This is a genomic window from Chitinophaga oryzae (assembly GCF_012516375.2).
Classification (GTDB): domain Bacteria; phylum Bacteroidota; class Bacteroidia; order Chitinophagales; family Chitinophagaceae; genus Chitinophaga; species Chitinophaga oryzae.
Genome location: NZ_CP051204.2, coordinates 7,667,219 through 7,772,500, shown reverse-complemented (window position 1 = coordinate 7,772,500; position 105,282 = coordinate 7,667,219). Strand labels below are relative to the sequence as shown.

General features: G+C 50.5%; 73 protein-coding genes and 2 rRNA genes (2 of these 75 only partly in view). 47 read left to right on the top strand and 28 right to left on the bottom strand.

Features of this window, described 5'->3' with window-relative positions:
- Together HF324_RS30775 and rrf are read left to right on the top strand one after the other, a co-directional pair.
- A 23S ribosomal RNA gene (locus tag HF324_RS30775) occupies positions 1-2,602 on the top strand (it extends 281 nt beyond the left edge of the window).
- Positions 2,603-2,725: 123 nt separating this feature from the next.
- Positions 2,726-2,837 (top strand): 5S ribosomal RNA (gene rrf / locus HF324_RS30770).
- Between the two features lie 160 nt (positions 2,838-2,997).
- Here rrf and HF324_RS30765 read toward each other — a convergent pair.
- The 3 genes from HF324_RS30765 to HF324_RS30755 all read right to left on the bottom strand — a co-directional run bounded on the left by HF324_RS30765 (position 2,998) and on the right by HF324_RS30755 (position 7,576).
- Positions 2,998-3,807: a hypothetical protein gene (locus HF324_RS30765; protein WP_168807383.1), complete on the bottom strand. Its 810-nt coding sequence runs from the start codon at positions 3,805-3,807 to the stop codon at positions 2,998-3,000.
- A 39-nt stretch (positions 3,808-3,846) separates the two neighbouring features.
- Positions 3,847-4,878 carry a LacI family DNA-binding transcriptional regulator gene (locus tag HF324_RS30760; protein WP_168807381.1) on the bottom strand — a complete coding sequence of 344 codons (1,032 nt, stop codon included), beginning with the start codon at positions 4,876-4,878 and terminating at the stop codon, positions 3,847-3,849.
- Between the two features lie 145 nt (positions 4,879-5,023).
- Positions 5,024-7,576: a zinc-dependent metalloprotease gene (locus HF324_RS30755; protein WP_258539333.1), complete on the bottom strand. Its 2,553-nt coding sequence runs from the start codon at positions 7,574-7,576 to the stop codon at positions 5,024-5,026.
- Between the two features lie 758 nt (positions 7,577-8,334).
- On the opposite strand from HF324_RS30755, the gene HF324_RS30750 reads away from it, so the two are divergent.
- From HF324_RS30750 to mnmE, 5 genes are all read left to right on the top strand, one after another.
- Positions 8,335-9,189, top strand: a complete 855-nt coding sequence (locus tag HF324_RS30750; RefSeq protein ID WP_168807379.1) for a MotA/TolQ/ExbB proton channel family protein — start codon at positions 8,335-8,337, stop codon at positions 9,187-9,189.
- A 58-nt stretch (positions 9,190-9,247) separates the two neighbouring features.
- Positions 9,248-9,913, top strand: coding sequence for an ExbD/TolR family protein (locus HF324_RS30745; RefSeq protein ID WP_168807378.1), 666 nt, complete (start codon positions 9,248-9,250; stop codon positions 9,911-9,913).
- Positions 9,914-9,979: 66 nt separating this feature from the next.
- Positions 9,980-10,567: an ExbD/TolR family protein gene (locus HF324_RS30740; RefSeq protein ID WP_168807377.1), complete on the top strand. Its 588-nt coding sequence runs from the start codon at positions 9,980-9,982 to the stop codon at positions 10,565-10,567.
- Positions 10,568-10,619: 52 nt separating this feature from the next.
- Positions 10,620-11,456: an energy transducer TonB gene (locus tag HF324_RS30735; protein WP_168807376.1), complete on the top strand. Its 837-nt coding sequence runs from the start codon at positions 10,620-10,622 to the stop codon at positions 11,454-11,456.
- 101 nt (positions 11,457-11,557) lie between these two features.
- Entirely contained in the window at positions 11,558-12,937 is a 1,380-nt protein-coding gene (mnmE, locus tag HF324_RS30730; RefSeq protein ID WP_168807375.1) for a tRNA uridine-5-carboxymethylaminomethyl(34) synthesis GTPase MnmE, read from the top strand.
- Between the two features lie 74 nt (positions 12,938-13,011).
- On the opposite strand, the gene HF324_RS30725 is transcribed toward mnmE, so the two are convergent.
- Positions 13,012-13,575 carry a DUF4468 domain-containing protein gene (locus HF324_RS30725; RefSeq protein ID WP_168807374.1) on the bottom strand — a complete coding sequence of 188 codons (564 nt, stop codon included), beginning with the start codon at positions 13,573-13,575 and terminating at the stop codon, positions 13,012-13,014.
- Positions 13,576-14,924: 1,349 nt separating this feature from the next.
- Here HF324_RS30725 and HF324_RS30720 point away from each other — a divergent pair.
- From HF324_RS30720 to HF324_RS30710, 3 genes are all read left to right on the top strand, one after another.
- Positions 14,925-18,263, top strand: coding sequence for a SusC/RagA family TonB-linked outer membrane protein (locus HF324_RS30720; protein ID WP_168807373.1), 3,339 nt, complete (start codon positions 14,925-14,927; stop codon positions 18,261-18,263).
- An 11-nt stretch (positions 18,264-18,274) separates the two neighbouring features.
- On the top strand, positions 18,275-20,260 hold the full coding sequence (locus tag HF324_RS30715) for a SusD/RagB family nutrient-binding outer membrane lipoprotein (RefSeq protein WP_168861571.1): 1,986 nt from the start codon (positions 18,275-18,277) through the stop codon (positions 20,258-20,260).
- 328 nt (positions 20,261-20,588) lie between these two features.
- A complete protein-coding gene (locus HF324_RS30710) occupies positions 20,589-21,443 on the top strand; it encodes a hypothetical protein (protein ID WP_168861570.1) in 855 nt (284 codons plus the stop codon).
- A 44-nt stretch (positions 21,444-21,487) separates the two neighbouring features.
- Here HF324_RS30710 and HF324_RS30705 read toward each other — a convergent pair whose 3' ends face one another.
- Positions 21,488-22,375 (bottom strand): ankyrin repeat domain-containing protein, encoded by an 888-nt coding sequence (locus tag HF324_RS30705; RefSeq protein ID WP_220100647.1) that lies wholly within the window; start codon positions 22,373-22,375, stop codon positions 21,488-21,490.
- 248 nt (positions 22,376-22,623) lie between these two features.
- Between HF324_RS30705 and HF324_RS30700 the strand changes: the two genes are divergently transcribed.
- A complete protein-coding gene (locus HF324_RS30700) occupies positions 22,624-22,848 on the top strand; it encodes a hypothetical protein (protein ID WP_168807369.1) in 225 nt (74 codons plus the stop codon).
- Between the two features lie 23 nt (positions 22,849-22,871).
- Here the strand turns inward: HF324_RS30700 and HF324_RS30695 are convergent, their stop codons facing one another.
- From HF324_RS30695 to HF324_RS30665, 7 genes are all read right to left on the bottom strand, one after another.
- Positions 22,872-23,417, bottom strand: a complete 546-nt coding sequence (locus tag HF324_RS30695; RefSeq protein WP_168861569.1) for an RNA polymerase sigma factor — start codon at positions 23,415-23,417, stop codon at positions 22,872-22,874.
- Positions 23,418-23,817: 400 nt separating this feature from the next.
- Complete coding sequence (locus tag HF324_RS30690) at positions 23,818-25,161, bottom strand: alkaline phosphatase family protein (protein WP_168861568.1); 1,344 nt, start codon at positions 25,159-25,161, stop codon at positions 23,818-23,820.
- 11 nt (positions 25,162-25,172) lie between these two features.
- Positions 25,173-26,594 (bottom strand): tetratricopeptide repeat protein, encoded by a 1,422-nt coding sequence (locus HF324_RS30685; RefSeq protein WP_168861567.1) that lies wholly within the window; start codon positions 26,592-26,594, stop codon positions 25,173-25,175.
- 11 nt (positions 26,595-26,605) lie between these two features.
- Positions 26,606-29,743, bottom strand: a complete 3,138-nt coding sequence (locus tag HF324_RS30680; protein ID WP_220101255.1) for a TonB-dependent receptor domain-containing protein — start codon at positions 29,741-29,743, stop codon at positions 26,606-26,608.
- Positions 29,744-29,910: 167 nt separating this feature from the next.
- Positions 29,911-30,864, bottom strand: a complete 954-nt coding sequence (locus tag HF324_RS30675; RefSeq protein WP_168861565.1) for a FecR family protein — start codon at positions 30,862-30,864, stop codon at positions 29,911-29,913.
- Between the two features lie 47 nt (positions 30,865-30,911).
- Positions 30,912-31,529: a sigma-70 family RNA polymerase sigma factor gene (locus tag HF324_RS30670; protein ID WP_168807363.1), complete on the bottom strand. Its 618-nt coding sequence runs from the start codon at positions 31,527-31,529 to the stop codon at positions 30,912-30,914.
- Positions 31,530-31,625: 96 nt separating this feature from the next.
- On the bottom strand, positions 31,626-35,996 hold the full coding sequence (locus HF324_RS30665) for a WGR domain-containing protein (RefSeq protein ID WP_168861564.1): 4,371 nt from the start codon (positions 35,994-35,996) through the stop codon (positions 31,626-31,628).
- 545 nt (positions 35,997-36,541) lie between these two features.
- On the opposite strand from HF324_RS30665, the gene HF324_RS30660 reads away from it, so the two are divergent.
- The 5 genes from HF324_RS30660 to HF324_RS30640 all read left to right on the top strand — a co-directional run bounded on the left by HF324_RS30660 (position 36,542) and on the right by HF324_RS30640 (position 45,515).
- Positions 36,542-39,157 carry a zinc-dependent metalloprotease gene (locus HF324_RS30660; RefSeq protein WP_168861563.1) on the top strand — a complete coding sequence of 872 codons (2,616 nt, stop codon included), beginning with the start codon at positions 36,542-36,544 and terminating at the stop codon, positions 39,155-39,157.
- A 30-nt stretch (positions 39,158-39,187) separates the two neighbouring features.
- On the top strand, positions 39,188-42,559 hold the full coding sequence (locus HF324_RS30655) for a SusC/RagA family TonB-linked outer membrane protein (RefSeq protein ID WP_220101254.1): 3,372 nt from the start codon (positions 39,188-39,190) through the stop codon (positions 42,557-42,559).
- A gap of 11 nt (positions 42,560-42,570) precedes the next feature.
- Positions 42,571-43,905 (top strand): RagB/SusD family nutrient uptake outer membrane protein, encoded by a 1,335-nt coding sequence (locus HF324_RS30650; protein ID WP_168861561.1) that lies wholly within the window; start codon positions 42,571-42,573, stop codon positions 43,903-43,905.
- 78 nt (positions 43,906-43,983) lie between these two features.
- The gene (locus HF324_RS30645; RefSeq protein WP_168861560.1) at positions 43,984-44,850 is read left to right on the top strand and encodes an AraC family transcriptional regulator; all 867 of its coding nucleotides are present in this window, start codon (positions 43,984-43,986) and stop codon (positions 44,848-44,850) included.
- A gap of 62 nt (positions 44,851-44,912) precedes the next feature.
- Entirely contained in the window at positions 44,913-45,515 is a 603-nt protein-coding gene (locus HF324_RS30640) for a short chain dehydrogenase (RefSeq protein WP_168807358.1), read from the top strand.
- Here the strand turns inward: HF324_RS30640 and HF324_RS30635 are convergent.
- Positions 45,499-46,212, bottom strand: coding sequence for a metallophosphoesterase (locus HF324_RS30635; RefSeq protein WP_168807356.1), 714 nt, complete (start codon positions 46,210-46,212; stop codon positions 45,499-45,501). The genes HF324_RS30640 and HF324_RS30635 overlap by 17 nt on opposite strands.
- Before the next feature lie 40 nt (positions 46,213-46,252).
- Here HF324_RS30635 and HF324_RS30630 point away from each other — a divergent pair, with 40 nt between their 5' ends.
- The 3 genes from HF324_RS30630 to HF324_RS30620 all read left to right on the top strand — a co-directional run bounded on the left by HF324_RS30630 (position 46,253) and on the right by HF324_RS30620 (position 47,738).
- A complete protein-coding gene (locus HF324_RS30630; RefSeq protein ID WP_168807354.1) occupies positions 46,253-46,834 on the top strand; it encodes a Crp/Fnr family transcriptional regulator in 582 nt (193 codons plus the stop codon).
- Between the two features lie 63 nt (positions 46,835-46,897).
- Entirely contained in the window at positions 46,898-47,353 is a 456-nt protein-coding gene (locus HF324_RS30625) for a DoxX family protein (protein ID WP_168807352.1), read from the top strand.
- A 10-nt stretch (positions 47,354-47,363) separates the two neighbouring features.
- Positions 47,364-47,738 carry a hypothetical protein gene (locus HF324_RS30620; protein ID WP_168807350.1) on the top strand — a complete coding sequence of 125 codons (375 nt, stop codon included), beginning with the start codon at positions 47,364-47,366 and terminating at the stop codon, positions 47,736-47,738.
- Between the two features lie 2 nt (positions 47,739-47,740).
- Here HF324_RS30620 and HF324_RS30615 read toward each other — a convergent pair whose 3' ends face one another.
- Together HF324_RS30615 and HF324_RS30610 are read right to left on the bottom strand one after the other, a co-directional pair.
- Complete coding sequence (locus tag HF324_RS30615) at positions 47,741-48,469, bottom strand: DUF4262 domain-containing protein (RefSeq protein ID WP_168861559.1); 729 nt, start codon at positions 48,467-48,469, stop codon at positions 47,741-47,743.
- 20 nt (positions 48,470-48,489) lie between these two features.
- Positions 48,490-48,732 (bottom strand): hypothetical protein, encoded by a 243-nt coding sequence (locus tag HF324_RS30610; RefSeq protein ID WP_168861558.1) that lies wholly within the window; start codon positions 48,730-48,732, stop codon positions 48,490-48,492.
- A 139-nt stretch (positions 48,733-48,871) separates the two neighbouring features.
- Between HF324_RS30610 and HF324_RS30605 the strand changes: the two genes are divergently transcribed.
- Positions 48,872-49,051 (top strand): helix-turn-helix domain-containing protein, encoded by a 180-nt coding sequence (locus HF324_RS30605; protein WP_220101253.1) that lies wholly within the window; start codon positions 48,872-48,874, stop codon positions 49,049-49,051.
- A gap of 101 nt (positions 49,052-49,152) precedes the next feature.
- On the top strand, positions 49,153-50,175 hold the full coding sequence (locus tag HF324_RS30600; protein WP_168807348.1) for an endonuclease/exonuclease/phosphatase family protein: 1,023 nt from the start codon (positions 49,153-49,155) through the stop codon (positions 50,173-50,175).
- Here the strand turns inward: HF324_RS30600 and HF324_RS30595 are convergent.
- A complete protein-coding gene (locus HF324_RS30595; RefSeq protein WP_168861556.1) occupies positions 50,156-50,779 on the bottom strand; it encodes a Pr6Pr family membrane protein in 624 nt (207 codons plus the stop codon). The two genes, HF324_RS30600 and HF324_RS30595, sit on opposite strands and share 20 nt — an antisense overlap.
- Before the next feature lie 110 nt (positions 50,780-50,889).
- On the opposite strand from HF324_RS30595, the gene HF324_RS30590 reads away from it, so the two are divergent.
- From HF324_RS30590 to HF324_RS30580, 3 genes are all read left to right on the top strand, one after another.
- Positions 50,890-53,859: a leucine-rich repeat domain-containing protein gene (locus tag HF324_RS30590; RefSeq protein ID WP_168861555.1), complete on the top strand. Its 2,970-nt coding sequence runs from the start codon at positions 50,890-50,892 to the stop codon at positions 53,857-53,859.
- Positions 53,860-53,880: 21 nt separating this feature from the next.
- Positions 53,881-56,988, top strand: coding sequence for a leucine-rich repeat domain-containing protein (locus HF324_RS30585; RefSeq protein ID WP_168861554.1), 3,108 nt, complete (start codon positions 53,881-53,883; stop codon positions 56,986-56,988).
- A 158-nt stretch (positions 56,989-57,146) separates the two neighbouring features.
- Positions 57,147-57,944: a M48 family metallopeptidase gene (locus tag HF324_RS30580; RefSeq protein ID WP_168807340.1), complete on the top strand. Its 798-nt coding sequence runs from the start codon at positions 57,147-57,149 to the stop codon at positions 57,942-57,944.
- A gap of 92 nt (positions 57,945-58,036) precedes the next feature.
- On the opposite strand, the gene HF324_RS30575 is transcribed toward HF324_RS30580, so the two are convergent.
- From HF324_RS30575 to HF324_RS30565, 3 genes are all read right to left on the bottom strand, one after another.
- The gene (locus HF324_RS30575) at positions 58,037-58,666 is read right to left on the bottom strand and encodes a DUF5710 domain-containing protein (protein WP_168807338.1); all 630 of its coding nucleotides are present in this window, start codon (positions 58,664-58,666) and stop codon (positions 58,037-58,039) included.
- Between the two features lie 101 nt (positions 58,667-58,767).
- A complete protein-coding gene (locus HF324_RS30570; protein WP_168807336.1) occupies positions 58,768-59,223 on the bottom strand; it encodes a VOC family protein in 456 nt (151 codons plus the stop codon).
- Positions 59,224-59,361: 138 nt separating this feature from the next.
- The gene (locus HF324_RS30565; RefSeq protein WP_168807335.1) at positions 59,362-60,456 is read right to left on the bottom strand and encodes a hypothetical protein; all 1,095 of its coding nucleotides are present in this window, start codon (positions 60,454-60,456) and stop codon (positions 59,362-59,364) included.
- A gap of 249 nt (positions 60,457-60,705) precedes the next feature.
- Here HF324_RS30565 and HF324_RS30560 point away from each other — a divergent pair, with 249 nt between their 5' ends.
- From HF324_RS30560 to HF324_RS30530, 7 genes are all read left to right on the top strand, one after another.
- Positions 60,706-61,302, top strand: a complete 597-nt coding sequence (locus tag HF324_RS30560; RefSeq protein WP_168807333.1) for an RNA polymerase sigma factor — start codon at positions 60,706-60,708, stop codon at positions 61,300-61,302.
- Positions 61,303-61,354: 52 nt separating this feature from the next.
- Entirely contained in the window at positions 61,355-62,554 is a 1,200-nt protein-coding gene (locus HF324_RS30555) for a FecR family protein (protein ID WP_168807331.1), read from the top strand.
- 116 nt (positions 62,555-62,670) lie between these two features.
- Positions 62,671-66,018, top strand: a complete 3,348-nt coding sequence (locus tag HF324_RS30550) for a TonB-dependent receptor (protein WP_168807329.1) — start codon at positions 62,671-62,673, stop codon at positions 66,016-66,018.
- A gap of 17 nt (positions 66,019-66,035) precedes the next feature.
- Positions 66,036-67,565 (top strand): RagB/SusD family nutrient uptake outer membrane protein, encoded by a 1,530-nt coding sequence (locus HF324_RS30545; protein WP_168807327.1) that lies wholly within the window; start codon positions 66,036-66,038, stop codon positions 67,563-67,565.
- A gap of 35 nt (positions 67,566-67,600) precedes the next feature.
- Positions 67,601-69,043, top strand: coding sequence for an aryl-sulfate sulfotransferase (locus tag HF324_RS30540; RefSeq protein WP_168861553.1), 1,443 nt, complete (start codon positions 67,601-67,603; stop codon positions 69,041-69,043).
- Between the two features lie 24 nt (positions 69,044-69,067).
- Positions 69,068-70,066: a c-type cytochrome gene (locus tag HF324_RS30535; protein ID WP_168861552.1), complete on the top strand. Its 999-nt coding sequence runs from the start codon at positions 69,068-69,070 to the stop codon at positions 70,064-70,066.
- A gap of 219 nt (positions 70,067-70,285) precedes the next feature.
- Positions 70,286-71,950 (top strand): TPM domain-containing protein, encoded by a 1,665-nt coding sequence (locus HF324_RS30530; protein WP_168861551.1) that lies wholly within the window; start codon positions 70,286-70,288, stop codon positions 71,948-71,950.
- Positions 71,951-72,011: 61 nt separating this feature from the next.
- Here the strand turns inward: HF324_RS30530 and HF324_RS30525 are convergent, their stop codons facing one another.
- Complete coding sequence (locus HF324_RS30525) at positions 72,012-72,833, bottom strand: DUF6515 family protein (protein WP_168807319.1); 822 nt, start codon at positions 72,831-72,833, stop codon at positions 72,012-72,014.
- Positions 72,834-72,889: 56 nt separating this feature from the next.
- The gene (locus HF324_RS30520) at positions 72,890-73,840 is read right to left on the bottom strand and encodes an ADP-ribosylglycohydrolase family protein (protein ID WP_168861550.1); all 951 of its coding nucleotides are present in this window, start codon (positions 73,838-73,840) and stop codon (positions 72,890-72,892) included.
- Positions 73,841-75,002: 1,162 nt separating this feature from the next.
- Between HF324_RS30520 and HF324_RS30515 the strand changes: the two genes are divergently transcribed.
- Together HF324_RS30515 and HF324_RS30510 are read left to right on the top strand one after the other, a co-directional pair.
- A complete protein-coding gene (locus HF324_RS30515) occupies positions 75,003-75,899 on the top strand; it encodes an aldo/keto reductase (protein ID WP_168861549.1) in 897 nt (298 codons plus the stop codon).
- 70 nt (positions 75,900-75,969) lie between these two features.
- Complete coding sequence (locus tag HF324_RS30510; protein ID WP_168861548.1) at positions 75,970-76,674, top strand: DJ-1/PfpI family protein; 705 nt, start codon at positions 75,970-75,972, stop codon at positions 76,672-76,674.
- On the opposite strand, the gene HF324_RS30505 is transcribed toward HF324_RS30510, so the two are convergent.
- Together HF324_RS30505 and HF324_RS30500 are read right to left on the bottom strand one after the other, a co-directional pair.
- The gene (locus HF324_RS30505) at positions 76,622-77,650 is read right to left on the bottom strand and encodes a fatty acid desaturase family protein (protein WP_168861547.1); all 1,029 of its coding nucleotides are present in this window, start codon (positions 77,648-77,650) and stop codon (positions 76,622-76,624) included. The two genes, HF324_RS30510 and HF324_RS30505, sit on opposite strands and share 53 nt — an antisense overlap.
- 34 nt (positions 77,651-77,684) lie before the next feature.
- The gene (locus tag HF324_RS30500) at positions 77,685-78,518 is read right to left on the bottom strand and encodes a lysophospholipid acyltransferase family protein (RefSeq protein WP_246269657.1); all 834 of its coding nucleotides are present in this window, start codon (positions 78,516-78,518) and stop codon (positions 77,685-77,687) included.
- Between the two features lie 203 nt (positions 78,519-78,721).
- On the opposite strand from HF324_RS30500, the gene HF324_RS30495 reads away from it, so the two are divergent.
- The 5 genes from HF324_RS30495 (at position 78,722) to HF324_RS30475 (ending at position 86,165) form a co-directional block, all read left to right on the top strand.
- Positions 78,722-79,555: an N-acetylmuramoyl-L-alanine amidase gene (locus tag HF324_RS30495; protein WP_168861546.1), complete on the top strand. Its 834-nt coding sequence runs from the start codon at positions 78,722-78,724 to the stop codon at positions 79,553-79,555.
- Positions 79,556-79,743: 188 nt separating this feature from the next.
- Positions 79,744-80,133: a hypothetical protein gene (locus tag HF324_RS30490; RefSeq protein ID WP_168861545.1), complete on the top strand. Its 390-nt coding sequence runs from the start codon at positions 79,744-79,746 to the stop codon at positions 80,131-80,133.
- Between the two features lie 634 nt (positions 80,134-80,767).
- Positions 80,768-83,950: a SusC/RagA family TonB-linked outer membrane protein gene (locus tag HF324_RS30485; protein ID WP_168861544.1), complete on the top strand. Its 3,183-nt coding sequence runs from the start codon at positions 80,768-80,770 to the stop codon at positions 83,948-83,950.
- Positions 83,951-83,963: 13 nt separating this feature from the next.
- On the top strand, positions 83,964-85,394 hold the full coding sequence (locus HF324_RS30480; RefSeq protein ID WP_168861543.1) for a SusD/RagB family nutrient-binding outer membrane lipoprotein: 1,431 nt from the start codon (positions 83,964-83,966) through the stop codon (positions 85,392-85,394).
- A 144-nt stretch (positions 85,395-85,538) separates the two neighbouring features.
- Entirely contained in the window at positions 85,539-86,165 is a 627-nt protein-coding gene (locus tag HF324_RS30475) for a hypothetical protein (RefSeq protein ID WP_168807298.1), read from the top strand.
- Here HF324_RS30475 and HF324_RS30470 read toward each other — a convergent pair.
- The 4 genes from HF324_RS30470 to HF324_RS30455 form a co-directional block, all read right to left on the bottom strand.
- The gene (locus HF324_RS30470; protein ID WP_168807296.1) at positions 86,162-86,749 is read right to left on the bottom strand and encodes a LutC/YkgG family protein; all 588 of its coding nucleotides are present in this window, start codon (positions 86,747-86,749) and stop codon (positions 86,162-86,164) included. The genes HF324_RS30475 and HF324_RS30470 overlap by 4 nt on opposite strands.
- A 124-nt stretch (positions 86,750-86,873) precedes the next feature.
- A complete protein-coding gene (locus HF324_RS30465) occupies positions 86,874-87,659 on the bottom strand; it encodes an SDR family oxidoreductase (protein WP_168807294.1) in 786 nt (261 codons plus the stop codon).
- 99 nt (positions 87,660-87,758) lie between these two features.
- A complete protein-coding gene (locus HF324_RS30460; RefSeq protein ID WP_168807292.1) occupies positions 87,759-88,880 on the bottom strand; it encodes an acyltransferase family protein in 1,122 nt (373 codons plus the stop codon).
- 115 nt (positions 88,881-88,995) lie between these two features.
- Entirely contained in the window at positions 88,996-89,826 is an 831-nt protein-coding gene (locus tag HF324_RS30455; protein ID WP_168807290.1) for a YitT family protein, read from the bottom strand.
- A 599-nt stretch (positions 89,827-90,425) separates the two neighbouring features.
- On the opposite strand from HF324_RS30455, the gene HF324_RS30450 reads away from it, so the two are divergent.
- The 7 genes from HF324_RS30450 to HF324_RS30420 all read left to right on the top strand — a co-directional run bounded on the left by HF324_RS30450 (position 90,426) and on the right by HF324_RS30420 (position 100,327).
- Entirely contained in the window at positions 90,426-91,301 is an 876-nt protein-coding gene (locus tag HF324_RS30450) for a hypothetical protein (RefSeq protein WP_168861542.1), read from the top strand.
- Positions 91,302-91,665: 364 nt separating this feature from the next.
- Positions 91,666-92,508 carry an energy transducer TonB gene (locus HF324_RS30445; RefSeq protein WP_168861541.1) on the top strand — a complete coding sequence of 281 codons (843 nt, stop codon included), beginning with the start codon at positions 91,666-91,668 and terminating at the stop codon, positions 92,506-92,508.
- Between the two features lie 350 nt (positions 92,509-92,858).
- Positions 92,859-95,438, top strand: coding sequence for a phosphoenolpyruvate carboxylase (locus tag HF324_RS30440; RefSeq protein WP_168807284.1), 2,580 nt, complete (start codon positions 92,859-92,861; stop codon positions 95,436-95,438).
- 162 nt (positions 95,439-95,600) lie between these two features.
- Positions 95,601-97,022 (top strand): NADP-dependent phosphogluconate dehydrogenase, encoded by a 1,422-nt coding sequence (gnd, locus tag HF324_RS30435; RefSeq protein ID WP_168861540.1) that lies wholly within the window; start codon positions 95,601-95,603, stop codon positions 97,020-97,022.
- 24 nt (positions 97,023-97,046) lie between these two features.
- Complete coding sequence (gene zwf, locus HF324_RS30430) at positions 97,047-98,552, top strand: glucose-6-phosphate dehydrogenase (RefSeq protein ID WP_168807280.1); 1,506 nt, start codon at positions 97,047-97,049, stop codon at positions 98,550-98,552.
- A gap of 124 nt (positions 98,553-98,676) precedes the next feature.
- Entirely contained in the window at positions 98,677-99,402 is a 726-nt protein-coding gene (gene pgl, locus HF324_RS30425) for a 6-phosphogluconolactonase (protein ID WP_168807277.1), read from the top strand.
- 169 nt (positions 99,403-99,571) lie between these two features.
- Positions 99,572-100,327 (top strand): amidohydrolase family protein, encoded by a 756-nt coding sequence (locus HF324_RS30420; protein ID WP_168807275.1) that lies wholly within the window; start codon positions 99,572-99,574, stop codon positions 100,325-100,327.
- A 27-nt stretch (positions 100,328-100,354) separates the two neighbouring features.
- Here HF324_RS30420 and HF324_RS30415 read toward each other — a convergent pair whose 3' ends face one another.
- A complete protein-coding gene (locus HF324_RS30415) occupies positions 100,355-101,947 on the bottom strand; it encodes an FMN-binding glutamate synthase family protein (protein WP_168861539.1) in 1,593 nt (530 codons plus the stop codon).
- Between the two features lie 272 nt (positions 101,948-102,219).
- On the opposite strand from HF324_RS30415, the gene HF324_RS30410 reads away from it, so the two are divergent.
- Positions 102,220-104,832, top strand: coding sequence for a family 20 glycosylhydrolase (locus HF324_RS30410; RefSeq protein WP_258539332.1), 2,613 nt, complete (start codon positions 102,220-102,222; stop codon positions 104,830-104,832).
- A 175-nt stretch (positions 104,833-105,007) separates the two neighbouring features.
- Positions 105,008-105,282: the beginning of a DUF5916 domain-containing protein gene (locus HF324_RS30405; protein ID WP_246269325.1), read on the top strand. The gene runs 1,915 nt beyond the window's last position; only the first 275 of its 2,190 coding nucleotides appear in the window; the start codon lies at positions 105,008-105,010; its stop codon lies beyond the right edge, outside the window.

Below are 105,282 nucleotides of genomic sequence, written 5' to 3'. Positions count from 1 at the left end.
GGGTTGTAGGACTGCTTTTAGAAAGTCAGATCAAGCTGAATCATCTGGAAAGATGAGCCGTAGCAGGTGATAGCCCTGTAGGCGCAAATTCTGGCGGACGTGCAGTATCCTGAGTAGCGCGGGACCAGAGGAATCCTGTGTGAAACTGTCAGTACCATCTGATAAGGCTAAATACTCCTTAGATACCGATAGTGAACCAGTACCGTAAGGGAAAGGTGAAAAGTACTCCGAACAGGAGAGTGAAATAGTTCCTGAAACCGTGCGCTTACAAGCGGTCGGAGCCAGTAATGGTGACGGCGTGCCTTTTGCATAATGAGCCTACGAGTTACTCCTCACTGGCAAGGTTAAGGTCTTCAGTACCGGAGCCGCAGCGAAAGCGAGTTCTAACAGAGCGCTTAGTCAGTGGGGGTAGACGCGAAACTTTGTGATCTATCCATGGGCAGGATGAAGGTTAGGTAAAACTAACTGGAGGTCCGAACTCATTAGCGTTGAAAAGCTATGGGATGACCTGTGGATAGGGGTGAAAGGCCAATCAAACTGAGAGATAGCTCGTTCTCCCCGAAATGTTTTTAGGAACAGCCTTGGATATAGACGTGTTATAGAGGTAGAGCTACTAATTGGGCTAGGGGGCTTCACCGCCTACCAAACCCTAATAAACTCCGAATGCTATAACATAATCTCCAGGAGTGAGGCTGTGGGCGCTAAGGTCCATGGCCGAGAGGGAAATAACCCAGACTAACAGCTAAGGTCCCTAATCGTATGTTAAGTTGAACAAACGCGGTTCAAATCCTAAAACAGCCAGGATGTTGGCTTGGAAGCAGCCATTCATTTAAAGAGTGCGTAACAGCTCACTGGTCGAGGGTTTGGGCACGGAAAATAATCGGGCATCAAACATACAACCGAAGCTTTAGGCCTCATACTTAGGTATGAGACGGTAGGGGAGCATTCTAAACTGCATCGAAGGTGTGTCGCGAGGCATGCTGGAGCGTTTAGAAAAGAAAATGTAGGCATAAGTAACGATAAATAAGATGAAAAATCTTATCGCCGTAAGACTAAGGGTTCCTGATCAACGCTAATCGGATCAGGGTTAGTCGGGTCCTTAGGCAAAGCCGAGAGGCGTAGCTGATGGCAAACTGGTGAATATTCCAGTACCTGTTATAAATTCGATGGAGTAACGGAGTAGTGAAAGGACTGCGCACTTACGGAATAGTGCGTTAAAGGGTGTAGGTATACTGACTGTAGGTAAATCCGCAGATGGTGCTGAACCTGATAGTACAGCAAAGCTTCGGCAGCGCTGATAATGTCCCTAATCAGACTTCCAAGAAAAACTTCTAAGGTTCGTTTATGACAGCCCGTACCGTAAACCGACACAGGTAGTCGAGATGAGTATTCTCAGGCGCTCGAGTGATCCGTGGTAAAGGAACTAGGCAAATTGACGCTGTAACTTCGGGATAAAGCGTACCACAGCAATGTGGTCTCAGTAAAATGGTACAACCAACTGTTTAACAAAAACACAGGGCCCTGCAAAATCGAAAGATGACGTATAGAGCCTGATACCTGCCCGGTGCTGGAAGGTTAAGGAAGGATGTTCGGAGCAATCCAAAGCTTCTGACTGAAGCCCCAGTAAACGGCGGCCGTAACTATAACGGTCCTAAGGTAGCGAAATTCCTTGTCGGGTAAGTTCCGACCTGCACGAATGGTCTAATGAGTTGTACACTGTCTCTACCACGAGCTCGGTGAAATTGTAGTATCGGTGAAGATGCCGGTTAATCGCAACGGGACGGAAAGACCCCGTGAACCTTCACTACAACTTAACATTGATTTTGAATGCCAGATGTGTAGGATAGTTGGGAGACTGTGAAGCAGCTTCGCCAGGAGTTGTGGAGTCATCGTTGAAATACCAACCTTCTGTTATTTAGAGTCTAATCCCTGCAAGGGGAGACATTGTTTGGTGGGTAGTTTGACTGGGGTGGTCGCCTCCTAAAAGGTAACGGAGGCTCGCAAAGGTACCCTCAGTACGGTTGGTAATCGTACGCAGAGCGCATTAGTATAAGGGTGCTTGACTGTGAGGCAAACAAGCCGAGCAGGTGCGAAAGCAGGCTAAAGTGATCCGGTGGTTCTGTATGGAAGGGCCATCGCTCAAAGGATAAAAGGTACTCCGGGGATAACAGGCTGATCTCACCCAAGAGCTCATATCGACGGTGAGGTTTGGCACCTCGATGTCGGTTCGTCACATCCTGGGGCTGGAGAAGGTCCCAAGGGTTCGGCTGTTCGCCGATTAAAGTGGCACGTGAACTGGGTTCAGAACGTCGCAAGACAGTTCGGTCCCTATCTGTTGTGATCGTTAGTAAATTGAGGAGACATGACCTTAGTACGAGAGGACCGGGTCGTACGTACCGCTGGTGTATCTGTTGTGCCGCCAGGTGCAGTGCAGAGTAGCTATGTACGGACAGGATAAACGCTGAAAGCATCTAAGCGTGAAACCTGCTTCAAGATGAGTTTACTTTTAAGGGCCGTCGCAGACTACGACGTTGATAGGTTACAGGTGTAAAGGTGGTAACATCACAGCCGAGTAATACTAATTGCCCGTAAGCTTTAATTTTATTTATTACTGCAAAGTTCGTATACAACTTTCCCGATATGTTATCTTATTGCGTGCTGCAAGGATAAGGTGATTCACTCACCTGCTTTCTTACGACGGGAGACCGTCAACAGCCAAAGATCTTATGGTGGTTATGCCAAGGGTGTTCACCTCTTCCCATTCCGAACAGAGAAGTTAAGCCCCTTATGGCCGATGGTACTGCACTATCATGCGGGAGAGTAGGTAGCTGCCATATTTATTAGGAAAAGCCCTGATGTTCATACATCAGGGCTTTTTTGTTTTATATCTTCCCGTACCCTGTGTATGCAACACCCCAAAAAAATACCCACCGGAAAGCTGCTTTCCCGGTGGGCATCTATCTACTGAAGTAAAAATCAAAAGGTGATCTTCACTGCTTATTTCTTTCTGAAATCATCATACCAATGGGCGATATTCACAGATACGCCCATAGAGAATACCACCGGCTGGAAATAATTGTTCATCCGGTCGTACTGGGTATTTCCTTCCGTCAGTGGTACGGCAATTAATAACTGCGACTGGAATTTTACATACTTGTAGCCAGCTCTCACCGTAAAGGTAGGCTCGTAGAATATCGTGGATTTGTCAGCAATGCGAACAAAATCACTTTTGGCGGTGGCATCGTTCTCAAATGCGCGCGGCCCCATATAGGTGTCGTAAAAATTCACGCAGGAAAAGCGGCTGCTGAAAGCTGCTTCCACAACAGGATGCACGAAGCCGATACTGGGCTGGATAAATATTTTGGAAAACCTGTTCCGCAACCGGAAGTCTTCCTTGTTAACGCCTTCCTCTCCGGCGCCGGAAGCAAGGGTCCTGAAGCTGCCTGCTCCTCCGCCTGCATACACATCAAAGACCATTCTTTTCTTCGGGTCCAGCGGTTTGAAAAAGCCAATGGCGCCTTCTCCCATGCCTCCGCGAAGATCTCCGTTAATGAAGATATCATCAGAGGGATAGTTCTCCACTCCCTGGTTTACCTGGTACACATAGTGCCCGTTGGCCATGATGGCAATGTTGTTGGTCAGCGCGAAAGCAGCCTGCAGGTTGTAGGGCGTAACGGCGGCTTTAAATTCGTTTTTCTCCTTCAGGAGTGGTACGTTGGCTGCATTGGGCGCATAGATGTGTTTGCTGCACGAGCTGAAACCCATAGCTGCAGACAGGCATAGGACAGCGAGATAACGACGTTTCATAAAGTTGCAGGATATTGTTTAGTAATGATCGGTTGCATGTCAGTTGCTAACCCTGGTTGATTCACGCTGGATCAGTTCCACCGGAAAAACAAAGTTTTTGGTGACTTTGCTGTTTTCTTCATGGTTGATCAGCTTCACGATGGTTTCCACGGCCTTTTGTCCCATGTTATAGCCCGATTGTTCGATCGTAGTGAGCGAAGGGGAGATAATGCGGGAAGAGAGGTCATTGGAGTAACCTACCACCTTTATTTGCTCAGGAATGGCAATGTTCCGTTTATTGGCTTCCTGGATGAACGCCACCGCCGAGCTATCGTTGGCGGTGAATAATCCGTCGGGCAGGTCTCCTTTGTCAAACAGCTCCCGGGCGGCCTGACCGGCAGCGTCCATGGTGAGGTTATGGATATAGACCAGTTGTTCATCGTAAGGAATATTGTATTTGGCCAGTGCCTCTTTGTATCCTGAAAGCCTTTGCTGGTAAAGGTTACAGGTCAGCTGGCCGGAGAAATGCGCGATCTTTTTACAGCCCTGTCTGATCAGGTGTTCCGTAGCGAGAAAGCCGCCTTTAAAATCATCCCCTGTGATGCTGTAGCCTGGAAAATCTACCGGCACGCGATCGTAGAACACGAGGGGGATGTTGTTTTTTATAAAAGGACTGAAATGGTCGAAGTTGGTGGTGAACATGGAGGCCACTGCCAGCAGGCCATCTACCCGGAGGGAGTAAAAGGTATGCGCCAGTTCTTTCTCCATGGCTACGGTTTCATCGGATTGGCCGATGACGATGCTGAAGCCGTATTTATGTGCTTCGTGCTGGATACCGCTGATAGCGGTGCTCTGGAAGTACATGGAAGTACGGGGAACGATCAGCCCTATGATGTTGGAACGTTTTTTACGCAGGCTGGAGGCTATCCAGTTGGGCACATAACCCATGTCCATTGCAGTAGCCTGTATTTTCTCGCGGGTTTCCTCGTTGATCAGCGGATTGTTCTGCAATGCGCGGGACACCGTGGAGGCGGATAAATTCAGCTTTTGAGCAATGTCGTATATCGTTATTTTATTGGTACGTTCTTTCACTTTTGAGGCTGTATTTACATTAAAGGTAAAGCTATATTAAGCAATTTCCGCAACAATATAAACAACTGCTCCGGGATGGGTAACATGAAAAATCCCCTTCCGGATAACGGAAGGGGATGAGATAATTTTCGTATATTCTTTCCCGTTATTTAGGGTCCATCGCTTTCGAAATGCGTGCGATAAGGTCCTGGTAGTGACTGCGGGTAGCGGCATCACCGGAACCGGCAGCGGCGCGGAGATCATTTCTGAGTGCGGAGAGTTGTGCACGGGCGATACCGGCGGCGTCAGAGCGGGAAGCGTCGGGAGCGCCGAAACCGGCCATCGGACTTGGCGAAGGCGGTGCCAGCATACCGGCCAGGTTGTCCACATAGCCGCGCTGCAGGTTACGACGGTAAGCGTCTACCGGCTGGTGCGCATATACTTCGGTGAAGATGGCCTTTTTCAGGTCATTGAGCATTTCCACCGGCTGGTAGGCAGCGGCGCCGAGGGCGGCTTCAGCAGCGCTCAGTTTATTGAGCGTGTTAACAGACAGCAGTCTGCCCAGTGCCGGCATTTGTGTGGACATCACCAGTGCGGTACCGTCTCCGCCGATGCGGCTGAGCAGGTCCTGGTTTACCAGCCATTTGGGGGTGGTAAACAGCTGCTGGGAGAGGAACTGGATGGCTTCTTTCTGGGTGGCTTTCGGAACGTATTCATATACAGCGCCTTCCTGTTCTACTGTTTTCGGTGTCTCGTAGATACCGCCCACATTTTTGGTAACATGGCCCATATAGCGGCCAAACTGCGATACTACTTCCTTGTACAGTTCAGCGAGGTTGCCGTAGCCTTCGTTGCTGACGCGGGTCCAGGCGAGGAGGTTGGGCATGATGCGCTGGAGGTTTTTGATGCCGTAGGCGCTGGCTTTCATGGCGTTGTCGCCGAGGTCTTCGTTCTGGGAGCGGGGATCGTTAGGATTGGACTCGGTACCGAACCAATACTTTTTATCCTTCAGTTTTTCCACCGTCATTTTATTGAGGATGGGTGTTTCCGCTTCCGGTGTTTTAGCATCGGGCAGCAGCTGGTAGCCCCATTGGATGGCCCATTTATCGTAGTAGTTGATACGGGGGTAGAGATCGGCGCCTGAGATACCGTCGCCTGGCTGCGCCACGTAGTTGAAGCGGGCGTAGTCCATGATAGAGGCGGCGTGGCCGTTCTTTTTCACCCATTCTTTATCGCGCAGTTTCTCCACAGGATAAGCAGAGCTGGAGCCGAAGTTGTGGCGGAGGCCCAGCGTGTGGCCTACTTCATGGGAGGAAACGAAGCGGATGAGATCGCCCATGAGTTCGTCGCTGAACTGCATTTTGCGGGCGCGTTCATCGTTGGGAGAAGCCTGTACAAAGTACCAGTTACGCAGCAGTCGCATCACGTTGTGGTACCAGTTGATATGGCTTTCCAGTATTTCGCCGGAGCGGGGATCGTGTACGTGGGGGCCGCTGGCGTTGGGCACTTCAGACGGTTTGTATACGATAGCGGAGAAGCGGGCGTCTTCGATAGACCAGGTAGAATCTTCCGCTTTTGTGGGCGCCATTTTGGCGATAATGGCATTTTTGAAGCCGGCTTCTTCGAAGGCCGACTGCCAGTCATTGACACCCATGATAAGATATTTACGCCATTTGGCTGGGGTAGCCGGATCAATATAGAACACGATAGGTTTCTGTGGTTCCACGAGTTCCCCGCGTTTATATTTTTCCATGTCTTCCGGTTTGGGTTCGAGGCGCCAGCGGGTGATCATCTGGAGTCTTTTCACGCCTTGCGGGTCTGCGTCGAAGTCGGTGACCCCGGTCGTAAAGAAGCCTACGCGGGGATCGAAATAGCGTGGTTTCATGGGAACGGCGGGGAGGAGCACCATGGAGCTGTTGAGTTCAACGGTAGCGAATCCTCCGGGAGCTGGCGGTGCGCCGGGAGCAGAAGGGCCGCCCATGCGGGAATAGGTTTTAACGGTTTTGATTTCGGTGTTCATCGGGTAGGACCTTACATCGGAGATGTAGGATTTATCCGGTTGGGCGCCACCGAGTTTCAGCATATTTTTAACGGAGCCGTCGAAGAAGAGCACGTCGTTATCGCCGGAGATGTAATCGGTAAGGTCGATGACATTGCCGCGGCCTGATTTGGAGAATGCTTTAATATCGAAGGCGGCTACTATTGGCTGGAGGTTGGAGTTCATGACCGCGGTAAACATCGGCTGGGTGGAGTCTTTCGACACTTCCGAGTAGGAGATGTTTTTGAGGAAGATGCGGTTATTGGGTCCTTTTTCGAAGCGGATGACGTTTTCGCCGATGATGTCACCGGAGAAGCCCATCATCTGGGCGCGCAGGCCGGCGGCAGATTTGGAGATCCTGTTGACCACGAGGATGTCTCTGCCGAGGAGGGAGTCAGCTATTTCGAAGAAGTAGCGGTCATCCTGTTTGTATATGTTGAACAGGCCGGAGTCTGCGGCGGCTTTGTCAGTGATCACGTCTGCGAAAGGTTTCACAGCGGGTTTGGGGCCCGGTTTGATCATGGGAGGTTTGGCGGTGGTGTCTTTAGCGGGTGTTGCGGAAGCTGGCGGTGTGGCGTTTTTCTTTTTCCGCTGGGCGGCGGCGGGTAGGGAAACGGCAGTGGCAAGGCAGGCGATTCCGGCCGCTGCGAGCATCCGTTTCAGGTGGCGTGGTGTGTGCATTTGATTGATTGGTTTTTGTGTAACGTTCGATTTTTTTAAAATGGGATTGCAATTACGTACATAAAGTATTAACTTATGAGGAAAATCCATAAGCGTATGAAAGGGCGTAGGAATGGAAAAAAGGAGGGTTGAAGGCGGCAATGGAAGTTCGCACAGTAGTTGTCACACCAACTTTTTTATGTAATCATTTATTGTTATAGTATATAATATTTTCATATAGGGGTTTATGGGGAGAATAAAAGATATCCCGCTACAGTGTTGAATTTGATGGGAGAGAATGGAAAAAAGTGTGCAGACTGGCAAGCTAAAACCAATTAGCTATGCCTCAAAGTGTTGACTGGCGCGGGAATAAATATGTTCTCAGTTTTGTAAGATTTCTGTTGGAACATTTGAATTTTTTCTTAAATTGTGCGTCCAACTTTGAAAAAAATTAAACGCTTTCAAATCTTTGGGACAGTAACAGTTTAAGAGGACTGCAATATTATTGGTTATTTGCTAATGTAAGTGTTTGCTCAAAACAAAAAACAAGTGGTTGAAAAGCCCTATGGTAGGGCTTTTGTGGTGCAAGGTTAATTTTTGTGGGTTTTTTTGGGCTGCACTTGTTTTTTTGGGCCAACCTTATAACTTTGCGAATCGCTCATTAAAGAGTAAATTAAAGGGTAAATTGAGTGCTGGGGAAGCATTCCACAATGAGAAATTGTAAATCGTAACTTCTAACAAACAATAGTTTAATTTTTAACACTAAAATTTCAATCAACATGGCTGAGACTAAAACAACTGTGACTGCAGCTACAGCTAAGGCTTCTTCTCATCAACCTAAAAAGTCGTCCAACCTGTTCGCGGCGTTGGCTGTGCCTATCTGTTTAGTGATAGGATTTCTGTTTTTCTTCTTTGTATTAGGTAATCCAGCCAACTTCCAAGGTAATAATCCAGATGGGCACCCAATTGATTCTGGTATTGGTAAGTGGTTCGGTACTGTTTACAAAGGTGGATATGTGGTACCTATCCTGATCTCTGTATTGCTCGTTTGTCTGACTTTCGTAATTGAGCGTTTCCTGTATCTGTCAAAAGCTAAAGGTAAATTCAGCGGTTCTGAGCTGGTACGTAAAGTACAATATCACCTGGCCAACAAAAATGTTGACGCTGCTTTAGCTGAGTGCGACAAACAGAAAGGTTCTGTTGGTAACGTACTGAAAGCTGGTCTGAAAAAGTACAAAGAAATGGTTACCAATGCTGAGCTGGATACTGAGCAGAAGATCCTGACCATTAAAAACGAAGTTGAAGAAACTACTGCGCTGGAACTGCCGATGATGGAAAAGAACCTGGTGTTCCTGTCTACCATTGCTTCCGTAGCTACCCTGCTGGGTCTGTTCGGTACAGTATTGGGTATGATTAAAGCGTTCTCTGCGATGTCTTCCGGTGGTGCACCAGACTCTGCACAGCTGGCGTTAGGTATCTCCGAGGCGTTGATCAACACCGCTCTGGGTATCGGTACTTCCGCTATCGCGATCATCATGTATAACTACTTTACTACCAACATCGATGGCATCACTTATGCTATTGACGAGTCCGGCTTTACTTTGACACAGAGCTTTGCTGCAAACCACAAATAATTTTGTGGAATTTCAGCGGTTTTGAATCTATTTAAAGTAAACCATAAAAAAAGTAAAGATGCCTAAAGTTAAAATGCCCAGGAAAAGCACGGCTATTGACATGACAGCAATGTGTGATGTGGCTTTTCTGCTCTTAACTTTCTTTATGCTGGCGACGAAGTTCAAACCGGATGAACCGGTAACGGTAGTTACCCCGTCTTCTATCAACACAACCCTGTTACCTGATTCTGACGTGTTATTATTCACTGTAGATAAGGATGGCAGAGTGTTTTTCAGCATGGACGGCCAAGCTAAAAGAAAAAAAATGATCGAGGACCTGAACTCACAGTTCAAACTGGGTCTGGGTGAAAAAGAAATCAAAAGCTTTATCACCGGCGCCAGTGTTGGTACTCCGATCAAAGACCTGAAAAATTACCTGTCTGTTTCTGAAGACGAGCGTAAAAAACAGGGTCTTGATAAAGGAATCCCTACTGATTCCGCAAACAACGAGCTAAAAACCTGGATCGAGTATGGTATGGCTGCGCAGGAAGGTAACTTCAGCAAACTGAAGTACTGTATCAAAGCGGACAACGCCACTCCTTATCCGAAGATCAAGGAAATTCTGGATACTTTCAAAGAGAAGAAAATCCAGAAGCTCAACCTGGTAACGAACCTGAAAGCTGCCCCTCAAGGTACTGCCGCATGGCAGGAAGAGCAGGCTGCTGCTCACGGTAAGAAAGAGTAGTAAACGGTGGCACTGACTTCCTGGCCTGGAAGGCTGCTGATTTAAAAACGAAAAAAAAGAGCTACTATGGCAGAAATGGATACCAGCAGTAGTGGTGGTGGGAAGAAACACGGTGGAACGAAATCGAAAAAGCAGTCTACCCGCGTAGACATGACTCCGATGGTGGACCTGGGTTTTCTTCTGATTACCTTCTTCATGCTTACCACGACGATGAGCAAGCCCAAGACCATGGACTTGATCATGCCAAAAGATACCAAGGATGAGAAAGAGCAGAACAAAGTAAAAGAAAGTACTGCGCTGACCATCCTCCTGGGAAAAGACAACAGAGTATATTATTACGAAGGTTTGGCTCAGGACCCGAATGCATCTGCAAATCCTGATTTCTTCAAAGCGTCTTCCTTTGCCAACAAAGGCGGTATCCGCGATGAGATCATCAAGAAAAGGGATGAAGTGGCCAAACTGAGGAATGCAAAAGGTGAACCGGAAGATGTGGTAGTCATCATTAAAGCTGATGACGACGCAACCTACGCCAACTTTGTGGACATTCTGGACGAAATGGCGATCAACCGCATACAGCGTTATGCTACTGTTGACATCAGCGACCAGGACAAAACATGGATCAAGCAGACAGAAGCTGCTAACGGCGTTAAATAGCTTTTGTGGAATTAATCAAATTTTTGCATCCATATAAAAATTACAATTAACAATGGATTCAGCTAAAATCTTAAAGTCCGATTTTCTTGATATCCTGTTTGACGGCAGGAACAAGGACTATGGGGCTTATGATCTGAGGAGGCAGTATAACAAGCGGGTGCGGAATGCCATTCTGGGTACCGTGTCTTTGTTCGTCGTGTTCTTCCTGGCTTACATCATCACCAACTACGTAAAAGCTTCTGAAGGTGAAAACAACAAGAAGCCGGTGATCCAGGAGATCAAGATGGAAGACGTGAAACTCCCGGATGATCCGAAAACACCTCCTCCGCCTCCTCCTCCGCCGGCACCACCGCCGCCGGTTAAACCGTCAGTGCAGTTCACCCCTCCGGTGATCAAGAAAGATAACGAAGTACCACCGGAAGAAGAACCGCCAAAACAGGCAGACATTAAAGAAAAATCCATCAGCACCAAAACTGTGGAAGGTGACCCGAACGGTATCGATGCGGGCCTGCTGGAAGACAGTAAAGGTACTGGTGTGGTAGAAGCGCCTCCTGCTCCTGCAAAAGAAGAGATCTTCACTTTCGTAGAGCAGCCTCCTACCTTCCCTGGTGGTGAGGAAGCGCTGGCCAAATACCTGAGCAAAAACATCCGTTACCCACGCGTTGCGCAGGAAAACGGTATCTCCGGTACTGTATTCGTACAGTTCGTAGTTGACTCAGAAGGTAACATCAAAGATGTGAAAACAGTAGGCGCCGCAAAAGGCGGTGGTCTGGAAGAAGAAGCTGTCCGCGTGGTGAGAACCATGCCTAAATGGAAAGCTGGTAAGCAAAACGGCCGCCAGGTTTCTGTACAGTTCAACCTCCCGATCCGCTTTACACTGCAAGAGTAGTACTACTACATCATATTACATAAAAGCCCCGTTTCAAGCTGTTTGAAACGGGGCTTTTGATTTTTAGTACCTTTGCCTTTCGTAAAAAAAACTGAACCGGTATGCTGGGAAAACTAACAGGATTTGATGATACTATTGTTGCTGTCGCCACCGCGCCAGGCCTCGGCGCTATCGCCGTTATCAGGCTCAGCGGTAAAGAAGCATTTCCCATCTGCAACACCCTCTTCCCCGGTAAAGACCTGCTGCAGCAGGCTAGTCACACCCTCCACTTCGGCAGCCTCACACACCGCGGCAAAGTGATCGACGAAGTGGTGGTAAGCCTCTATAAAGGTCCCCGTTCCTATACCGGAGAAGATGTCATCGAAATTTCCTGCCACGGTTCCCCCTATATCCAGCAACAAATCATTGAAGCCACCATCGCCGAAGGCGCCCGCCTCGCCAAACCCGGCGAATTTACCCAACGGGCATTCCTGAATGGCAAACTGGACCTCACACAGGCCGAATCCGTGGCCGACCTCATTGCCAGCAACTCCGCCGCCTCCCACCAGACAGCCATGCAGCAAATGCGCGGCGGCTTCTCCAAAGAACTGCACACCCTCCGGGAACAACTCATCACCTTCTCCGCCCTCATAGAACTGGAGCTGGATTTCAGCCAGGAAGATGTGGAATTCGCCGACAGGACCCGCCTGTATGAACTGGTGACCAACGCCACCACCACCATCCGGCACCTTATCGACTCGTTCCGCATGGGCAACGTTATCAAAAATGGCGTTAACACCGCCATCGTAGGTAAACCCAATGCCGGCAAGTCCACCCTGCTCAACACCCTCCTCAATGAAAACAGGGCCATCGTCAGCGATATCGCCGGTACCACCCGCGATACTATCGAGGAAGTCCTCAATATAGACGGCATCCTCTTCCGCCTCATCGATACCGCCGGTATCCGCGACAGCGCCGATACCATCGAAACTATCGGCGTACAGAAAACCATGGAGAAAATCCGCGAAGCCGGCGTAGTCGTTTACCTCTTCGACGTAAACGAACTCTCCGCAGAAGATATCCGTCAGCAGGTGGCGTCCTTTGAGGCAGATAACATCAACTTCCTCCTCGTCGGCAATAAAACCGATGTCACCGGCGAAGCTGCCACCCGCGCCAAATTCGACGGCCTGCCCATCCTCTTTATCTCCGCCAAAAATCATGAACATATCCAGGACCTGAAAGACAAACTGGTGCAGAAAGTCATGACCGGCGATATCAACACTGAAGATACCATCATCACCAACACCCGCCATCATATAGCGCTGCAGGAAGTGCTGCAGTCACTGCTCGATGTGAAAAACGGTATGGACAACGGCCTGCCAGGCGACCTGCTGGCGCTGGACATACGACGCGCCCTGCATTATCTCGGAGAAATCACCGGGGAAGTGACGAATGAAGACAGGCTGGATTATATATTCAGTAAGTTTTGTATCGGAAAATAGAAATTTACACCATAACCTACAAACAAAAAAGCCCCCATCCGGAGGCTCTCTCACTATATAATTTGGTGTTTTTTTTACCAATTGTCATCGGACTTGCTATCGTTGATGCTCTTTGAGAATTCAGCGATATACTTATTGATGAATACATCTAACCCCTCCTCTAAACTCTTCCTGGCCACTTTGCCACTGCCCCCGTACAGCGCATTTTTTGACATAAAGTTGTTTCGGCCATTGAGCGGATATTCGATTCCACCAGGCGACTCAAAGTATTTGTAATTAGGCGTAAACCTTATTTTCCCATCCTTGAAGTCCAGGGTTATTTTATAATAAAAATCATAGTACGTTTTAGCAGCCAGATATGTGGTGTAGACAGCTTTCTGCTCCATGGCATCTATTACGATCTGCTCGCCTTCGATTTTCGTCGTAACTTTCTCAGGCTTATTATAATATGAATTCACATATTTTAGCGCCGATTTATAGAGATCGTTCCTGGATCTGCCTGCAAAATTCAACACGACATAGTTTTTGGACTCATCGCTGGCATCTACAAAATCCTTCGGTGTTATTTTCATTGATTGTGCATGCACAAATGCTGTAACGGTACAAAATAATAAAACGGCAAAAAACTTCTTACTCATTACTTCTGGTCCTTTTCTCAGTTTAAGATTAGCATTAATATATTGCTATATTAACAGATATTATGTCAAAATCGTTTATCGGGCATTTACATATTGCAAAAAAATCCAAATAAAATCCAGATAAATTTAAATGAATAAATTGAACAAATGAATGAGATACTTGGTTTCATTCAATGTTCAGAACGAAATTATGAAGAAAACGATATTGAGGAAGAAATGGAGATGGCACAAGATAGAAGATGAAACGGTTATAAAGAACCTATTTAACAAGTTACAAAAGTAGGGGTAATATTTCGCTAAGTATGACTAACTCGCTAAGCAAGCCATTTTCCTTTCCTTTAGTGCCATGGTAGTTCGTTGCACTTGCTCATAGTTATGCTTTCTTTGCCTTTGACGGCTGTCGCCCGCTATAATATATTAAAGCCCTGGAAAAGGAACGCCGGAGCGAAATAACTATTTTTCCGGTGCATCATTGCGTGACGGCAATAGTTAAAATTAATATAAGGCCATCCCGGTTACTGACAGTGCCTGATTAAATGATTCTATTTTGATTAAAATCAATTCTATATTGACCTCTTTCCAAAAAAGATGGCAGAAAATTACGCCACTTGAAAAACTTTATATAGGTTTGGAAAAGGAGAAAAGGAGCAATCGGAGCAAAGCAAAAAAGTGAATCACTTTTTTTTTAATTTTTTAGCTAAAACGTTTAACTAAAGAGCGTTTAACTATTTCGTCCAGCGCAAAGAAACCTACAACAATTTACATTCCTAACAATAATCTCAACTAAGATCAACAGGAATTTGAAAGATCGGACTGCCTTTAAGTAATCAACCAAATTATCAGTATTAATCAGTTTTTGTCAATCACTTGTTATTCCAGGTATATGAACGTTAAAATGTTTCTATCGTAAAGGAGCGTTGATGAGCAGTAAGTAATGTCTTTCGGGCACAGCGCATTTATTCCGTAAATCAACACAACCGGACATGGGCAAAGGAGGCCAATTAGCGAAATAGCTATCGCTTTGGGGAAGAAAGTATGGACCCAAAAAAGAGGACCGGACTCACCAAAGAGCGTCCTATACCTCCAGCTATATCAACGGGATTAAATACTGTCCGGGAGGGTGGGGAATAGCCTTAACCCGGTGGGAAAGCCAGTAGCCTGATGCATTAAAATACTATCTCCCTTAATTCTTACTACTGCCGGTATCGTCAACAGGACTATATGTTTGACAGGTAGGTTATGACCACATCAGTCGCCGATTGATGTAACGGGTGTTGGCGCCCGTTACCAGCGGATTTCTATGCGTGACATTACACTAAAACCATTTCTATTCAATTTTAAAAAATAAAATGATGCAGTCAACCAAAAGATGTCTTTTGCTTTTTATGCTCTTTTGCATAGGAAGCATGTTTGCCTATGGGCAAGGAAAAATGGCGGTTTCAGGTACGATCAAAGATGCCACCGGCAATGTTCTTGCGGGAGCCACCGTGAGTGAAAAAGGTACCTCCAATTGGGCGCCTTCCGGTAAAGATGGTCACTTTACCATCAATGTACAACCAAATGCAAAGCTGGTTATTTCTTATGTTGGGTTTGTCACCCAGGAGCTGCCGGCCACGCCTTCCATGCAGATAACACTGGTGGCCAGTGTCCGGAGCGCTGATGAGGTAGTTGTTACAGCCCTGGGTATCAAAAAGCAATCTAAAGCTTTAGGATATGCGGTGTCCAAAATCGATAATGACAGAATCATGGCCAGCGGCACGCCTACCAACGCCTTACAGGCGCTCTACGGGGCCGCTCCCGGCGTACAGGTGGCCGCTACGGCAGCCGGCCCTTCTGCCGGAATGAAAATCAATATTCGTAACGCGGTATCGTTTGATCAAAATTCATCAACGCGCCCGCTTATTGTTGTAGATGGTGTTCCTATCCATGACCAGAATACACAAATGGGTTTCGGGGCTACCGATCGCGATAATGGAACTGGTATTAACGATATCAACCCTGATGATATCGCCTCTATGGAAATTTTGAAAGGAGCGAAAGCATCCGTACTATATGGTAGTGAAGGCGCCAATGGGGTGCTGTTGATTACCACTAAAAGCGGCGCTAAAGGCAAAGGGCTGGGCGTGGCGGCTTCTTTTACAACTTCATGGGACAGGGCGGCCTTCCTTCCTAAATTACAAAATGAATATGGCACAGGCTCCAGTCCCAGCAACTCAAGGAATGACGCCCAGGGATATTATATTGATGCAAACGGAAAGAGAGCACTGGCAACTACATTAGGAGATGGTTTCGGAGCTGCTGCCTTTGGACCAAGGTTTGATCCAAGCGTGAAGCTATTGTGGTGGGATGGCGTGGAAAGACCATGGCAGGCCCAAACCAGAAATATCTACAATGATCTTTACCAAACCGGGCATCAGAATACAACCAATGTGGCTTTAAGCGGAGGAAACGACCAGGGACAGATCCGTTTTTCATACACTAATTTAAGTATGACCCCCATCAGGCCAGGTTCAGATTACGACAAAAATACTTTCAGCCTGAACTCGTCGTATAAGTTAAACAATAACATCACCCTTAAATATACCGGCAACTTTTATATCTCCAAAAACGTAAATGCTGCCAACCTGAGCACCATGAACGGGGAAGGTCAGCAGGCAGAGATCGGGGCATTTAGCGCTGACATCAATGTAGGCTTGCTAAAGTCGCATATGCTGACACCTGACGGCTATAATTACTTCGCCAATCCAAGCCTTAGAAATTTAATTTCCAATGGCAGGAAAGGAGTGGTAGGCTATCTATGGGACCAGCTCCAGAATCAGTCTACCTTTACAAGATTGCACAATATCCAGTCTTTATCTGCCGACATAAAACTCACCAATATATTTAGTGCCACATTAATGGGCGGCATAGATTATAGTACCGAGAGAAATGAGTATAAGGGTAAATTATTGGATCCGCAGTTAATTGGACCTAATAGTGGTTTCATGTACAGTGATGTAACTAATACCTATAAGAACACCTATGGCCAGGGCATGCTTAACTTCAATACCAAAATTAACAGCGATTTTGATTTGTCTGGTTTTGTGGGTGGCGTGATCAGGAAAAATTATACAGAAGGGAAAGGTGCATCTGTGAATGGGTATGGACAGCTGGTTATCCCTAACTATTTCTCATTTAATAATTTGCCATTAGGTGTGCAGCCCCAGTACCAGTTTACAAACGGGCAGGATATCTTATACAGCTTACTGGGATCGGCGCAGCTGGCATGGAGAAACCAGGTATATATAGAGGCACAGGCAAGGCAAGACTGGTCGTCCATCTTACCTCCAAACCAGAATAGCTATTTCTACCCTGGCATAAGTGCGGCATGGATCCTGAGTGAAAGCCTGAAACTGCCGGCAGTATTTGATTATGCCAAGGTTAGGGCGTCATGGGCCGATGTGGGACGTCCCGGACCGCGCTATTTCAGCAACGTGAACTATTCTACTTCTCAGACCGGTGGCGGTTATGTGCTTACTCCTCCGGCCGACCTTCCTCCTATGGGCACCAACGGTCAGCCCAATTTGAAACCTGAGCGTAAACGCGAATTCGAAGTTGGTTTTGAAACATACCTGCTCCAAAACAGAAGGATTGGGGTGGATTTCTCCTATTACAAGTCAAATATCTACGACCAGATCATGGCGGTAGCTGCCCCTCCGGGAATGGGCGTTAAAAATGTGAGGATGAACGCCGGTAATGTGATGAACAAAGGATGGGAGCTGGCGATTAAAACAAAACCCATTTTAACGAAAGACTTTGAATGGGATGTGAACCTGATGTTTGCGCACGGTAAAACATATGTTGAAAAACTGGATGGTAAACTGCAATCGCTCACCTTATGGAATGCCTTCGGCGCAGTGAATGCAGTAGCAAATGTTGGTGAAGAATATGGCCAGCTTTACCTGACCAAGTCAACCTACACCTATAACAATCCCAATGATGCGAATGATCCGAATAATGGAAAAAGAGTTGTAAATGCTGCCGGATCAGCCTATGATTATAAGAGCACGGCGAAGTTGATCGGCAAAACTATTCCTGATGTGACAGGCGGTTTTTTCACTTCTTTTTCCTATAAAGGTATTCGCCTTATCGCAAATATAGATTACCAGTTTGGCGCTACTTTCCTGTCCGGTTCAGAGACCTATATGATGGCTGCCGGAGCGTTAAACGAAACATTGAAATACAGGGATGAGGCACATGGCGGCGCTGCGTATTATTTAGATGCCAATTCCAAAAAAGTGGCAGGCACAAACCCTAATGGCGGACCCACTTTTCATGATGGTGTAATATTGGACGGTGTTAGCACTGACGGTAAAACGAACACCAAAGTGGTTTCGGCTGATAACTATTACTATGACTCTTATTTCTCAAATGGCTTCTTCCCTGAAGACAGGATCTTTAAAAGCGATTACGTTGCACTGCGTAATATAGCTATCGATTACACGGTGAACTCAAATCTTTCCAGGAAGGTCCGCATGAGCAGCCTGGTGATATCAGTTTTTGCCAACAATGTGGGTTACCTCTATAAAGCCGCACCCAATTCAGTACCTGAATCAACTAATGGAACCGGGTGGGGCGTAGGTTCCTACGGAACAACTGCCTTGCCCTCACAGCGTTCAATAGGTATTTCTATCAAAACTAAATTCTAAAAACAACTAAGATGAAATATATACATGTAAAATCATTTTTCTTACTTACGTTGTTACTGTCTTCTGTAGCGTGTAAGAAGAAACTGGACGATCTGTATCAGAATCCTGATGGATATTCAAAAGACATGGCTGATAAGTCGGGAGTAAGCGTTATCGCCGGGTTCTTTACTTCTCAGCTGACCCAGGGCTTCTTTCTTAGTGGTGATTATGGTTCTGTTTATCACCAGGTAAGAAGCGGGGACAGGATTATGGCAAATGCTGTTCAGATTTATAATGTTACCACGGAAGGAAGTACCCATACGCTTGCAGATGTTGAGCATGACTGGGGCACGGGCGGTTTTAACGAATCTGTTTTTAATTTTGTTAATACCCAATGGATCACGCCAATACTTTGGGCACAACGTGAGTACAACCTGACGCCCCAGGCTAAGCGGACTAATCTGGATAGTCTTTATATTACTTTACTGCATGTTCTGAAAGGTTATGCCTATCAAAGGGCAACCGACATGTACGACAAGATTCCCTACATAGAGACAGGTTCAGCAGGCGGACTTGACGGCATTAAGGCAAAGTACCTGGGCCAATCGGACATCTATCCGAAAATCATCAGTGACTTTAAAGTTGCTGAAGACGTGTTGACGAAGCTGACGCTTACCACTACAGAACAGGCATCCTTTAACCAGCAGGACATCCTTTTCGGCGGAAATATTTTAAAATGGCGGAAGTATATTAATTCATTGAGGCTGCGCTGTGCAATGAATGTAAGCGAAGTGTTACCTGCTCTTACAAGGCAGGTGCTTACCGAACTGCAAGGTAAGCCTTTGCTGACCGACTACAACGATGTGGCTGGTGTGGCCGACATAGCCGTTATTGCACTTAACCGTATTTGTAATGAATTAGGTATTACCCGCGCGTACAGGGAGAGGGCGGATGACTGCCGTGCCGGAAAAAAATTCCTGCAGGATGTGATGTATTGCCAGCCGACCATGGGCAGCAAGATAGTAAACGGACAAACGTTATACTATTTTAGCGGTGATAATTCCGTGACCGGTTTGTTGGATGGCACTGTTGACCCCCGTGTTGCCTACATTTTCGCTCCGGACTGGAAAGGCAGGTACCTGGGAGTTGACACAAAATGGGATGGAAATACTGATCCCAACAGCTATTTAAATAAAGTTTTGCGTGGCCTCTATATCAATGATCCTATCCTGACTGATATTTCAAAGACGACATTTTATTATGGCGTAAACAATAGCCAGTCAATCGTGTTGGATGCAGCATCCAAAGCGGATCTGAGCAAACGTGAAGCATTCCTGTTAAATACACTCCGCAGCAGAGCTGCCAATTATGATGACAATGGTTGGAACGTAGGTACTGAAAACAACCTCGTTGCCGAGTACAACGTACGCTCTCAGTTTAACTTTGCCCTGAAATATCCGACCATTCATGCGGTTGAAACAGAGCTTTCATTGGCTGAAGCCGCAGTAAGAGGCCTCGGGCAATTGAATGGCGCCGCCCGCGATCACTATAAGAACGCGATTATCCTATCCTGCAAATATTGGTACGAACTGAACAACTCAAATCAGTATTCAAAGACCACTTTGCCGGCCATGCCAACAACGATGGATGATTCCAGGATCAATGCCAAACCTGCCATGGAATACAATGCCAATGTATATGCGGAAAATGCAGCGCAGAAATTTGACGCTATGTCAAGTACACAACAAGTGCAGGCAATTTTTAATCAGCTTCAGTTGCACTATAATATGTTGAACTTCGAGGTGCCATATACCGCTGCGCGCCGGTTAATTAAATACCTGGGCACCAACCCGGCTTCCGTGTATGAAAGATTCAAATGGAAAGAAAGAATGACTTATCCAAGCAGTATCCAGGCATCTGATCCGGAAGGTTGGTCAATTATCAGCGCCTCTAACAATCCGGACCTCCCGGTATGGTTTACCGGCCGAACTATCAAATGGAAAAATGCATTGGAATAGTAACCTTTAAAACATATGCAGGAGGATTTTCAAAAAACATGCATATAAAAAAACAAGATCTTCTGGCAGGCCGGTAAATCCTGTCATGAGTTTAAGTAATAGATGATGACAAAAGATAGGGCCGCATTCCTGCGGCCTTGCTTTTTGAAATATAATGAAGCCTGAACGTGTTGTACGCGTGTATACTCCAAAAGATCAATCTGAGTTCATACAGGAGAGCCTCATTAATGAACTGATGCTGATATATGATATCGAAATACGTTTAGTCTAAATTGTACGGAATTTAAAAAATACCTACTTTTAGTTTCTCGTGAAATCAAATTGACCTATGAAATTTATTCATTTGTTTGGCCCGTTGTTAATCACATGTGTTAACACCTATGCTCAAAAAAACATCTTCCCGCTTCCTGCCGGAAAAGTAGGTATTGGTACGGATTCTCCCACGGTGCAGCTGGACGTCAGGGGCGAATTCAGCCTGGGTGTACTATCCTCAACCGGTGGGCAGGCCTACAGTATCGGCCTTACACGCGCAGGAGCACAACTATATGGCGCTACCGGTAATGGCCTCCGTTTGGGAGGCTCCTTAAGTAATGCAGATGTTACTATACTTCCGAATGGGAATGTTGGTATCGGTACCGTCTCTATAGGCCAGAAACTGGATGTAAACGGCATTTTCCGGAGCAATGGCATGGTGACGCTATTAGGGCCTGGTACGGCGTCAGAACCAGCCAATACGGATAAGAGAGGTTTGTACGTTGATAATGATGTTAGTACCAGCTGGAATTTACTGACACTCAGGAATGTAGCCGGCACTATGATGACGGTAACGGGAGCGGGAAATGTGGTTATCGGTGCGAATAACCGGCAGGGCTACAAACTGGCTGTTGACGGTACCATCGGCGCCCGAAGAGTTAAAGTAACGCAGGAGAGCTGGGCAGATTATGTATTTCTGCCCGATTATAAACTTCCCTCTATTGAAGAACTGGAGCGGTATGTAACCAGCAAGGGGCATCTGCCTGGCGTACCCTCTGCTGAAGAAGTAAAAAGCAACGGTGTAGACCTGGGTGATATGAATAAAATCCTGATGGAGAAAGTGGAAGAACTTTCCCTGTATATTATTTCACTGAAGAAACAACTGGATGCGCAGCAGGCGCAAATAACAGCGTTGCAGCGACAACGATGACGACTGCTGCCGGCTATTGCCGGATTGGTCCGTGCCGGCGATAGCTATTTTTGCTCATTTATGCGTGCCAGATCAGCCTTATAAAGCGTTTCACCATAATTTCTATTGAAATTGACGGACACTTTGTCCCGTGGACTTAATTTTTCGTACAGCCTGATCCTGAGTGCTGCTTCAGCAATCGTATCCTTTTTAACGGGGAACTGTACCTGGAATTTATCAACAAGGATTTTCCTGATGGCTGCCAGCTTTTCATAGTAAGGACTTTCCGGTAAATGGCGGTCCTTTTTTTGTTTTTCCTTGTATTCGATATAACCTGCCATCGGACAGAGGCCGGTGCCGGCGATGACGGGATTTCCGCCTTTCTCCAGGAAGTAGGAAGCGAGCTCCAGGTCGTCTCTGATAGCAGCTTCCATAATATTGCTTCCGCCATAGGAGATGTGATTGATATCAGCGCCCTGACCAAGCAGGTAGTCAATCATCTTTCGTTCTGTATGTTCAGAACCTCCCAGCATCATCGCATCACACAGCGGAGAATCTCCTATAGCGGGATTCGGATTGGCCTTATAGCTGAAAAGCAGTTGCAGCATATCGTAGTGATTAAGCGCGACAGCATGTCCCAAAGGGGTGTCATATCCCTTGTACGAGCTTACAACATTGGGATCAGCGCCCAGCTCCAGCAGTTTTTTCATAGCATGCAGGTCCTCGATAAGAGAAGCATACATCAGAAGCGTGTACCCGGTTTTTTCCGCCAGTTTGTCGGGATTCAGCTGTTTGGTTTTAATGACTTGCTCCATCCCCTTGAGATCACCATCGAACATTTTTTGCGCAACCAGTAATTGATCACCGCTGAACATTTTATCCGGCGGATATTCGCTTCTGTTTACTTTTTTCCGTGACCTGGAACCGAAGTCTGAGCAAGATAGGAATGTCATAACAGCAATAAGTATTAAAACAGTTGATCTCATATTTAGTATCGTTAGGATAAACTATCGCAACAGGTTAACTTTTTCACACAGCAGGCAGAGACTGGTGTGTAAAATAAACTTTTTCCCGGAATAATCACATTCTTAACCCAGGCTCATCTACCAGAGGGGGACGGCAATGCCCCTTGCCGGAATAACATTATTGGCGGAGGGAGACAGGGAGTTACCGAATACAGGAAAGGGCATTAAACTTTGTGATGGCAGCATCGCTGCTTCTCTTCATGCATAATTCTCCGGAGAATTTCAATTTTGAGTCTTTCCGGAGGAGCTACGGCCTCGAGCAGCATACGGTTTTCAAACTCAAGTTCTATTTGGGCAATAGTCAGCTCCAGCTCCGGATAAAGCTTCCTGAGCTGTTCTATTTCAGCTTCCGCCTCCGCTGTTGCCAGCCCGATAAGATAGCGTTCTATAATTCCGCTTGATATGTATGATTGGAGGTTCAATGTTATCTCGTAAGCACTTTTGACAATTTTTTCAGCGCGCTGCGCAGCCTGGACTTTATGGTCCCAAGGGGAATGTTTAATTTTTTTGCGATTGCTTCCTGTGTATAGCCCTGAAAATAGAATAATTCTATTGGTGCCCTGTGCTTTTCATCCAGGGATGATACCATTTTTCGGATTCCCATTTCGTCTTTAATCTCAGGCATAACTAATACATTTTCTATGCTCAATGGTTCGTTTTCCTTCTTGTTTTTCCTGTTTTTTTTCTTGTTTTTTTGCCGAATGCTATCCAGCGCGGTATTTACAGCAATCCGGTGGAGCCAGGTATACAGGCGGCCTTTTTCGGCATCATATTGCCCCATAGATTTCCAAACTTTCAGCGCCGTCTCCTGTAACACGTCTTCTGCTATTTGCTGGTCGGATACTTTATCCAATATTGCTTTAAAAAGGGCTCCTGAATACTGGTCATAAAGGGAGTCAAATGCCGCGCCCAGCGCTTTGTCTTCCAGGGAAGCAAATGGGTGTTTTGGTGTGTTGTTTGAATTTTTCAAAGTATTAATGCTACGGGATAAAACAATGAAAAAAATGATACCCGGACGATTTACAATCTTTTACATTCGATTGTAACATCCCTTTGGTCTATGTTTTATCATAGGTCCCTCATCTGTAAGAATGGTTGATCTTGGTTTCTGCATAAAAAAAATTCTTGTGATATACTAGATACGTGAGGTTTAATCGGACGGTTTAACCGGAGTAAATTTTTTTTCAACTTGTAATTGCATGCCTGTTAGCAGATAAAAATTGTATAAAAATGATTAACTAATCAATAACATAATTTTTGCCTGATATATCATATGTAATGATCAGTAGAAGTCCTAATCAGTTGTCTATAATAAAAAAAGAGAGAAGGTTATTGACCTTCTCTCTTTTTGATGTGCTGTTGTAAAGACGTTATCTGCTTTTCATCACCCCGGGATATACCATCCCATCTGCCTCTTTCAGCGGAATCCCCAATAATTTGGCCACCAGCGGCGCCACATCTGTCAGTTCTATCACGGGAACGGTTATATGTTCTCCCAGTCCGGCGCCATAGGCGATAAAGCCGGTCTGTATCTCCCTGAAATCGGGGAAGTAGCCGTGTGCGCCGCCACGGGCTTTTTTTACCGCTTCTCCTTCTTTGTTGCCGGAGAAGGCGATGCCCTGCACGGCGGTGAGTGCCAGCATGGCGTCAGGGTCGGCGCCTGTCTTTGCCAGCGCAGGCTGTTCTATCACGCGAAACTGTTTACGGATGCCTTCTGGCAGTTCGTTCAGCATGGCTTTTACCTGCTGCAGTGTTTTCTGATCGTTTTTATCTTTCAGTTTGAGGAAGGTGGACCCGCCGCCGCTGTGGAACAGCGCTTTCCAGCTGCCCGGATTTTCTTTGGTGCCGGCCAGGCCTTTTTGTGCCAGCCACACGTTGGGCGACAGGGAAGTATGGATGTCCACGAAGCCATGGTCGCCGGTGATGATGATAGCGGTGCTGTCGCTGATACCGGCTTTTTCGATGGCTTCGAGGATGGTGCCGATGCCGTGGTCGGCGGAAGCCACCGCGGTGGCTACGGCGTTACCTTCCCGTCCTTCGCGGTGCTGTACTTCATCGGTGCAGGGCAGGTGTACGGTCAGCAGGTTGGGCTTATAGCGACGGACCAGGTAGGCGGCCATGCGGCTGAGCGTTTCATTCATACCGAGGTAGCGCAGGTTCATGTCGGTGGACTGTAACTCGCCGGTGGCATTCTTTTGCACTTCCTCGAAGAGGCCTTTGGGGGTGGACTGCTCGCTGGTAGGCGCTCTGCGGTCACCCGGGTTGCTCAGGGAGAAGGTCTCCGGGATGTTGTAAGTTATCGGGGCGCCGACAGACACCGGCCAGGATACGGACGCAGAAGTCATCCCGGCTTTGCCCACGGCGTCCCAGAGCGTTTCCGCCTTGATATGACTGGTCTCAGAATACCAGCGGCCGCTGGCCCCTTCGGGTTCGAAGGGGGTATTGTACCAGATGCCGTGCCTGGCGGGCTTTACGCCCGTGATAAGGGTGGTATGGGATGGATAGGTGATGGTCGGGAAGATGCCTGTTACACCGGTGGCGTGTACGCCTTTCTCTTTCATCCGTTGCATATTGGGCGCCGGCCAGGAGCGGTCGAGGTAAAAATCAGGACGGAAACCGTCAATGCTGATCAGCACCACGTATTTGGCCTGTTGCGCCATGATGCCGGTGAACGTTAACAGTAAAGTAGCTACGAAGAAGAATATTTTTTTCATGATGATAGCTTTTAAGGAATGAAGGGGAAAATTTCTTTGGCGTGTTTATTCTTTACCAGCACGGCATTCATGTCGAACTTCATGGTAACAACGCCATTGGTTTTATCATAGGTGAAATGGTCCATGCCGCGGCCCAGCGGGATAAAGGACGGGATCTGCGCTTTCAGGTGCTCCGGTTTTACGTTCGGATTGTTGAGCTGCTCGGTTTGCGACACCGGGAATTTGATACCCAGATCGGTCATCCTCCTGCCTTCTGCAATAAAAATTTCCTGCCGCAGCCGGTAGAGCATGTACAACAGCTGGTCTTCCGTGATGGCGGCATCCAGGTCTGCCCCTGTTACCATCGTGCCGGACACCGTATATACTTTAATGTTACCTGCCTGCCTGTCCAGCACATAGTTGCTGCGCGGGGCGTCGTTAGCATCGAACTTTACCTGTACTGCTTTCAGCGGGTAATCGGTGCGGTTGCCTCCATTGCGGGTTTCTTTTTTATCATCCACCATCACTGCCGGGCGGTTGGCCACCAGTTGTAACAGCTGTTGCAGTGAATGACGGCCTTCTGTGAGGTTGCCGGCGGCGATCTGTGTTTCTGCAAGTATCAGCCAGCTTTCTTCTGCTTTAACGATGGTCACAGGCTTCTGATCATTGGCTGCCAGGCCGGTGTGGAAATATTTCGGGTCCAGGAAGTCCAGCCGGGGCAATGGCGCAAACTCATTGTTGGTAGAAGAGAAGAGGTAGGTTTGCATGTCGTTGGGGATGTTGTTCACACCATCATATTTCACCTGGCGCAGCAACGTGCCGTTATTGCTGATAGCGGCGGCGGCGAATTTGGCGGCATTGGCTGCGTCGCCGAGCGCGTAGTAGGCTCTTGCCTTGAGCAGCGTATAGGCGGCCGTTTCTGCCGCGTTTTTACTTAAAGCGATCGCCTGGTCCAGCTGGCGCACTGCCTTCTGCAGATGTTCCACCGGCGTTAATACAGGGCCGCCCGCGCTGCCCGGAAGCGCTACGAACAACTCCCCGCTGAGCATATGTGCAAAGGCGCTGCTGAAATATACTTCTGCGGAATCTGCTGCGGTGGCGGCAGGGTCGGCGGGCAACACTTTGTTAAGGCCATACTCGGACATCTCCCGCAGGCGCTGTACCTGTATCTGCAGGTTGTTGACATCAAGATCGAAATAATCGATCTGCGGAATGTCAAATACTTTACTGCTCAGCGTGCGGTTGTTGTAATAGTTGTCAGACACCAGTTCTGTGGACACTACCACCTGGTTCATTGTCAGCGCCAGCTGCCTGCGCAAGCCGGTCACCCAGCTGGCGGCGGCATTGGGGTTTTCCAGGAACACCGGTTCTGTAACGTTCGGATTTAATACGGAACAGCTGTCCATAGCGAGCATACCTGCAAACAGGGCAGCGGTGATATATCTTTTTTTCATGATTGACAGGTTTAGAAGTTTAAACGTAAAGTGCCTAAGAACTGCCGCGGCGCGGAATAGGTGGCATAGGAAATACCGCCGGTGGTGGCGCCTCCCTGGCCCTGCGCGCTGCCGCTGATGGTAGATTCCGGATCAAAGGAAGAGGCGGCGAAATTCAGCGGGTTTACGGCAGAGAAACTTACGGTGGCGGATTTGATCACTTTGTTGAACATCGCCGGTTTCCAGCTGTAGCTGCAGCCGATTATCCTGATCTTGAGGTAATCGGTTTTTTCGGTGAACATATTCGTGAAGTTCAGCCAGTTGCTCCGCTTGTTTTTATCGATTTCAGCCTGTGGGATACCTTCGGTGCCCGCACCATAGTTAAACCGGAACTGGCGGTCGAAGGAGTTGGCATAAGCGCCTTTCTGATAATCACCGTTGACGAAGAAATTAAATTGTTTGTAACGCAGGTTCAGGCCCAGGCTACCGAAAAGGTCCGGGATAGTGGTGCCGAGGTTCTGCTGGGCAGTGGTGGTCTGTAACACGCCATCAGGGCCAAATACGCCGTAGTTGCCGCGCAGGAAGCCGATGGGATATCCTTCCTGTACTACCGTCTGAATAGTACGGGCGCTGAAACCGTTGATGTTAAACGGCGCCACGCCACCGGCGCTTTCCACATTATTGTACATCGTATTGGCGGAAGCATTCAGGCGAAGGGTAAAGTCTTTGGTGTCTACCGGGATAGCGGTGATGCTCAGTTCCCAGCCTCGGTTCAGTATCCTGCCGACGTTGTACAGCTGTGACAGCGACTGACCGGTGGACGGAGTTGGCGGCACATAGAAAAGGGCATCTTTGGTCACCGCATGGTAGTAACCGGCGGATATCAACAGGCGGTCTTTCAGAAAGCCCAGGTCTATACCGGCTTCCAGCGTTTGTGTTTTCTCCGGTTTCAGGTTATCGTTGCCCGGCTGACCAAAGAAGGCTGCCTGATCGCTGTTATAGCCCTGGAAAGCGATCGTTCTTTCATTGGCGAAGGCTGTGGGCAGGTTGCCCGCTATGCCAAAACCGCCCCGTACTTTGGCGGAAGACAGCACCTGTTCCAGACGGGCGAACCAGGGCTCTGCGCTTGGGATATAAGAGAAGCCAACTTTGGGGTAGTACTGTATACCGATGTTTCGGCCAAAGGCGGGGTTACCATCACCACGGATACCCAGATCAAGGAACAGTTTATTTTTAAACCCGATGTTTTCCTGCAGGTAGATACCATAGTTCACCACTTCCAGGTAGAACTCATCGCTGGTTTTGGAGGCGGCGTCTTTGATATTCCTGGCGCCATCGCGGATGTTGCTGCCGTTGTAGGCTATCTGCTGATCTTCATTGCGGAAGAACTGCGTACCGGCGGTGGTAACGAAGGAGAACTGGCCTGTTTTCCATTCGTGCTGTCCGTTCAGCTCCAGTGTGATGCCGAGGTATTTACGATCGTTGTTGGTGATGCTGCCCTGGTCCTTTACCGGGTTGCCGGTAGTGAAAGACAGGTATTTGTTGGTGGTGATCACCTGGTTTTTCTGAACACGATAGTCGATACCGCCGGTAGCTTTAAACACGAGGTTTTTCAGCGGACGGTATTTAAACGACTGGGATGTCTGGAAACGGTTGACGGTGATATCGTTGTCCTGCAAACGTTCTGCTTCGCGGACATAATCTTTCATTTTCTGGAATTCGGCATCGGAGAGATCGTCGATATTCGGATTAAATTTCGGTCCGGTGATGGCGGAAGCGCCGCTCTCCGTAAACCACAGCCCCGTATAGCCGCCCTGGTTACCATTACGGTTACGCTTGTATTTATTGTTGACGTAGGTAAAGGAGCTTTCGTACGTCACTTTTTCTCCGAGGCCAGCCCGGAAGCCGGTGCTGAAATCGATTTTACGGTTGCTGTTCTGATCGAATATTTCGGTGCCCTGTGTATTGAGATAGTTGCCGGAGAAGCTGTAGCCGAATTTATCCTGACCGCCATTGAGGCCGATATGATGTTTCTGGTAGAAGCCATTCTGCATCAGGAGGTCTTTGGTGCGTTTGAAGTGAAGGAAGTCAGCAGTGGGTGTTTCAATGCCCATTTGTGTTTCCGCGTTGACCGCCACATTGCCTGCTCCTCCTTTTTTCGTGAAGATCTGGATAACGCCGTTGGCCGCATCAGAGCCGTAGAGGGTGGTGGCGGCGCCGCCGTTGATGTATTCTATCTTCTCAATATTCTCCATCGGGATGTCGGAGATGGCGCTGATAGCGGCGCCCTGCGCGCTGCCACCGCCGAGTGCGGACACGGTGTTGAGATTGTCCATACGCACACCGTCCACGTAGATGATGGGTGTGGAGTTCACGAAGGCGGAGTTAACGCCTCTCGCGCGTATGATGGAAGTAGCGCCTGCCTGGCCGCCGGTGAGCTTGATTTGTGCGTTGGGCAGGCGTGACTGCAGTAACTGGTCGATCCGCGTGGCGGGTGCATCTTCTATGTCACGGGCGCCGATGCTGACAACGTTGGAAGACAGGCGGCGGCGGGCTATGTCTACGCCTTGTCCTGTTACCACTACTTCATCGAGGCCCAGGCGGTCTTCTTCCAGCTGGATATTGAGGCCGGTGCAGTTATCCCGCTTCAGTGCTATTTCTTTCTTCTTAAAGCCCACGAAGTAAACCGCCAGCGTGATTTCTTCCTTACCGGCCGGAAAGCCCAGCGAAAAGCGGCCTTCCACGTCTGTCTGAGCGCCGGAGGAGCTGCCTTTGATACTGATGCTGACGCCTGGTAAAGGCTCATGGGTTTTAGCGTCTGTAATGCGGCCGCTGATCTTTACCGCCTGCTGCCGGCCGTTGGGCTGTATCAGCAGGTATTTGTCATTCACCTGTACAATATTGACCGGGAAAGAGCTCAGCAGCTCCCTCAGCACGACGGCCACGGTTTTACCGCTGGCCGCGTAGCTGATCTTACTTTCAGCAGGGATGGCGCTGATGTCGTAGCCGATGGTGAGCGATGATTGTTTTTCGATCATCTGCAGTACATTTTTCATCGGCAGATCTTTCGCCCGGATGTCGACCCTGATCTTTTCCATGGACTGGCCTTCTATGTGCGCGGCGGAGGCCATAGAAGTGGAAAGGAACGCGAAGAAGAGTGCTAGTCTCATTTTTAAGGAAAAAAGAGTTTTGACCGGCTTGACGCAACCGGCGTAAAAATTTCTCATTTTTGTAGTGTTTTTAATGTGATTCGTTAAAAATGCTGTGCCTTCCAACAGGCGCAGGAACTAAGCCGGGGGTGTTGGTAGCACTTCCGGTTTTTTTGTTGACCTAATGACTAGTGTGCATAAGTTTTACTGTAAATGATGATTTGTCCATTTTCTTGTTTATAGGTAATACCGGTAAGACCGGTTAATACATCGAGGATGTTGTGAATGTTTTCCCTGCGGAAGCGGATATTGTAATGGGCAGTATCGGTAGGGGTGGTGTGCAGCTGTATCCGGACAGGATATTGCCGTTGCAGTTCCGCTACCATGTCTGTCAGCGTGCAGCTGTTGAAGTCCAGCATAGCATGCCGCCACTGGCCTGTCAGGGTGGTGTCTTCATGGCCCTGGATGACGAGGCCGCTTCTGTTGTTGTATTGCAGGGTCTCGTTGTTTGCCAGAACATAATTTTTGCCCGCTGCCGCTACCTGTACTTTTCCGCTGGTAACGGCCACCGTGGCGTTTTCTCCGCCGGGATAGCTGCGGACGTTAAAAGCGGTGCCCAGCACCGTGGTGGTCAGCGGGCCATGCTCCACCCTGAAAGGGTGCGCCGGATCGGGGTGTATCACAAAGAAAGCTTCGCCGTCCAGCGTGACCGTTCTGTTGTGCCGGCCGAAGTGCGCCGCTATGCGCAGGGTACTGCCGGCGTTGAGCGTCACCTCACTGCTGTCCGGCAGAGTGATCTGCCTGGTAGCGCCCACGCCTGTTTGCACGATGGCGGGATGGGCCGGCTGGTAGCGGGTGTAGAGCCATCCGCCTACACCTGCGGTGAATACTATTGCCGCGGCATATCGCAGCCATGCCCGGCGATAAAGCGGTTTTGCGGGCAATGTTTGCCGGATGACATGCTGCAGTATTGATTGTTGCAATACCGCCCGTTCTTCGGGAGATAATGCAGATGAAGCAGGGTCCCGGAGGGTACTGTACCAGTACTCCACCTGCTCCTTTTCTGCAGGAGAGGCGTTGCCCTGAAGGTATTTTGCCAGCAGCGCTTTGGCGCCGCCCTGATGTTGTTGCGGATGGTCCATACAAGGAGAGAATCTCCCCGGAGGACGGTAAGTACCGCAATGTTGTGTTACGGAATTATTAAGTTGTTATAAGAGGGAATAGTCAGCAGTAAAAGGAAGGTGCTGAGATAATGTTCATTGCCATGCAGCCGGGTGCGCAGGATGCGCAGCGCCAGCGTGATGTTGTTCTTCACCGTTTGTTCGGAAAGCGACATTTGCTGTGCGATGTCTTTGAGGCTCAGATTACCTTCCCGGCTCAGGAGGTAAGGCATTTTAAGGCGGTCCGGCAGCTGATCTACCTCCTGCCGGATATGATGTTCCAGCTCTTTCAGGTAGAGCTGCGTTTCGGCATTGTTTTCCATCTGTCTGTCAGCCGCGGCTTCCAGCAGTATATCGTTGTAAATAGTCACCCCCGGCCTGGAAAAGTAATCGATGATAGCATAGCGGGCAGCCTGGTAGAGATAGGCCGTAAGCCGGCCGTTGGCGCCGGTATGCAGGTGCCCGCGGTTGTTCCAGCAGCTGATAAAAATATCCTGCACAATATCCTGGGCATCCGCCCCTTGCCTGATCCGCGACTTCGTATAGGTATAGACATCTTCCCAGTAGCGGTTGACAAAGGTGGTGAAAGCTGTGTGATTCCCCTGCTGAATCAATAATAACAACCGATGGTCCGTTAGCTTTTCCATATCCGGAAGCAAACTTAGACAGCAGATGTGAACTGAATATTAAGAATGGCTTTTAGTATTCACTAAAAGCCATTCAATAGTGTTTTTTAATAATGTCTATTTTACTTTCTCCGCGAAATCATCGCTGAGAAATCCTTTTTCTTTCAGCTTCATTTTATCGATTTTCTCCATGCTTTTCTGAAAGTCTTTCTGGTAGGCCGTGTCAAACTGCATGGCTTTGTGCCATAGCAGCGCCTGCGTTTCATAGAACGGGGACAGCGCACTTTTCTCTTCAATCGGGGAGATCGTTTTCATCGTGGTCCTGATATGTTGTAACCCTTCTTTTACCTGCTGCAGGTCCTGCGCTGTTTCGTAGCAACGGTATGCCAGGCTGTTATGTGCGTTACGTAAGGCAGCACGGATAGGGGTGTATTCTTCGAGATAATCCCAGAGGGTGAGTTTACCCAGTTCGGCGATCATTTTCCGGCATACGTTCAGTGAGGCTTCCTGCTGACCGGCTTCATACAGCGCATAGCGCTGATGGTCCCATACCTGTGCCCACAGCCACATTTCCGTGCATTGGGCATCCTGTAGCTGTTTCTCTGCCTGTGCCAGCAGTTCCAGCGCCGGCAGGTAGTTATTGCTGTCGATAAGCAAACCTGCTTCCCGCATGTTGTGGCTGAAATCATCCCGGCTGAATTCATACACATCGCTTACAGGCGGCAGCTGGAAGCTATCGTAGGGAAAGGTGAGCCAGTGTTCTTTGCCGATCTTACGGGTCCTGGCGATATCCTGCGCCTGGCGCCAGTATTCGGTGGCCTGCTTGCTGTCGCCTTCGAGATAGTAACTCCATCCGGTATAATACAATGCCTGGTGTTGGTTGTGGTCGCGTACCTCTGATGATCGTTCTACTGCCAGCAGCTGCGTGCGGGCATCGGCATATTGGTGTTGATGGATCAGGCCAAGTCCCAGGTTGACCAGCATCATGTCTTCATACAAACGTGCCTTCTGTGTTTGAAGCAGGATGGTGAATACCTCCGTGTAATGCTCATAAGGAACGAATTTGAGATAGGTGGTGTTGTTGATGATTACCTGCATGCAACGCTGCACGGTGCGCAGCGCCAGCGGCACAAAGCGGATCGTTTCTGCATCGCGTTCCAGCGCCAGGCTGCATACTTTCTCCGTACGCATGGCCAGCGGCACATATTCCAGTGCGGCGCCATAGTGCTGGGAGCAGGCGGCTTCGCACATGGCAGGCGTGACAAACTGCTTCGGCACAAACTGGAAATCGTAAGCGTTGCGTTTAACGGCGATATCACAGATTTTCTGAGTGAGGTACTGCGGCGGCACCCCGTAGATCCTTTCGCTGGAATTCGGCTCGTGGGCTGTGAGGGCGCCGATGATGAAATCTTCATCCCAGAAACAGGCCCATACTTTACTGAAGGTATCGTAATCAAATTCCCGGGCAGCTTCAAAGGCAACGTCCATACGGGTATCCCAGCCATATTGTTTCACTTTCTCCTTAAAGCCGGGCTGATCGCCGAGATGTTTTTTAATGTACTGGTAGCTTTGCTGGTCGACAGTTCCCCGGGGTATACGCCAAAAGATGTCCATTCCATGATGCAGTATCAGTTTGCCGAGCCATGCAATGTCGTACCGGGAACCATAACGCCAGCGCTGACGGTCAAACTGCTCCACGATGAAAGGCCATTCCGGCTGCTGGCCGTACCTGGCAACGGCATAATCGTATACTGCTTTATCCACATATTGCGCGGGGATACGTTCTATAACGTGTATGCCCAGGTCGATAGCCTGTTGTATATATTCGCTGGTATAGTATTTCGACGGCAGCACCTTGCCGGATGAATTACCCAGTACGCCGCCGGCGATCAGGGCGATGTTCATGCGTTCGTCCCGGAAGGCCTGGGGTACAAGCGTGTAGTTGTATTGGTTATTGCTGACGGCGAGGAAACAGAGGTCGTATGTCCTTTTTTCTTCCGGGACATACGTAAGGTCGATGCCTGCCGGGTGTGCTTTAAAAATGGCATCGGTGAGCAATACAGGCGGGATATGCTGATAATGGCAGGGGTGGGCCCGGCTGACGGCCAGCAGGGCTATTGCCGGTGTGATCAGTTCCTTGCCGAAGTACTGGATAAGGTCGCCCTCCACATCATATTCCCCAAGATACTGGTGTTGCATCAGGGCCTCCAGCATGCTCCCGCTGCGATACTGCCCGGGGATGGTGGTGAGCTTATGCCACATTTTATTGTGCAGGTCCGGCCCCTGTTGCTGTATGGCGTCGGCAAAAAACTGGTCCCAGTAGGCCTGGTCTTTTACGGTAGCAGCGGGTTTACCGGCATCCCAGTTTAGGGTAACGGGCGTGCCGTAAATATAGGCAAGGTCGGTATGTTCGGTATAAGGACGTGCTTTCTGGTTCTTCTCACAGGCAGCCCGGTAGTACTTATCGGCCTGTTGTTCATCTCCCTGAAGATGATAGACTAACCCCAATAACCAGTTGTTGGAAAAGATACTTTTAATACCGACTGACTGTTCAAGCATACTTTTCGCTTCCTCCGGCTGCTGCCGGCGGATCAGTATCTCTCCTTTGATCCGCAGAGCAAAATGGGCGGAAGGACACTTTTGCAGGACCATGTCGGCCCACTTCACAGCGTTATCGTTATCCCCTGTAATTGCAGCACATAGCGCCGCTTCCTGCATACAGGCAACCTCGTACTCCACTTTTTCAGGGGTATGCGGAATGCCTTTGGCAAAGAAGGTCATCGCCTGCGTGTAGGCTTTCTGGTGATAGAGCACGTTGCCGGCGTGGTAGTAAGCCCAATAGTAGCCCGGAGACACCGCGGCAGCTTCTTTAAAGCTCTGGTAGGCGCCCGCAAAATCATCCTGCCGGTAAAGGCGCTCTCCTTCGCGGACCAGCTGAATTCCCTTAGTCGTAACACCGTCCAGCAGTACAGGGCTGTTGTTGCGCAGGGCTTCATACATGGCTAAAGTGCGGACTGTGAATACATCGTGCCACTGTTCACTGATAGCGCTCCAGAATTCCGGGCGGAAAGCGCAGGCGTATTCATGCCAGGTGAGCATTGCGTTATCCGTATTATAAGCCGACAGGTCGTCTTCGTTGTACATGGCCGTTATCAGCGTTTGCGGCCCGAAGTCAAAACAGTGGAGGTTGTAAAACCAGGAGAAGAAATAAGGCGCGTTTATTTTCCGGCGTGGCATACGATGCAGCACCTCGTCATCCTGTCCCATGGCCAGGGCTATATACCGTACGGTTTCTGTGCCGACCGTTTTCTGAAAGGCATCCAGGTTGAGGAAATCAATGGTACTGTTGCCCGTCACGTAATAGGGTGATTGCGATGGCACCTGCCCGCGGATGTTCATATTTCCTTTTACGACGAGCAAGCCCATATAACTGTTGGGCAGTCTCAGGTCGCCGTCGATATTGAGGTCTCCCTCACAAAAATAGAGGGGGTGGCTGTCTTCGAAGAAATCGCGCTCCGATTCATAATTCTCGGTGCTCCAGTTGGTATCGGCGGGGTCGTAATCGTCGGAGTCCCAGTAGTCAAATAATACTTCGGCGCCTAATCTGTCCAGCACCTCCTGGTAGGAGAGCTGTTCCAGCCGGTGTTGTGCTATGAAGGCGCGGGCTTCCGCGTCATCGTCTTTTTCTTCCACCACCGTCTCTTCGGCCGTGTTTTCTGTTTCCACCGCCTCTTCTTCAGCGGCTGGCAGTTGGTAATATGCTTTCTCTGCCATCAATGGCGCAAAGGCGGCGGACAATATTTCATCATTCACCTCCGTGAAGGATGGTTGGATATACACCCGGTGTACGTTCGCCAACGGATCGAGGAAGAAAAACCATTTCTCTTCATCGTTCATGATCATGCCCAGCATCCAGCAGTGGGACAGGAGTATTTTCTCCTGCTTCAGCCATTCACTTTCGCAGCGGTAAATTTTCAGGAAATACTGCAACAGGTTAAACAGCGTGGTGGCGTTTTCGGCATTGTCATTATAAGCGTATACGGAGCAGAGGAACTCGTCTTTTTCAAAATAGAAGTATCCTTTCTTTCTCCAGAAAGCCATAAAGGCCGGCGGGAAAAGCAAACCGGACGTGATTTCCATTTTCCGGATATGCGCGTCGGAAACGGGGGGCGTTTCCACCACCAGCTCCGGCCAATGGGTTTCCAGGTAGGCTGCCATGGCCAGGATATCGTCATACATAGGCGCCGGTATATGAAAATCGCTGGTGGGTAGTGCCTCCTCTTCCGCCGGGCGGTATCCTTTTTGGGTTTTTTCTGCAATGAGCTTATCGGCAGCTGTCCGGCATTCGTCTTCCGTGGCAAAGGACTTCGCCTGTGTTTGCCCTTGTGTGCCGGCCTTGCCAAAAGTAACAATGAGGGATGTTCCGCTGATCGTAATGTCCCAGAATTTGTGCGACTTGTCGTCCTGATAGATAAATTTCTTTTTCATGTGGTGTTTTCATTTCTCCGTTGTGGCAGTTTCCGGACCACAACTTCAAGGTAGGGGCTGGGGTACTGAAACATAGGTGACGGGTTCACAACGGGGCTAAGATAGTATAAAAGACATAGAAAAAATCCCGGGAAACGGGCATTTTCAGGGGAATCGGCGTAGGATAGCAGCAACAGGTTTCTATAACGTTTTAAAAAATGTTATGAACGGCGATGCCCATCTGTGGCTACTTCTCATCGTTTTTTCGGGGTTATATTAAAAGTTATCTTACAAAAAACGGTTACAAGCATACTTTTCAATAATTTTGCGCCCTCAAGGTTAAAAAAATGTTAACCGGGAAACCATTTTGCTTGTAAAGAGATTGCCTGTGCCCAAATTGAAATAAACAGCACCCAATACTTGTAGCAAGACTGTTATTCGTCCTTTGTAGCCCGGCCCTCGCTGGGCTTTGCTGTGGCATTTCATTACCTCAGTCGTACCTGTAGCAGCGGGCCGGATTGTTATTCCCTGAACTATTGTCTGTACAATCTTAATAACTCCTATCTATGCACGCTAATTACAGGAAACTGTTATGGCTACTGCCATGCGTAGCCCTCGTTACATCTGCCGATGTAATGGCGCAATCGAAAAAAAAACATGGCTGGCTTTTCGGCAGGAAAACCCCTGCTGTTGTTGCCGACACGACCGCCAAAAAGAAGCCCGACACCAAAGGGATGAAACCCTACCAGGAAGTGATTACGGCGGATGCCGTAACGGTAGACGGCCTTTTTAAGGTGCACCGGGTAAAGACGGATTATTACTTCGAGATACCCCTGAAGCTGGCCGGCCGCCAGATACTGGTCGTGAACAAACTGTCCAAAGTACCGGAGCAGCTCAACGAAGCGGGTGTCAACAAAGGGATGAACTACGCCAATATGGTGATCACCTTTGAAAGAGATACCCTGCTGAATAAAATTTTCCTGCGTAAGCAGAACCCTTTCCTGGAAGTTCCCGCCAACAACGCTATCGCACAGTCTGTGGCGGATAACTTTATCCCGTCCCTGATTGATCAGTTTAAGATAGAAGCCTATAACAAAGACACCTCCGCCTTCGTGGTGAACGTCTCTAAATTGTTTGACGGTTCTGCCAGCAGTATCAATAACGTCTTTGAATCACTGGGCCTGCCGGGTTCTCCTATTAAGGACCTGTCCCGCATCCGTGGCATCAAATCCTTCCAGGACAACGTAGTGGCCAAATCTGAACTGACGGCAAAAATCACCGGAGTGGAGGTGTCTATCGAAACCACCACCAACCTGGTACTGCTCAGCGAACAGCCCATGAAGCCGCGCTTCGCCGACAGGAGAGTAGGCCTCTTTACCACGCCCCGCTGGTATTTCAGCGATGCGCAGCACAAACTGGAACAGCGGGAGCTGATCACCCGCTGGCGGCTGGAACCCAAACCGGAAGATATGCAGCGGTATAAAAACGGTGAACTGGTAGAACCTAAAAAACCGATCGTATACTACATAGATGCCAGCACACCCGCTCAGTGGCGCCCTTATATCAAAGCAGGTATCGAAGACTGGCAGAAAGCTTTTGAAGCTGCCGGCTTTAAAAACGCCATCATCGCCAAAGATGCGCCGACAGATGATCCTGACTTCGACGGCGACGATGCCCGTTACTCCGTGGTGACCTACGCCGCTTCCGCCAAAGCCAATGCCATGGGGCCTTCTGTGATAGATCCCCGCTCCGGTGAAATTATCGAGGCAGACATCATCTGGTGGCACAACGTGATGAGCACCCTCCATTCCTGGATACGCATTCAGACTGGCGCCATCGATCCGCGCGCCCGTGGCAACCACTTCAGCGATTCCCTCATGGGGCATGCCATCCGTTTTGTATCCAGCCATGAAGTGGGCCATACCCTGGGCCTGCAGCATAACATGGGCAGCTCTTACGCTTTCGACGTGGACTCCCTGCGCTCTCCCGGATTTACTTCCCGCATGGGCGGCACCGCGCCGTCTATCATGGACTACGCCCGTTTTAACTATGTGGCGCAGCCGGGAGACAACGTGACCCAAATTACGCCCGCCATCGGCGTGTACGATAAATTCGCCATCGGCTGGGCTTACCGTTATACCGGCCAGAACCCGCACGACGAGCTGCCGGAGCTGAACAAACAGTTACGCGCACACGAAAATGACCCGCTCTACGCTTTCGGCGAACAGCAGGATATCCGTGACGCCATCGATCCGCGTGCACAGATAGAAGACCTGGGCAACGATGCCGTGAAAGCCAGCCGCTACGGTTTGCAGAACCTGAAACGCATTGTGCCGCAGATCCTCAGCTGGACCCGCGAAGAAGGCCATACCTATGATGAAGCCGGTAAAATGCTCAACAGCGCTATCGGCCAGTGGAACCAGTACGGGTATCACGTAATGGCCTCCGTGGGTGGCATCTATGTAACGCCTACCGTATTCGGCCAGCAACAGAACAGCTATGTGCATGTACCTAAAAAGAAACAGCAGGAAGCCGTGAAATACCTGCTGGAAGAGGTGTTCAACACACCGGCATGGTTGTTTAAAAATGAGATCTATGCTAAGAGTTATCCGATCAAGGAGAGCCCCATCGGAAATATAGAATATGGCGCACTCGTATATGCCAAAGGGTTACAGTCTTTCTTCTTCTACGACCTGCTGCGCGACGAGCGCCTGTCGCGTATGATGGAGAACGAAGCGGCCAACGGCTCCGCTGCCTATACCGTATCAGAACTGATGCGCGACCTGCACAACGGCCTCTTTGCCAAAACCATCAAAGGCCAGCCGCTGGACATCTTCGAGCGTAACAGCCAGAAAGGTTTTGTAGACGCGCTGATTGTGAGCATCGACAAATCCGTGGCCCGTCCGGACGCTAAAAAGCTGCAGGAAGAATTTGCACCGGCAGCCACGGACCGCTTCTGCACCTTTGCCCTGCAGCCGCAGCAGAAAGAAGCAGAGCGCGCCTCCCGCAACCTGCAATATTTCTCTATTCATCGTGTATCGGACGCCGTTAGCGCCAAAAGAGGCGAAATGGTGCGCCTGATACAGCTGCTCAACAGCCGCAAAAACACCAGCGACCGCGCTACCGCCGATCACTACAATGACCTGGTCATCCGTATGCAGCAGGCGCTGAACAACAAATAAATCAATCATCAACCTGTACATCTGTCAACCATGAAAAAAAATCAGATTTTGGCGAAAGTCCTTTGCCTGCTGCTGGCAGCTTGTCTTTCCCCTTTCCTGGCGCAGGCGCAAACTGCCCCGCGTGTCGTAAAGGGTAAAGTCGTGGACGCCGCTTCCGGCGAAGCCTTGCCGGGCGTGTCTGTATATGCCAGCAATAAAACCATCGGCACCGCTACCGGTACGGAGAACGTGATCGAAAACATCAGCATTGGTGCGATCACGGACGAAAAAGGGGAGTTCTCCCTGAAGCTGCCGGACTCCCTGTCTGTAAAGCAGTTGACCATCGGCTATATGGGCTACGAAACCAAACTGCTGAGCCTCACCGCCAGCAACCACTATAAAGTAGCACTGTCCTCCACTGGTAAAAACCTCAACGAGTTTGTGTTCACCGGCTACCAGACCATCAAAAAGAATAAATCTACCGGCGCTATCGATAAGATCAGCATGGATAAAGTGGAAGTGGCCGGTGTGATGAGCGTGGAGCAGATGTTGCAGGGGCAGCTCTCCGGGGTGGCTATTACGCCGCAGTCCGGCGCGCCGGGCCAGGCGGCTAAAATCCGTATCCGGGGTACATCTTCCCTGCAGGGTACACAGGACCCACTGTGGGTTATCGACGGACTGCCGATTGAAGGCACCAATCTGCCTACCGCCGAAGACGCCAAGTCCATCGACCAGCTGTATACTACTGCTATCGCCGGTTACAGCCCTTCCGATATCGAAAGCATTACGGTGCTGAAAGACGCGGCGGCTACCGCCATCTATGGCGCCCGTGCGGCCAACGGTGTGATTGTGATCACCACCAAATCCGGTAAGAAAAGCGAACGGATGTCCGTTAACTACCGTAACAATTTTACGTTTACGCAGAAGCCGGACCTGGACCGCCTTAACCTTCTGAACAGCGATCAGAAGGTCAACCTGGAGCTGGACCTGTTTACGTCCGACTATACCTTTGGCGCCGGCAACGGCGAGGTGTCCCGTATTCTCAACAAGTACAATGTAACACCCGGGGATCTTTCGTCCAAAGGCTTTGACGGGATCAATCCGGCTGCGCGTAGCGAGATCAATGCGCTGAGGGGGATCAACACCAACTGGAACGATCTTATTTTCCGCAGCGCTTTCACACAGGAGCACAGCGTAAGCGTGTCCGGCGGCGGCGATAAGTCCACGTATTATTTCAGCGGAGGTTACTACGACGAAAAAGGCGCTACCATCGGTACCGGCGCTAACCGGTATAACATCACGCTGAAAACAGATTACGATATTACCGATAAGCTGAAATTCTCTGCCGGCATCTTCGCTAATCAGCGTACGCAGACATCCTTCAATACCAATCGTGGAGGTAATACCAACCCGGTGCAGTATTCCCGCCTGGCTAATCCTTATACCGCGGTGTATGACGCCAATGGCAACTATGTGTACGACCGCAACATCGGCGGCGACAAGAATATCGTTGATTTCAACCTGTTGGAAGAGCGTAAGAATACCAGCAATACCCTGAAAACGCAGTCTGTGAACACCAACTTCAAACTGGATTACGAAGTGATTCCCCGTTTGCATGTTAGTTCCCAGCTGGGTATTCAATCCGACATTACTACCGGTGAGCAGATAGCTCTTGGGAATACTTATTTCGTACGTTTGCTGGCGGACCAGAACATGCGCTTCGACCCGGTTACCGGTACACAGCGGACCCTGTTGCCTAAAGGTGGTGTTATCACCAACAACAACCGCAACATGCAGCAGTATACCCTTAAAACGATGGCGGAGTATAGCTTTAACCTGAATAAAAATCATGAGTTCAACTTCATGGTGGGTAATGAGCTGAGAAGGGTGAAGGATAAATACCAGACCACTACCGGTTATGGTTACGATCCCAAAACATTGACCACTATTCCGATCAAATTCCAGAATGACAATGAAGCGAAAGCCCTGTATAACAACAGGAATACCTATGTGGAGAACGCGTTCGTGTCTTTCTTTGGTACGGGCAGCTATACGCTGAATAACCGTTATACACTGGGCGGTAGTATCCGTTTTGACGGTTCGGATATGTTTGGCGTAGATCCTAAATATAAATACCTGCCGCTGTGGTCTGTGAGTGGCCTGTGGCGCGTCATGGAAGAGCCCTTTATGCGGAGTGTGCGTTTCATCAATCTGCTGAATGTGCGTGCTTCCTACGGTTTGCAGGGCAATGTGGACAAAAATACTTCGCCCTTTGTGATGGGTACTTACTACAATGTGCCTATTCTGCCCGGCGATCCGGTGCAGGTGATCAGGGTGGAGACGCCTCCCAATGCCAAGCTCCGCTGGGAGAAGACGATCAACAAAAACATCGGTATCGATCTGAGTTTCCTGAAAAACAGGGTCAGCATTACAGCCGATTACTATGACCGTCATGGTAAAGACCTGATCAATGTATATGCGCTGGCGTTAGAAACGGGTTTTCAGAACATGGCCGTAAACTGGGCAGAGATGCGTAACCGCGGGGTAGAAGTAAGTGTGAGCACCCGGAATATCATCCGTAAGGATTTCCGCTGGACGACCGACTTTAATTTCTCCTATAACAAAAATACCGTGCTGCGCGAGACGCTGGCCGACAACTCCAACTTCCCCTCCAGGGAAGGCCATCCTACCGGAACTATCTGGGGCATTGACTACGCCGGTCTCAATGAGCGCGGTATGATCATGGTGGACCACAATGGTAAAACCATGTCTTTGTCCGAGCTGCTGAAGCTGGGCGATGACTTCGCCGGTGATCCTGATCTGGGCGGCCTGTTCCCTTACTCCGGCCTGTCCAACGAGGAGCAGCGTGCATTGTTCCGCAACATGGGAAATATAGACCCGCTGTATACCGGAGGTCTTAATAACAACTTCACCTATAAACGTTTCGACCTGTCTGTGGGACTGCTGTTCAACCTGGGGCAGAAAGTGCAGGTACAGCCGCCGTTCAACCCTATCTACTTTGACCGTGGCGCCAATACTTCTTCCGCTATTCTTGACCGCTGGACGCCTTCCAACCCGAACGGACAGTATCCCGGCCTGTTTGGCGCGGGCCCTCAGACACCGGAAGATGTAAGGCTGCTGGGCAACTGGCTCAGAGACAAATACTACCAGTACACCAACCTGGGATTATGGATACGGGATGCCGGTTATGTGCGTGTACGTAATATCACCCTGGGGTACCGCCTGCCGGAAGAGACGTGCAACCGTATTCGCCTGAAAGGCTTGAAAGTAACCGGCGAGGTGCGCAACCCGTTTGTGTTTGGCGCTAACTATGACGGCTATATGGACCCCGAGACCATGGGTAACATCTACGCACAACCTATTCCCAAAACATTCACCATTGGTTTGAATGCCACTTTCTAAAACCGTAACACATGCGTAAAGTAATATACACCACCGGACTGATGGCAGCATTGACTGCTTTCTCCTCCTGTAAGAAATACCTGGACATCGTACCGGTAGGGAAGGTCGTTCCTACGACGGTGGAAGATTTTCGCCAGGAGATGGATGGGGCCTATACCATCGTTACTTATGATAAAGGTCTTGTCTCTTACCGCAGTGATGAAATTAAGATGAATGAAAGCCGCTCCGGCGATGTGAACCAGCTGAAGCCGAACTACTTCTGGGAGGAGAACGTTGGCACCGGTATCTCTACCTATAACTGGAGGGCTAATTACCAGCAGATATTTTATGCCAACCACATCATCGATGCGATAGGCGCTGCTACAGAAGGCTCGCAGGCGCAGAAGGACCAGCTGGCCGGAGAAGCCTATCTGCTGAGGGCTTATACTCATTTCAACCTGGCCAACCTGTACGGAAAGCCTTATAATGAAGCTACTGCCGCTGCCGACAAAGCGGTACCGGTTATCACCAAAGTAGATCTGCAGAAGGCCACTCCGCGGAATACCGTCAAAGAAACCTATGATCAGGTGATAGCTGACGTGGAAGCGGGACTTAAACTAGTGAATGTCGATCAGTTTGAAACGGCTGCTTCTTACCGTTTCTCCAGGCTGTCTGGTTTGGCGCTGGCGGCAAGAGTGTACCTCTACACGCACCAGTGGGACAAATCACTGTCGGCCGCTAAAGCGGTGCTGGAGAAGAAACCTGTGTTGGTGGATTTCAATAAAAGCAGTACGCTGCCTACTATGTACAGCTCTTCCGAGTCTCTCCAGGCATTGGAGCAGCACTATACCAGCAATGCCATTCAGACCGCTTTTGTGTCGGACCAGTTGTATGCTTTGTATGATGCTGCCGGTGATCTTCGCCTGAAGATTTTTTACGGCAAAGACAGCAAACAGAATAATATCATTCTGAAAACAAGTAACCATAACAGCTTCCGCCAATCTTTCCGCGTAGCGGAGATGTACCTCGTTGCTGCAGAAGCAGCTGCGCACCTCAATCAGCCTAACCAGGCCCGCAGCTACCTGAACGAGCTGAAGAAGCACCGTCTGACGCCGGAATTCTATCAGGCGGAAGTTGCCCGCCTCGCCTTACTTACCGGCAACGACCTGTTGAAAGAAATACAGGACGAACGTTTCCGTGAGTTGGCCTTCGAAGGGCACCGCTGGTTTGACCTCCGGAGGACCACACAGCCGCAGATCGTGCACACCGTAAAAGGCAGGACGGTGACACTGCAAGCCGGCGATCCGCGTTATACCGTCAAAATACCGACAGACGCCATCGCAGGTAACCCGCTGCTGGCAGAGTAACGGTAAAAGATATACGGACAAGTGAGGAAGCCCCCGGTACATAAACCGGGGGCTTTTTTATGTATATTTGTCGACATCATGTTTCACCGCTTTCCGCCCATATCCGTTCCTGCCGCCGACACCTCTTTCCTCACCGGTAACGGCGAAATCTTCGCCAAGCTGAAGCAGGAATCCGTTGCCGGTAAACGCACCGTTTTTGTGACGGAGCACTCCCTCATATTCGTAACGAAGGGCGTGAAACTGCTGCATCTGCCGGAAGCCACAGTGGAGGCCGGTCCGGATACGGTAGTGCTGCTGAAGAAAGGGATTTACGTGATGGCGGAATACATAGAAGAGGGACTGGACTTCGAAGCCCTGATGCTTTTTTTGCCGGTGAAGCTGTTGAAGAGTATGGCTGCAGAGCCGTTTTTTCACTACAGCAAGTCGCCATCTACGGCTCCTTATGCCGTGTTTGAAGGCAACGAATTGGTACAGGCATTTAAAGCCCATCTGCGCCTTTATTTCGACAAGCCGGTGGCATATACCAGCCAGCTGCTGGCCCTGAAGCAACGGGAAATATTATTGCTGCTGATGAACGGAGAACACCGGCGCGACGTGGTGGATTTTATCACCGCCGCCCTCAGCACCGAGCCGGAAGACCTGGACGAGGTGATGCGTAACTACCTACTGCAGCCGGTAACCCTTGAGGACCTGGCCAGCCTGACGAACCGGAGCCTGGCTACTTTTAAGCGCGACTTCCAGCGTTTGTACCACATGCCGCCCCGGCAGTGGATCAATGAACAACGGCTGCAGCACGCCCGCCTGCTGCTGGACAACACCCGGCTACCCGTAGGAGAGGTTGCCGCCAAATGCGGCTATGACAACCCTTCTCACTTTATCCGCATTTTTAAAAAGAAGTTCGGGCATACTCCCCAGGCTATGCGAGCCGAAATGACGATGGATTGAGCCGTCCGGACTATCCGTTTGCCTGTGCCCCGGTATAATTTTGTGTTATAAATCTCAATAGCATGAAAATAATACTGATTGGCGGTCATGGTACCATCGGCAAAACAGTAGCCGCAGCACTGGCTCCCAGGCACGAGGTGATCACTGCCGGCCGCAGCAGCGGCGATATCCGGGTGGATATCACCTCCGAAGCTTCCATCGAAGACATGTTCAAAGCACTGAAGACCGTAGATGCCTGCATCTGCACTGCCGGGACCGGTTATTACGGCGATTTCGGCACCATGCGTCAGCAACATATGACGGCAGGTATCCAGGGCAAATTAATGGGACAGGTAAACCTCGTGCTGATCGGGAAAGATTATCTCACCGAAGGTGGTTCGTTTACCCTGACATCGGGCGTGGCGGCGGAGCAGCCGGCAAAAAACGGCACCTGCGTGGCCATGGTCAACGGGGCAGTCAACAGTTTTGTGCTGGGCGCTTCCCAGGAGCTGAAAAGAGACCAGCGTATCAATGCCGTAAGTCCCGGGCTGGTAGAAGACAGCGGGGCGCGCTACGGGGCGCTGTTTCCCGGTTATAACCTGGTACCGATGCAGAAGGTGGTGAATGCTTATCTGCTCAGTGTGGAAGGCGCCGTGAATGGCAGGATTATTAAGGTGTATGAATAGCGTCATAAAGCTCCATGACAGACACACACCTGAAAGCAATACCGTTTTTTTCTTCTGTATGTGATTCATGGTAATGACCATAGTACCATGAATGGCATCCCGCAGCGGCAGCTTTATGATAAATGCGGCTCATCAGCTGCCGCTCGTTTTCAAGATCAGCAGCCAGGTCATGGCCGTTGGAGAGTTCTTTCGCGATAAAGTGCTGTACCACCTCGTTGTAGGTATAAGGCCAAATTTCCCGCGGCGCAATATGACTAATGACGATATCCACACCAGCCTGACAGCTTGCATGTAGCAATGCTTCATCATACACTAATTCTTCATCGGGCCAGTAAGTTTTGCCTGCCGTTCGGTTGAGCCGGTCTATAGAGATACCGCCACCAACAAACAATACCCGCTGCTGTGCTATTTCCATCACGGTATAATCCTTTACCAGCTGTATGTGTTGCAGGCCGAAGGTGTGTCCCTGGTCCCAGAACCATTTGTTGTCATGATTCCCCCTGATGATCAGCAGCTGGTTGCCACTGCTGCGCATAAAACTGTCTATTTGCGAAAGCGCTTTCAGGTCGTGACTTACAGGCTGGAAACCAAGTCCCCAGTCACCCACCTGAATGAAAGTGGTTTTTTCCAGCTTAAATTTTTTGATCCGGGAGAGGAGTTCCGGGTAGCCGCCGTGGAGGTCGCCGATGATAATCATAGTGTATTATACTAATTTATGATGACATATATTTGTAGGGATGACCGAACTCCAATCCTTCCGGCAAGCCATCTACAAGTTCTATCCGCTTACAACAGCGGAGTGGGAGGATTTTTCTTCCAAGCTCATCACCAAAAAATATCAGAAAGGGGACTTCCTTACCCGGGAAGGGCAGGTAGAGAATTTTATCTATTTCCTGCATACAGGCGCCACGCGTAATTATTTCATCAGGGATGGCAAAGAGTTTACGGTGGATTTTCAATTTGAAGGGGAAATGGTGACAGCCTACTATTCGCTGATTACGCGGGAGCCGAGCGCCATTTTTATAGAGCTCCTGGCTGATGCCAGTATTGTGGCTATCCCTTTCCGCTTTTTGCAGGAGTTTTACAACAAACATCATCACGGGGAACGGATAGGCCGCCTGATAGCGGAGTACCAGTACGCCAAACGGCTGAAAAAAGAGATGGAACTGCTGTCGCTGACAGCAGAAGAGCGCTATGTGCAGCTGTTAGAGCGTAATCCCGCGCTGGTGCAGCAGATATCCGTGAAACACCTGTCTTCTTTTCTGGGCATCCAGCCGGAGAGCCTGAGCCGTATCAGAAAGCAGCACGCCAGAAACTAACATACATCATTTTCCGGGGCGAGGGGAAGGTGGACATTTGTACCGGACAAAACACACCTTTACATGAAACCTATTATTATTCTGATAACGGTATTTACACTGGCTTTATTGGTCTCCAGACCGGTTACGGGCGACTGGCAGTTGATCTTCGCCGGTAATCTGTCAATGTGCTGCATGTTATGTTTCACCGCGCTGGGACACTTTCTCTTCCCCAAAGGCATGGTCATGATGATACCGCCGTTCGTGCCTTTCAAAAAGGCCCTGGTGTATGTTACCGGTGTGGCGGAGATCGTCATGGGTATTTTGTTGTTAGTGCCCTCCCTTCGGGAGATGACCGGTTGGGTGATTATCATCTTCTTTTTACTCATTCTCCCGGCGAATATCTATGCCGCCATTAAGCATGTGGACCTGGAAAAGGCGACCTATAACGGGCCGGGGCCGGGCTATCTCTGGTTCAGGGTACCGGAGCAATTGCTGTTCATAGCCTGGATATATTTTTTCTCCATAGCGGGCTTTTAAACGGATAAGTATGTACGAAGTGGAAATCACCAACGGAGAAAACATTGTGTTTGTTAACAGTATCCGGGCGCGCAGTTTTAAAGGCTTTTGCTGGCTATGGTTGCACGTGCCGGCCATCATCCGGTCGGTAAAGCAGCATTATGGCGCCTATGAATGCATCCCCGCGCTGGTAAGCCCGCTACAGATTGTAATGGTAAGCTACTGGCTCAGTTACCGTGAACTGGGAGAATATCATCAGAGCCTTTCTCACCGGCGTCTGATGGATTTTGTAAAAAGAAACCCTCACGCATTGGGGATGTATTTTGAAAGCTATGCGCCTGGAAAGTCCGGGAAATATATCAATGGAGCATTCGGGCTGGCAAAGAATTTCAGACGGAAATTATAGCGTTATTCCCATTTCCATTGGTCTGTTGCGGATGCCCGCCAGGCCCGCTGTCCATAGGACAATTGGTGAATAGCCACAATCCCGGGGTCCATCCCGACAATAGACGAAAGCGCTACCAGCCGCACATCAGCCTCTGAAGGCTCGTCTTCACTGTGAAACTGCCAGTCGCCTTCCTCATCGTGATAAACATATAAGATTGGTTTGCCTTCCAGTACCTGCTTTGTGGTGAATACCCCCAGGTTTTTTTCTTCCGGAAACATAAAATCGGCGTTCCGGTCCAGCAGTGGCTGTTTACGCTGCCAATCGGGATTGAAGTCCGGCTCCCACGGAAAGCGGGATTGTTTATCCGGCCATACCAGTTGTAGAACGGCGAAGGAGGCATGCTCATAAAAATAACAACCGGCTGCCGGATAGTAAGGGTAATAGGCTGCGTCTACGGAGAGAAATTGTACCGGATAATCTTCCAGAAAGTCGTCGTACAACTTATTCGTAGCGAAAGCTGCCCCTGTTTTTATCTGGCTGCAGGCATCATTCAGCAGGCTTGCCATTACTTCCAGAGACAACCCGAAACAGATAATTTCAGGATGTTGAAAACGCTGGTATAATCCAATCGTGTAAGCGAATGCCGGCAGGTAGTCGTCTGCGGGTACCTGTACAATGAAGCAGCCGTGCCGGTCAATGTTTTCCTGTATGTTTTCCCGCGTCAGGGGAGGGCAATGGTCATCTGACATAGAGTAAATATATTGATATCCTACGACAACAGATACCACGATTCATCCTTATGATCGCCAAAACACGCCCGGTAGGCTTCATTCTCCTGTAATATACATTCCAGCAGGGCGCTCCCTGTCTTCGACCGGATGCCTACTACAGGGATGCCCGCTGCGTGGCAGCGGCCAATAAATTGGGTAAGATATTCCGGCGATATCTGAAACCCGCCATGGGCGATACCTCTGAATCCTTTTTGCCAGAAAATGAGATCATGTTTTTTCATAATGGAAAATTTAAATACTTACCTATAGGTGATTGTTTGTTGCTCAAAGCTTTCCGACCTTCATGCTTTCCTATAGGTGATTATGAAGAGCAAAGTTGATTTATATGTTATTCAGAAAGTCAAAGAGAGAAGACTTGAGATGAACTTATCTCAAGCAGATCTCGCGCATTTACTGGGAATGTCTGTAGGGTTCATCGGAAAAGTAGAAAGCGCTCAATATCCTTCTCATTATAATATCAAACACCTCAATCAACTGGCCGGCATCCTGGAATGCAGCCCACAGGATTTCCTGCCTAAAAAACCGTTGCCGGACAAATAATCCATACTAAGGTAGGAAAAAAACAATCACTTGCCTATAGGTAAGTGTCTTTTTTATTTTTTTTCTCTCAAAACACTATTTTTATCCCAAACAGTGAACATATGATAAAATGGACCTTACCATTGCTGCTCCTGCTATGCTTGCAGGGACAGGCGGCCACCACGCTAAAAGTATTGCAGTTCAACATCTGGCAGGAAGGTACCGTCGTACCGGGCGGATTTGAGGCTATCGCCGACGAAATCATCCACACGGGCGCAGATATCATCACTTTCAGCGAAGTCCGCAACTATAAACAGACCCGCTTCTGCGACCGCATCCGGGAAGCGCTGGCCAAAAGAGGCCGCACCTTCTATAGCGAATACAGCTACGACTCGGGCATCCTTTCAGCCTACCCGATAACACAATTTGAAACTATCAGCCCGGAAAAAGATGATCACGGCTCCGTTTATAAAGCCGTTGTACGCGTGGATGGCACTAACGTGGCCGTTTACACGGCACACCTGGACTATCTGCATGCCGCCAACTACCTGCCCCGCGGGTATCATAGCAGCAGCTGGAAGAAACTGCCGGCGCCGGTCACCAATGCAGACAGTATACTGGCAGATAACCGCGCTTCCCAACGGGATGAGGAAATAGCACTGTTTATGGCTGACGCCCGCCGCGAAACGGCCAAAGGCAGCATCGTAATACTGGGCGGCGATTTTAACGAACCTTCCCACCGGGACTGGACCGCAGCCACCAAAGACCTGTTTGATCACCACGGCGCCATCGTCTCCTGGAACGTGACCATGGCATTGGAGAAAGAAGGCTTTACGGACGCCTACCGCCGGTTATACCCCAACCCGGTCACTCATCCCGGCTTTACCTTCCCGGCAGGCAATACGGCCGTTCCCGTTAGTAAGCTGGCATGGTCGCCCGATGCGGACGACAGGGACCGTATCGATTTTGTTTTCTTCCGTCCGGATAAAAGATTGCGCCTGAAAGGCGCCACTATTGTAGGACCCCGTGCTTCCGTGGTATACGGCGCTATCCGCGATGAGCACACGAAAGACAAGTTTATGGCCCCCAAAGGCGTATGGCCCACCGACCATAAAGCCCTGCTGGTTACCTTCGATCTGAAGTAAGATACCTGCTGATACCGATGAACAGCAGCGACAGTAAAAGAAAGATGCCGGCAATACCCACGGCATTGATCAGCGCCTGCGTTATCCCTATCCGGTTCACCTCAATGAACGGGTAGGGATAAAAGCCGGTAGCAGCGCCTCTGGCAAGGGTATACACAAAATAAACCAACGGATACGCCAGCCACGGCCAGCACTGTTTCCACTCCAGCCGCCGCCTGGCGGTAAATAACATCCAGTACAGCAACCACATCACCGGGATCACACTGTGCAACAGTTCATCCACCGCCTGTTGCAACCCCTGCGGTTGCCACAACCACCGTAACACCGCATTATAGATGATCCCCACAATCAGAATATACACCGTCAGCGCCGTTTGTGTACCTGCCCGCGAAAAGAAGCGGGACGCAGGATACAGCCACAATACTGTATTAGTTACGGCTACCAGCAGATTGGTCAGAATAGTGAAATAACTGAAGAACCGTATCGTCAGCTCCCCGGGCGGCAATTTCCCGCTCACGATCATCAGGTAATACTGCGCTATCAGCGCAAACCATCCCAGAAGAGAAAGGATAGCAGGATATATGCGGGCCCGTTTTATTTCCATGGTATAAGTATACGGATTTTTGCTCACAGGAGAAGAGCGCCGGCGGGAGCATTTCTTTTTGAGGACAGGGGAAAGTTTTCTTTCTTTATAGCGCGATAACCCGCACGCCTATGGATTACTTTGAGACCCATGTCATGAAAAACGCGCAGGCAACAGGATACGTGGACCTGCAACGGAAAAGACTGAGTACCCTGCCCCGCGGCTATGAAGCCGCCGCGAAACTGCCTTATGTGCATGTTGACCTAAGCGGCAACCGGGAACTGCAACATGACACCGTCATCAACCAGTTGGCGGCTGTGCCCCATATGCAGGCCCTGAGCATGGCATTCACCGGCATGGAAGAACTGCCCGCCGGCATCATCCGGTTGTCCGGCCTGCAATGCCTCGATCTTTCCCATAATAAACTGAAGACGCTACCGTCGTTTATCGCCGGTCTACAGCAGCTGAAGGTTTTAAAACTGAATAATAACAAGTTGTCCGGTCTGCCACATTTACCACAGCCATTGCCGTTACTGGAAGAGTTGCATCTTGGCGGAAATACACTGGCAGCGCTGGCGGACAGCGACCTGTCGATGTTCCCGGCGCTGAAGAAACTGTATCTCGACGGAGGGCAGTTCACCCGGCTGCCGGCATCCGTCACCCGCCTTTCTCAACTGGAAATACTGGTACTCGACAACAACGGCTTTCTGAAAATAACGGACGCCTGCCGCCTGCTGGCCGGCTGTGGCGCGTTGAGACGCTTGTCGATGCAAAACTGCGACGTTTCCGTTTCGCCGGACGGCCTCACCGCCCTACAGCAAATCACCGCCCTGGACCTGAGAAAAAATATGCTCCGGTCTATCCCCCATATGCCCCGTCTCACCTCCATTGAGTGCGACTGGCCACTGCCGGCACCCTTCTATTTCAACATGATAAAAGACCGGCCCGATATCTCATCGCTCCAGCTCTTTAAAATACTACCTTACGAAGAAGACGGTGTCCGTACCTTGCCGGCTAATACAGGAGAACTTCAGTACCTGGACAGCATCACATTCACCGACCTGCAACGTATACCCGCGACGGTGAACAAGCTCGCGCAACTGACTTCGCTGTCTTTTATCAACGGTGAATATGCGGCACTGCCCGACCTCTCCGGATTACAGGCCATAGCGCATGTCCTGGTATCCGGTACGCGCTTTGCCGCCTTCCCGGAATTTATTTACCAGCTGCCAGCCCTTAAAACGCTGACGATAGAACGTTGTACCGTGCGCCCGGATTATGCCCGCATCGCCCGCCTGCCGGCCCTGGAAAAAATTACGACGGATGATGTCACCGACACGGACCTGCAACATTTTCTGCAGCCTGTACACGGACGGTCCATCGATGTGGTCATCACCGCAGCTCAGCTGCCGGACGCTTATTATGATCTTCCTTGCGTACAGGTGTTTGATCTCAACCAGTATGAAGCCATCGATGTCCATCATGCCTTGTCCATGTTACATCGCCTGCCCAACCTGCATACGCTCATTTTTAATAAAGTGCGGCCATTGCCGGCAGCGGACTGTATCCGCTGGCTGCAGCAGCTGCCCCGGCTGAAGGAAGTCACCCTCTATCCCGATGAACAAACAGTGCCCGCATCACTGGCCGGCCTGCCGCATCTGGAACATATTCGCCTGTTTTGGAATGAACACTATTGGGGTATACCCCATCTGCCGCCTGCGGTGGCAAACACCCGCCCGGGGCAGCTGGTGCTGGAAAATAAACCATCCATGAAAGCCTATCGGCACGCTTTCGAAGTGCTGCAGAACCGGCAGATAACGGGAATGGCAACACGGGAACTGGCTTTCTGCCTGCTGGCCCGTCGGTATGACGAGCTGAAACAACGGGTGCCCTGGCCTTTTACGCCGGAAGGACAACTGCCGGGAGCGCAGGTGTACATCGCCGGGGAACCAACCCTTTGTACCCGAAAAGCGCTGAAAGCGGTTTTACAGCAGCGTGGCGCCGCGATAGTGGGCGAAATAGCCGCTGCCACCCATGTCTTTGTAGGGCAGCACATCAGTGCCACCGCTGTGGTACAGCTGTCCGGACACCCTGTTCAACTAGTGCTGGAAGATCACCTGAAAGCACAAACGTGGAAAGAGGAAGCGCCTTTCCTGATGGAAGAAGGAGGGCAGGAGCTCGTCAGCCAGGTGACACGGCTGCTGAAAACAGATGGTAAACTGCCGCTGGCGTTACAGGTCATCAGCGGCGGCGGCGCTAACCGGGTACTGATCAGTTACCTGGCGGCATTACACCTTTTTCACCGTAATGATACCATTGCATCGGAAGCTAAGGGCCTGTTGAGAAAATTCGCCTCCGCCGCTTTGCAACATCACATAGACGTTACCTGGAGTGATACCTTCCGTTACAAGCGGGAAGACGAGTTCTCCGCCCTGTACCTGCACCCGGAACTGGACATGTTCGCTTTCCTGCTGGCCTGTTTCCGGGCCAGGGGAGTGGACGGAAGGACCAACCTCTGGCTGAAACATATCCCCGATACCGCTGTTACAGACAGTATCCGGGACATGCTGCCGGTGAATATGTTGTCCATAGAAAGCCCCGGGAATGCGGCGATAACAAAGCTGCTGGAAAAACTGCCCCTGATGCAGCTGCAGAACCTGGTCATTGAAGCGCCGATCACCGCGCTGCCTTCGGAGGTATGGCAGATGCCCGCTTTGCAGAATATTACCCTGCGGCTGAAAGGAAGTCCCGGGTTTACAATTCCACCGCTGGGGCCAAACCAGGTAGCCTTCCCGCGGCTGTCGCTGGAAGGAGCGCCACTGCTGCATCCCGAAAGAGTGTCGGCCTGGGACAAGCTGACATCATGTATCCTCAGGGATTGTAGTCTGCAGCACGCAGATTTCCTCGCCGGCATGTGCCAACTGGAATTGCTGGATATTTCGAATAACAACCTTGCTGCCCTTCCTGCCGGTATGCGCGCATTTGACCGGTTGTCATCCCTTGCCATCGAGGGAAACAACATCAGCGAAAAAGATGTGGACGCCTTGCTGCTGCCACTACTGGATGTCCTGAATAATATGCGCTACAGCAAAAAATATTAAATCCCTTACCTGAAAAACGCCATGGAACACAGACACATGTACGCCGAACCCGGTATTGTAGTACTCAATGACATCAAAGAAGCCAAAAACTGCCCGCATCCTAAAGTGCGCTTCGTCCTGCATAACAAGCGCCTGAAAAAACTGCCTGACGTCCAGGATGCGGCGCATATCCCGCATGTACAGTTCGACCTCGGCTACAACGAGGCGCTGGACCATGCCGCCGCTATCTCCACCCTGGCGGCGTTGCCGCAGCTCAAAGGGCTCGGTATGACCAAAACCAAAATGAGCGAACTGCCGGACAGCATTGGTCTGTTAACGGGACTGGAAGCCCTTGAAATAACAGGCAACCAGCTGAAGGCGCTGCCTGACAGTCTGCCGTCGCTGAAAGAACTGCGTATCCTCAACCTGCGGACTAACCGGTTTACCACCTTTCCTAAAAATATTGCCGGGCTGCCGAAGCTGGAAGCGCTAAGCCTCCGGTTTAATGAAATCAAAACCCTGCCTAAGGAGATCGCCGCTTTCACTTCCCTGCGGGTACTGGATCTTTCTTCCAACAGCATCGCTGTGTTGCCGCCGGCGATCAAAGAACTGTCGCAGTTAAAAGAGCTGCATATGAAGTACAATAAGCTCACCCGGCTGCCGGAGGAGATGGGCGAACTGCAGGAACTGGAAGTGGTGGCGCTCAACGGGAATAAGGACCTGGACTTTGACCAGGCCTTCCGGGTACTGGCGAACTGTAAAAAGCTGAAACGCCTGCGGTTAAAAGGATGTGGGCTTCGCTCCCTGCCGGAATCCATTACGCTGCTGGAAAGCCTGGAATCCATTGATCTGTACGACAACTATTTTGAAGAGATACCGGAAGTACTGTTGCAGTTAAAGCAGCTGCAGGAAATCATTAGTTCCCGCCCGCTACCGATGCCGTTTTTTATCAATATGATAAAGGATAATCCTGCGCATACTTCTTTCAGCACCACTAGCCTGTTGCCCTATATAGTGAACGGCAAAAAGACCCTGCCGGACAGCATCACGGCGCTACAGCATGTACGTTCCCTGTCTCTTTATGGCCTCGAAACTTTACCGGCATCACTGGCACAAATGACCTGGGTACAGTCGCTGGACATACGCGATAGCACTTTCGACAGCTGGCCTGATCTTTCCGGCCTGACAGCGTTGGAGAAATTGTCGCTGTCGGGTGAAACCTTCCCTCCATTACCGGACGGGTTATACCGGTTGCCGAATCTCCGTAAACTTACATTGCCAGCGCACGCGGATGGCATGGATTATGCACGGCTGGCACAGCTTTCCCGGCTGGAGGAACTATCAGTATCGGCTATAACAGACAAGGATATACGTCAGCTGATACCCGCGCCCAGCCTTCGCTGGCTGCATCTGCCATACGATACTCCCGTGCTTCCGGATGCCTTTTTTGAGTTGCCCGGTGTGGATGTATTCGATTTTGATTGCTATAATGAGATAGATCCTGCTGCGGTAAGACCACAGCTGAAACGGATGCCCGGCCTGAAATCCGTTCGTTTCGGCAGCGCAAAAGAGCAGTCATTTGACTGGTACATTCAATACCTGAAAGAGTTGCCGGCAATAAAGGAGGCTACCTTTTATGCAGACTCCCTTCAGTTGCCGGAAGCATTGCTGGAGCTGTCCCATCTGGATACCCTGAATATCCGTTTCAGCAGCAAAGCGCTTTACAGCCTGGTGTGGCAGGAGAAAAAACCGGAGATACCACTGGCCCTTGGCCGCGCCAAAAGAGGACAGATTGTGCTGGAGGACCGCGGAGCGTTGAGGCCCTATCGTGCTGCTTTTACGCAGATGGCCACTATGGATATCCCTGATGGCCTCCGGCGCGAAGTGGCCTTCGGCCTGCTGGCACATCAGTACGACGCTTTACACGCGCTGCTGCCGTATCCATTCGATGCAGCCGGCAATATCACCGGTGCTAAAGTATATGTAGCGGGAACGCCTACACTGAGCGGTAAAAAATCGCTGGCGGAGCTGTTGCAGCACCGGGGCGCTACCATGACCAAAGAGCTGAAAGAGGCCACCCATTTGTTTCTCGGACAGAACATACCGGTAGAGGCGATTGGCCAGCTTTTTCAACAGGAATGCCAATACATTCTGGAAGACCATCTCAAGGCGCAGGAAATTAAAGATAACACCCCTTTCCTGATGACAGAGGAGAATGAGGCGCTAACGGAACAGATTACACGCTTACTGGCAGATCAGCATACCAATAACATAGCACTGATACTGGAAATGATGGAAGGTGGCGGCGCCGGCAAAGTGTTGCTGAGTTATCTCGCGGCTATTCACCTGTTCCACAAAGACACCGCCATCCGGAAAAAATCCAGGACGTTGTTTAAGAAATACGCGTCGGCTGCTTTGCAGCATCATATTAAAACAAACTGGAAAGACCGGTTTAAAGACCGGTCAGAAGACAATTTCCGGCCGCTGTACCTGCATCCGGAATTAGATATATGCGCTTTTGTGTTGGCTGCTCAAATAGCGAAAAGGGAACAAAATCGTGGCTCCTACAGGGGAGAAAGCCTGGTACTGAGAGACATGCCAGCCAGCGATATCTCCGATGTGCTGGTACATTTTCAGCATGTTAGCTGGTTGAATCTTGATCTTGGCGATACAACTGACTTGCCACGTCTGGTTGATTACCTGAGAGAACTCCCGCTGAAAGAATTGTATGTCCGCATTACCACCGATGAAATACCGGCATCCCTCTTCACGCTTCCGGTGGAATTGCATGTCGGCTGCAGGCGTGAGGGCGGACTGACCGTACCTGATCTCACCGGCAAAGAGGTGCGTCTTAAGAAATTCCGGATGGCATATGTGCCACTGAAACATGCAGAAAGGCTTGCAGCATGCAGCGAGTTGACAGGGTTGGTCCTGGAGTTTTGCGAGATTACCGACATGACTTTCATTACTGCGATGAAAAACCTGGTGACCGTAGTGCTGAAAGGCAACCGTATTACGGAGGTGCCTGCGGCTTTAAACCAGCTGCAGGAGCTGGAAACACTGCGGCTGGATTATAATCCGTTTGCCCCTGGCTCGTTCGATTTTACACAGTTGAAAAAACTAAAGGACCTTGTTTTGCCAGCCGCATAAACTAAAAAGCTGCCCCGGTAAGGGGCAGCTTTTTAGTTCGGATCACACATGGATACCGAAGTCCGTCTCCGGTTTGGCTCGAATTGGATATTTCCTTTATCTTCGCTGCGCAAATGTTTTTAACCTTAAACCATTTCCTAACTAAACAGTTGTTTTTTATGTTTGTTTTTACTCGCTGTAGCATTGTTTGTGCTATCTCCCTTGCATTGGCATCTACTGCCAGCGCCCAGTTCAAGCTCAATTCCAAAACTATCGGCGCAGGTGTGAAAGCCGCAAAAGCCGTAACGCTGAGCGATGATGAAGTCATCAAATATACCAAAGAGTATATCCAGTGGATGGACGAGCACAATCCTGTAGCCCCCGCGGATGACCCGCTGGCACAGCGGCTGGCTAAATTGACGGCCAATGCCGCCAATTATGAAGGGATGAACCTGAACTTCAAGGTGTACCTCGTGAGGGATATCAATGCCTTCGCCTGTGCGGATGGCAGCGTGCGCGTATGCGCCGGCCTGATGAAGGTAATGACGGACGATGAAGTAATGGGCGTTATCGGTCACGAGATCGGTCACGTAAAAAATAAAGATTCCAAAGACGCTTTTAAAACCGCGTTAATGACCTCCGCACTGAAAGACGGTGTGTCTTCCCAGGGCGGCGCTGCCGGCGCGCTGAGCGACTCTCAGCTGGGCGATCTGGGGGAAGCGGTGGCTAACTCTGCTTACTCCCGTGGCCAGGAAAGCCAGGCGGACAATTACGGTTACGAATTCCTGAAAGCAAATAAACTGAACCCCTGGGGAATGTCCACCGCTTTTGAAAAGCTGTGGAAAGCAGCTCAGGAAGCCAATAACGGTGAAAAAAAGAAGAAAGGCGCCCAGCTGTTCTCTTCTCACCCTGACACCGAAAAAAGAATGGTGACCATGGCGGAGAAAGCCACGAAAGACGGTTACAAAAAACCGTAATCATTTTGTTATTTTAAAATTTAAAGCGTTCACTTGTTGGTTTGCCCATAAGTGAACGCTTTAAATTTTAAAATAACCAAATAATCAAATGACTAAGTTCTGCCGGCAAATTCGTTGATCAGCCGCACATTATCATTTATATTATAATCTGCGTCTATGTGTGGGGCGTATTTAAACGGAAAAGTCCGCAGGGTGATGGAAGCGGCTGCGGCTGCGTTGTCCGGGTTAAACACGTCACCCGGGTCGGCAAAAAGAAGGGTATCGTCAATATCCTTTCCGCAATGTTCGCAGTGGTTGCACCAATAGTAGCCGTCTGCGCTCCTGGCGGGGCCCTGCTTGTAATGTGGGTAATTGTCCCGGAAAAAATTGAACAGGTGCGCGGAGATAACGGAGGTTTGCTGAAACAGGGTGAAAAAATCCAGTTCAAACCAGACCAGTTCATCCCGTTCGTTCATGTCTTTTTCGTAGAAGAAATCGCTGCCAATGGCGATCACCGGTGTGGACTGCTGACAATGCGGGCAGGTATGGCGCGCATGGGCGATAATCACTTCGTCCGACAGGATAATGGCGGTATCCCGGTCGGTGATCCATTTATCTACCTCCATGATATGATCATAATTGATATCCGGCAGGTACCAGGTTTGCAGGTTGGCGTCCCACAAAGCCCCTTTTGACTTGGCTTCGGTTTCTTCCGCAGCAGGAACATTCAGTAGTAATGACATAATCTTGGAATGTGGTTACTGAATTTAACAAAAAAAGACCACTCCCGCCTGTTATTTTTTAGGACGATGACCGGCCGCTTGTTGCCCGCTGTCCCGGACGCTTAGTATTTGTCGTCGTTGATTTCAATCCAATAGCCGTCCGGGTCCCGGAAATAGATCTGCTGTACGCCATCCACCCTTTTATTGATGGTATTGGGTTTCCCCGGCCAGTCTTCGTAGGTGACGTGATGTTGCTCCAGTACGGAGATAAATGCTTTCATGGAAGGAACGCTGAAGCAAAGATGGGCGTCTTTGGGATGTACTTCGGCTTTGGCGGCCCCGGAAATAATATGCAGCTGACTGTGGTCTCCTACTTTAAACCAGCTGTGGCGGCCGTCTTTAAACGGTTCGTCCATCACTTCAAGGCCAATAACATCCCGGTAGAAAGCGGTGGCGCGCTCCAGGCTGACTACATAAATCGCGATATGGTTCAGCGAAGGGTATTTTTTAGATTGTGCTTGCATGCTCGTGGAAAGTCCCATGATGGCAAAGAAAAGAATAACTATCGTCTGTTTCATACAAACAAGATAAAAAAGATTTAGAGATTTTTTGATTTACGATTTATGAATTTAAAATGCAGCGGAAACCTTAAAATAGCGTGGTTCCCGCTGCATTTTAAATTCATAAATCAAAAAATCTGTAAATCCGTAAATGGTTTAGTTGCTTTTAAAAGCGACAGACTGGATAATGATATCCAGTTTCTTCAGTACCGGGAGGTCTGAACGGATGGTTTTGTCTCCGGTCACCTGGTCGTATGTTTTAGGATCGCCGGTATTGTTTGCTTTCAGCTGGATGACCACATTTTTACCTTCGAGGGCGCCGCCCTGCCAGTCGCTCACCAGCCCGCCGTTGGTCCATTCGAAGCCATTGATGCGGAAAGGACGGCCGTTTACTTTGATCAGTTTGGCCAGCGGGTCGCCGGCTTTAATACCATAAGGGGATTTCCACCTGGAGGGGAAATGGGAGAAGGTGAGGATATTCCCGTTTTCGCCGTCAAACTGTACTTCCAGTTCGTCGTCGGTATCAGGGTAGATCACGTAGGCTTCGCCTTCTTTGGTGCCGGCCAGATCGATGGCGTCGCGTTGAGTAACGTTGTCTTTCCCGAACATGTCTACCAGTTGTTCAGGGGTGCGTACCTGGAACAGTGGTTTCACCTCCCAGTTGCGAGTATCGGCCACAGGCGGGGCGGAGATCGCAGCGCCTTCTGTGGTGGCAGTGGTGCCGGCTGCGGTTGTTTCGCCGGTGCCGGCCGTTGTGGTGGCGGTCGCGGTATTATCTGTTGTGCTGGTCGCCTGGGCCACGGCAGCCGGTGCCTGTTTGCCGGTCACCGGACCGGTATAGGTCTTCAGGAAGTCGCTTTTATCTTCCAGCAGGGCCTTGGTATCGTTCTTATATTTATTGGCGGTGTAGGTGGCCAACGGGAATACGCTGTTGGTCTGCAGGTTCATGCCCCGCAGGTTGGCAATGAACCGCTGCCGGTTACAATCGCTGTACTGGTACAGGTATTTCAGCGCCGCATCCAGGGCAGGAAGGTCGTTTTTCAGGTTGAACATGGTGGAGTCGATGTCCAGCCCGCCCGCGCCGCTGCGGGTCAGCTGCTCCGCGATATAGCCGGTAATGGAGTCGTTTTTTAACGTATAGTGATGGGCCACCCGGTTAGAGAAATCTGCTGCAACAGTTTCCGACAGCCTGGTCTGTGCGCTTAACGCCAGCGGAAAAATCAGGGCAACCAATACAAAAAGCCTTTTCATGTGCGCGGTATTGAATGATAGTAATAGTGATAAAGGTGACTGCTTGAGCATCACTAAATTATGTAATATTTGCCATTGCCGTTGAAAATACTACGGTGAGGGCCGGAATATCTTAAACGTACAGATACTAAAATATAGTATTTTTAAATCCTGCAAAATCACCATCATCCGGAGTCAGACAAAACCCACGAAATTTTTCCGCAGAACTATCTGCCAATTGCGTATTTTAGTCATCAAATCGAGAATCCAGTGGGCAATGAAGAAGCTGTTCTGCTGCAAAGGCTGCAGCAAGGGGATACCGAAGCGTATATAACACTATATGATCAGTATTATCCCTCACTTTACACTTATATACTCCACTTCATTAACATCCCGGAACTGGCCGAAGATACACTACAGGAAGTGTTTATAAAGATCTGGGAGATTAGGGAGCGGATCAACCCTGAATTATCGTTCAGCGGTTACCTGTACCGTATTACCCGGAATCATGTGTTTAAACGCCTGAAGAAGATCAGCGCCGATGCGGCCCTCCGTTTACAGGCGATGCAGGAGTTGCAGCACCAGACCGAAGATGCAGATACACGGCTGCTCTGGAAACAATATGAGTCTTTACTGCACCAGGCCATAGCGCAACTGCCGCCCCAGCGGCAGAAGGTATTCAGGCTTTGCCGGGAAGAAAGCAAAAGCTACGAAGAAGTAGCCGTGGAACTGGGCATTTCCCGTAACACGGTAAAAGAACATATGGTGCTGGCCATGAAAAGTATTAAGTTCTTCTTTTATACTAACACAGACGGTATTCTCCCGCTGCTGTTGGTCTCCGGTCTCCTGATAACTCCCTCCAGGTAATTTTTTTTCTCTCCGACCCACCCTGTTTTCTTTTTTGGGGATAGTAATAGATATGCCCGCAGAAAAGAACAATGAATATTACCGGTTATTGCTGCAACGCTGGCAGCAACGGACCTGTAGTCCCCAGGAAGCCCTTGAGCTGATGGACTACCTGCGGGACGATGTTTCCGGCCGTACCCTGCTGCACGAAATGCAGGCCGCGTTCCGGCAGGTAAAGCCGGGTGACGGCATTCACTCCGGTGAGCCGGGCGACAGGGTCCGGAAAGAACTCCTGCAGCATATACAAGGCGCTCCGGTCACACCACTTTCTCCCCGGAGGAATTATAGCTGGTTGAAACTGGCTGCGGCAGCGGCGGTGTTACTTGGTTTTGCCATTCCGGCAGTATACTTTCTCCGGAAACCGGTGGCCACTACCGTGGCGGTTACCGCGGTCAAAGCCGCACCGGCGGCTGTAACGCCCGGCGGGCACAAGGCAGTGCTCACCCTGGCCAACGGGGAAAAAATAGTGCTCGACAGCGCCGCTATACATCAGCTGGCGCAACAGGGCAACAGCGCCGTACATAATCAGGACGGGCAACTGGTATACGTTAAAACAAAAGATGCCAACAGCGCGCCTGTCTATAACACGCTCACCACCGGCCCGGGCGAAACCTACCCGCTGGTACTGGCCGATGGCAGCAAAATATGGCTCAATGCCTCGTCTTCTCTCCGCTTTCCTGCCGCCTTTGCAGGGGATGAACGCCGGATAGAGCTTAGCGGCGAAGCATATTTCGAAGTGGCACATGATGCCCGCCGGCCTTTCCGGGTGCTGGTAAACCAGGTGACGGTAGATGTACTGGGCACCAGCTTCAATATCAACTCCTACCCGGATGAAGCCACTATCAATACCACACTGCTGGAAGGCGCGGTGAAGGTTAACAGTAAGAAAGAAAGTATACAACTGGCGCCCGGTGAACAATCGCAGATAAGCCCCGGCGGCCATGTAAAGAAAATAACCGGCGTAAATACCGCTGAAATAATCGCCTGGAAAGAGGGTTACTTCCAGTTCGAGAGCACAGATCTGACCACCGTACTACGGCAGTTTGCCCATTGGTATGATGTGGAAATTATATATGAAGGCCGGCTCAGGCCCAGGAAATTTTTCGGAATGATCAGCCGCAGCAGCAGTCTGATGAATGTTTTAAAAATGCTGAATGCCAACGACGTCAACTACCGCTTAGAAGGAAAGAAACTGATTATAGAAGGCGATTAAAGCCTGGAAGTGAACAATTATATCAACCAATATAACGGGAATGTTATCATAACAAAGGCTTTGTAAAAGAAAAGAGCACAACCAGACCATTCTCTCAATCAAAATTCAGCACAAGTATGCAATTACGTACTAATGCCAGTTGCCGGTGTAAGAGCAACCGGCGTCCAACCAAACATCTGAAGGCCAGCCAGCTACTGGCCCTGCTATGTTTCGCCGCCACGGCACAGGGGAGCGCAGCCCCTGACCAGGTAGTAAGCCTGTCGATGAAAAATGTTACCGCCAAAGAGGTGTTCCGGGAAATCAACAAACAAACCGGCCTCAATATCCTGGCAGATGAAGCCTTGCTGGAAAAAAGCGGCAGGGCCAATATCACGGTGAGCAACATGCCTGTAAACGATGCGTTGCATCTTTTTATGCGTAACCAACCCCTTACTTACAGTATTGAAGGAGGCGCTATCATCGTAAAAACAAAACCGGCAGTGCAGCCGGCTACCACACCGCCGCCACCTATCGAGGTGCACGGCGTGGTTACCACCGATAAAGGTCAGCCGCTGCCCGGTGCAACCGTCACGGTTAAAGGCACCAAACTCGGCACTGTTACCAACACCGATGGCAGCTTTAAGATTAACGCCAACCCCGGGGAAACACTGGAAATCTCTATGGTGGGTTTTAAAACCTGGTCGGTTAAATTCGACGGTAAAACCACCAGCTTTAAAGTAACCCTTTCCGAAGAAGTATCTAACCTTACCGATGTAGTGGTGGTGGGGTACGGTACCACTAAAAAGAAAGACCTCACCGGCGCTATCAGCTCCATTTCCAGCGAAGATATGAACCTCGGTGGCGTAACCAGCAATGCTGCGCAGGCTATCCAGGGCCGCGCGGCAGGGGTGCAGGTGAGCCAGTCGAACGCCGCGCCGGGCGGACAAACGATTGTGCGCATCCGCGGTGGGAACTCCATCAAATCCACCAACGAACCACTGTACGTAGTGGATGGCTTCCCTTCTGAAACAGGAAAGGACATCAACCCGAACGACATCGACGATATACAGATCCTTAAAGATGCCTCCTCCACCGCTATTTACGGGGCCCGCGGCGCTAACGGCGTGGTGATGATCACTACCAAAAGAGGCAAGAGCGGCCGCGCCGCCATTCAATATGACGGCTATACCGGCACACAAAGGATCGTGAAGGAATATGATAAAATGAATGGCCTGGAGAATATGCAGGTCACCAACGCCAAAGCCATCGAAAAAGGACAACCAGCCTTTTATACGCCTGCCGATCTGGCCAGCGGCCGTGACAACGACTGGTTTAAACTGGCTACCCGCCCGGGCACTGTGCAAAGCCATAACTTAAGTGTGAGCGGCGGTACTGCGGAAGACAGGGTAGCACTATCCGGCAGCTATTTCAAGCAGGATGGCGCACTGAAAAATACCTCTTTCGAAAGATACTCTGTGAGATTGAATTATGATAAACAATTCGCCAAACGGTTTAAAACAGGAGCCAGCGTATATGCATCACACGCTTACACCAACTTCAAAACCTACGACGGCAACATCGTGCCCTCCAACGTCATGTACGGCGTAATTACCGCCTCTCCGGCCATTCCTGTGTACAACGACGATGGCACCTACGCCCGGTTCAAAGGAAGGGATAACCCGCTGGCCTGGCTGATGGCGCCTACCAACGACCGGTTCGAGAACAAAGTGAATTTTAACGTATATGCCGACTACCAGATCCTCGACGGCCTTAACTTCCGTGTGAACGGCGGTACGGAATATACCACCACCAAAGAGGGTACCTATCTTCCCCGCGACCTGGTAGATGGTGAAAAAGTACAGGGCAAAGCCAGTTTAAATGACCTGGCGGTGTCCCGCAACCTCGTGGAAGCCTATTTTACCTACCGGAAAATATTTAATACTATCCACTCCCTTAATGTCGTGGCAGGGGTGTCCTACCAGTCCGATAAATACCAGAAACACTATTCCCTGGTACAGAAATTCAGCACCGATGCCTTTCTTTACCACAATCTGGAAGCGGGCACCGAACGGCTGTCAAGCACCAGCAGCACCATACCGGCAAAAATGGCCTCAGCCTACGGCAGAATCAACTACTCACTGAAAGATAAATACCTGGCTACGGTGACAGTGCGCCGCGACGGGTCATCAAAATTTGGCGGCAACAAACGCTTTGGTATTTTCCCTTCCGGTTCCCTCGCCTGGAGAGCCGGCGAAGAAGCGTTCATCAAGAACCTGAACATTTTCTCCAACCTGAAAGTAAGAGGAGGCTACGGCATTACCGGTAACGATAGGATCGGTGATTATATTTACATGTCGCTCTTTGGGCCTACCAACGTATCACTGGGCGAAGGCAGCGACAGTTACGGCGGAACGGTAATTACCCGCCTGCCTAACGAAGACCTGCAATGGGAAAGTACCGCACAGTTGGACCTGGGTATCGATATGGGCTTTTTCAATAACCGCGTTTCCGCGACTATCGATTACTACCGGAAAAAAACCAACCGGCTGATCTTTGATATGCCTATCGGCGACTGGAACGGTTTTGCCGTACAAACTGTAAATGCCGGCAGCATTGAGAATAAAGGCGTGGAATTATCTGTTACTACGGAAAATATCATCAATCATGCCTTCACCTGGAACACCACCGTGAATATTGCCTATAATAAACAGAACTGCCTCGATCTGGGCGGCAGGCCATATGTGATCACGCAAACCGCTAATCTCTACGGTGGTCGTGGCATGGACTTCACCAAACTGGAACCGGGACGTGAATTAAGTACGTTCTATGGTTATATCTATGATGGTGTCATAAAAACCGGCGAAGCGCATCCTGCACAGCCCAACTCCAAAGCAGGAGATCCCAAGTTTAAGGATATCAGTGGTCCCGGCGGTAAGCCTGATGGGATTATCGATGCCAACGACCGTACCTATCTCGGCCATGCCAACCCGCATTATATCTATGGTATCAATAACAACTTTACCTATAAAGGTTTTGAACTGAACATTTTCCTGCAGGGCGCACTGGATTACAGCCTGTACAACGGTACCGGCCTGGTGCTGGAATCAGGTCCCGGTAAGGCCGCACTGAACAGGTGGACCACCAAAAACGAAAACACCGATATACCGAGAGACGGATATGCGATTGCCTACGGCGGCCTGATGAACTCCCGCTTCGTGGAAAACGCCTCCTACCTGCGCTGTAAAATGCTGATGCTCGGTTATAATATCCCCGTGGCCAAAACTTTCCTGAAAAGCCTGAGAGGCATTAAAGTATATGGCTCGGTACAAAACTTATTCACCATCACCAAATATACAGGATCAGACCCCGAGGTAAACAGCAATCTCAATAGCAGCGGCAACAACGCCAACCTTTCGTCAGGGTTGGATTATACTGCTTTCCCTGCTTACCGCACATTTACTGCGGGTCTTAAATTGAACTTTTAACCTGTAAACCGGAACAAATGAAATACGCATATATCGCACTCACCACATTGCTGCTCGGCGCCAGTTCGTGCAAGAAACTGGTGGAGCCTAAAGTATACAGCTATCTTACGGATGCCAACGCATTCCTTACGCTAAGTGACGCCAAAGCCGCCGTAAACGGCGTTTATTCAAGGCTCAAGCAACCCAGCGGCAGATCAGATGCCTGGATGTATTACGCCGGGTTCCAGGTCACTATTTCGGACCTTACCACAGATATAGGCCACGCCAGTTCCGGCGGCGATGTAGGACTGATGTCCGACTGCCAGTGGGCGCCGGCCAACACCTACCTGGCCTTTGCCTGGCAGCATCAGTATAAACTGGTGTCGGATGCCAACATCTCCCTCTATTATATTCCTAAAATGACCAGCATTACGGATGCACAGAAAGAACAGTTCACCGCGGAGCTCCGCTTCCTGCGCGCCCTTGGTTACGTGGACCTGACTGATGCGTTCGGGCCGGTAATAGTTGTGACGGAAGAAACGGTGGCGAAAAATATCGCGCAACCTGACTATGAGGCTGCATTACCCACCACCCCGGTGGCTGAAATCAATAAGATGATCATCAGCGACCTGGAATATGCAGCGGCCCACCTTCCTGTAAATTATTTAAACAACAGCATCTACAGCAGCAATGATATAGGCCGCGCTACCAAAGGCGCTGCGCTGTCGCTGCTATGCAAACTGTATATGCGCGAACATGAATGGCAAAAGGCGCTGGACCTTACCACTCAGGTCATGACGCTGGGATACGGATTGTATCCCACTTATGCAGGGCTGTTTGCAGAGAAAAATAAATGGTGCCAGGAAAGTATCTTCAGTGCCCTGGCAGACCCCCTGGTAGATGCCGTGGAAATCATGAACCACTTCGGCCCGATCAACAATCCGCAGGTAACAGACAGATGGCAGTACTTTGCTTTAACCTGGTATTTCTGGAATACTTTCGGCGCAAACGACGACCGTAAAAAAATGTTCTACTCCGACTATACAGGTACCGATGGCCTGCATTATATGCAGGCCCCTCCGGGACAAACCAACCCGCCGGAAGGATACTACTACATGCCGGATGTAGCGACTACCAAATTCGCCGATCCGAATGGCTCCACCACTTACTATGACGGGCATGTATTCCCCATTCTCCGTTACGCTGATATCCTGCTTTGCAGGGCGGAAGCGCTGAATGAGCTGAATGGGCCCAACAGTGAGTCCATTCAGCTCATTAACCAGGTGAAAGACCGCTCTCACGCCACCAACCTCGGCGCCGCCGGCACCTTCACCAGGGAGAGTTTAAGGGATGCTATTCTGCAGGAACGGGGCTGGGAATTTTTCTTTGAATGTAAACGCAGGCAGGACCTGATCCGCATGGGTAAATATGAAAGCGTGGTAAATAAATACCTTACCGCCGTAGGAAAAACACCCACCATTAACCTGGCGCGCGATAAATATTTTCCCTACCCGCAGGCACAAACGGACCTGAACAAAAATCTCAGTAATAATGGTCGTCGTCAATAGCGGCGGTTATTACCTTTCTAAATTATTCAGTACCGATGATCTCATCCAATAAAATACAACGCTTGCTGCCATTGCTGTCAATGGCGGCAGCGTTGTTGCTGCTTGCGACCGGTTGTATAAACAGTGGCGGCAACGATATTGTGTCTATCACGCTTCTTCCGCAGGGCCAAAACGCTATCAAGGTAAAGACAGTTGTCCTGTGCAGCGATACCGTTGATGCTGCCGTGGAATACTGGCAGAAAGGGCAGGAACAACAGCGCACTGTCACATCGCTGTCTGAGCGCCGGGTCAGCCATACTATCGTGCTTACTGACCTGTTGCCTGAAAAGGCTTATGAGTACAGGGTTTTAACCGGTCACGGCAAAGATCTTTATCCCGGCAAAACCTACACGTTCAATACATTTGGTTTACCGGTGTGGATGAAAGACATGTTCAGCGTGGTATGCCCCGACAGCTCGGTGCTGCCGGCCGCTTTTAAGAGAGGCTATGTAATGCTTACCCGCCGCGAGGATCCGGGCATCCTTTTTCTGCTGAATGCAAAAGGCAGCATTGTCTGGTACCACCAGGTAAGCGGTACCGGCTTTAAAGTGGCCCGGTTTACCGAGCACAATACTTTCCTCACGCTGCTGGGTGGCCCCGGCTATGAAACCAGCTATGGCGACCAGATCCTGGAATTGTCTGTTACCGGCGATACACTCGCTAATCTCAAAAAAGGACAACAGGACTTTAAACAAACCATCCATCACGAAATACTGTTGGACCAGGCCAACCAGTTTGTTACACTTTGTGTGGAAGAAAGGGTCTGTGACCTCCGCAGCAAAGGCGGCAGCAAACAGGATACAGTAAAGGGGGATGGTATCCTGGTGCTGGACAGGCAAGGTAAACAGGTCTGGAAATGGACAGTGTTTGATGTGCTGGACCCACTGGACGATAAAAATATCTTAAAGGAAAAACAAGACTGGATGCACGCCAACTGTATCGCATTTGATACCGATGGCAACTACCTCATTTCTTTTTATAACAACGGGCAGATATGGAAGATAGATGCACGCACGGGTAAACGCCTGTGGACATTCGGAAAAAACGGCGATTTTAACCTGCCGGCGGCCTCGCTGTTTGACCAGGCGCATGCACTGCATATCAATGAGCACGGCGAACTGATGTTCTTCGACAATGGCGTGAGCAAAAAAACATCCAGGACACTCTCCTTTAAACTGGACGAAAACAAAAGGCAGGCTACACTATGCATCAACACTACACTGCCACCCGAAAATTACAACGAGCGGATGGGCAGCAGCTATTTAGTGAGCGATACCACCCTGCTGCAATGCGCCACCAAGAGAAATACGGTTATTCTGACCAATTTCCAGGGAAGGTTTCTCTGGCTGCTGAGAACGGGCATGTCGTCTTACCGGGCTTCCTTTATCCCGGCGGAAAAACTGGCCCCGTACATTCATCAGCCGGGTTATGAACAATAATTGTGCACTACAAAAAAATTATACATGAGAAGCTTCATCGTGATCTGCGGAATCTGTTGCTGGGGGATAGCCATGATATCTTCCTGTGGGACAGCCGTAACAGGAGAAACCAACGCCACCGCGCTTGTGCAGCCGGATAGCGTTTCCTATATCAATATCGATACTACGCTGATACCCAATGACCAATTCGGCGAATCGGTAAAGTATGGCCGGGAACTGATGCTCAATACCGCACGTTATATAGGACCGGAGGGCAGTGCAGGAAAGTTCCTGGGCAATAAAATGAACTGCACCAACTGTCACCAGGATGCGGGTACCAAAGCGTTTTCGTTTAACCTGATGTCGTCGCACGACAACTACCCGCAATACCGCAGCAGGGAAGGTAAAGTGCTTACCCTGGCGGAAAGGGTCAACAACTGCGTAATGCGGCCGCATAATGGCAGGCCCCTGCCATTAGACAGCAAAGAAATGGTGGCATTTCTTTCGTACTTTAAATGGATCAGCACCTTTGTGCCTAAAAACAAACCTTTTAAAGGCGCCAAAAACCTGCATCTTACTTTTCCCGACATAGCCGCCAGCCCCGAAAACGGCCAGGTACTCTATCAGGCTAATTGTGCCCGCTGTCATGGCCCTAATGGGGAAGGCCAATGGAATGCGGACAAAAGCACTTACGTATACCCGCCGCTGTGGGGTAACACGGCCTATCAGCCCGGCTCCAGTATGCACCGTGTTATCAAACAGGCAGAGTGGCTGAAAAACAATATGCCTTACGACAAAGTAACACCCGGCAAACCTTTCCTCTCCGATAAGGAAGCAATAGACATAGCCGCATTTGTTAACAATGATAAGGTCCACTCCCGCCCCAACCCTAAAAACTTCGATTATCCGCATATCGCTGAAAAGGCCATCGATTATGACCATGGTCCTTTCGCAGACACGTTTTCTGTAGCGCAGCACAAATTCGGTCCCTACCAGCCCATCATCGATTACTGGAAAGCGAAAGGGTTAAAGCCGGTATATTAACGGCGGATCGGGAGCATCTTTTGGCAATGAAGCATGGATGGGCCGCCTTGTCCGGTTGGCGGCTCATTCCTGATCCTGGTATATTTTAATTGCCCGGTCGGTTTTAGTGGCTTCCGGTTAATGGCATCCATTGTCCGGTTTAAATGTTTTATTTTGCGCCTATACCGGGCTCCGGTCCGGCCATTTTTTAACTGACCATTGCCAGAATTACCCGTTATTATGCGAAATGTTTTGTACCTGTTGTTGGTATCCCTGTTAATGTCCTGCGCCGGGCAAAAAACAAAATACTCGGTGGAAGACGTACCAGACCCCAAAAAAAATGGTGGCGGCTACATCAGTAATCCCGACCATCTTCTCTCTGACGGTACGGTTGGCAGCCTGAACGAAAAACTGTCGGCCCTCGACAGAAGCGGTAAAGCGCAGGTAGCCATGGTGCTGCTGAAGTCTATCGGAGAAAATGAACCCACTGATTTTGCCCACAAACTGTTCAACTACTGGAAAATCGGTAACGCCTCTACGAACAACGGCCTGCTGGTCTTGTTAGTGGAAGATGCCCACCGCCTGGTGTTTGAAACCGGGAAAGGACTGGAAGCGGAGATGCCCGACGTGATCTGTTTCCGCATCCAGCAGGATTATATGATCCCCTATGTCAAAAACGGGAATTACGACCGGGCGTTCGAAGAAGGCCTCAAGTCCGTTTCCGCCCAGTTATACAACGGTAATTACGCCTTCGATAAAGACATAGCGCCGCAGGTGGAAGACCCTTCCCTGATGCCGGAAGATACCCGGCTACCCGAGCCACAGGGCCTGGTGGCAGCTCCTGCTGCGCCGGCGGACAGGGCAACCGATCCTAACGAAGCGGAAACCGCCATGCCTACGGGAGTATCCCCGGAGGAAGGCGTTATCAGCGCAGCACCTTTTATTGACCAACAGGCCCCTGCCATCGATTATTCAAAGACGGGAGACTTCAACGGGAGCGCCTTTTTCGCGGGCTTCCTCTGGCTGGTCCTTTCGGCCGCTATGATGAGTGTGTTCTTCGGAAAAAAGCGAAGAACCAAAAAAGGAGAGGACGCCATGCCGGTGAAGATGAAGGACATGCCCAACGATTTCCTGCGCCCGGGGCTGGCGGGACTGTTCATGATACATATCTCGGCTATCGCTGCGTTTGCGTACCTGTTTTTCAAAAAAGGCTGGATGATCAATTTCCTCACGGTTTTTGTTGGTTATTACCTCTTATGGGTGCTGTTTATCCACCTCGCCGTGCTGTTGATAGCCATCAGGGCCAGGAAAGTGCTGGGCGGTAAAGACCGCCATGAGCAGTGGCAATTCCATGCCCGCACCGCCCACAAACTGAGAGCGGCCAGATATATTTTCCCGCTGCCTTTTCTCTGGTTTTACCTGGCATGGCTCAAACGGCGGATGGCACGGCTGCGCGATGAGCCGTACGATTGCCCTAACTGTTCCCGTCCCCTGCATAAACTGGCCGAAAAGGACGAAGATGTCTATCTCAAAAAAGAGCAGGTGATAGAAGAAGACCTGATGGCGGTGGATTATGACGTCTGGAAATGCGATACCTGCGATTACAAACTGGTGTTGGACTATACCAACGTGCATTCGGCCATGTCGGAGTGCCCGCATTGTTTGCATATATCACTTGAATGCAAACAGACGGTCACCAAAAAAAGAGCGACGACAAGAGAGGCCGGATGGGGCGTTACCACCTACGCCTGCGCTATATGTTCCTATAAACATGATTATCGTTTCGTGATACCCCGTGTCAGCGAATCCTCCTCGTCGTCTTCTTCGTCCTCGTCGTCGTCTTCTTCTTCCTCCGGCTGGGGCGGAGGGTCTTCCGGCGGCGGTGGCGCCAGCAGCAGCTGGTAAAACGACATAAAAAAGGGCGCACCGGCAGTGGTGCGCCCTTTTTTATGTTCGTTCCGTTTTGTTACTGGCCGGCCTCCATTTTACCAACGACCTGGTATCCTGTACCATTGTTGGTGGTTACCTGCTGGTAGTACATGCCGTCGGGTGACAGGTAGTATTGTTGCCCGTTGATCTGTACAGAGCGGCTGCCTTCAGGAAGCTTGTTCAGGATATCGGGAGGTACGGTTTCGGTACTGTTGTTGTCTGTGTCATTATTATTGCTGTTATCATTATTCTGCGGGCTCACCACGGTGTTGCCGATTTTCCCGTTTTTACCCACTACTTTAAACCTGCGGCCGTTGTCAGTCATCACTTCCTGGTAGTAGGTGCCATTCAGCTCATAGTAGCTGTTGCCATTGAACTGCACTTCGGTAGCCCCATCCGGCAGGTCTGGTACGGCAGCGTTCATGGGCGGGTCTACCACCCGGTAGCCGTTGTCGCTCCTGTCAGACTCGTAGTAAGTGCCGCCGTAGTAATATACAGGGCCAAACTGCGGTCCGAGGGCGAAGTAGCCATAAGGCAGCGTGGACACATAGAGCCCGATACGCGGGTAATAAAAAGGACGGTACCGGTAGTAGCGGGGATAACGCGGGCCATACCAGCCATGGCTGTAATAGGCCCCTCCGTGATACACAGGGCCGCGGTAACCGTGGTAATAGCCGCCTCCACGGCTGTAGCCGGGGGAAACCCTCACCGGGGGCGTGTAATGAGAACCTGATACGCGCCCGCCACCGCCGAAGCCTCCTCCGCCACGACTAACACGGTGTTGGGCATAAGCGCCGGTTGCTGTCGTTGTGCATAACAGCCCAATCAACACAAACAGCATATAAAATCTGTTTTTCATCTTCTTCGGATTATAATGTTTAGACTGATTTCAGATTCAATAGTTTAAGCCTCTCCTCAGGCAGAGGGCGTACTGAGCGCATCGGTGAATTGTTGTGACAATTCGATGATTTTAGCCGATTTAGCTACGCCCGATATCCAGGTTGCCGGGATGTTGTCCGGCCCGTAATGCAGTCCTGCACCGGCGCCCACCACCGCCGCGGTGGTATCGGTATCGCCGCCCAGGTTCACCGCCGTAAGCACTGCGTCCTGGAAATTGCCGGTATTCAGCAGGCACCAGAGCGCGCTTTCGAGGGTATGCACCACATAACCGGAGCTTTGGATGTCTTTTTCTTCCAGGTTGGTAATATTATCCTGCAGTATCCGGCTGAAAATTTTGATCTCCGAAGGATTGAACTGGTTGGCCAGGATGAAATCGTTCACCGCCGCCCGCATAACCTGGTAGGATTCCTGCAGATCTTTGATGGTCAGCAGGTTCCGCAGGAACTCCACATAAATAAAACAAGCCATTAGAGAACGGAAGTGCGCATGGGTAATGCCGGACACCTCCTTCACCATATGGTAGCGTTGCCTGATATTTTCTTCCCTGGCGAGGTAAACAGCCACCGGCATGATACGCATGAGCGAACCGTTACCGTTTTCAAACTCTTCAAAACCGCCGGAGACCAGGGGAGAGGTGCCGGCGCCTACCCGTGTTAAAGCGTGGCGGGTAGTATGGCCGATGTCAAATACCTTATCATGTGCGCCCCAGTAACCTTCTGCATACCATTTCAGGAACGTTTGGGCCATATGGGTGAGGTTATATCCTTGTGTGAGGCTTTCAGCTGTACAAAGGGTAAGGGACGTATCGTCTGAAAAAGTGCCCGGAGGCTGGTTCCAGCAGCCGTAGCCGGTAAATTCCCGGATGGGATTTTCCCGAAGGTAGCTCCTGGTTTGAAACTCAACCGGAACACCGAGCGCATCGCCGATGGCGGTACCGAGAAAAGCGCCTGTGATCTGTTGTTGCATAGCATGGGGATTTATATACCAGTTATATAGAAAAAACGTGCCAACAAATGTTTTCGGTATGTGAATGCCGCTGTTTGTTCAGTTTGTCCAGCAGATTTCTGTTCTGTTCACTCTTGTTCATTTGCCAAATGGCCCGGATGACTGTCTCTTTGTTAGGTTGGCGTTTTATCTTTGCATGGTAACAATTAGTACTGACACCAGCAGTCACCCGGTGGATTTCTGGTAACAGGAAAGGATAAACGGATTTATTACCCAGTGTTGACCCCGGCGGCTGCCGCTTGTTGTTTGTTTAACGCCCCTCCCGGACAGCTTGTCCGGGAAACAGTAACAGGCAGACGCCCTCAAACCCCATTGCTTTATGCACGCTTTTTTATTTAACAGACAGTACAAAACATGCACCTTCCTCGGGAAGTACCATTACTGCTTTTTTGCGCTGTGCTGGCTCAATTAGCCGTAACCTCTTTAACCAATCATTGCTACTGATTCGACAGCAATTTAAATGGGAATAGGTGGATGAAAAGGACTGTTTTTCCAGACGGTCCTCTCTCAGGAATTTTTCTGAGTCCAAATGCAGGTATATATAGATGAAGGCTGATGGGACTGCCTTTCCAGGTGGTCCCCCTCAGAAAACATCTTGCTGCTGCTGACGGACCGTCACATAAATGTTGGAATGCCATGTAAAAGAAGGATAGGAAGGGACCATCTTTCCAGGTGGTCCGGTTTTCCAACCCTGCATGGCTGTTCCCCGGGATACTAAAAGTGCCATATGAACCATGTGGGCAACTGCTATAAAACAGCTTGTTCGCAGTACGATTGATTCAGCTTCAGGGACCGTCTTTTCAGACAGTCCCCTGCCAGACAATTCAGGTTGCGCCGCAACCTTCATTATAAATCAAAGTGCTCTATTCATAAGCGAAACGGTGGAATTAATCACGGACCGTTTTTCCAGGCGGTCCTGCTCTAAAGATTTTCAGATTAAGGACGGATTGAGAATGGTAAGATCAATATCAGCATGGGCTGCCTTTCCAGGCGGCCCTGTATCATACAACTGATGAGTCATGGGTTAAGCATGGGGCGTTTGTTTAAACTGCCCCGCTTTTTTACCTTCGTCCGGTGTGCTTCAGGGAAGCGCAGGATGGAAACCGTTAAAACCCGTTTTTTTATGCAATATCGTCAGTTAGGTAAGTCGGATCTGCATATCAGCGAAATCAGCTACGGCTGCATGTCGCTGGGCAGTGACGATGCAGACAACGCCCGCCTGGTACACCAGGCCATAGACGGTGGGATCAATTTTTTCGATACCGCCGACCTGTATGATCACGGGCAGAATGAAATCTCCCTGGGAAAGGCGTTGCAGGGCAGGAGGACAAACGTCCTTATCGCCAGCAAGGCGGGCAACCAGTGGCGGCCGGATGGCAGCGGGTGGGACTGGAATCCGCGCCGGGACTATATCCTGTCCTGTGTGGAAGAAAGCCTGCGCCGCCTCCAAACCGATTACATTGATCTGTATCAGCTGCATGGCGGTACTCTTGAAGATCCGACGGACGAGACGATATCGGCTTTTGAAACCCTGCGGCAGCAGGGAAAGATCCGTTATTACGGGATCTCTTCCATACGCCCCAATGTGATCCGCACCTTCGTGGAACGGTCCAATATTGTGAGCGTGATGATGCAGTATAGCCTGCTGGACCGCCGTCCGGAAGAAAGTTGTTTCCCGCTGCTGGAACAGCATAACATCGGCGTGCTGGCAAGGGGGGCCGTGGCAAAAGGCTTGCTGATCGGTAAAACGCCGGCGCCTTACCTGGACTATAACGAAGCTGACGTGACAAAGGCGGCGGCAGCGATACAACGGCTGTCCACCGCCGGCAGGAGCGCTGCCGCTACGGCGTTGCGGTATGTGTTGCAGCAACCGGCGGTTACTTCGGCCGTGGTGGGCATGCGCACGGCGCAGCAGGTGGAGGAGGCTTTGGAGGCGGCCCGTGCTACGCCGCTCACGGCACCGGAAATACAACAGCTGCAACAGGTATTGCCGGCCAACTTATATGAGCAGCATCGCTGATGGCTTAGTAGCAGGATCATTTATTATATTGTACAGATATTCTATTTGTACAGAACCCAAAGTCCTTTGTATGCAGAAACTCAAAATAGGCATGTTTCTTTTCCCGGACATGACCATATTGGACTTCACCGGCCCTTATGATGTATTTGTGAAAGCGCCTTGTTTTGAGGTGGTGCTGTTGGGAGAAACGACGGCGCCCTTTAAGGTGGAAGGCGGTCTGACGATACAACCGTCGGTGACGATGGCTGCCTGTCCGCAGCTGGATATCCTTTTTGTGCCCGGTGGCAAGGGTATCAATGCATTGCTCACTAACGGCGCGGTGCTGGATTTCCTCCGGCAGCAGGCGCTGGGCGCGAAGTATATCACCAGTGTTTGCACAGGCGCGCTGGTACTGGCTGCGGCCGGACTGTTACAGGGATATAAGGCCACCACTCACTGGCGTTCGCTGGAGCTGCTGCGTATGCTGGGTGTGGACGTGGTGGAAGAGCGGGTGGTGAGAGACCGTAACCGGATCACCGGTGGCGGCGTAACGGCTGGTATTGACTTCGCGCTGTCACTGACCGCCATGATAGGAGGGGAGGAGCTGGCGCGCATTGTTCAGCTGCAGTTGGAATACAATCCCGCGCCGCCTTTCCGGGCAGGTTCGCCGCATACTGCCGGCACGCCGGTATTGCAGGCTACGCGGGAACTGACCAAGCACATGCTCGAAACACGGCGGGGTATTATCCGTGCACTGCTGCAGGAGCGCGGAATGCCTGCTGCGCCGCCGTCCTGATGTCGCATACTTCCCGGAGGCCGATCATGCGTTGGCGTTCCGGGTCCCATACTTTCAGCCGGAAGCAGGCCCGTATATCACGGAAACGCAGTGAGGTGACCGTCACCTGCTGCAGTTCCGGAAAAGCTGCCATCACTTCGGGCAGGCGGTAGAAAGGAATACGGGCGTTCAGGTGATGAATGTGATGATAGCCGATATTACCGGTGAACCATGCCATTACAGGATTCATCTGCATATAGCTGGAACTCAGCAGCGCGGCTTTATCATAACACCAGTTCTCGTTGTCGTTGAAGACTACGCCGGGGAAATTGTGCTGGGCATAGAACAGGTAGGCGCCAATACCGCAGGCGATGGTAAAAGGAATGAATATAAAAAACAGCCAGCTTTGCCATCCCAGGAAGTAAAAAACAGCGATGCTGCCGGCGATATGCAGTACCATGGCCAGCAGGGAGTCCGCATGTTTACGCGGACTGCTGGCGAAAGACTGCCAGCACATGCCAATCAGGAACATAAACAGGTAACCAGCCGCAATGGTGGCAGGATGGCGGGTAAACAGGTAACTTCTTCTCTCTCCGGGGGACATCTGCTCAAAACGCTGACGGGTGGCGATGGCGTAAGACCCGATACTTGCACTGAACAGCTTTGAATTGTGTTTGTGATGGTAGTCATGTGAGCGCTTCCAGATGCTGGTAGGCGCCAGTATATAGATGCCGAACAGCGTCATGATAGCGTTGGCTACCCGTGAGTTGTGCAGGATAGCGTGGTGCTGGTGATCGTGGTAGATGACGAACATTCGCACAATCAGCAGGCCTGATAGCACGCTGCCGGCTATCCGGAAGGGCAGCGGCAGCAACAGGGTGCTGGCCAGGGCCAGTATTAACAAACATAAGGTGGTAAGCAGGTATAACCAGCTCTTGGTCCTTTCTTCACATGCATACGGCTTGGTAGCCAGAATTAAGTCTTTGCCTTGCAGCATAATCGTTGTAGAATTTCGTAAAAAATACAGTTGCTTATTGTTGAACGGCGGGCCGCTGGTGTTTCCATCGTTTGTGTGACCAGAGCCAGGTGGCGGGTTGTTCGATGATATCCGCTTCCAGTTGGCGTGTATGCAAGGCCGTTATTTCGCCTTCCTTTTCCGTAGAAGGAGTGGCAGTGAGCATATGGGCAAATACAGTGTAATAGCCTCTTTTGTCCCGTTGTACACTGACGTATACCACAGGGTAATTCAATTTCTGCGCAATTTTCTCTGTTCCCTTAAATACCGGCGTATCCTGGTGAAGGAAGGTCATCCAGTGTGCGGTCTGCGGTTGTGGCGCCTGGTCTGCAATAAACGCAGTGGCGCTCACATGGTCGCGGTTTTTAACCATGTCGCGGAAAGTGTCCTGCATGGCAATCAGTTTGGTACCGAAACGGGTACGCATTTTATACATCAGGCCGTTGAATTGTTTGTTGGCCAGCGGATGATAGATCACATAGAGCTGCTGCCGGCACAGGATGCTGAAGGTATTGCCGGCCCATTCCCAGTTGCCTTTATGCCCCATGACCAATACCACGCTTTGCTTTTCGGCCGCCAGGCGGTCAAACAGCGCGACGGTCTCATCTGTGAAACGACAATGCCGGACCATAGCTTCGCGGCTGATGGTCAGTGTTTTAAAAGTTTCAAGGAAGAGATCGCACAGATAATGATAAAAATCTTTGCAGATCTTTTCAAGCTCGGCTTCGTTTTTGTCAGGAAAGGAATTACGGAGGTTGTTCATTACCACCTTTTTCCGGTAGCCAAGCAGATGATACAGTAAGATAAAAAGCAAATCGCTGACAAAATATAAAATTCGGAAAGGCAGCAATGAGACAATATAAATTACCGGTAACAACAGGTAGTAGGCAATAACAGTCAAGTCAGCGTAGGTTTTTGTTGCTCCAGGAGCATTATGAAAAATGTAAATATATAGGAAAGACAGAACTTTTCACAATATAGCCTTAAAAACAAGGCATTGTTAGGTTTTAGTATCTTTATCCGGGCATCTTTTGTAAACTTTAACATATACAGATGAACGTTATCCGACAATTGACCAGATGGACATGCCTTGCGGCAGTCATCGGTATGTACAGTCACTGCGCCCGTTCGCCGTACGCAGCCACCAATAAAATTTACCGGCAGAAAGCCAAAGGATATGCACATGTAATACGCGAACAGCCGGCGGTACTGCCCGGCGAAAACGGTATCAGGCCTGCATGGTGGGCCGGTACCATCAATTACAACCTGCGTAAACCGAATATGGTCATTATTCATCATACTGCCCAGAATTCATGTGAACAAACACTTAAAACCTTTACACTGGAGCGGACACAGGTCAGCGCTCATTATGTGGTATGCCGCGACGGCACCATTCATCATATGCTGAATGATTACCTGCGCGCCTGGCATGGCGGGGCTTCCCGCTGGGGGAATATCACCGATATCAACTCCGGTTCTATTGGTATCGAGCTGGATAACAATGGCACAGAACCATTTGCTCCCGCACAAATCAACAGCCTGATGATCCTGCTGGACACACTGCAGCATCGTTACAATATCCCGGCTGCCAATTTCGTGGGACATGGCGACATTGCCCCCGGCCGTAAGGTGGACCCCAGCGCTTACTTCCCCTGGCAGCAGCTGGCCGCAAAAGGTTTTGGCCTCTGGTACGACGATACCACCCAAACAGTGGTGCCACCCGCCTTCGATAAATGGCAGGCGCTCCGCATTATCGGCTACGACCTGAAAGATACCACCGCTGCCATGCAAGCCTTTAAAAGGCATTTCATGCCGCAGGATACCCTGCTTCCTTCGCCGGACACCGATAACAAGGTGCTGTACGGCGTCATGAAAAAATACCAGTGACCCGGTCTTTGAGGTATGACACCTTAAGGACTGGTTACCCCTACGCCGGTACTTTATTTATTTTGTAGTGTGCGTTAAATGAAGTATTTTAATAATGAGTTAGATCGAACCATAACCAGAATCTGAGACCCAATATCACAACAGCATAGCTATTACCTATTTTCCTCGTTATTATAATTTCTCTTGCCATGAAACGCACACTCCAGTTCTCCCTGTTACTGCTGTTACCGGCTGCCCTGATCGTATTGGCCGCCCGTCAACAGCCCGCTTCCGCAAAAATCCATTACCAACCTGTGTCCGACACCACCTGCCTGGTAAAACATGAAAACACCTACGACTTCCCCGACAGCCTGCGCAAAAAAATAAATGCGCTCATCGAAGACAAAGTTGCCGGCGGCATCGAAGAAAAAGGAATCACTACCTGGGAAAATTCTCCCGATGCACCTGAATACTACCAGATCGTGCTCCGAAAAAACAAGGTCACCATCAAGTACAAGGGCACCATCTGCCAGGATAAGCTCATAGCAGAAAATATTGACGCCTGCACGGCAGAACTGAAAAAACTCCTGAATAGATAAAGAATACAGGCTTATTGATAACAAACCTATCGTGTTCCGTTAATCACCGGAGCATCGTGTTGGCGCCTGTGCAAGCTGCGGTGCACTGCTACGTATATGCCTGCTGTCATATTGCTAGTAAATATTTATCCCCGGGCCGCTGCCCGGGGATAAAGTACTTCATTGCTATTCGGATCTTTCATACGTTCTCCATCGCTTTGCGCTTACGCTCTGTTGTCTTCTTTATAACACACTGACATTCCGTGTGCGCCGCTGCTATACACGCTACCGTTTTACGTACCACCTTTCAGTCTTTCCTGCTTTAAAATGAGGGGGCGGTTCATTTGATCTGATTTGGCTATCAATTGTTTATAAACAAAATATCCTGCTTCCAGTGCTGTAGACCTCCCGGTAATGTTACCTGCTATTGTTATGTTTAGTCTACAGGTTTTGTAGATTAATAAATCTTGATTACTTTTGCGCCAGATATCTACCATCATGGCGCACGCGGTCATCATCACCAGCGATCGTATGTCTGTGATCACATCAACCATCGTACACCAACGACAAAGACCAAAACCAAATCGGTAGTAAACGGAAAAACCAGTATTGTCCGCCAACGACCAAAAACTATTGCTTAAATCACCAGTTACGAATGAAGTACGTACAAAGGCTGCTCGGCCTGTTGCCCGCATTATTGTGGCTACAGCAGAGCTTTGCCCAGGAAACCAGGGTCAGCGGGGTAGTCACCTCCCGCAGCGACGCACAGCGTGTACCCGGCGCTGTTATACGGATAAAAGGCACCTCCCAGGGTACCCAGGCCGATGCAGATGGTAAGTATACGATCAGCGCCAATGCAACAGACACATTGCAGGTCTCTTTCATAGGCTTCCAGACAGCCCTGGTGCCGGTGGGTAACAACCGTGTCATCAATATCGCACTGGAAAGTGCAGACAGCAAATTGCAGGAAGTTGTAGTGACCGCGCTGGGCATCTCCCGTGAGAAAAAATCACTGGGATACGCTGTACAGGAACTCAAATCAAAAGACATCGCGGAAGCCAGGGAAACGAACCTGGTGAACGCCCTCTCGGGGAAAATAGCCGGTGTACAGGTGACCAACAGCCAGGGCAGCCTCGGTTCTTCCCGCATCGTTATCCGCGGGGAAACCTCCATTGCAGGCAACAACCAGCCCCTGTTCATCCTCGACGGTATCCCGGTAGATAACAGCCAGCTGGGTATCGGCACCGGCCGCGATTTTGCCAACGCTATCTCAGACGTGAACCCGGACGATATAGCCTCCATCAGCGTGCTGAAAGGCCCCAATGCCGCCGCATTATACGGCTCCCGTGCCTCCAACGGCGTTATCCTGATTAAAACCAAAACAGGTAAAGAAGTGAAAGGCGGCCTCGGAGTGACCGTTAATTCCAACGCTACCTTCGATAGGGTGCTCATCCTGCCCGACTTCCAGAACGTATACGGTCAGGGCGCCGGCGGACAGTTCTCCTATAAAGACGGTAAAGGCGGAGGCCTCAATGACGGTACCGACGAAAGCTGGGGCCCCAAAATGGACGGCCGCCTTATCCCTCAGTTTTTCTCCAACGGGGAAGCAGTACCCTTTGTGCCGCATCCCAACAACGTAAAAGATTTCTACGAAACAGGCTATACGCTTAATAACGGGCTCGCTGTAGGCGGCAGCTCGGAAAAGATCGACTACCGTTTCTCCTATAACAATACCAAACAAGTGGGCATTCTGCCTAACACCGGCATCAGCCGCAACACCTTCACCGCCAGCAACACCTTCCGCATTGCGCCTAAGCTGACGCTCAACACTTACGCCAACTATATCCGCAGCAGCGCCGACAACCTGCCCGGCGTGGACGGCAGAAGAGGCAACAGCGTTACGTTGCAGTTCATCTGGTTTGGCCGCCAGGTAGACGTGTCCAAACTGCGGGATTATAAAAACCCGGATGGCACCGACTATAACTGGAACCATAGCTACTACAGCAATCCCTACTGGATACAATACGAAAACACCGTAGGGCAGCTGCGCAACCGCTTCTTCGGAAACGCCCGCCTGTCATACGAAATCCTCGACTGGCTCACGGCCAACCTCCGTATTGGTACCGATTACTACCAGGACAGAAGAAAATACAAAATCGCTTACTATACCAACGGTACACCGTTCGGTTCCTATACAGAAGACGCTTATGCTGTCAGCGAAACCAATGGTGAGTTTACCCTCAACGCTAAAAAACAGCTGAGCCACGATTTTAACCTGGACGTACTCGTTGGCGGTAACATCCGCAACAACCGGTTCGAACAAAACTACCAGCAGGCGCCCAAACTGGCGGTGAAAGATGTGTATACGCTTAATAACTCCCGCGATCCGCTGCTTTCCACCAGCTACTTCTCCAGGCAACGGGTGTACAGTACTTTCGGTTCTGCACAGCTCGCGTTCCGCAACTACGCCTTCCTGAACGTGACAGCACGCAACGACTGGTCGTCCACATTGCCGGTAGAAAACAACTCCTATTTCTATCCTTCGGTAAACGGTAGCCTCGTACTCTCCGACGCACTCAACATCAAAAGCAAAGCACTTACCCTGCTTAAAATCCGCGGCGGATGGGCACAGGTAGGTAAAGACACTGATCCCTATCAGCTGATCAATACCTATCCGTTCAACCAGCCGTTCGGACCAAACCCGCTGCTCACCGTATCCGATAAGTTCCTGGCGAAAGACCTGAAACCGGAAATAACCAGCTCAACGGAAGTGGGCCTGGAAGCAGGCTTCATCGACAACCGTATCCGCCTCGATTTCACCTGGTACCAGTCCAACAGCCGCAACCAGATACTGCTGGCGGATGTAAGTCCTACTACCGGTTATCTGAAAAAACTGATGAACGCCGGTGAGATCAGCAATAAAGGTATAGAAGTGATGCTCGGAGGAACACCGGTGTCTACACGCTCCGGCTTCCGTTGGGACGTTAACGTTAACTACGCCCGCAACGTGAGCAAGGTGATAGAACTGGATAAAGAAGGTTTCCTCAACAACTATGTACTGGGCAGCAGTGGCAATATGCAGGTGCTGGCCAGCAAAGGGCAGCGCTATGGCGCCCTGTATGGCGCCGCCTACCAGCGCGATGCCCGGAACAGGATCATCGTCAATGCCGATGGTACGCCGGCGATCGATCCCAACAAGAAAATACTGGGCTATTATACGCCCAAATGGACCGGTGGTATTTATAACACCTTCACCTTTAAAGGAATCAGCCTCGGCTTCCTCATCGATACCAAACAAGGCGGCTCTATTTATTCGGGCACCAACTACACCGGTAACTATACCGGCGTGCTGGCGACGACGCTGCCCGGCCGGGATGAGGAACATGGCGGTTTGCCTTACTACCGCAGCGGTCAGCAGAATATACAGCTGCCTTCTCACACCGCCACAGCGCCCAATGGCGCCGAAGTGCACCATGATGGTATGATCTTCGACGGCTACACGGCAGACGGTAAAAAGAATGATGTCATCCTCGGCGCAGAAGACTATTATAAAGCAGTATACAACAGCAGCCTGAATGAAAGCTCCATCTTCGACGCTTCTTTCATCAAACTGCGCGAAATCAAACTGGGTTACACACTGCCGAAAACACTGACGGACCGCTGGAAATTACAGTCTGTCAACATTGCGCTGGTGGCCAGAAACCTGGGGTACCTGCAGAAGCATGTACCTAATATCGACCCGGAGACCGCTTTCAATACCGGTAACGGTCAGGGACTGGAGACACTGCAGATACCCACCACCCGCAGCATCGGCATTAACCTGAATGTTTCATTTTAATTACGCACCGGATATGAAAAAATTGTTGATACCAACTTACCTGTTGTTCGCTATTGTGCTGCTGGCTTCCTGCCGTAAGGAGCTGGAGCGGATCAACAAGAACCCGAATGAACCGACGACCGTGCAGCCGGACTACCTGTTGAGCAATGGCATTAAGGCCAATGTAGATACTTACTGGGGGCCTGATGCCGCCATGGATGGAACTTTGCTGTATGTGCAGTACTGGTCTAAAATACAATATACTGACGCCGACCGGTATATCGCCGGCGCCACCGGCACCCAGACAGTATGGAGCAATTTCTATGCGCAGGGCATTGAAGACTTTACCACGCTGGCGCAGTTGGGTGACAGCCTGCATAACGCCAACTATAAAGCGGTTGCCGTGATCATGCGTTCCTGGATCTTCCAGCAGCTGACAGATCTCTATGGTGATATCCCTTATAAACAGGCTGGCCAGATCAGCCAGTACCTGACGCCGGTATACGACAGCCAGAAAGACGTATATACCGGTCTGCTGGCAGAGCTGAAACAGGCGGCGGCCAGTCTCACCCCCGGTAGTAACGACATCAACGGCGATATCCTCCTTGGTGGCAATACTGTCCGCTGGAAACAATTTGCCAACGCGCTTCGCCTGCGTATTGCGCTGCGCATCGCCGACCGTGAGTTCGCTACTGCCAAAGCGGTATTTGACGACGTGGCTGCCGGCGGCGCAACCGCCCTGCTGCCGAAAGACACGGTGATAAAACTCAATTACCTTGCATCACCCAATCAGAACCCGGTAGGACGCAACCGGGAAACCCGCAACGATTACCGCATCAGCAAATCTGTGGTCGACAAGCTGAAAGCGCTGAACGACCCACGGTTACCCATATACGCCACTATGCCGAAAGATACCAATGTGATCATCGGCGTGACCAATGGGCTTCCGAGTGATTCCGCCGCCAGGCTGGGCTTCACTAAAACTTCCGATGCCGGTACAGTGTTTACCGCTACTACGGCCCCGGCTATACTCTTTAGCTATGCAGAACAGCAGTTCATCCTGGCAGAAGCAGCGCAGCGTAGCCTGATCGCCGGTAACGCCCCGACACTGTACAACCAGGCGGTGACAGCATCTTTTGTGCAGTACGGTATCCCTGAAGCTGCCGCTGTTACTTACCTGGCTCGGCCAGAGGTGACTTATGATGCGGCCAACTTTAAGAAAAGTATCGGTGAACAGAAATGGCTCGCCCTCTTCGGACAAGGCATCGAAGCTTTCACAGAATGGAGAAGGCTGGACTATCCGCAGCTGAAAGCTGCTTATGCCGGTGCGCTGGGCGGTAAGATGCCCGCGCGGTTTAAATACCCCTCCAGCGAGCAGTCGCTCAACGGCACTAATTATAAAGCAGCCGTAGCCCGCCAGGGCGCCGACCTGCTCACAACCAAACTCTGGTTTGATAAGTTCTAGTCATAGTTGTTGATAAATTGAAAGCCGGCGTGAATGATCATGCCGGCTTTTTATTTTTATAAAATTCTCAAGCATACATATAAAAAATCTACATATAATAAATAAAGTTTTTAATTTAGCAGCGACCAACTGACCGGGAATGCTATGTATAGAGTCTCTTTATGCCTGATGATGTTATGTGCTGCCGCCTGCCATAATAATATTGCCGATGATGAACCCATTGCCGTACCGGCTGCCTCTGAAATAGCCATCACATCGCTGGAGATAGTCGATGATGGCGACTCTATCATGAAAACTCATGAGGACATTGACTGGAAAGAAATAGAAGTCTTTCTCTTTTCGAAGGCGCTGATAGATAATAAAGTACCATTGCAGACGACGCTGCCGCGCTTCACTGCTGCGATAGGGGAGGCGGACAGCCTCGTGGAGCCCAATTGGGATTATCTCTGCGGTACGCAGTTTGAAGACAATTTCCAGTATTTCTATAAAGACGGTTCCCGCTTTGAGCTGTTAAAAGACAGCCTTCTTTGCAGCGAATACCGGTTTACATCCGGGCATACGGTGGTATATGCAGGTATTACCTTCAGCGGCAACACTACATGGGCGGAGGTGAAGAAACATTTTCCCAGGGCGGCGCAGCAGGCGGAGAATGGCGGCTATACGGACATGATCACCCTGCGTGATGCGGACGAAGAAGACAGCGACAGCAGTGTACGTTTGTATTTCGAAAACGGGAAACTGGAACGGATCGTCTATTTTGTTCCGTGCTAAGCCAACAGGTAAACACGCAGACTTCTGGCCCCCTGCGCGCCGTGTACCAATACCGCTTCGATGTCGGCAGTGGCCGAAGGGCCCATCACAAAGCAGCCATAGGCGGTATCTTCCAGGTGTATCCGCAGGTAGGCGTCATACATGTTTCCAACAATGGCCTGTGGCGATAACAGGATGACAAGATGCGGGGGCAGTACTCCCGGTGCGTTGACCACCAGGTCCTCTTCTGTAAGCCATACCATACCGTTTTCCGCCACGCCCAGGCGGGCGCGGATAACCGCAACGTCTACACCTGCCGGTCCGGAATTCTTAACGGCATGCATATCACGGCTGCCGGGTATTTCCGGTGCTGCGGAACAGATGACTTTTGCTTCAGCATGTTGTGAGGCCAGCAACGCCTGTGCGGCGGCGGCATCTGCCGGACGGAATATTTCTCCGCCGGCTTCTTTGACGCGGTTTTCAAAGGCAGCGAGTAAATCGGCCCTGGTGCGGAGGAAATCCGGACCCTCCGGATAGATGGTCTTGTTGACGGCCAGCTGCCGCTCAGCGACGGACAGTACCTGGCTAAAGCTGTTGTTCTCCATGTTCATTGTTTTTGCCGGCGATCCGCCGATATAACGCGGAATAAATACGTTTACTTTCCTGCGAAACTATTTGCAGGTATATTCATGTATAACAGTAAAATACAGGTATTGGTTGACCGGAAATTCAGGATACCGGTGTTTTCCCGCCATCCACGGCTATGCTGGTGCCGGTAACGTAGGAAGCAGCAGGAGAGGCGAGGAAAGCGGCCATGGCCGCTATTTCATGCGCTTCGCCGAAGCGCTTCATCGGAATCTCGTCCCGCCATTCTTCTGCTATCGTTTCCGGGGAGACGTTCCTTGCGGCAGCGGTGGCATTAAATAATTTCTCCAGCCGGTCGGTGAGCGTGGAGCCAGGGAGTACATTGTTGACCGTTATACCGTGCTGAGCCAGTTCATTGGCCAGCGTTTTGGCCCATGCAGCCACTGCCCAGCGGGTAGTGTTGGATACGCCGAGATTTTTCAGCGGTGCTTTTACAGAGGTGGAAATAATATTGATGATGCGGCCGTAACCGGCGGAGATCATACCGGGTACCAACGCCTGCGCCAGTACCTGGTTACAGAGCACGTGCTGGGAGAAAGCAGCTGCAAAAGCGTTGGCCGGAGCTTGCAGGACAGGGCCTGCTGCAGGGCCGCCGGTATTGTTGACCAGAATATGCACCGGTCCTTCGAGGGCCAGGTCGGCGGCCAGGTCGGTCACTTCTGCCAGGTCAGAAAAATCGGATACGATATAACGGTGGGCCTGTCCGGCATCGGCCGCCAGCTGAGCGACAGCGGTTTTCAGCTTTTCTTCATTGCGGGCGGTGAGAATGCAGGTGGCCCCCAGCGCGGCCAGTTCGATGGCAGTAGCCAGGCCGATGCCTTGTGAGCTGCCGCATACCAGTGCGGTCTTGCCTTGTAAGGAGATATTCATTGAGTTATTTTTTTATTTGGGTATTTTGATATTCAGGAGGTTTTCCCACTATCAAAATACCCAAATAAAAAAATAACTGAATAAAAATGATCAAACGGTTTATACGCGGACGTAGATTTTTCGTTTGTCGAGGAGGTAGCCCACTATCCAGCAGAGCAGCATAAATGCCAGCGAAAACAGCAGGGACCCGAATTTGCCGGGAGACAGGGGCTGGAAAAACTGGTCGTTGATCCAGCGATACAAGGAGGTGCCGCCCACCTGGAAGAAATGGAACAGGATAGCGAGCACTTCGGACAACAGGTAGAGGAACAACGGATTTTTACCGAAGACGGTGAAGAAGCCGGTGCCTTTGGTGAAGCCTGCCATGTCAATCAGTTGTATCAGGAAGGATAACAAGAGCAGGTCGATGCCTACCGTGAGTAATACATAGGAGCTGGTCCACAGTTTTTTATTGATCGGGAAAACGGTGTTCCAGGCATAAGCCAGTACGATCAGGAGTATGCCGGCGGCGGCCATGCGCAGCAGCCCTTGTTGCGTGCGTCCTTTCTGCTGTACGAAAAGGCCGGTGTAATAGCCCGCCACTACATTGACTACAGCCGGGAAAGTGCTCAGTATCCCTTCCGGGTCGAAGGCGAATCCTTCTCCGTGATAAAGATGATTTTCGCCCATTACCAGCTTATCCAGCGCCAGTCCTGCGTTGCCGTGGATACCATATTGGTCGCCGGGTGTGCCGCAAAACCAGAGGATGGCCCAGTAGCCGAAAAGAAACAGGGCGCTGACAGCCCATACTCCTTTTTTAGGCAGGTAATGTATCAGTAGCGAAGCAATACCATAGCAGAGCGCGATGCGCTGTAATACCCCCAGTATACGGGTGTCGCTGAATGGTTTGAAGGCCAGGCCGGCATCGGTATGCTCTACGAAGGGAAACCAGTACATGAGGTATCCCAGCAGAAAGATAAGGAAGGTGCGCTTGAAGATTTTGCCTAGCACAGCTGCGTTGCCCAGCTGTTCGTATTTCCTCATGCTGAAGCTCATGGCGTTACCGACGGCAAAAAGAAAGGAAGGAAATACCAGGTCGGTGGGCGTCCAACCATGCCAGGGGGCATGGTCCAGCGGCCAGTAGGTACCTCCTGTGCCGCCGGTATTGACAATAATCATGAAACAAACAGTCATGCCGCGGAACACGTCCAGCGGTAAAAAGCGTTGGGAGCTTTGAGTCATTTTTCCCCGGGTTATTTGGTTGACAAGATGGTAAGGAATGCGTTTGAGTGTCTACAATATAGACATCTCTTTTCCAAAAACCAAATAACCGGAGAAAATGAACGGCTGGAAAGTTTTATTTGGAGAACCCTTTACCTAATACTTCATGCACTTCATGTATCACTACAAATGCTTCAGGGTCAGCCTCCTGCACCAGTTCTTTGAGGCGCATCAGCTCCTGTTTGCCGATAACCACATACAATACTTCTTTTCTGTCGCCGGTGTAAGCGCCATGGCCATGCAGCACGGTGGCGCCGCGTTGCATCTCTCCGGTGATCTTTTGTGCAATCTGGGGGGTATGCTGGGAGATAATGGTGATCGCCCTTTTGGTATTGAGACCGTCTACGATATAATCCACTGTCCGTGCGCCGATGTAAACGGCAATAAAAGTATACAGGGTCTTTTCCAGGCCAATGATAAAGGCCGATGCCGCAATCACCACGATATCGAATATTAACATGGCATTGCCGAGCGACCAGCCGAGGTATTTCTGGCACATCCGGGCTACAATGGCCGATCCGCCGGTGGTGCCGCCCGAGAGGAACACCAGCCCGATGCCAATGCCTACCAGCAGGCCGGCAAAAATGGCCGCCAGCAAGGTGTTGGAGGTCACCGGCGTAAGCGTGTTTTCCGTCAGGTAGAGGAACAGGGAACAGAAAATAATGCCCAGGATGGTATATAACATTACCCGCCGGTCCAATAGCCGGTATCCTGCAATAATCAGGAACACGTTAATGACCAGGTTGGTGATGCCGGGCGACCAGCCAAGGTAATAATAGGTAACGATGGTAATACCGATAACCCCGCCTTCAGAGAGTTTATTGGGGATAGCGAGGTAGTTGATACCTACAGCAAATATCAGTGCGCCAATGATCAGCAGCAGGATATTCTTCACATGTGATTTCATAAGGCAAAAATAGATTATTTACGCACGCAGAGACGCAAAGCGCCGGTATATAATTTAAGCGCGCAAAGGAGCGGAGATCTCCCGCCAGATCATGTTATGAACACAATTTCGGCCAAACATGTTCCTCGCTCCTCTGCGCTCTTAATCAGACAAAAAAAAACTTTGTGCCCTGGCGAGAAAAAATTTGGAATTATTAAAACTCGATGTATATTTGTCTATCAATTCAGTAGACTAATAGTTTACAACCAATACAGGGAGAACAAGGCAATACTCCCGGCATCCTTTGAACCACCAGCAAAGAGCAGCCGCCATTAATTGAACAAGTGTAAAACAATACACCATGAATCGGCATACTCAGGACTGTGGACTGCGTTCCCAAACGTTGCATCTTTCAAAGGGTTATCATACCTGTTTCCATCACATGATCGTGCTGCAAGAATGTTGTAGCTGTTGACCAATCATCTTGCGTTCTGTAAGCTGTAAATAGAATGCCTGGTCAGGCTTGCGGGGACGGTATGCTGCAAATTTATTGGTGGTAAATTTTTCAGTATCATACCTACCCGCGCCTTCCCGGCATATCACCTCCAAAATCGCTTGCTATGAAAACTTTCGGATACTTCCTGCTGGCGGCTGCATGGATACTTTCCTTACCAGCCAACGCCCGGCAGTCTTCAGATACTATAACAGTAACGGGCACACGGTTTACGTTCCCGCTTGTACAGGAATGGATAGACCAGTTCCGGCAAGCCCATCCGGGCGCTGTGTTCCGGCTGGTATCGCCCAGGGACCCTGCCGCCGCTCACGCTGCGGTACACTTCACCGCTCAGCGGGTACAGCATAAGAAAGAACAGTTTCAATATACGCCGGTCGCCCGGTATGCCCTGCTGCCGGTGGCCAACGCCCGCAGCGGATATGCGGCGAAGCCGCTGACTGTAGAAGACCTGCGCACACTGTATTTTAAAAATGAAGGACCGGAAAACGCCCCGGGAAAAGCAATAGTATATAACCGCCGGGAGAAATCCTGTGCACCGGTGACCTTCGCCGCCTTCTACGGCGCCGCCTTTGAAGATATCAAAGGAAAACAGGTGCCGGGAGATGACCAGCAACTGCTGAAAGCCGTACAGGAAGATTCCTCGGCCATCTCGTTTAACAACCCGGGATTTATTTATGACCTGCGTAACCGCAAACCCGTACACAACATTGCCGTTATACCACTCGACCTGAACGGAAACGGTCAACTGGAAGATACAGAAGACTTTTACGCCGACCTGGACGTGTTGATCCAACGGCTGGAAACGTCGCCCCCGGCAGGTATTCCCATAGAGGAAGTGGTTTTAAGCTACGACCGGGCGCTGGACAAAGAAAAGCCAGTCATCTGGGCATGGGTGCAACACATTCAGACAACCGGGCAGGGCCAGCTGCACCGCTATGGTTTCCTGGCAACGCATCCGGCCGCGGCGACTGTCAGCAGATAACAACGGAAGCTATATACTCCGGTAAAGGGGCGTTATCCTTAACAATACTGGTGGGTGTTGCAGGATGACCGCCTCGCCCGCCGGAGGACCTGACACTACTTTATTTGTCCTATGAGAACGCCTGTTGATCATCAGGAAAAAACTAATGAGAAAAGGCGTATACTAACGTGAACTAATATACGAATTTCGGAAAGCCTAATTTATCGAGAAGGAACCATCTGTTTTCAGGTAAGGCTCCCAGTGCCAGCAAGTCCCGGTCGCGCACCGGGGCTTCTTTTTTACGGCATCCCAAGTCCGAAAAATATTTTCATTTTTCTTATGGAAAATATTTTACCCCCACATCTAATTCATAAACACATTTACTATGGAATCAGCTAAAATCCCGGGGAACGATTTCCTCGACATCCTCTTCGAAGGAAGAAACAAAGACTACGGGGCTTATGCATTACGTAACCGGTACGACCGGCGTGTGCGCAATGCCGTTATGGGCACCGCTTCTATTGTGTTGGTAGTGATGGGTGGTTATGTGTTAAACAATACACTGATGGCGCATGATGTAGTGAACCGGCCTGTAGTACTTGAAACACCCGCCATGATCGATCCGCTGGATGAGCCGTTGCCGGACCCTGTTTTGCCGCCGCCCCCGCCGGTACAAGCCGCTCCGCCGCCAGCCGCGCCCACCGTGGATTTCGCCAGCCTGGTCGTAGCGCCGGACAGGGACGTAAGACCGGAAGAAGAACCTCCCCGCATCAGTGACATCGGCAACAACGCCATCGGTTTTGAAAACAGGGAAGGTGATCCGAATGGCCGTCCGGAGGGATTAGATGATTTGAAAGGACCTACTACCGGTGTCGTGGATATGCCGGTGGCGCCGGAGCGGGAAGAGATTTTGTCCTTCGTGGAAATTATGCCGGAATTTCCCGGTGGCGAGGCCGCGTTATTCAAATACCTGAAGAAAAATCTGATGTATCCGCATATGGCACAGGAAAATGGAGTGGGCGGCACTGTCTTCGTGCAATTTGTCGTAAGTCGCGATGGCTCCATCTCTGACGTTAAAACCGTAGGCGCTGCAAAAGGTGCCGGCCTGGAAGAAGAAGCAATGCGCGTTGTGCGTAAGATGCCCGGCTGGAAGCCCGGTAAACAAAACGGGAAGCCTGTGACAGTGCTCTATAACCTTCCCATCAGGTTCCAGATAGAAAATCAATAGCACCGGCCTGCCATCCATTTAGCCTGAATTACCTATACGTTCCCCTTCACCCAATTCCATAACATTTTTTTAATCTGACAAAAAAAAATTGCAATCCGCTGATTGTACCGGTACCGCCATGTCCGTACACATCAGTTACCTTCCGCTGTTCTCATACCTGTGCGTGTCCCGGCCTGCATTTTGCGGCCGGGATTTTCGTTTTTCTTATTAGAAATTATTCAAACATTTTTGATTTATGTCAAATAATAATCAAAAAATAAAGAAATTCATATATAAACAACTAAACAAAATAATTATTAATTTAACGGCCGCTTAGTTCTCTTCTTCAGCACTATAAACGGATTTTTAGTATGGAAGCGCCGGTAAATAACTCGTTGCAGCAGTTCAAGAACCTTGTTGGCACAAAGTTCCAGCTGTATAACAGTCTCTTCACTTCTTTGCCTTTTCACCGGGTAGAGAAGACGGGCATCTTTCTTTCCCTTTTCCTCCTCCACTGCGAGGAAGGATATGCCCGCGGGAACAGTCCCCAGACCATTATGGACTCTTTTTTTGAACAGTATACTACCTATAAGGACGAGCAACAGCGGACAGACCTGCTGTTTCGCTTTGTGCAGTATGCAGAAAGACAGGTGGTACTGTTCGACGCCCTGGAAGACGCCGCATTCCGCCATATCCGCGACCTGGAAGGCGCCGGTACCCTGCGTCACCTGCAATCGGAGGTCATCCAGGAGCAGGCACAGGCCCAACTGAAGGAAAAGCTGGAGCATTTTTCGGTCCGCCTTGTGCTCACCGCCCATCCCACCCAGTTTTATCCCGGTGAAGTGCTGGGCATCATCAACGACCTGGCCCGTGCGCTGGTAGAGGAAAATACCTCTGAGGTGAACATGTACCTCCAGCAGCTGGGTAAAACACCTTTCTTTAAAAAAGAGAAACCATCTCCCTATGATGAAGCCATCAGCCTGGTATGGTTCCTCGAAAATATATTCTACCGCGCCGGCGGCCGTATCCTTTCTTTCCTGAAAGCGCAGTTCCCCGGGGCGGTCAGCAGTAAAAACCCGGTGATCCGCATGGGCTTCTGGCCCGGCGGCGACCGTGACGGCAACCCCTTCGTGAATGCCGCCATCACCGTGGAAGTGGCCGCCGCCCTCCGCGCATCCATTATGCGCTGCTACTTCAGGGAGGTACGCAACCTGAAACGCCGCCTCACCTTTAAAGGCGTGGAAAACGTAGTGGCCGCGCTGGAAGCCAAACTGTCGCGCAACCTCTTTACCGCCGGCCATAAAGCCGATATCAGCCGCCAGGAAATACTGGACACGCTGGCGGATATACGAAAAACCATTGTGGAGCAGCATAACGGCCTGTTTGTGCACCTGGTGGATAACCTGATCAGTAAAGTGGAAATTTTCGGGCTGTACTTCACCTCGCTGGACGTCCGCCAGGACAGCTCCGTGCATGTGGCCCTCCTCGATGCTGTGGCTGACAAAACCGATGCACTCCCGAAAGATTACGCCTCCCTCGACGCCGCCGCCAAAATCAAAGCACTGCTCAGTATCAGCAAGGCGATAGACCCGGCGGTGCTGGAGAATCCCCTGCACCAGGACAGCCTCCGTACGGTGGCTGCCATTAAGCAGATACAGGAAACCAATGGCGAAGAAGGATGCCACCGCTATATTATCAGTCACTCTACCAGCGAACTCAATGTAATGGAAGTGTATGGCATGTTCCTGCTCAGCGGCTGGCAGCGGGAATCCATGACCATCGACATAGTGCCCCTGTTTGAAACCATCGACGACCTGCGCCATGCCGGCCAGGTGATGAAAGCACTCTACGAAAATGCGGAGTACCGTGAGCACCTGCGCCGCCGTGACTGCAAACAGACCATCATGCTTGGTTTCTCCGACGGCACCAAAGACGGCGGTTACCTGATGGCCAACTGGAGCATCTACAAGGCCAAGGAAGAGCTGACCCGCATCTCCAAAGAATACGATGTGGATGTGGTGTTCTTCGACGGCAGGGGAGGCCCCCCGGCACGTGGCGGTGGAAAAACACACCAGTTCTACGCTTCCATGGGCCGCAATATTGCCAACCAGGAAATACAGCAGACCATACAGGGGCAGACCATCAGCTCCAACTTCGGTACAGTGGATGCCGCCCAGTTCAATATGGAACAGCTGGTACATGCCGGCATCACCAACGAGTTGTTCTCTTCCCGGGAGGTAACCCTCACCAGGGCGGAGGAAGACCTGTTGCAGTCGCTCGCCGACGCCGGTTACGCCGCTTATAACAAACTGAAGAACCATCCGTATTTCCTGGAATACCTGGACCACGCCAGTCCGCTGCGCTACTACGCCGAAGCCAATATCGGCAGCCGTCCGAGCAAACGTAACGCCAACGCAAAGCTCAATCTCAACGACCTGCGGGCCGTGCCTTACGTGGGCGCCTGGAGCCAGCTGAAACAGAACGTGCCCGGTTACTATGGCGTAGGCAGCGCCCTCCAATATCTCGACGAACAGGGCAAATGGCCGGAACTGGAACACCTGTACCAGCACTCCCTGTTCTTCCGTACCCTGCTGGACAACTGCGAGATGGCCATGAAGAAAAGCTATTTCCCGCTGACGGCCTACCTGGCCAAACATCCGCAATACGGAGAAGTATGGCAGATGATTTATGATGAGTTTGAACTGACCAAAAAATTCCTGCTCCGTCTTACCGGCGAGTCAGAACTGATGGAAGCCAGCCCGATTGACCAATTGTCTATCCAGATGCGGGAGAGGATCGTGCTGCCGCTGCTCACCACCCAGCAATATGCGCTGACCCGCCTGCGCGAGCTGGACGCCGATCCCAACAACGGACATGGCCGGGAAACGTATGAAAAACTGATCATGCGTTGCTCCTTCGGCATCATCAATGCCGGCCGTAATTCCGCTTAGCAATTACGAATTACGGATTACGAATTACGAATTGAGGGCTTCTTTGTAGAGCGGTTATTAAGCAACCTTTCTAAAAGGAAGCCCTCAATTCGTAATTCGTAATTTGTAATTCGTAATTGTTCCCTACTTTTACATCTCCTATTAGTATAACTACACTTCAATATGGCAAACAGCTTATATGACTTTGGAATGATTGGCCTGGGGGTAATGGGCCGGAACCTGTTACTCAACATGGCGGATCATGGCTTTTCCGTGATCGGCTTTGATAAAGACGCTGCAAAAAATGCCGCGCTGGAATCTGCCGCTACGCCCGGAACAACCGTGAAAGGAGTTGCAGAGCTGGCTACAATGGTACAACTGCTGGAACGTCCGCGGAAGCTGATGATGCTGGTACCTGCGGGTCAGCCGGTAGATGATGTGATTGCATCCCTCATCCCGCTGCTGGAGCAGGGCGATGTAGTGATTGACGGAGGTAACTCCCATTATACAGACACTTTACGCCGGGTACAGTACCTCCGTGAAAAAGGCATCCACTTTATGGGGATGGGCGTTTCCGGTGGGGAACAGGGCGCCCGCACAGGCCCCAGCATTATGCCGGGCGGCGATCTCGACGCGTACGCCAAGGTAAGACCGATGCTGGAAGCTATCGCGGCCAAAGTAAAGGACACTCCCTGCGTGGCCTACCTCGGTAAAGAAGGCGCCGGTCACTATGTGAAAATGGTGCATAACGGCATTGAATATGCCATTATGCAACTGATCAGTGAAAGTTACGCCCTGTTGCAGAAAGGCGCAGGACTCAATAACGACGAGCTGCATGAAGTATTTGCCAGCTGGAACAACGGCGCATTGCAGTCATTCCTCGTGGAAATCACTGCAGACATCTTCAAACAGAACGATGATAAAACCGCTGCCCGCCTGCTGGACGTGATCTCCGATAAAGCCGGCTCCAAAGGCACCGGTAAATGGACTTCACAGGACGCGATGGAACTGCCCGTGGCAGTACCTGTTATCGATACGGCAGTTGCCATGCGTACCCTCTCCGGGTATAAAGACCAGCGCGTGGAAGCTGAAAAACTGTACACCGCGCCGGACCAGACTATCCATGTCGGCCAGGAAATGTGGATCAAACAGGTGCATGATGCCCTGTACTTCGCCACCATCCTGAGCTATGCACAGGGACTGGCCATGCTCCACGAAGCATCCCGCGACCTGCAGATGGAAATACCGCTGCCGGAAGTGGTGAAAGTATGGAGAGGCGGTTGCATCATCCGCTCTTCCCTCCTCGAAGTGTTCACACAGGCCTACCAGCAAGACGCCAACCTGGCTAATATCCTGCTGGACAAAGGCGTCGCTTACCTCGTACAGTCCGTGGAAGCCAACACCCGCAGCGTAGTGGCCCAGGCAGCCCAGGCAGGTATACAGGCCGCCGGCTTCATGTCCGCCCTGTCTTACTTCGACGCTTTCCGCACAGGCAGAATGGCGACCAACCTGATCCAGGCCCAACGGGACTATTTCGGTGCACATACGTACCAGCGGACAGACATGCCGGGTACCTTCCACACCGAATGGCAGCGTAACAACTAATAAAGTTCATTTTTAATTTAATATATGCAAAGCCATAAACGCCCCCCTGCTTCCATCGTCTTTATTTTCGGCGGCAGCGGCGATTTAAACTACCGAAAACTAACACCTGCGTTATACAATCTTTTCCTGGACGATTGGATGCCCGAGCAGTTCGCCATTGCCGGACTGGGTCGCAGCCCATACTCCGATGAAGATTACCGCACCCACCTGCTGGACGGTATCACCAAATTCTCCCGCAGAAAAGGTGAGCAGAACGGCCACTGGAAAGATTTCAGTCAACATGTGTCCTACCTCCAGATGGACGCGGAAGACGCCGCCGCCTACGCTAAACTGACCGACTTTGTGAAGCAGAAAGAAGAGGAGTGGGGCGTACATCCCAATGTGATCTTTTACCTGGCGGTAGCGCCGCAACTGGTGCCCAATATCGCCACCCGCCTCGGTAATCTCAACCTCTGCAGCGATAAACACTGCACCCGCATCGTGGTGGAAAAACCATTCGGCCACGACCTGCAGAGCGCCCATGAACTGAACGAGCTGCTGGCCGCTAAATTCACCGAAGAACAGATTTTCCGCATAGACCACTACCTCGGCAAGGAAACCATCCAGAACATCCTGGCCTTCCGCTTTGCCAACGCGCTCTTTGAGCCGGTATGGAACCGCAACTTCATCGAAAATATCCAGATCACGGCAGCCGAAAGCGTAGGCCTCGAAGGCCGCGGCGGTTACTACGAAAGAGCCGGCGCCCTGCGCGACATGGTGCAGAACCATATCCTGCAGGTCCTCTGCATGATCGGTATGGAACCTCCCGTTTCTTTCGACGCCAACGAAATCCGTAACAAAAAAGTGGATGTGCTCAACGCCATCCGCCGCATTACGCCGGATAAAGTGCATGAATACGCCGTACGCGGCCAATACTCTTCCGGCTGGAAAAAAGGCGAAAAAGTAGTCGGCTACCGCGAAGAAAAAGGGGTAGACCCCAAATCCAACGTGGAAACCTACGCTGCGGTAAAATTCTATATCGATAACTGGCGCTGGCAGGGCGTGCCCATCTACGTACGTACCGGTAAATACCTGAACCAGAAAGCGACCAATATCATCCTGCAGTTCAAGGAAGCGCCCCATTATGCTTTCCCGCAGGAAGCTGCCCAGACATGGCGCCCCAACAGGCTCACCATCAGCATCCAGCCTGAAATGGATATCCGTATCCGCTTCCAGGCCAAACGCGCAGGACAGACGATGACGCTGGACCCCGTAGACATGACCTTCAATTATGAAGATGCCAACGGAGAACATGCACCGGAAGCCTACGAAACACTGCTGCTCGACGTCATGGAAGGGGATGCCACCCTCTTCATGCGCGGCGACCAGGTGGATGCTGCCTGGAAAGTGATCATGCCCATCCTCGAAACATGGGAAAACCGCACTCCGCAAGACTTTCCGAACTATTCCCCGGATTCCTGGGGACCGGATGATGCAGATGCGCTCATCGCCAGAGACGGACATACATGGATTAACTTACCTTCTAAATAAATTACGAATTATGAATTACGAATTACGAATCGTGGACCCGTTTTCGGACAGTTACTTAGTAACCTTCCCATAAGTGAACCCTCTATTCGTAATTGGTAATCCGTAATTCGTAATTCCAGAGTTTATGGAATTACACATCGCCAAAGATCCCGCCCAGCTTAGTGAAAACGTGGCTGCCTGGATCAGCAATTATATACAGGAAGTGCTGCAGGACCAGGAGAAGTTCACCTTCGTGCTGTCCGGCGGCAGTACTCCCAAACAGTTATACTCGCTGCTGGCAAAACCCCCTTATGCCGAAATTATTCCGTGGGAAAAAATACACTTCTTCTGGGGCGACGAACGTGCTGTACCCTTTGAAGATGAACGTAACAACGCCCGCATGGCCTTTGATGTGCTGCTGGACAAAGTACCGGTCATCCCGGAAAATATCCATGTCATGCGTACCGACATCGGCCCCGAGCAATCTGCTGCGGAATACGAACAGATACTGCGTAAATATTTCAAGGATGAAGAGCTGACCTTTGACCTCGTGTTACTGGGTATGGGCGACGACGGACATACGCTTTCCCTCTTCCCCGGTATGCCGGTAGTACATGAAGAAGAGGCCTGGGTAAAAGCGTTCTTCCTGCCGGCACAGGACATGTACCGTATCACGCTCACCGCCCCGGTGGTGAATGATGCCGCCTGCGTCCTGTTCCTGACCACTGGCGCCAATAAAGCCCTCACCCTGAAAAGTGTGATAGAAGGTACCTTCGATGCCGATAAATTTCCTTCCCAGCTGATCCGCCCGCAAGACGGTGAGCTGCACTGGTTCGTGGACGAGGCCGCTGCCTCCGCCATGGAACTGTAACTGTGATAAACAGGATTATTACTGATTCTCCTGATTCGGCTGCTGCTTGAAAAATAATTTTGAGTTGGAGGGCGTTATATATAGCACCAAACAAATTATTTTTAATTACGTAATTAAGCGTTACTTTATGTAACTATAAACAAACGCATCAGGCGAATCAGGAGTAATCATGTTATCACAGTTTTTTGATGCACATCTGCATATTATTGACCCCAGGTATCCCTTGATCCCCAACAGCGGATACGTCCCCCCTGCCTTTACCGTAGCTGATTACCGCGAAAAAGTGGCAGCGCTTCACCTGAATGTAACCGGTGGCGCAGTAGTGTCCGGCTCTTTCCAGGGTTTTGACCAGCAGTATCTGTTGGCAGCCCTGAACGCACTGGGACCCGGTTTCGCGGGTGTTACGCAGATCCCTGCCAATACCACCGATGAGGAAATTCTTGCCCTGCACCACGCAGGCGTACGTGCGGTACGCTTTAACATACAGCGGGGCGGCTCAGAAAGCATCCGGTACCTGGAGCTGCTGGGCAAAAGGGTATACGACCTTGTTAAATGGCATGTGGAGCTGTATGTCGATTCCAGGCAACTGCCCGGCATTTCCACCACCCTGCATAAGCTGCCTAAGATCGTGATCGATCATCTGGGCTTGTCGAAAGCAGGCTTTAAGCACCTGCTACCGCTGGTGGAAAAGGGCGCGATCGTTAAGGCTACCGGTTTTAGCCGCTGCGATTTCGATGTGGTGACCGCCATGCGGCAAATCACCGCCATCAATCCGGCTGCGTTGGTATTTGGTACAGACCTGCCATCTACCAGGGCCCCAAAGCCTTTCGCACTGGCAGACCTGGAACTCATCACTAAAAACTTCCCGCTGTCGCTGGCAGAAAAAATTTGTTGCGATAACGCCCGCGCCCTGTATCATGGATAAATGTCCTGATGGGCGTGTTGATACACGTTATATCCCGAAGTTCCAGCTGTCTGTTTTCACCGTGTCCAGTATTTCCTTCAGGTGGCCCGGCATCTGTCCGTCGAGCAGGAAGCCCTGTGGCGTGCTGGGATAGATATCTTCAAACGTGCGGATCTGGTTCATGAATACCCGGCGGAATATATGCCGGCGGGTGATCTTATGCGGTTCAGGAAGACCGATAGCGGCAGTCAGCTCCACCGCGCTCTCGATAGTGTCGCGGTGATAGTTGGCTACCCGTTGTTTTTTGTCTGCCACCACCAGGCCGGCAGCCAGCCATTTGTCCTGCGTAGCCACGCCGGTAGGACAGCGGTTGGTATTGCACAGCAGGGCCTGTATGCAGCCAAGGGCCATCATCATGGCCCGGGCGCTGTTGCAGGTGTCTGCGCCCAGCGCCAGTGCGCGCAATAAGTGGAAGCCTGTCAGTACCTTACCGGAAGCGATGATTTTTATATGGTGACGGATATTGAAGCCGGTCAGCGTATCATGTACGAAGGCCAGTCCGTCCATCAGCGGCATGCCCACAGAATTGGAGAACTCTGGCGGCGCTGCGCCGGTACCACCTTCACCACCATCTACCGTAATGAAATCGGGGTAGATATCTGCCTCCATCATCGCTTTACAGATAGCATAGAATTCTTTTTGCTGGCCGATACACAGTTTGAAGCCTACAGGTTTGCCGTTGCTCAGGTCACGCAGTCTTTTGATGAAAAGCATCATCTCGCGCGGACTATCGAAAGCTTTATGGTAAGGGGGAGAGTATACTGTCGTATGAGGTTTTACGTGACGGATAGCCGCAATCTCCGGGGTGTTTTTAGCCGCCGGCAGGATCCCGCCGTGGCCGGGCTTGGCGCCCTGCGAGAGTTTCAGCTCTATCATCTTGATCTGTGGCAGCACACTTTTTTCGGCGAACAGTTTGTCGGAGAAATTACCGTCGTCATCGCGGCAGCCGAAATAGCCGGTGCCAATCTGCCAGATAATATCGCCGCCCTGCTTCAGGTGGAAATCGCTGATGCCACCCTCGCCGGTATTGTGTGCGAAGTTGCCGATCCTGGCGCCGCCATTCAACGCCTCTACAGCATTGGAACTGAGCGATCCATAACTCATAGCGCTCACATTGAAGATGCTGGCGGAATAAGGCTGCAGGCAATCGCGGCCCCCGATGATCACCCGCGGGTCCTTGTTCATCGTCTCAAAATCGTGGGGCTGTATAGAGTGGGCCATCCATTCATACCCTTCTGCGTATACGTTGAACTGTGTGCCGAATGGCTGTGAGTCCAGTTCACGCTTGGCCCGCTGATAAATAGTGGACCGGTCTACCCGGTTCACCGGGCTGCCGTCGATATCACTTTCCACAAAATACTGGTAGATCTTGGGCCGCAGCGCCTCCATCCAGTAACGCATCCGCCCGAAGACAGGATAGTTGCGGATGATCGCATGCCTGGTCTGCATCATGTCCATCACCCCCATAATGATGATGGGCAAGACAAGAATAAGCAGCCAGTAAACCCAGGGGAAAAATAAGCCAAGACCAATGATCAGGAACAAACTTGCAATCGAACATCCAATAAACGCTTTTGCCATATATAAATCGTTTAATCGTTAGGTTACTAAAGTTAAAGAAAATAATCACAGGTGAAGCCCGGTATGCTGCAATCGATTAACAATAACGCAGCGCTTATTGTTGCCTGTAGGGGCGCCCTGTACGCTTATTTGCATTTGTGGGAGATTGGTTTTATATTACACGGATGCTGTGGATGGTGTCAGACAAGACCGGGACCAACGCCATCTTTCATCCACCTGTATTCATAACCATTGTAGCATTCATTTTTATCGTTTTTTAATTTATTCCAAACATGATCAGGCATAAGTTTTTAGGGAAACTCATGACAACGGGACTGTTGCTTACCAACATCGCCGGTTTTGCCCAGACCAAAAAAGCCGTTCCATTCGACGCTGCCCGCTTGAAAACCAGCTGGGAAGTGGGGGAGAACAACTATCAGGGGAAAGCTAATTTCCTGTCTACGTTCACTTTCGTCAACACCAGTGACAAACCTTTTCCGGCTACAGGATGGGAGTTGTATTTCAACTTTATCCGTACTGTAAAAGCGGGTGTTTTGCCGGGCAATGTAAAAGTGGAGAATATCAACGGTGACCTCTACCGCCTAACGCCGGCAGATGGCTTTACCGGTATCAAACCGGGAGATTCCCTGAAACTGGGCATCGTGGGAGATGCCTGGGCGGTTAACTACACCGATGCGCCGGCCGGCCTGTACATCGTGTGGGACGACCAGAAAGAAACCGGCCTGCCGATAAAAGACTATTCCATCCGTCCTTCTACCACTGCCAAACAACTGATGCGTTATCCCGGTGATAAAACGGCCGTTATAACGCCAACGGATATATTTAAACAGAATGCTGAGATCAGGGACATCCCTGCTGCACAACTGCCGCTGATTTTCCCTACACCGGTGTCTGTTACCGCCTCCGGCGGGAACCTGGTACTGGAAGCGCCTCCTGTGATTAAAACAGATGCGGGGCTGGAAGCTACCGGCAAATTCCTGGAAAACGAAATGACGACTTTACTGGGCAAACGTGCTCCCGGTAAAAAGACTATTGCCTTCAGGCTGGATAAAAGCCTGGCTGCCAATGCCTATACGCTGAAGGTGACGCCGGAAGGCGCTACCATCGCCGCCGGCAGCGACGAAGGCGCATTTTATGCCATCCAGTCGCTGAAATCCATGATAGCGCCTGCTGCCTGGGCCGGTGTACAAAAATCGGTGAGCATCCCGGGAGTAGAAGTAAGTGATCATCCGCGTTTCAACTACCGCGCCTTCATGATCGACGTGGCCCGTAACTATCACAACAAACGGGACCTGCTGCGTATCCTCGATGTGATGGCGCTGTATAAACTGAACGTGTTGCACTATCACTTCAGCGACGATGAAGGCTGGCGCCTGGAGATCCCCTCACTGCCAGAACTGACAGCGGTAGGCGCCAAACGCGGGCACAGCACTGACTGGAAAAATATGCTGCCGCCGTCTTACGGCTCAGGCCCCGACAGCAGCAATCCTGCAGGCACCGGCTTCCTCACCCGTGCGGAATTTATCGAAGTACTGCGTTATGCAACGGAAAGGCATATACGCGTACTGCCGGAAATAGAAACACCCGGTCACGCACGTGCTGCGGTGAAATCCATGGAATCCCGCTACTACCGCCTGAAAGCTGCCGGTAAAGACAAAGAGGCTGCCGAATACCTGCTGTCTGACCTGGAAGATAAATCTGAATACCGTTCCGTACAGAACTGGAACGACAACGTGATGAACGTGGCGCTGCCTTCTACTTACCGTTTCCTGGATAAAGTGGTGGAAGAGTTACAGTCCATGTACAAAGAAGCCGGCGCCCCGCTGACAGCCGTTCACATGGGCGGTGATGAAGTGCCGCACGGCGTGTTCGAAAAATCGCCTGCCTGCCTGGCGCTGATGCAGCAGGAAAAACTGGAGAGCGTCAATGACCTCTGGTATTACTACTACCGTAAGGTGAACGACTTGCTCAAAGCCCGCGGACTGGAAACAGCCGGCTGGGAAGAAGCAGGTATGCGTAAAACGACCATCGGCGGCGAAGCGGCCAGCATCCCCAATCCGGATTTCGCGAACGACAATTTCCAGCTCAACGTATGGAACAACGTGATCGGCGGCGGCCAGGAAGACCTTTCCTATCGCCTCGCCAATGCGGGTTACAAGGTGATCCTGTCTGGTGTGAGCAACTTCTATTTTGATATGGCCGCCATGAAATCTTTCGATGAACCGGGATTCTATTGGGGTGGTTTTGTGGATGTAGACAAACCTTTCTATTTTATTCCTTTCGATTATTATAAAAACTCCAAAGTGGATGGCAGGGGTAATCCTGTGACAGCTGAAACATTTGTGGGCAAAGATAAGCTCACCGGTTTCGGACAGTCCAATATCCGCGGCCTTCAGGGATTGTTGTGGAGTGAAACCGTTACCTCTTCTGAGCGGATGGAGTATATGATGCTGCCGAAACTGTTAGGCCTGGCAGAAAGAGCCTGGGCGCAGGACCCGGCCTGGGCTACAGAAAAAGACAGTGCTAAGGCAGACGCCATGTATGCACAGGCATGGAGCGTGTTTACAAACGTATTGGGTAAGCGCGAAATGCCCAGGCTTGATAATTACAACGGCGGCTATAACTGGCGTATCCCTACAGCTGGCGTGGCGGTAGACGAAGGTGTGGTAAAAGTGAATGTACAGATGCCAGGGCTGGTGGTCCGTTATACTACTAACGGTGAAGAGCCTACGTTAAAAAGCCCTGTATACAACGGGCCTTTCCAGGCAGGTGGTAAAGTGGTGAAAGTGCGGGTGTTCAATACCCGTGGCCGCAGCAGCAGGACCACTACCGTGAAGGTGCCGCAGCCGGGCCCGGGTACGCAGTTGAAAAACAACCGGAATTAATTACGAATTACGAATTACGAATTACGAATTGAGGGCTTCCTTTTAGAATGGTTACTTAATAACCGCTCTACAAAGAAGCCCTCAATTCGTAATTCGTAATTGCCTTTTATCCTTTTTTTCTAACGTCGTTTTTGCTTTTTTGTATTTTGTTCGTTCAACCCATAACAACCAAACTGTGCGTATCATTCCACGTGTCTTGTGCCTTCTGTGCTGCATATCGGTGTCGCTGGCAGCAAAGGCGCAACAACAAAAGAAAAACGAATCATACCATCTGCGGATCAAGAGAGCCGTTTCGCCCGTGAAAATAGATGGTATCATCGATGAACAAGCCTGGCAGGAAGCGGATGCGGCCACCAATTTCCATATGGTGTTGCCGATGGATACAAGTGCGGCCAGGTTGCGCACAGATGTTCGCATGACCTATGATCAGCAGCATATCTACCTGTTGGT

Coding starts and splice junctions, on each gene's coding strand:
- HF324_RS30765 (WP_168807383.1), bottom strand. CDS start 3,807: ATGAAACGTCGTTATCTCGCTGTCCTATGCCTGTCTGCAGCTATGGGT.
- HF324_RS30755 (WP_258539333.1), bottom strand. CDS start 7,576: ATGCACACACCACGCCACCTGAAACGGATGCTCGCAGCGGCCGGAATC.
- HF324_RS30750 (WP_168807379.1), top strand. CDS start 8,335: ATGGCTGAGACTAAAACAACTGTGACTGCAGCTACAGCTAAGGCTTCT.
- HF324_RS30745 (WP_168807378.1), top strand. CDS start 9,248: ATGCCTAAAGTTAAAATGCCCAGGAAAAGCACGGCTATTGACATGACA.
- HF324_RS30740 (WP_168807377.1), top strand. CDS start 9,980: ATGGCAGAAATGGATACCAGCAGTAGTGGTGGTGGGAAGAAACACGGT.
- HF324_RS30735 (WP_168807376.1), top strand. CDS start 10,620: ATGGATTCAGCTAAAATCTTAAAGTCCGATTTTCTTGATATCCTGTTT.
- mnmE (WP_168807375.1), top strand. CDS start 11,558: ATGCTGGGAAAACTAACAGGATTTGATGATACTATTGTTGCTGTCGCC.
- HF324_RS30725 (WP_168807374.1), bottom strand. CDS start 13,575: ATGAGTAAGAAGTTTTTTGCCGTTTTATTATTTTGTACCGTTACAGCA.
- HF324_RS30720 (WP_168807373.1), top strand. CDS start 14,925: ATGATGCAGTCAACCAAAAGATGTCTTTTGCTTTTTATGCTCTTTTGC.
- HF324_RS30715 (WP_168861571.1), top strand. CDS start 18,275: ATGAAATATATACATGTAAAATCATTTTTCTTACTTACGTTGTTACTG.
- HF324_RS30710 (WP_168861570.1), top strand. CDS start 20,589: ATGAAATTTATTCATTTGTTTGGCCCGTTGTTAATCACATGTGTTAAC.
- HF324_RS30705 (WP_220100647.1), bottom strand. CDS start 22,375: ATGACATTCCTATCTTGCTCAGACTTCGGTTCCAGGTCACGGAAAAAA.
- HF324_RS30700 (WP_168807369.1), top strand. CDS start 22,624: ATGGCAGCATCGCTGCTTCTCTTCATGCATAATTCTCCGGAGAATTTC.
- HF324_RS30690 (WP_168861568.1), bottom strand. CDS start 25,161: ATGAAAAAAATATTCTTCTTCGTAGCTACTTTACTGTTAACGTTCACC.
- HF324_RS30685 (WP_168861567.1), bottom strand. CDS start 26,594: ATGAAAAAAAGATATATCACCGCTGCCCTGTTTGCAGGTATGCTCGCT.
- HF324_RS30680 (WP_220101255.1), bottom strand. CDS start 29,743: ATGAGACTAGCACTCTTCTTCGCGTTCCTTTCCACTTCTATGGCCTCC.
- HF324_RS30675 (WP_168861565.1), bottom strand. CDS start 30,864: ATGGACCATCCGCAACAACATCAGGGCGGCGCCAAAGCGCTGCTGGCA.
- HF324_RS30670 (WP_168807363.1), bottom strand. CDS start 31,529: ATGGAAAAGCTAACGGACCATCGGTTGTTATTATTGATTCAGCAGGGG.
- HF324_RS30665 (WP_168861564.1), bottom strand. CDS start 35,996: ATGAAAAAGAAATTTATCTATCAGGACGACAAGTCGCACAAATTCTGG.
- HF324_RS30660 (WP_168861563.1), top strand. CDS start 36,542: ATGCACGCTAATTACAGGAAACTGTTATGGCTACTGCCATGCGTAGCC.
- HF324_RS30655 (WP_220101254.1), top strand. CDS start 39,188: ATGAAAAAAAATCAGATTTTGGCGAAAGTCCTTTGCCTGCTGCTGGCA.
- HF324_RS30650 (WP_168861561.1), top strand. CDS start 42,571: ATGCGTAAAGTAATATACACCACCGGACTGATGGCAGCATTGACTGCT.
- HF324_RS30645 (WP_168861560.1), top strand. CDS start 43,984: ATGTTTCACCGCTTTCCGCCCATATCCGTTCCTGCCGCCGACACCTCT.
- HF324_RS30640 (WP_168807358.1), top strand. CDS start 44,913: ATGAAAATAATACTGATTGGCGGTCATGGTACCATCGGCAAAACAGTA.
- HF324_RS30635 (WP_168807356.1), bottom strand. CDS start 46,212: ATGATTATCATCGGCGACCTCCACGGCGGCTACCCGGAACTCCTCTCC.
- HF324_RS30630 (WP_168807354.1), top strand. CDS start 46,253: ATGACCGAACTCCAATCCTTCCGGCAAGCCATCTACAAGTTCTATCCG.
- HF324_RS30625 (WP_168807352.1), top strand. CDS start 46,898: ATGAAACCTATTATTATTCTGATAACGGTATTTACACTGGCTTTATTG.
- HF324_RS30620 (WP_168807350.1), top strand. CDS start 47,364: ATGTACGAAGTGGAAATCACCAACGGAGAAAACATTGTGTTTGTTAAC.
- HF324_RS30615 (WP_168861559.1), bottom strand. CDS start 48,469: ATGTCAGATGACCATTGCCCTCCCCTGACGCGGGAAAACATACAGGAA.
- HF324_RS30610 (WP_168861558.1), bottom strand. CDS start 48,732: ATGAAAAAACATGATCTCATTTTCTGGCAAAAAGGATTCAGAGGTATC.
- HF324_RS30605 (WP_220101253.1), top strand. CDS start 48,872: ATGAACTTATCTCAAGCAGATCTCGCGCATTTACTGGGAATGTCTGTA.
- HF324_RS30600 (WP_168807348.1), top strand. CDS start 49,153: ATGATAAAATGGACCTTACCATTGCTGCTCCTGCTATGCTTGCAGGGA.
- HF324_RS30595 (WP_168861556.1), bottom strand. CDS start 50,779: ATGGAAATAAAACGGGCCCGCATATATCCTGCTATCCTTTCTCTTCTG.
- HF324_RS30590 (WP_168861555.1), top strand. CDS start 50,890: ATGGATTACTTTGAGACCCATGTCATGAAAAACGCGCAGGCAACAGGA.
- HF324_RS30585 (WP_168861554.1), top strand. CDS start 53,881: ATGGAACACAGACACATGTACGCCGAACCCGGTATTGTAGTACTCAAT.
- HF324_RS30580 (WP_168807340.1), top strand. CDS start 57,147: ATGTTTGTTTTTACTCGCTGTAGCATTGTTTGTGCTATCTCCCTTGCA.
- HF324_RS30575 (WP_168807338.1), bottom strand. CDS start 58,666: ATGTCATTACTACTGAATGTTCCTGCTGCGGAAGAAACCGAAGCCAAG.
- HF324_RS30570 (WP_168807336.1), bottom strand. CDS start 59,223: ATGAAACAGACGATAGTTATTCTTTTCTTTGCCATCATGGGACTTTCC.
- HF324_RS30565 (WP_168807335.1), bottom strand. CDS start 60,456: ATGAAAAGGCTTTTTGTATTGGTTGCCCTGATTTTTCCGCTGGCGTTA.
- HF324_RS30555 (WP_168807331.1), top strand. CDS start 61,355: ATGCCCGCAGAAAAGAACAATGAATATTACCGGTTATTGCTGCAACGC.
- HF324_RS30550 (WP_168807329.1), top strand. CDS start 62,671: ATGCAATTACGTACTAATGCCAGTTGCCGGTGTAAGAGCAACCGGCGT.
- HF324_RS30545 (WP_168807327.1), top strand. CDS start 66,036: ATGAAATACGCATATATCGCACTCACCACATTGCTGCTCGGCGCCAGT.
- HF324_RS30540 (WP_168861553.1), top strand. CDS start 67,601: ATGATCTCATCCAATAAAATACAACGCTTGCTGCCATTGCTGTCAATG.
- HF324_RS30535 (WP_168861552.1), top strand. CDS start 69,068: ATGAGAAGCTTCATCGTGATCTGCGGAATCTGTTGCTGGGGGATAGCC.
- HF324_RS30530 (WP_168861551.1), top strand. CDS start 70,286: ATGCGAAATGTTTTGTACCTGTTGTTGGTATCCCTGTTAATGTCCTGC.
- HF324_RS30525 (WP_168807319.1), bottom strand. CDS start 72,833: ATGAAAAACAGATTTTATATGCTGTTTGTGTTGATTGGGCTGTTATGC.
- HF324_RS30520 (WP_168861550.1), bottom strand. CDS start 73,840: ATGCAACAACAGATCACAGGCGCTTTTCTCGGTACCGCCATCGGCGAT.
- HF324_RS30515 (WP_168861549.1), top strand. CDS start 75,003: ATGCAATATCGTCAGTTAGGTAAGTCGGATCTGCATATCAGCGAAATC.
- HF324_RS30510 (WP_168861548.1), top strand. CDS start 75,970: ATGCAGAAACTCAAAATAGGCATGTTTCTTTTCCCGGACATGACCATA.
- HF324_RS30505 (WP_168861547.1), bottom strand. CDS start 77,650: ATGCTGCAAGGCAAAGACTTAATTCTGGCTACCAAGCCGTATGCATGT.
- HF324_RS30495 (WP_168861546.1), top strand. CDS start 78,722: ATGAACGTTATCCGACAATTGACCAGATGGACATGCCTTGCGGCAGTC.
- HF324_RS30490 (WP_168861545.1), top strand. CDS start 79,744: ATGAAACGCACACTCCAGTTCTCCCTGTTACTGCTGTTACCGGCTGCC.
- HF324_RS30485 (WP_168861544.1), top strand. CDS start 80,768: ATGAAGTACGTACAAAGGCTGCTCGGCCTGTTGCCCGCATTATTGTGG.
- HF324_RS30480 (WP_168861543.1), top strand. CDS start 83,964: ATGAAAAAATTGTTGATACCAACTTACCTGTTGTTCGCTATTGTGCTG.
- HF324_RS30475 (WP_168807298.1), top strand. CDS start 85,539: ATGTATAGAGTCTCTTTATGCCTGATGATGTTATGTGCTGCCGCCTGC.
- HF324_RS30470 (WP_168807296.1), bottom strand. CDS start 86,749: ATGGAGAACAACAGCTTTAGCCAGGTACTGTCCGTCGCTGAGCGGCAG.
- HF324_RS30465 (WP_168807294.1), bottom strand. CDS start 87,659: ATGAATATCTCCTTACAAGGCAAGACCGCACTGGTATGCGGCAGCTCA.
- HF324_RS30460 (WP_168807292.1), bottom strand. CDS start 88,880: ATGACTCAAAGCTCCCAACGCTTTTTACCGCTGGACGTGTTCCGCGGC.
- HF324_RS30455 (WP_168807290.1), bottom strand. CDS start 89,826: ATGAAATCACATGTGAAGAATATCCTGCTGCTGATCATTGGCGCACTG.
- HF324_RS30450 (WP_168861542.1), top strand. CDS start 90,426: ATGAAAACTTTCGGATACTTCCTGCTGGCGGCTGCATGGATACTTTCC.
- HF324_RS30445 (WP_168861541.1), top strand. CDS start 91,666: ATGGAATCAGCTAAAATCCCGGGGAACGATTTCCTCGACATCCTCTTC.
- HF324_RS30440 (WP_168807284.1), top strand. CDS start 92,859: ATGGAAGCGCCGGTAAATAACTCGTTGCAGCAGTTCAAGAACCTTGTT.
- gnd (WP_168861540.1), top strand. CDS start 95,601: ATGGCAAACAGCTTATATGACTTTGGAATGATTGGCCTGGGGGTAATG.
- zwf (WP_168807280.1), top strand. CDS start 97,047: ATGCAAAGCCATAAACGCCCCCCTGCTTCCATCGTCTTTATTTTCGGC.
- pgl (WP_168807277.1), top strand. CDS start 98,677: ATGGAATTACACATCGCCAAAGATCCCGCCCAGCTTAGTGAAAACGTG.
- HF324_RS30420 (WP_168807275.1), top strand. CDS start 99,572: ATGTTATCACAGTTTTTTGATGCACATCTGCATATTATTGACCCCAGG.
- HF324_RS30415 (WP_168861539.1), bottom strand. CDS start 101,947: ATGGCAAAAGCGTTTATTGGATGTTCGATTGCAAGTTTGTTCCTGATC.
- HF324_RS30410 (WP_258539332.1), top strand. CDS start 102,220: ATGATCAGGCATAAGTTTTTAGGGAAACTCATGACAACGGGACTGTTG.